A 115343-nucleotide genomic window follows, 5' to 3' on the forward strand; every position below is an offset into this window, starting at 1 on the left:
ATTGTCAATACTGGAAAAAGAAAAGGCTTTTCCGCTTTTGAGTCCATTCTTATCGCTTTGAATCCTCTCAAATCATTGTTTGCTATAGGTTGAGCAATTACAAAAAATGATTGTAATTTACCAACCATTTTCCGTGAGAAATGCTGGAGTTATTGCAGGAGTAGCGAGATTGCGTGAAGCAATATGACTTGACTTAAGAAATTTCTCCACATACTTACCTAGCAAATCACCCTCTAGATGCACTGAACTACCTATATCCAGATATTTTAAAGTGGTGTTGTCGTAAGTATGGGGGATGACAGCTACCCGAAAATTTGAGCCTGAGTCATTGCAATAGGAAACAGTCAGGCTAATCCCATTAATCGTAATACTGCCTTTAAAGACAACGTAACGCGCCACTTCAGGAATTGCCTCAAAGCTTAACTCCCATGAATTTCCGACTAAAGCGCGATCGCTTAGTTTTCCCACCCCATCGATATGCCCAGACACAAAATGTCCGCCAATGCGATCGCCCACTGCCAGAGCCATTTCCAAATTGACATACTTTAATTTGCGATCGCCTAAATTAGTTCTTCCTAAAGTTTCAGGTGAGACATCAGCCACAAAGTTGGTCTCAGAGACATGTGTTGCAGTCAGACATACTCCATTGACAGCAACACTATCGCCGATCGCAATTTTGGCAACGATGTCAGGACAATGAATGACCAGACGCGCATGATCGCGTTGCTCAATAAGTCCGATAGTTTGAATGAGTCCTGTAAACATAGATTTTAGTTTACGACAGGGAGCGCAAAGCGCTATCTGTAGCGAGATCTGTTATGAGAGAAGTCAACTTATCAATGGTACGTGCGGCTTGTTTCGCTGGATTAGTCGTAGGTTGGCGATCTCGATCTAGCCAGAAAGCCGTAATTCCCGCAGTAGTCGCCCCCATATAATCTTCACCAAAACTATCGCCAATATGCCATGCCAAGTCAGGCGATCGCTCAATTTGATGTTTCGTTAGAGCCGCTTCAAATATTAGGCAATCAGGCTTAGCAGCCCCAATTTCAGTAGATATAGTAATCGTAGTGAAGTAATCTTCGAGTCTTAAAGCTTTCATGACCGCATAAATCCGACTATCAAAATTGGATAAGACACCCAAAGTTATACCCTGCTGTTTCCATGAATCCAGTGCTAGCCAAGTATCTTCGTAAATAAACCAAGGCTCAGCCGAAGCAAAGTAGGCATATAGACGTTTAAAGAAAGCTTCAAAATCCAAAAAATTTATCAAATCACCTGTTTGGCTAAAGGTCTGCTGGGCAAGCGATCGCCACCATTGATACTCAGCAAGGGGGATGTCAGACTGGGGCAAATTTGGAAAAGCGATTTTGGGTGCTGCTTGAAAAGCTTGGTAAAAAGCGCGGTTAATTAACTGAGGATCGAGACTGACATTAAATTCTGCCGCAACTTTGGCATATTGTTCACCAACGCTACCTCTCACCCCAAATAAAGTACCAACTGCATCTACAAAAATAACCTGAGGCGATCGCATTATATTTCGGGGAAATTACTGAGATAAACTATTGAATGTACTGATACAATGACTGCCAAATCTTGTAAAAGCTGACTCTATTATTGTATTAAAACTACATTTATTATGACAGATGTTCAGTTTCTAATGATGAGATGGTTGGATTAGGGAGTCCTTTTATGCACATATCTCAATTTAGCAAATTAATTCTATTAACATTAATTGCCTGTACTCCTTTACCTGCTTTGGCGCAGACTACTACAATTGAAAAGCCATCTCCGTCAGAGTCTTCAAATTCTAATCTCAAACCTTTCGTTAACCTTAATGATGGTAAACGGTCGTTAAATGTCAGTGAATCTCAAAATACATTTCGCTACACTCTAGGCGCAGGTGACAATATTAGGGTTGAAGTTTTTAATGTACCAGAACTATCAGGTCCTCAAACGATCGCTCCCGATGGAACGATCAACATTTCCTTAATTGGAGCAGTCAAATTAGAAGGACTGGGACTAGATGAGGCAAACACTTTGCTGCGCGAAAAATTAAACCCTTTTCTGGTGCGTAACATTGTTAATGTATCTTTGATTACTCCCCGTCCACTGAATATTGCGATCGTCGGTGAAGTAAATCGCCCCGGTCCCCGTTTTTTGACCTATGTAGGAACGGCGGGCTTAGGTAGTAATGCGGCGACCTTAACCAGAGCATTAGAATCAGCAGCAGGAATTACCTCAAGAGCAGATATTAGTAATATTCAAATTTCACGTCGTGAGGGGACTCTTGGTCGCCGCATCATTAAGGTCAATCTCCAAGACTTATTAGAGAAAGGTGATATTAGCCAAGATATTCGTATTCTTGACGGTGATTCAATTCTTGTACCACCACTTTCTGAAGCAAGTGCTTCACAGAGCCGTACCGTCAGTAATTCTACTTTTTCCCCTGATACGTTCACGATTCAGGTCGCGATCGTCGGAGAAGTCAATCGAGTTGGACCACAAACTCTGGTTTACTCCAGAACAGGTGTTACCCCCACTGGGCTTACTGGCGAAACTAGATCGGCTGGCACTGCATCAGGTGGAGGTCCAGTCACCCTCAGTCGCGCATTACAAGCGGCAAATGGAGTCACTGAAGTTGCCGATATTCGCAATGTCCAGATTTCCCGTTTGAATGATCAGGGGCAACGCACAATTGTTAAAGCAAATTTGCTGGATCTGATTACCAAGGCTGACCTAAGTCAAGATATTACTCTGACAGATGGCGATTTAATTACCGTTCCTCGTCTTGAGAAAACAAATCCCGCAGAGTATCTACAAGTTGCTAAGGCAACTTTTTCACCTACAGTAATTACAGTGCAAGTAGTTGGAGAAGCGGTTCGACCAGGCCCGTTACAACTGAGACCCAATAGTTCGTTTACCGAAGCTATTTCCTTTGCAGGGGGTCTGACGAATGATGCTGATTGGCGAGCCGTTGAGCTTTATCGGGTCAATCCCGATGGTTCGATTATGCGCCGCAATCTAGTTGCTGATTTGAATCTTCCATTAAGTGAAGAGTCGAATCCGGGATTACGCGATCGCGATGTAATTGTGGTTCGCCCATCCTTTGGAGCAGGCATTCTCAACTCAGCTACTAGATTTCTCGGAAACATTGTTGCTCCTTTCACATTAATTGATAACCTCTTTAGAAGATAAACATGAAAATTGTAGTTACTGGCGGTGCAGGCTTTATAGGATCACACTTAGTTGATCGACTGATGAATTCTGGACATGAAGTTATTTGTATTGACAATCTATATACAGGACGAAAATCAAATAATGCTCTATGGAGCGAAAACCCGAATTTTCAATTCATTGAGCATGATGTTGTTAATTCGATAGAGATTGATAATGTTGATCAAATCTATCACCTTGCTTGTCCAGCTTCGCCCGTGCATTATCAATCCGATCCCATTAAAACTGCTAAAACCAACTTTTTAGGAACTCTAAATATGTTGGAATTGGCAAAGAAATGCAAAGCACGGATTTTGCTTGCCTCAACTTCAGAAGTATATGGTGATCCTCTAATTCATCCACAGGTCGAAAGCTATTGGGGAAACGTCAACTGCACAGGTATTCGTAGCTGCTACGATGAAGGGAAACGTATTTCCGAGACTATAACTTTTGACTATCACCGTCAGTTCAATGTTGAGGTGCGCGTTGCGCGAATTTTCAACACACACGGGGAGCGAATGCTAGAAAATGACGGGCGTGTAGTTAGTAATTTTGTGGTTCAAGCCCTCAAAGGAATTCCACTGACCGTCTATGGAGATGGCGCTCAAACCCGCAGCTTCTGCTATGTCTCAGATCTTGTTGAAGGATTGATGCGTCTGATGAATGGAAGTTATATTGGACCTGTTAATTTGGGCAATCCTGGGGAATATACAATTTTACAATTGGCTCAAACTATTCAGCACATGATTGATCCCACGACAGAATTGATTTTTAAGCCTTTACCGCAAGATGATCCCCAACGTCGTCAGCCTGACATCTCGCAAGCAAAGGTTCATTTAGATTGGGAGCCAAAAGTTCCCTTAAAAGAGGGGCTTTTGAAGACGATCGCTTATTTCCGCGATTATCTCAATACCAATCAATTATAAAATCTCAACTCAATTTTATAAGCTCTGCTAATCAAACTGAGTTTTGCTTCTGAACAGTCAAAAGTTATAGGTAATAGAACATGCGTGTTTGTGTAATTGGAACTGGTTATGTGGGTTTAGTCACAGGTGCTTGCCTTGCCTACATTGGGCATGACGTGATTTGTGTCGATAATAACGAAGAAAAAGTCAAGCTGATGAAGTCGGGACAATCACCAATCCATGAGCCAGGATTGCCTGAAGTGATCGCTGAGTCAATTCGTCAAGGGAGGCTCGAATTTACAACGGATATTGCGGCAGGTGTCCAGCATGGTGAGATTTTATTTATTGCTGTGGGTACGCCATCTCTGGCTGATGGACGTAGTGATATGCGCTATGTAGAAGCCGTTGCACGCAGTATTGGCGAAAGTCTCATCGAAGGATATCGTGTAATTGTGAATAAGTCCACAGTGCCGATTGGTTCTGGTGACTGGGTACGCATGATCGTAATGGATGGAATGTCGGGCAAGAGCAATATCGATCAGATTCAGTTTGATGTGGTGAGTAACCCTGAATTTCTCCGTGAGGGTGTTGCGGTTTTTGACACCTTTAATCCCGATCGCATTGTAGTTGGTAGTGGCAGCGATCGCGCTCTGAAATTGATGCAAGAGCTTTATCAACCAATTATTGATCGTTCTTTTGCTGAAAACAAAACTTTGCCGCCAGTGCCTGTGGTTGTTACCGATCTGAACTCTGCGGAGATGATTAAATATGCTGCGAATGCATTTCTCGCCACTAAGATCAGTTTTGTGAATGAAGTTGCGAATATCTGCGATCGCGTCGGTGCAGATGTGAAAGAAGTTGCTAAGGGAATTGGATTAGATTCGCGCATTGGCTCAAAATTCTTGCAAGCGGGTATTGGCTGGGGCGGATCCTGCTTTGGCAAAGATGTTTCGGCTCTGATCTATACTGCCGAGGACTATGGATACTCCACAGAGATATTGAAAGCTTGTGTACGGGTGAATGAATTACAACGCACTTTGGTAGTTGAGAAGTTGCAACAAGCTCTAAAAATCCTGAAGGGTAAAACCATTGGTTTATTAGGAATGACCTTTAAGCCTGATACTGATGACATGCGTGATGCACCTGCTTTAACTCTAATTGATCAGCTTAGTCGTTTGGGAGCCAGAGTTAAAGCCTACGATCCCCTAGTTTCTCAATCGGGATTGCGTCAAGGTTTCTCTAATGTGATTGTCGAAACCGATCTAGAGCGTCTAGCCGATGGCTGTGATGCAGTGGTTTTGGTGACAGATTGGCAAGAATTTTTGACGATTGACTATACTAAGATGTTGACACTGATGGCGCATCCCGTCATTATCGATGCCCGTAACTTCCTTGATGGCAAGGAGCTAAAAGCGTTGGGATATCATTATATTGGTATTGGACGATAATCTTTTCCTTTCTAGGGTGCGTTTTCACGCATCCTAGAAAGAACATAAAAGCCTTTAACGTTTATATTCTTTAGTCAGGAGATCGAGCTATGTCTAAATCAAAAAAAGATAAAGGCGATAAGTCCAAAAAATCGAAAATTAAAATCGAAGAGACTTTCGTGGAATCAGATTTAGGCGATCGCTCCGAAGATACTACTGATGATAGCTTGAACGCTAAATTAACTGACTTGCCCCAACTGTCGAAGAAAAGTTATGAAAAGGAACTAAAGCACATACAAGTTGAACTTGTTAAACTGCAAGAATGGGTCAAACATCAAGGGCTAAAAGTAGTTGTTGTGTTTGAAGGAAGAGATGCTGCTGGCAAGGGTGGTGCAATCAAAAGTATTACTCAATCTCTAAATCCGCGTATTTGTCGAATTGTTGCGCTGGGTAAACCTTCAGATCAAGAGCGCACTCAGTGGTATTTTCAACGCTACGCAGCCGAATTACCTGCGGCGGGTGAAATCGTACTATTTGATCGCAGTTGGTACAACCGTGCAGGTGTCGAACATGTGATGGGCTATTGTACCCATGAGGAGTATGTGGAGTTTCTGCGTTCCTGTCCTGAGTTTGAAAATATGCTTCAGCGATCGGGAATTATTTTGATTAAATATTGGTTTTCAGTCAATGATACTGAACAGGAAAAACGCTTTCAAGATCGGATTAAAGATCCCCGCAAGCGTTGGAAGTTTAGTCCCATGGATTTAGAGGCAAGGACTAGATGGGTGGAATATTCTAAAGCGAAGGATGACATGTTTAATGCCACCGATACTGAGCTATCTCCTTGGTATGTGATTGATGGCGATGATAAGCGTAGGGCGCGTCTCAACTGTGTTAATCATTTATTATCCAAAATCCCCTATGAGGACGTTCTGCCCAAGCCTTTTGACTTACCTCCGTTACAAAATAAAATGGTCTATGTTCGCCCTCCAATGCATTTACAGAAATTTATTCCCGATGTAACAGCCCATTTAAAATAAAAAAAGCGGTGCTTTGCACCGCTTTTTTTTTATTATGACATCCGACAAAATTGACCTGAATGTAATTTAATTTCCCCAAAATCAGGAATCCAAGCCGCCCAATGTCCGTCAGGATATTGACACATCAACAATGCTTCATCGTAACAATTAGGAGTCGGGGGCTCTAACAAAGTTACCCAAGTAGATGGCATAGGAGTAAGGCACTGAGGAGCAGAGTTATGACGAATATTTTTAGTTGTTTGGACTGTGCGTTGACGTGTGGTGGTTTTCATAGCTTTATTTCTGAAATTTTTTGAGTAACTTTATCAATTAACTTTTAAAGCAATTTTTTATACTGCAAGCTCTAGGGGTAACAAGAAAAGTATGTCACGAAGCTATTATATATGTAAGTTTTAGTATTAAAAGATACAGAAATATTATTAAAAGTTAAAGCTTTAACCAAAAACATAGAGGCAGCACTTTGCGCTGCCTCTATGTTTTTGGTTTTTATAGAGGATGTAAAGTGTTTTTGATCGAAATTAGGGTTTTATTAGTGGCAAAATACGGTTAAAATCTTGCCCTAGTTTGTGAATTTCTGGTGGACTGAATGCGCGATCGCCATTACTGGCAAATAACTAGCAAGCCTTGGTGGATGTACTTAGGCATGGTGATTGTGGCGATCGCAATCATCTATTGCTTAATTTTAGGAAGGATTGCACCAGCACAAGCCCAGTCCGTAGAGGAACTAAAAAACTATCAAAATTTTGTCGATCAACAGCGTCAAATCATCCAGAAGCAACAAGAACAAATTAACGCGCTCACCAAACCTGCCCAGTCTCGACTCGATGCTTTAAGAAAAAATGTGCGCGTTACTGATACTCAAATTAAAGACAACGAGAAAAAAATTCGTCAGGCAAGAGAACAACTCCAAAAGCTCAGCACTAAACTGCAAGAACTAGAGTATGACCTCAATAAAAGGCGGGATGCGACTACGGCACGATTGCGCTATTTGCAGAGGCAACAACTACAGCGTTGGTGGGTAACACTGCTCAGCAGTCAAGATCTCAATCAATTCGCCGATCGCCGTCGTCAAATTGAGCGTATTTACGCTAGAGATCGTAAGCTACTTGCAGATTTGACCCAAAGATCTAATCAGGTTGAAAAGCAGCGTAATCAAATAACTGCTCAAAGAAATGAGGTTGAACTGTTAACCCAAAAGTTGAAATACCAAAAAGCCAATATTGAAGCTGAGGTGGTTGCTCAACAAAATACGATCGAACGACTTAAGAGCGATAATCAAGCCTTATCTCAAGCCGAAGATCGTCTTGCGGAAGATTCACGTCGTTTGTCGCAAATTATTTTGGCAAAAGTCCAGCCCTATGATGGACTGATTCTCCCGCCTGGGACTGGACAGCTAATGTATCCCACAATTGGGCCAGTTACTAGTAACTTTGGCTGGCGCACCCATCCCATTCTGGGCACTGAGCGATTTCATGCAGGTATTGACTTTGGTGCAGATTACGGCAGTCTTATCTATGCCAGCGAGCAAGGTCGGGTGATTTATGCGGACTGGTATGGGGGTTATGGTAATGCTGTGATTATTGATCATGGCAATGGTATGACGACGCTGTACGCTCACTGTAGTGACTTATATGTTAAGGATGGTGATGTCGTCGTTAAAGGGCAACCGATCGCTGCTGTTGGTTCAACAGGCTTTTCAACGGGACCACATTTGCACTTTGAGTTACGAGCTAATGGTGAGCCTATTGATCCTGCCGCATATTTATAAAAGCCCATAAAAAAAGACGGCGCGTAGCGCCGTCTTTTTTTTACCAAACATCTGGCAAAATTGCGTCTTGAAAGTCAGTAGTTTCAGTATTTGCGCCACTAAAATTAGCTTTACTGAGATTGGCGCTGGTAAACTCAGCCCGATTGAGATCGGCGCGACTTAAGTCGGCTCCAATAAAATAGGCTTCACTACAATTGGTCCCACGGAGATCGGCTCCTATGAGATCGCATCCACAGAGATTAGCTCGATAAAGGTTTGCACCAATTAGATTTGCCCTAGATAGATTGGACTCACTTAGATCAATATCCACCAGAGTTGCACCGATCAGATCTGTCCCGACCAAGGTCGAAACATTAAGATTGCTGTGGGATAGATCAGCTTCGCTTAAATTAGCGCGACTAAAATCAGTTCCTGCAAGATTAGCTTCCCTTAACTCTGCTCGGCTTAAATTTGAACCAATCAAAATTGCGCCAACCATGCTAGCTCCATTTAAGCTAGACATATTGAGCTTAGTGGTTGATAGGTCAGCAAGATCAAGTTTAGCTAAACGCAGATTGGAACCGCGTAGATCTGCCCCACTTAAATTGGCTTGACTAAGATTAGCTTCACTCAAACAAACCATACTCAGATGAGCTGCACTGAGATTAGCCTGTTTTAGCTCGATACCTCTTAGATTTGCCATACTTAAGTCTGCACCGCGCAAGTTTGCCGATGATAGATTTACGTCATGTAATTTTGCCCCACGCAAGTTAACCATGCTCAGGTCAATCCCTGTCAGATTGAGTCCCTCTAGCTGAATTTCACTAAGATCAACGCCACGCATATCAGGAGCGGATTCTCTCCACTTGTTCCAGACTTCTACGCCTTGATGAAGCAGTTTTATAAATTCTTCTTTCGCCACAGTTACTTTACTCGTACAGTTAGTACAGTTTTACATTTACAACTTATTTTGTAAGGGCTGCGAAGCAGCCCTTACAAAATAAGTTGTAAACATTAATATTTTCGTTCTTGGGGGGTAAAACGATCGCGATCAAGCAATTGTAAACTCATATCAACTGCACGATCACTAGTCTTTACATTACCACTTTCCAGATATCCGAGAGTATGTTTGAGACAATTCGCATCATCCCGTTGAGGATAGTCTTCACGGGAATGTGCGCCACGACTTTCTTGACGTGATAAAGCACTAGACATGATGATTTCGCCTACCGTGAGCAAGCTTTTTAATTCGATCGCTTGCATGAGTTCCATATTAAATACAGAACTGCGATCATCCACTAATAGGTCATGCTCATAGCGATCGCGAATAGTTTGTAATTTTTGTAAGCCATCTTTTAAGCGTTGATCATCCCGAAAAATGCCACAATGCTCTGTCATCGTGTCTTGCAATTGTTGGCGAATATCGGCAATACGCGAATTGCCTTGTTTCGATAATACGCCTTTTAGCTTAGCTTCAGCTTTAATTAGATAGGGGCGAGGATCAACCTTGGGCATGGTGCGATCGCTGACATACTCACCCAGTTTTTCTCCCGCACGCTTGCCAAAGACTACACACTCTAAAAGCGAATTTGCCCCTAAACGGTTTGCGCCATGGACGGATACACAGGCACATTCACCTGCGGCAAAAAATCCTGCGATCGCTCTGCTATCCGTACCAATTACTTGACAGTCAATATTTGTGGGAATCCCACCCATAGAGTAATGGGCGGTTGGACGGACTGGCAAGGGATGATCGATGCAGTCCACACCTGCTAAACGCAAACCTTCTTCACGGGCAAAGGGAATCCGACTTAAGATTTTCTCTCTTCCTAAATGACGCACATCTAAATGCACATAGTTACCGCCATTGATGCCACGTCCTTCCATAATTTCACAGGCAATATTGCGTGAAGTAATATCACGGGGTGAGAGTTCCATCCGATTCTTGCTAATCGGATAATTTGCCATAAAGCGATCGCCTAAATCATTAATTAAATAAGCTCCTTCCCCACGCACTGCCTCGGAAATTAGTACGCCCACAGGATATAGTCCCGTGGGATGGAACTGCACAAATTCCATGTCTTGTAACGGTAAGCCAATATTTGCAGTCAAACATAAGCCATCACCCGTTGAGGCTAAATCATTAGAAGTAGTATTAAAAACTCGTCCATAGCCACCTGTGGCTAGTAATACAGCTTTAGCACGAAATACTTCAATCTCCGAAGTTTCCAAACTATAAGCAACAACGCCTTTTACTTCTTTCCCATTTGTGCCATCTTCATAAATTAACTGCATGACATACCATTCTTGATAAATCGTGCCGCCCAATCGCTTGAGGTTCATCACTAATTCGTGCAGAATTGCATGTCCTGTCTTGTCAGCAGCATAGCAAGCGCGACTGTAGGTATGCCCACCAAAGGGACGTTGAGCAATCCGTCCATCTTCAGCACGGGAGAATAAAACTCCTAAATGCTCTAAATCAATAATTACTTCGGGGGCTGATTGGGTCAAAACCTGCACGGCATTCTGATCGGCAAGGTAATCTGATCCTTTGATGGTATCGAAGGCATGGGTGAGCCAGTCGTCATTATCGACATTTTTTAGTGATGCGGCAATGCCTCCTTGAGCCGCGACGGAGTGCGATCGAATCGGATGTACCTTGGAAATGAGTCCCACACTGAGATGGGGATAATTTTGGGCGACAGCTAGCGCGGCTCTAGAACCTGCCAATCCACCACCAATAATCAATACATCATGCTCAATCATCAAACTCAAGCCCTCTTACGCAAGTTCTAGAATTTTACCGCCGATATCGCGATCGCCGAACTATACAGCAATTATCGCTCAAACAAACCACCAGAGATTGAGTGCAAAGCGCTTTAAGAATTACTAGAGAGGTTACTCTGACTAATATTTTTTGTTTAGCGATCGCGATACAATTTAATTTGAAGTAAAAACTATGCGATCAGGAGTTGATTTTGATGATGTCAACACTACTATATGATTCAGACTTTTATCGTTGGACGGTTGAACAGGTAGAGCGTTTGCGCTTAGGTAAATGGGAGGGATTAGATATAGAGAATTTAGCTGAGGAAATTGAAGCTTTGGGAAGCCAAAAAAGATCTGAGTTGGAAAATCGTTTAGCAATTTTATTGGGACATTTAATTAAGTGGGATTTGCAGCCGAGGTTACGCGGTAAAAGTTGGCGATTGACTATCAAAGAGCAAAGAATTCAAATAAAAAAGCTGATCCGAAAAAATCCTAGCCTAAAGTCTTATCTATCGGAAGCGATCGCTGATGGCTTCGAGTTAGCTTTAGTTTTGGCAGAAAAAGAAACCCGCCTTAAACCAAAGGATTTACCGAAAGAATGTCCTTACTCTGTTGAACAAATTTTTGATGAGAACTTTCCTAGTGGTATTCAAAACGTTTAAACTTATATTCAGTAGATGTTTTTGAAATTTAGACTTTCTTAATCTTTGATGCTTATGGGAGGCGTTGTTTTAACCACAACTACCACAATCACCACCACAATCTAGCGCTCCACAGTCTAAACCACTGCAATCCATACCCGATAGACAGTCAGCATTACCACAATTTAAATCAGGACAACTCAAATCGGGACAACTTAGATCGGGACAATCCATCGCTTCAAAGGGATTATTGCAATTCTGATCATCTCCACAATCCGATGGAATTAGATCAAGTCCATGTCCGCAGTCAGTACAGTCAACATAATCGCAGCGATCGCAGTTATTATTTCCTCCCCCACTATCGTTGTTGTTAGCCTGTCTTTGTTTGCGCTTCCATTGTGAACCACCTAATTTCTGCTTGCTTGATTCATTGGTTTCTTCAGAATCTTCAGATATAGCAGGAGTTTCCTGTTCCCCTGACTCAATGGCTAGGGTGTTTGTGGGCAAACGACTTGCATAATACTTTTTTCTAGTTCTACATTTAGTTCTACGACTCTTTAAAATCTCATTAGCCTCACGACATTCTTGAAATCGTCCCTTGGCATTTGCGATCGCCTGTATAATTCCCTCCTCTGCAATCACGCGCTTAAAATATTGTGAACAGGAATCACAGCCATACAATACACGATGGGCGCAAGAAAAACCTTTATGGGGTGAGATAAATTTTTGATAGCCACTAATGGCAGTTACTGCTAACCCGCGCGTTGCCCCGTTAATGATATTGGTGATAATTGGTAGCTTGACAGGGATTCTCTTCTGCATTTGTCGCCATTATTGAGTCAATTACGCCAAAATACAAAATGGCTATGCCACTTTATGTTTTTAAAACTCTCACTTGGGTTTAATACCAACTTGGTCATGATACAAGAGCCATTGGTGTAGTCTCCACAAATCTTAATATTTCTTCCTATTAAAACTATAAAGAGATGATCACCGATCCTCTCTTTCTGGTTTGTTACAAACAGCATTTTTTGAACTCGCGTTAAAATAGGTAAAGAAAACTACATAAAGGAGTCTAGCCGTGATCGTAGTAACCAAGATTGGTACACCCGCAGAAGAAGTTGCGAGGATCTGCGAAGAACTATCTAGTTGGGGATTATCACCAGAAAAAATTGTGGGAAAGCATAAAGTTGTGTTAGGACTAGTGGGTGAAACAGCCGATCTCGATCGCCATCGCATCGAAGAACTAAGCCCTTGGATTGAGGCTGTGTTGCGCGTAGAACGCCCCTTTAAACGTGCTAGTCGCGAATATCGCCAAAATGAATCGAGCGTGGTAATTGTACCTACGCCTAATGGTGATATTGCGATCGGTGAAAATCATCCCTTAGTGACAGTTGCGGGTCCATGCTCTGTTGAAAATGAAGAAATGATTGTGGAAACTGCCATACGTGTGAAAGCAGCAGGGGCACAGTTTTTGCGGGGTGGAGCTTATAAGCCACGGACTTCTCCCTATGCCTTTCAGGGACATGGTGAGAGTGCTTTATCTCTATTGGCGGCGGCGAGAGAGGCTAGCGGCTTAGGGATTATTACCGAAGTTATGGATACTGCCGATATTGATAAAATTGCCGAAGTTGCGGATGTGTTGCAAATCGGTGCTAGGAACATGCAGAACTTCTCATTGTTGAAGCAGGTGGGAAAACAGAACAAGCCGATTCTTCTTAAGCGTGGATTAGCGGCTACGATTGATGATTGGTTAATGGCGGCAGAATATATTCTCGCTGAGGGCAATCCTAATGTGATTCTTTGCGAACGCGGAATTAGAACTTTTGATCGTGAATATACTCGCAACACTCTGGATTTAGCGGCAATTCCTGTATTGCGGAAGTTAACGCATTTGCCGATCATGATCGATCCTAGTCATGGTACAGGCTGGTCGGAGTATGTACCATCAATGAGTTTGGCGGCGATCGCTGCGGGTGTTGACTCCCTAATGATCGAAGTTCATCCTAATCCTAAGAGAGCTTTATCTGATGGACCACAGTCACTCACTTTCGATGATTTCGATAAGCTCATGATTAAAATCAATCGTATGGCACAAGTAATGGAGCGTGCATAAACAAAGAAGGCGCTTTGAGCCTTCTTTGTTAAGAGAACTATGAATCAACCATTTATTTACGATCGCACAATTCATTTTCGCGATACCGATGCAGCAGGAGTAGTCTATTTTGCTAATGGATTATCTATTTGTCATGAAGCCTACGAAGCTTCGTTAGCAGCATCGGGAATTGAGCTTAAATCTTTTTTTAGAGGTGGGGCGATCGCAGTGCCGATTACCCATGCAAGTATTGATTTTTTTAAGCCAATGTTCTGTGGCGATCGCATTGTGGTTTCTTTAGTAAAAACTTTGCTAAGTCCTGATTCTTTTCAAATTGAATATCAATTATTTCTTGGTCTAGAAAGTGACGAGAAAAAGGCGATCGCTAGTGCCTTAACTAAACATGTTTGTATTAATCCTACAACTAGAAAGCGGTGTAATCTATCTCAAGACCTCATAAAATGGATTGAATTGAATTAATGACAACGATTTTACGTGATTGGAGCTATCGCTATCAATGGTTTTATGACACTGTGTCGGCTCTTGCCGCAATTAGTGTTGGTGGGGAAAAGCGATTTCATCGTTTATTTTTAAAGGATTTATCTATTAATCCAGACGCAAAAGTTCTTGACCTTTGTTGTGGAGCAGGACAGGCGACAAGGGAACTAGTTGAGCATTTTCATGATGTGACGGGCTTAGATGCCTCACCGATCGCGATTAAACGCGCCAAGCAAAATGTGCCCCAAGCTAATTATGTAGAGTCTTTCGCGGAAAAAATGCCATTTAGCGATCGCATCTTTGATCTGGTACTCACGAATACAGCTATGCATGAGATGGACTCAGAACAGTTGCAGCAAATCATTCAAGAAGTGCATCGGATTTTGACACCTGAAGGACAATTTATCATTATTGATTTTCATCGTCCGATTAATCCCTTGTTTTGGCTACCTATTGCGACTTTCCTCTGGCTATTTGAGACAGAAACTGCATGGCAATTAATTAAAACTGATTTGTCACAGCTTTTGAGTAAATCTGGATTTAAAGTTGAGTCTTGCCAACTTTATGCGGGTGGTAGTTTACAAGTTTTGCGATCGAGCAAATAAACTTATGAGGATGTCCCGCTCAGCGAGATATCCTCATAAGTTTATTTATGCGTAGCTACTTAGTTAAAGAAAATGCGATAATTCTTTGCTATCAGTTATTAGCTTTATGACATCGTGACTTCAATACCAAAACGAGTTTTATTCATTAGTAACGGTCACGGTGAAGACCTAAATGCTTGTGAAGTTCTCAAAGCCTTGCGTCAAAAATATCCAGAGGTAGAGACGAGCGCATTGCCGATTGTTGGTGAAGGTAATGCTTATCGTCGGGCTGGTGTGCTGATCGCTACTCAGACAAAGATCTTACCGTCGGGGGGATTTGCTTATATGAGTGTGCAGAAACAGATTGCAGATTTTCAATCTGGATTGATTAATCTGACTTGGCAACAAATTAAGGCGGCGAGAGAATGTGGTAAAACCTGTGATTTTGTGTTTGCGACGGGTGATGTTGTGCCTGCGCTATTTGCTTATCTGACGGGGTTGCCCTATGCCATGTTTTTAGTGTCATCATCGGCATTTTACGAAAATCGTTATGTTCCGCGTTGGTTGCAAGCTCTAATGATGCGATCGCCACGATGTCGCCAGATTTTGACCCGTGATGCCTATAGTGCGGAACTAATTAGAAAAAGAGGCTATCCAAATACGAGCTTTGTCGGTTATCCAATTATGGATGTGTTGGAACCGTCGGGCAAAGATTTGGCTTTGAGTCCTGATGTGCCTGCGATCGCTTTACTCTCAGGAAGTCGCTTGCCTGAAGCTGCTGAAAATCTTGTATTGCAATTGCATTTATGCGAAAAGATTGCTCAAGAATATGCGCCTCACCCTGTCCAATTTCGTGCGGCGATCGTCCCAAGTGTTACTCCTCAATTACCTGAACTAGCCGCCAAAGCAGGTTGGCAATATGCTGATGGCAAGATGTATCATGCAAAAACAAATATCAGTGTTCTTTGTTTTAGTGATGCGTTTGCGGATATTTTGCATTGTTGTGATTTGGCGATCGGTATGGCGGGAACTGCTGTCGAGCAGATGGTCGGTTTGGGGAAACCTGTGATTCAAATCATGGGAAATGGTCCCCAATTTTCCTATCGCTTTGCGAATGCTCAGGAACGTTTGTTAGGTTTATCAGTACAAACGATTGGGAAGGAACCAGCTACTCCCAAAATTTTGCAGGAAGCGGCGCAATGTGTAAAGCGAACTCTCAGCGATCGCGATTATTTGGAACGTTGCAAACAAAATGGAATGGAACGGGTTGGCGCAAAAGGTGGTTCTGAGAGATTAGCTGATGCGATCGTGCAAATATTGGCAAAGTCTTGTTAACCTTTAAAAGTTTTAGCATCAAGAAAGTATTGCTTAATGTGGATTGCGATCAGGCTAGAAGTTTTTTTAGCTTTTTCTCTGTCGCGTTAACCTGCATTTTTCTGTATAACTCACCTATATGGGATGTTATCCAGAAAGGCTCCGTATAATACGCTAAATAGTTGTGTTATCCAGAAACTTTCTGTATAATCATTACAATTAAGGTAGTTATGCAGAAAGTTTCAGTATAATTATTAGTTATGCGGCTCAGTCTATCGGTGACGGCATCGTTGCAAGGTTGCTTGTCAGGCACAGTAGTCTATATCCCTTTTCTGAAATACAATTTAACGAAGTTGAGCCGTCCTACTAATTCCTATGAACGACAGTTCTACCTTGAAGTCAATCCTACTGTTAGCTGCCAATCCGAAAGGAACAGTGAGTTTGCGTTTGCAAGAAGAGGAACGGGAAATTAAGGAACGGTTGCGTTTAGCGGGATATGGCAAAGTTCCTATCAACTCAACTGGAGCAACCCGAACAAGGGATATCCAGCAGGCAATGCTGGACTTTAAGCCGCAGATTGTGCATTTTACGGGTCATGGGGCGGGGGAAAATGGTTTAGCGTTTGAAGATGGGACAGGACAACCCAAACTGGTTGACTCAGACGCATTAGCTGATCTATTCAAGCTTTTCTCTAGGCATGTAGAATGCGTTGTCTTGAATGCTTGTTACTCACAGGTTCAAGCTGAGGCAATCGCACAACATATTGACTACGTGATTGGAATGAGTCAGGAGATTGGAGATCGTGCTGCAATTGAGTTTTCCGTTGGCTTCTACACGGCTTTGGGTGCTGGAGAGCCGATTGAGTTTGCATATAAATTAGGTTGTAATGCGATCCAGTTAGAGGGTATTCTAGAACATCTAACCCCAATTCTTTTTTTAGGAAAAAAAGAGCTAGCTGGTGTGACTTTCACACTAGAAAACGCCAAGTATGAAAACTTCTATACTACCGGAGGGGGTGGGTTTGCTTTTTTGAGCGATAGCAAGCTAGCAGTTATTGGGGAACCATGGCACCGTATTTATCTAAATCAACCTTTGCCTAGTGATTTCAAGGCTGTAGTTCAATTTAGAACTGAAAACCTTGAAGCTCAATTCATTCTGGGTTTAGGTGATGGTAGCGCAATAGGCGAAAACTATTGTTTTGTTATGCATCCTGAATGGACTGCTTTTAAGCATACACTGGCAATGCGAGAAAACATAACTGATGATTGGGATAAATACGTCTCTGTTACAAAAATTGCACATTTCCTAATCAAACCTAATATCGCTTATCAAGTTGTATTTGAACGCAGAGATGGGAACATAAATGTTTTGGTAAATAACTTCTTGGTGTTTAGATTGAAATCTGAGGATGTTCGAGATATTAACCAATTCAATTACTTGTATCTAGCTGAGGTAACACAGCAACGACTAATCATTGAAAGTTTAATAATTGAGGAACTTAACTGAGTTCCATAAATCCGCCTAACAATCGTGCTGAACCGAAACGTATCAAAATGGTCGGATTAGTTACAGAGTTTATCTGCGTCCGGTGAGCACGACCGTTATGCCAAAACTATAAGTCGATTGATGTTATTGGGTTTTACTGGATAAATGTAAAATCTTTTACTAGCATTCTTGAGACGAGAATACCGCCAAGCGATCAGAGGCGCATCACCTAATAGATCGCACAATTTTAGTAAGCCTCATCTTGAAAAAAGGTAAAATTATAGGAGTATACCAACCTCGTTGTAGCAATTGTCTAACGTGGAAGTACGCCTATATACAGCTTAGTTCTAACACTCTGGTAACATCTCAATGCAACTAGAAGACTACTTTACCTTTCTCGCTACCAATGATATTCGCCTAAAAAATACGCGAATTGGTATTGAAACAATTTTATATGACTACATTTATCGCAGTCGCACACCTGAAGAAATTGCCAAAACGTACCTATCATTAAGTTTGGAGCAGGTTTATGCTACAGTTCTCTACTATCTTCATAACAAGCAAGAGATTGGTGAATACATCACTAATTGGCTAGAGTGGGGACATAAAATGCGAGAAGAGCAAAAACATAATCCACCGCCAATTTCTGAAAAATTGCGTCAACTTCGAGCCGAACGAATAACACTAGGAAAGTCCTATGCAAATCAAGTATTTGATGGATGAAAATCTCCCTCCTATTTATCAAATACAGCTACGACGGAAAGAACCTGATTTAGTGGTCTGGGCAATTGGAGATCCCAACACACCGCCAAAAGGCACTTTAGATCCAGATATTTTGCTTTGGTGTGAAAAATACGACTTTATTCTTGTAACGAATAATCGGAGTTCTATGCCCGTCCATCTAATCGATCATCTCGCTCAAGGGCAGCACATTCCTGGGATATTCCAAATCAATCCCAGTATGAGCTTGGGTGAAACAATTGAAGAATTAGTATTAGCTGCTCTTGCTTCGCTGGATGACGAGTATCGCGATCGCATTTCATACTTGCCATTGCAATAACGTATCGAGAAGATCGAGTTTGGATAATCAGCGCACGAGAGGTAAACTGATTGAGTTTTAGAGAGTGAATGTAAAGTCTTTGACTAGCATACCTGGGACGAGAATACCGCCAAGCGATCGCGTTTCATAGGTTCCTGTATTAGGAATAAATTCGCGAAAATCGGTAAAAGCTTCGAGATTTTCACCGAGAAAGTCATAGATACTATCATCAAAACGTAGATTCTCAATGGGAGCGATAAACTCACCATTCTCAACCCAGAAACAAGCATAGCGAGTCATCCCAGTAATTCTACCGCCACTGCGATCGCTCCAATTGAGATAATGTAAATTGGATAGATAGAGTCCCGTATCTAACTGTTTGAGAATGTTAGACTCAGCTAAACTTCCTGCGGCAACTTCAGGCGATCGCATCGACTCACCTTCATCCGCACCATTGGCAACCTTGCCATATTCCTTCGCACTGCGCGAACTCACCAATGTATTAACAAGCTTCCCTTCAGCAATAATTGGTAAATATTCAGGAGCAACCTCGCCTAAATCATTAAAACGCGGTACATTCCCATAGGTAAAGTTTTCACTAATGGATAGCAAAGGAGAAAGAGTTCTTTCTTGATTTTTTAATTTCAATAGAGCGCTACTACTCTGTTGTAAACCTGATTCTCCCGCACTCCAAGTCAAAAAGCCCAATAACTCCGATGAAGCCGCAGGTGCAAAATAAGTACGGTACTGACCACGCTCTAAAGTTCTACTAGGCTTTTGCAAAGCTACTAATTGTTGCTGAGATCGATTAATCTGCAATTTATAAGCCTGTGGTTCCCAATCTTTGCCAGCATAAATACCTTTGACTGCTTTTTCTCCTGAATCAGTCTGGACAAACATCGAATAATCCACAAAAAAAGAATCCGTCGCAAACCAATGTCTTTGACCTGCGGAATTCGCATTAGCCCGAATTATAGAACCTGAGGCATAGAAGCCCGTAAAGTCAACATTATTCACTGGCGCGAGAATTGTCGCGATCGCCTCTTCTGGATTTAACAAATTGCCTTGATAAACCTCGCGACTGGAGCCTTGGTTCTCAGGAAGGACTAGATAAGGATTTTCGGGGATCTGAGCAACTTCTTGCCTGAGATATTCAAGATTAGCGATCGCATAAGCTATATCAATTTCGCGATCGCCTGTAAATGGAAACTTAGCAAAAGCTTCACGCTGATTATAAATTAGCAAAATGGTCACATTCCCATCGGCGACCACTCCTGACTGTCGGACTTTAGCATGGTTAAATCTGGTGAATTGACTACGCTCACTCTCTAAATTAATCGTTAAATGTTCTCCATGATGCAGACTATCAATCAAGCGATCGGCGAGTTGATAAAATGCCTTTTCTAGAGATTGTTCTTCTAGATGTCTGCTCATCAAAAAATTAACTCCAAATAAATTAATTACAGCCTACAGAAAATTTTTGAAAGCCCCGCTTTGCGGCGCTTTCAAAAATTTTCTGTAGATTAAGTATAGGCGGCGCGAAGTGCCAACCATACTTATCTACAGCATAAATGTTCGCGAATCAACACCTGAAGTATCGCGATTCGCCAGAAAATCATTCATCACATTGTCAGATTCTAAATTGCCATCCACCAAGTTAATAATGCGATCAGCCACATCAAGGATACGGTTATCATGGGTCACCATCAAAATGGTAATGTTTTCCTCCTTTGCCATTTTTTGCATAAGAGTCACCACATCACGCCCAGATTTTTTATCTAGCGCCGCCGTTGGCTCATCGGCAAGGATTAAATTCGGACGATTGACCAAAGCTCTTGCGATCGCCACTCGTTGTTTTTGTCCACCCGATAGAGCATGGGGCTTATAGTCAACTCTTTCCCCTAGCCCAAGCTGCGTCAAAATATCCGCCGCTTTATTCGCTGCCATCGCATTACCACCCTCATGGGTAAATAGATCCGTGGACATCATCACATTTTGTCTAGCCGTCAAAGAATGAAAGAGGTTATGCGCCTGAAATATAAAGCCAATATTTTTACGTATTTGCACCAATTTTTTAGGATTTAGCCCTTTTAGTTCCTGACCCAAGACTTTCAGACTACCATCTTGGATTGTCCGTAAAGCCCCTATTAAAGTTAGAAGTGTGGTTTTACCTGAGCCAGATGGTCCTGTAAGGATCACAATTTGCCCAGGGTAGATCTCTAGATTGATGTCAAATAAAACCTGCTTAAATAAATCTCCTTCACCGTAATGAAAATTTAAATTGCGGATTCGGACTGATGGCTCGAAGTTCGGAGATAAAGACTGTGGCGTAGAATCTAGATAGGTATCGAGCATAAGCTATGTCCTGTGAGCAAAATAAATAAAAAATATAAGATTTATTCAAACTATCAATGAAGCTCTCAGACTATATTAATTATGGCAGGTACATTTGTTACCTGTGCAGTCAAATCTACTTAATTATTCATTAAAGGTTCTAAAATTATGGCATCACGAACCTTAGTCAAAAATTATGTTGCACAATGGATGCAGATGGGCAAAACCGTAACTTTGTCTACTCAAGGTGAACAAGTTCGTGTCTACAAGATTTTACAAGGGGAAAAATACTCACCTGCATTTAACCAACTCTGGGACGACATTAGCACTATTAAAGCCCAAGAAGCCTATTTAAGTGGTACTGATCAAACTGTTAGTGACTTACTCAGCAATAAATGGGAAATTATAGCTTGCGCCCGTTGCAATTTGCTTGTACCATCCATCGACATTGGTCCAAGAGTTCCTGTTTGCTGCCCCTGTAGTGATTTACCCACTCATCCCAACCTTGACTTAGTTTCTCCCCATAGACCAGTTACATTGGTATCGCATCTTGACGATCTATGCGACCGCCTAGCACAAAAGTCAGAAACTCAAGATCAAGAATCCTATGCAGCATCTGACGAAGATACCTACACGTCTGACGAAGAAAATACTCAAGCTATCCATAATCTCAGAACTTCAATGCTAAAACTCGTCAAATCTGGTCAATTGGAATAATTTTTAGACTGATGATATTATTAGTAGCCATCACTAAGGAGCTTAAGATAAGGAACCAGATTTTTGATGGCGCGGCGAAGCCGCACCATCAAAAATCTAGTTTAAATTGCAGAATTCTTACCGATACCATTTAAGAACTTACAAATGTCTGATGTCGTAATTCGGGTCGAAAATTTAAGTAAGAAGTACATTATTGGTCACCAAAAGCAAGAACGCTACACCGCTTTACGTGATGTGATCGCTAATGGAGCCATGTCTTTGTGGCAGGGATTAACTGGCTATCGCCAAGCAAAGCATGATGATCTTAGTGAGGAGTTCTGGGCGCTCAAAGATGTGTCCTTTGAAATTAAGCAAGGTGATCGCGTTGGCATCATCGGACGCAATGGTGCAGGTAAATCCACTCTCCTTAAAATCCTCAGTCGCATCACCGAACCCACCTCGGGCAGAATCTCCATCAAAGGTCGAGTTGCCAGTCTTCTAGAAGTTGGCACAGGTTTTCATCCAGAGTTAACTGGTCGAGAGAATATATATCTCAATGGCGCAATTTTGGGAATGGATAGATATGAGATCAAGAATAAATTTGATGAAATAGTTGCCTTTGCAGAAGTAGAAAAGTTTTTAGATACACCAGTGAAGCATTATTCTTCAGGAATGTATGTAAGGCTTGCTTTTGCAGTAGCCGCACATCTAGAACCAGAGATTTTGATTGTCGATGAAGTATTAGCGGTAGGAGATGCTCAGTTTCAGAAGAGGTGTTTAGGGAAGATGGAAGATGTGGCAATTAGGGAAGGAAGAACGGTTATATTTGTAAGTCACAATATGGGAGCGATTGAGAACTTATGTACACAGTCCATTTTCCTTAAACAAGGATCAATAGAACGACTAGGCAAAACTCAAGAAGTACTCGATTTTTATCTAGGGTCGTTGTCTAGTGATTCTTCTAGTAATAGTATTGATAAAATTACAGAGCGTCAAGGACTAGGAGAAGTCCAATTTAAAAAAATTGAATATTTTATAGATGGGAAACCATTCAATAGATTGGTTACAGGACAAGATACAACTATTAAATTGTATTTTCAAAGTTCAAATATTTACAAAATATTTAAATCCTGTAGAATTGGTATAGCTATTAAGAGTTTATGGTCAGAGCTGATTGTTATGTCAACCGAAATGGTTTATCAAGAAGCTCTAGATATCAATATAAATAATTCTATTTGTTTTCATATAAAAAGACTTCCACTGTCTCCAGGGACTTACAACTTTGTGCTATTTTTAGAATCCAACAAGGTTATTCAAGACTGGATTAAAGATGGACTGAGTGTTGAAGTTGAACATGGTGATTATTATGGTAATAATAAGAACTACCCCGAAGGATACGCTGGAAAAACTGTACTAATCGAATTTTGTTGTGAAAAATTCCATGATTCTTAACTTGAAGGTTAAAATAGGTAATATCTTTTACAGAATCTCAAATAAAATACTAAGTCGCTTTAGATATACATTAGTTCCTAACAAGAATATAGAGATATATAGAAATTTATTTAAAAAGTATAGTTGGGAAATAACATACACCGAGCATAAACCAATTAACATGAATAGGGAAGAACTCCCATGGTTCACTTTTCCAGCTATAGAATACTTATCTCAAATTGACCTGACTCAATTTAAAATATATGAGTGGGGTTCGGGAAACTCATCAAAATATTTTGCTAGACGTTGTCATTCCATTGTCAGCATTGAAAGTGACAAAGAATGGTATGACTATGGAATTAAGGAATTAGAAAAAAACCAGAAGATTGTTTTATGTTCACCGAGAGAATATGCAGCTTCTATTGATACTAATAATCAACTATATGATCTGATCATCATTGATTCTTTGTATCGCTATGAGTGTGCTAAATATGCACTTAAGCATCTTAAGTCTGGAGGTATAATTATTTTGGATAATTCAGACTGGCATCCTAATACTTGTAAATTTTTGAGAGAATCTTCTCGTTTTATCCAAGTTGACTTTCATGGTTTTGGACCAATCAACCAATACTCATGGACTACATCTCTATTTTTTGATAAATATGCAGAAATAAAGCCCTTAAATAATGTCCAACCCCATTATTCTCAAGCCGCTATAATCCAAGTTAGTGAATATGATCAAGCTGACCCTAGTACCGAGGTTTAGATTATGATTTTCAATAAAATTTTAAGAAGATTGAAAAAATTACTAGGTGTTCTTCTTGACAAATATTATACTTATTCAATTGACCAATATAATTATCATTGCGTCGCATTTAGTCAGGAGGGGGAGGACTTAATACTGGCTCGATTTTTTGAAGGGCAAGCTAAAGGATTTTATGTGGATATTGGTGCACATCATCCTCAAAGATTTTCTAATACATATTATTTCTATTTAAAAGGATGGAAAGGAATTAATATTGATGCAAGACCTAATAGTATGAAAGTCTTTAATATACTACGCCCTAATGATATTAATTTAGAAATACCTATCTCTGACAAATCAGAAGTATTGACTTACTATGAGTTTGATGATCCAGCACTAAATAGCTTCTCCTATGATTTATCTCAGCAAAGGGTTAATGATACTAATTACAAAATAGTCTCTAAACTTCAACTAAAAGTGCAGACATTAGCTGAAGTTTTAGATAAACATCTTCCGCTTGACCAAAAGATTGACTTTTTAAGTATTGATGTTGAGGGACTAGACTATCAAGTTCTAGCTTCTAACAACTGGGAGAAATACAAACCTAAAGTAGTTTTAGTGGAGGATTTAGAATTAAGTTCTTTGGAAAATATTAATATTTCTAAAATATATTTTTTATTAGAAAAAAAAGGCTATATATTAATCGCTAAAACTATTAGAACTTTGATTTTTAGATTGCAAAATTAGCTCCAAATAAGTTTTGGATATTTGACGTTGTTATGACTAGCCTAAATACTCCAGTTGTTTTTATTATCTTCAATCGCCCAGATCTGACCCAAATAGTATTTGATGCTATTCGACAAGCAAAACCTACACAATTATTCGTTATTGCTGATGGAGCTAGATTTCCAGAAGAATCTGAAAGATGTCAACAATCTAGGCGGATTATTAAACAAGTAGATTGGGATTGTCAAGTTCTAACTAATTATGCTGACACTAATTTAGGATGTCGCAAAAGAGTGTCGAGTGGCATCGACTGGGTATTTGAACATGTTGAAGAAGCAATTATCTTAGAAGATGACTGTTTACCGCATCCTTCATTTTTTAGATATTGTCAAGAGTTGCTAGATTATTACCGTGAAGATAAAAGAATTTGGTGTATTAGTGGCAATAACTTCCAAGATGGACAATGTCGAGGTAATGGAAGTTATTATTTCTCTAACTATAACCATTGTTGGGGTTGGGCAAGTTGGCGGCGAGCTTGGCAACAATATGACCATGCCCTATCTAACTGGCAAACAGTTAGAGATGGTCACTATCTAAAAAGCATTTTAGATAGTGAGTTAGAAATAAAATATTGGGGTGATATCTTTGAGAGATTAGCTACATTAGGTCAGCCTAATTCTTGGGCTTATCCTTGGACTTTTACCTGCTGGCAAAATAGTGGACTAACAGTATTACCAAATGTCAACTTAGTCTCCAATATTGGCTGTCGTAGTGATGGTACTCATATTAAAGAGGATTCAAAACTTGCTAATTTACCTGTCCAAAATATTGGTGAAATTTGTCATCCATCTTTATTTGTACGCGATCGCGGAGCTGATGAATATACTTTTAACCATGTTTTTGATGGGATAGCGATGAAAGAAGCGAATAGTTTTACTGGTAAGCTACGTTCTTACCTTTCAACATTTAAACGTAGAATTATTCGCTTGGTTACCGACCCAATAGGTCTTTACCTTTCAGTAATTAAAAAATTTGCCCATAGTAATTGATAAAATATAATATTTTTTAACGGCTATCAGTTCCTTAATTCATTCTCAAAAATATAACTTTATTAAAATATTTAATACTACTTCCTTCCTAGTCTAAAAATAGACATTAAATCCCTAAGATTAGTGATGCTGAGCTAATCTCCACATCACTAATCTTAGGGGTGATGAGAGTAATCAATTGATCACAGGGATTCAGAAAAGTTGGTTTGGGTCAATTAAATCTTGATCGATATGTTTGCATCTTTATTTATTGGTAAGTACTTGTGCAAAATAAATTCTAAAACCCGTAAAGTTGCGCCCCTCATAGGTGAAACTTTACGGGTTTTGCTTTGTAATTAATTACCTAGATACTCATCAAATAGGCGTTTTAGCACCCATCTCCATTACAGCGCGGCTCTGGATAGCTAATTAGTGATAGACCGATGAAGTCGTTGATTGGCGAGGCTTTACAAGCAAATCGCAGCTAAAGCCTAGGAGCGCTATCAGGTATAGATTACAGATTGATATCACTAATTAGTGAGCCAGTGCCCAGCGCTTTGCGCTGACTTAAAACCCAGAAATAATATTGAAAGCGCCGCAAAGCGCCGCTTTCAATATTATTTCTGTACTACTTAAAGCCTCAATAATCTGTAGCTGACCATTGCTCTATCTGTCGCGTCTCGTTTGAGAATTGAAAACCAAACCCAGTAAGGGTTTTTAAATCAAGAAATGGCTACGCCATTTCTTGATTTAGTATGAATACTATTTTTGGGTTTCTATTGTGTCAAAATGTTAAGCGTGAGAGTAATTTTTGACCCAACCCAAATTTCTCGTCCCACTGCGATCGCCCTCGGTAACTTTGATGGCGTACATGTGGGGCATCGGCAGGTGATTGCGCCTATTTTGCCGACATCTTTGAGTGATCGCTACCCAAATTTAACTAGTACTGTCGTTTCTTTTTCGCCGCATCCCCAAGAATTTTTTAGTCAAAAACAGCGATCGCTACTTGCCCCTTTGGATGAAAAAGTAGCCTTGTTCAAAGCCCTTGGTGTGGAGCAGTTAGTTTTGCTGCCCTTTGATGCGGATCTTGCCAAGCTAACTGCTGCCGAATTTATCCAGCAAATTTTAATTGACTCCCTCCAAGTCGAATTAATCAGTGTTGGCTTTGATTTTCACTTTGGGCAGAAACGACAAGGTAATGTCACTGACTTACAAAATATTTGGGGCGATCGCCTTACGGTGGTTCCAGAGCAGACGATGAGATTCGGGGAGGGAGAGCAGCCTCCCGTAAGGATCAGTAGCTCGAATATTCGGACAGCCCTAGCCCAAGGTGAAATTGATTTAGCTAATTCGCTGCTCGGTCGTCCTTATAACCTAGTTGGTAGGGTTGTCCAAGGTAAGCAATTGGGACGGACGATAGGCTTCCCCACCGCAAATTTAGAACTGCCTACACAAAAGTGTTTGCCGCGTGATGGGGTGTACGCAGTGCAAGCAACGGTCAATCATCCTGATGTAGAAACACAGTCACAAATATTAGGGGTGATGAATATTGGATTGCGTCCAACTGTAGATGGCGATCAGCGATCGGTTGAGGTGCATTTATTTAATTGGCAGGGTGATCTTTATGACCAGATGCTTAGTGTAAACCTTATCCAATTTATTCGACCTGAGAGAAAATTTGATTCACTAGATGCGCTCAAATCTCAAATTCAGTCTGATTGTCAATCAGCACTAAACTATCTTCCCCCCTATCGCCAACAGATGGTAATGTCTTTTCCTCGTAACTTATATGGCAATGTAATACCAAGTTAAGAAATGGCATAGCCATTTCTTAACTTGGTATTACATTGCTGGGTTGGGACTTTACAGTAATTGCCGCTCAAAACCAAACCAAGAAAAAAATTGAAAGCGTTGCTTTGCAACGCTTTCAATTTTTTTCTTGGTTTGGTTTTGAGCGCAAAGCGTTGTAATTCACAAAAGTGTAGCTACATTTTCGTGAATTGGGATAAGAGAAAGCTAGATAAAAGTGGCGGCGCATTGCGCCGCCACTTTTATCTAGTTAGAGGATGGCATGATTGTCTTTGCCAATTCTTCAACTCCTCTACGTTGGTACAGATTGATTTGTCTACGATTTGAGAACCTTGATTTGATTGTGGAGTCTGTCAAAATCTCTTCAACTTGATTAAGAGGAAGTTGTAAAATTATGGCAATGTCTTCTCCAGAGAGCCATTGTTGACCAAATAGATTCAAGATTTCTTCATCTTTGGCACTGAGTAGTTCGTTTAGTAGCTTCTCTAAAAGCAACCAACAGGCGATCGCATCCGATTCGGCTCGATGGGACTTACCGACATCAAAGTTGTAGTGTTTGACTAACTTAGGTAGCGATCGCGATGGCAAGTGTGGCAGTAACAACCTTGAGAGTTTGACCGTACAAAGTTGCTTAGGAGCGCTAAATTCAATACCGAGTCTTTGATATTCAGCTTTGAGGAAGGAGTAATCAAACCCAATATTGTGAGCAGTCAAAATTCCCGTTTGCAACATTGGTAAATATTTTGGCAAAATCTGATCGCTGCCATCAACATCAGTAACCATGCTCTGTGAGATACCTGTAAATCTAACGATTTGTTCAGGTATGGGGATGTGAGGATTAATTAGGTCGGTAAGTATCTGCTGAATTCCATCTTTAAGTGTGGCTTGAAGAACTGAAATTTCGATAATGCGATCGCGATCGCCTTTTCCTCCTGTTGTTTCTAGGTCAACTACTGTAAACACCTCTGTACTAAGCTGGCGATAGTAGGTGAGTAATTCCGTAGAGAGATTGGCATTAATTTTCATTGATTCTAATTAGTTAAACGGCTAATGCGTCAGTCTTAAAGCTGTCATCAGCCTAGGAAATAAAGTGGCGGCGCAAAGCGCCGCCACTCGATTCTTGGGTTTAATGCAAGTGGCTACAGCCATATAAAGCTTGATAAGTAAGCTGCACCAAACCTGTATCAAAGGTTTGAGAATTTTCTAACTTTAAATTGAGAGTAGGTAGAAATAAAGGAATACCTTCACCTAAAATGATGGGGTGGATCAACAAAATAAATTTATCAACGAGATTACTTTCTAAACAGGTTTTGGCGATCGCTGCGCCACCAACTAGCCAAATGTGTTTACCATCTTGAGATTTAAGATTTTTCACAAAGCTAGCTAGATCGACACCTACAAAAGTCACATTTTCATCTTGCTCTTGCTGAATAGTACGTGAAAATACAAAACCTTGCTTATCAGGATAGGGATATTCGCCCCAAGATTGGATCTGCTCATAGGTGTTACGTCCCATGATTAGGCGATCGCAGGTCACATAAAAATCCTCATATCCATAATCCTGATCTGTAAAAAGCCAGTCCACCGCTCCAGAACTACGCGCAACATAGCCATCTAAACTTGAGGCAATATACAAAATCAATTGTCCCATAGCAGAAAATCTAGTCGTTTTCGGTAAACCAGCGATCTTTCGATCCCCATTAAATGATATTTTGAGAAGCGGTTAGCTTTATATGTGAGTGCAAAAAAGTTAAACTCTTAGAGTTTGATCCTATTGATATGTTGCATTTTCTTGCATATATCTTCTTGCACGTCATTTCATTGCAAATTTTTTAGATTCTGAGTTAAGAGGCTGGAGTAAACAGCAAGCATGGTAACAACCGCAGAGAAAGTATCAGTCGGGCGCATCACCAAGATCATCGGTCCTGTGGTCGATGCCGAATTCCCCAGTGGCAAAATCCCCGAAATTTATAACGCCGTAGTCGTAACTGGTCGTAACTCCGCAGGACAAGACATTAATGTCACCTGTGAAGTACAACAATTATTAGGCGATAACCAAGTTCGTGCAGTTGCAATGAGTACCACTGACGGCATCGTTAGAGGTATGGATGTAACCGATACAGGCGCACCGATTAGTGTTCCTGTTGGTCCTAACACCCTTGGTCGGATCTTCAACGTATTAGGCGAACCTATTGATGAATTAGGACCTGTTACTACCGAAGAAAAATTCCCAATTCACCGTCCATCCCCTGCATTTACATCACTCGAAACCAAACCTAGCACCTTTGAAACGGGCATTAAGGTAATTGACCTTCTCGCACCTTATCGACGTGGTGGCAAAATTGGACTATTCGGTGGTGCTGGTGTAGGCAAAACCGTATTAATTCAAGAATTAATTAACAACATCGCCAAAAAGCACTCTGGTGTGTCGGTGTTTGGTGGTGTAGGCGAACGTACCCGCGAAGGTAATGACCTCTACAACGAAATGAAAGAATCGGGCGTACTTCAGTACCTCGCTCTTGTTTACGGTCAAATGAATGAGCCACCTGGAGCGCGTATGCGTGTTGGCTTAACCGCCTTGACCATGGCTGAGTACTTCCGTGATGTCTCCAAGCAAGACGTATTGTTGTTCATCGACAATATTTTCCGCTTTACTCAAGCTGGTTCAGAAGTATCTGCACTACTTGGTCGTATGCCCTCGGCTGTAGGTTATCAACCCACCTTGGCAACCGATATGGGTGCTTTGCAAGAGCGCATTACCTCAACCACCGAAGGTTCCATCACCTCCGTACAAGCGGTTTACGTTCCTGCGGATGACTTGACTGACCCAGCTCCTGCAACCACCTTTGCTCACTTGGATGCAACCACCGTGTTGTCTCGTGGCTTGGCTTCTAAGGGTATTTATCCTGCGGTTGACCCCCTCGATTCTTCCTCGACCATGTTGCAACCAGGTGTAGTTAGCGATGAGCATTACCGTGTAGCTCGTGGCGTACAAGCAATTCTTCAGCGCTACAAAGAACTGCAAGATATCATCGCCATTTTGGGTCTAGATGAACTCTCTGAAGATGACAAGTTGGCTGTAGCCCGCGCCCGTAAGATTGAGCGCTTCTTGTCTCAGCCCTTCTTCGTTGCCGAAGTATTTACTGGTTCTCCTGGTAAGTATGTCACCCTCGAAGAAAGCATCAGTGGTTTCGATCGCATCCTTAAGGGTGAACTTGATGATCTGCCTGAGCAAGCTTTCTACCTCGTTGGTAACATCGAAGAAGCGATCGCTAAGGCTGAAAAGCTCAAGGCTGGTAATTAGGCATTTTTGCTATTAGCGTTTAGCTGTTAGCTGTTAGCCTTTCAAAAAGCTAAGCGCTAACAGCTAACAGCTAACAGCCCAAAAGCTAAAACTTAAAACCTATTACCAAATATTTTAAAAAATGACCCTAACTGTAAAAGTAATTTCCCCAGATACCACAATTCTGGATACTGTCGCAGAGGAAGTGATTTTACCTAGTTCCACAGGGCAATTGGGTATTTTGACCGATCACGCCCCTCTAATTTCGGCTCTCGAAACAGGCGTGCTACGTTTTCGCAAAGATAAAGCTTGGGCTGCGATCGCTCTTACGGGTGGTTTTGCTGAAGTCGAAGAAAACGAAGTAACCGTTTTGGTTCGTAGTGGCGAATTAGGCAGCACGATCAATGCTGAAGAAGCACGCAAAAAACTTGAAGATGCGGAGCAAGCTTTGGCTGGTATCAAGTCTGAAGATAAGCAAGGTAAGATTCAAGCTGAGCAAAATTTGCGGATAGCTCGCGCTAGATTGCAAGCAACTACTCCTATCTAGTAAAGATTTTCGCTTGACGAAAATCTTTATCGAATCAAAAAAGCGATCGCCATAGGCGATCGCTTTTTTGATTATTCAATGGGCGTAGCTAAAATCTTTTTGAGGGCAATTAAGCCTTTTTTGAGTTGTCGTGAAACAGTAACAGCACTGATGCCTAAAGTCTCAGCAACCTCACGATGAGTAAACTCTTTTAAAAATACAAACTCCACCACTTCACGGGTGCGATCTTCTAGGAGGTCAAGGGCTTGCTGGAGACGAATATTGGCTTCTTGGGCAAGCTGAAAACTTTGGTATTTCTGATCAGTAACTAGATCACCGATCGAAGTGGAATTATCTTCGCTTTGATCAATGGGTGTATCTAGACTAATCGGCGATCGGTTTTGACAGGCTAGTTTAATGTCATACCACTCACTAACAGTAATGCCTAGCTCATTCGCTATCTCTTGACTTGATGGTTCCCGACCAGTCTCCGTACGCCTATTACGAATGATTTTACAGCCTTGGTTATAGGTGGCTAGCCACGCACGCGGCATTCTCACCGTTGGGCTTTTGTCGCGTAAATAATGCTGGATTTCGCCCTTGATATATGGCACGGCAAAGGAGCTAAAAGCATTACCTTTGCTCACATCAAATCTCTCGATCGCATTAATTAACCCAATTGAGCCGACCTGCATGAGGTCTTCAAAACTTTCTTGGCATTGATTTTTCCAGTGATAGGCTTCACGACGCACTAAGCCAATATTTAAATTTACGAGTTTATTGCGTAGCTTGATTGTGGGATTAGCACGATAGGCTTGCAAAATTTCCAGACTTTCTTGTTTGCGGGTGATGGTAGTTTGCGGATCAGATTCTTCGGCTTCGTGAGGTTCGTTACGATTGTCAAGATATTGTCTTTGCAAAAAATTCTCTAGATGCTTGTGAATATGAGATCGCGCAAATTCAGAAAAATTTGAATCTGTTTCAGGATTAAATTGGAGCAAGGCTTTTTTTAATCCTTGTTTACCAACTTCGAGTAGTTCACGATCGCTGGATCTGCGTTCCCCAACCCGACGATTTGAGACTCGACGCTCGTTTACATTTGGTCGATCACTAGATCGGCGATCGCCAATATTTCTTTGATTAATTAATGAGATGGGTAAAGCCGCGATCGTTTCACGAATTAATCCCATGTGAATTTCAATTAGCTGTTGCTGCAAAGGATCAGAGGGAGAAACTCTATAACCTCTTAAAAGTGTGGCTACATTTTCATTAGTTAAATTATTTTCATCTAATGGCATAAGACGAACATCCTCAATGATGCCAGCAGCCAGAAAATATGCCCAATACATTAGGGGAGAGCTTTGCATACATGTGCTTGATACCAATAGCTGTCAATGGCACATAGAGTTTCGTTGTTTTAGCTTGACCCAAAGCCTTGCAAGACTTAACTAAAACCTAATGAAAATCATAGGATCTATGTTTGCATGTTCAAGTTCTTTGATTGTCTAAGACAACTACAGAATTTTCATGTTATTCATAGTCCATAGATTATACCTTTAACAATGATTTAGTGCCATGATGGAAATTATGATTAGACTAACATGATCATCACTTCATCTCCCATTGGTACATAGGTTTGGTTTATATGCATTACTGCTAGGGCATTTGAGCTAATCGCACTGATCAAATTTCCCGAACTATAATTCTGCACAGGTTGAAAAATAGGCTTTCCTTTTTGATAGGTTAAATTTCCCCATAAGTAGGTTTCGCGCCGCCCTTGTGAGTGTAAATCCTTCATTGTGACGGCTTTAATAAATTGTGGATACCAGTAAGTTTGATTACTTCCATTTAATTTAGCGATCGCACCACGAATAAATCGCCAAAAGCTAGTCATGGCTGACATGGGATTTCCGGGAACTCCGAAATAGAGAATTTTATCCTCACTTTTGTTCACATTAAAAGAGGGAGAGAGGGATGCGACTGTAAGCGGTTTTCCTGGTTTAATCGCCACTGATTGCACATGAATATCCGCTCCCATTTTTTCTAGGATTTGATCCACATAATCGTAATCACCGACAGAAACGCCGCCTGAAGAGATAACGATATCCGCTGAAGCGAGCGCCTGTTGCATGACGGCTTCTAGTTCTGTTTTGTCATCGCGGACATTGCCAAAAGGAATAGCGATCGCCCCTACTTGATGAATTAATGCTGATAATGCATAGAGATTGGAATCGATAATTTGACCCACTTGAAGCGGCTGCGAACTGTCAAGGCTCAACAATTCGTTGCCTGTAGAAATAATTGCTATTTTCGGTTGACGGTAGATTTTCACTTGCTGACATCTTGCGGAAGCTAAAGCACCGATTTCTGTTGCGCTTAATTTGGTTCCTGCTTTGACTAGAGTTGTCCCAGTCTGAATAAATTCACCTTTGCGGCGTACATATTCACCTTGGCTTGGCTTGACCTTAAGCTGTAAAAAATTATCAGTGCGTTCAGTATCTTCCTGCATGATTACCGTATCTGCACCATGCGGCAACATTCCACCCGTAAATATGCGGATACATTCACCTTTTTGTAAGGGTTTTGCGATCGCTGTCCCTGCGGGTATTTCATCAGAGGCGATCATGAGTTTTAGTTCAGGCAAATCGGCTAAGTCTGCATAACGCAAAGCATAGCCATCCATTGCTGAGTTGTCCCAATGGGGAAAGTCCATAGTGCTGTTAATGTCTTCAGCAAGAATTCGAGCGATCGCCTGCGACAACGGCAAGATTTCACTATCGATTTCTGGATCGAAAGGTTTGACTAAATCTAAAATTATTTTTTCGACTTCAGAGACAGGTAGCATAAGGACATTAAAGATAGAGGGCAGCGCTTAGGGCTGCCCTCTACTATAGAATTTATTTATGCGTATAGATATTGTCACTCTCTTTCCTGAATTTTTCACTTCGCCATTGCAGACAAGTTTGCTCGGTAAGGCGATCGCGAATCAAATTGCGGAAGTACATCTCACCAATCCTAGAGATTTCACCACCGATAAGCATCATCGTGTCGATGATGAACCCTATGGCGGCGGTGTAGGCATGTTAATGAAGCCCGATCCCATTTTTGCGGCAGTGGAATCACTCCCAATTTTGCCTAAGCGTGAAATCATTTACATGACTCCGCAGGGGGAACCAATGAAGCAGGAGATGTTTAAAGAACTCGCTAATTACAATCAGTTAGTTCTCATTTGTGGAAGTTATGAAGGTGTGGATGAGCGCGTATGTGAACATCTCGTAACTCGTGAAGTTTCCCTCGGTGATTTTGTACTGACCTGTGGCGAAATTCCTGCGCTGGCACTAATTAACGGAGTCGTGCGTTTGCGTCCAGGGACAGTTGGGAAGGAAGACTCGCTCAAGTTTGAGAGCTTTGAAGATGGATTGTTAGATTATCCACAATATACAAGACCACCCGTATTTCGTGGTTGGGAAGTTCCTGAAGTATTGCGATCGGGTAATCATAAGTTGATAGCGGAATGGAGAAAGGAACAACAAATTTTAAGAACAAAAGAACGTCGTCCTGATATGCTTTAGCGATCGCCTAGTAGTAGCATGTGTTAGCGCAGCGTAACGCATGTATAACATGTATTGAAAATCTGCGTTACATTTCATTAATGCACGCTACAAGATAGGCGATCGCACTCAAAGTATAGGGTTAGGGAGTTACTCTGATGTCGATTACCCAAGGACGGAAGCCTTCTTTCATAACATAATCCCCTCCCTGCTTAATGACGTTTTGATCGCCATTTACTGCTGCTGCGTTGACAAAGAGAATCCCTAACTCCTCATCCCAAAATACACCTCTAGCGTCATGCTCATGCCCAAAAATATGTAGTCGGGGGCGCTCATCTGGGAGCATTACGCGCAGACGCTCCCGCAGAGCCACACTACCAATTGCAATCGGCTTTTCCCGTAGAACTCCACCATACTGCACACTGGAGTCGAGAATTCCCAAAGGAGGGCTATGCGTGATCAGCACATCTAGTCGAGAGGGGATATCTGCGTAAAGTTCTATTAAACGCTGAGGGTCGCGAGCAAAACCCTCGTAGCGCAGAGGATTACCTTGGGTCATCGCCTGTCGGCGAGGTGTCAAACCTATGTATGGTGAACCAAAGAATTTCAACCCTGCTATCTCTTCCGCAGAATGCTGAAGTAGACGCATGGGAGCGCAGAGATTATCAATTTCGTTGTCCTTGAACAAGTCCTGTGCAGTAGTCATCAATTCACTGCTCCATTGTTCTTCTGGATGCGAAAGGGAGGCAACTTGGAGCCATGTTTCTACGTCTAGTGGCTTGTCATGATTTCCCGCGATCGCTACAACGCCATAGGTGAAACGAGCCGCTAGCGAACGTAGCCATGTTGCCGCATCAGTAAGCTCAGTAAGAAGTCCATTCTTTGTATGGTCTCCTGCATGAATCAACAAATCCCCTTCAGGGAAAAGAGAAATAGGTATATCAACATTATGGGTGTCAGAAACAATCACTAACCGCAACCATCCTAGAGTACGGGGTGCATCAGCAGACACTATCGCTATATCTCTCATTTCCACCATGACTCGTTCTTGGGCAGTTATCCTATTTCTTCTTGATGACGATTAGCATATTTTGATAGCTAAACTATGGATTAGACCAAAAAATTCAGTCTAGTCTAACTATAAAGTGTATAGGCTGAAAGTCAAGTTTCGAGACTCTTACTCTACATCGCTAGAGATTTTAATATGTGGTTAGAAAAATGCGCGATCGCCTAACAGATATATACCCGCAATTGGCTAAAGCAACAAACGATATGCAGAAATAATCTTTCAATCTAACGCCTTGGGTTACTCCTGAATATATTGCCTTTCAATCCTAACCAAGATTATTTCTCATCGGGTGCAATTGGATAAATTTAGACTGCACTCACAAGTCAATCAATTCTCCCTGTGATACTTTCCGTTTCAGCACAGGCGCAAGATGTTCTGGGATACCTTGCATTTGGATAGCATTACAACCAAGTTTGTAAGCTTTCTCAATGGTTAAGCCTGCCAGGATACCATCGTAAAAGCCTATGGAAAATTCGATAGCAGCGTGGTCTTCGATCGCATTACTCATCCCAATCACAAAAGGAATATGCTGTGCAATCGCCTTTGCCTGCGTCTCAGAGTAGCAAGCATTCAGTACCACACAAGCTATCTCGTCTGAAAACTGTTCAAACAAACCTGCTATGGCTTCTGTACTGACTATTTTTGCCATACCCGTCATATCTTCTAGAACCAACCCTTCTGACCCACTGCCATGTCCAGAGAAATGGACAATCCTAGGATGCTCGTCTAACAAAGCTCTCCGAATATCACGAGGACGTACTGCCCAACGTTGCTTCAAAGTAAAATGGCTTCGGAGTTGTGCGCGTTGCAAACCTTCATCAATTTCACGAACTTCATTATCCAGTTGCAAGCGCTCTGTATTTTTAGGGTTTGCAGATAAAAATAAGATGACCGTTTGACCTTTTGGAGGATAATCATCAATTTTCGTTTCGATTGCTAACACCTGTTGTTTCAAACCTAAAACATCGCTCAGAATACTCTCTAACATTGGGCGCGATAAACTATAATTTTCTGAGTAGTTACCTGCTGTTCTTGGCATATTTGAGCCAAAAAAATTCTGTAAGAAGGCTTGAATTTCTGGATTGTGAACGTTAACGAGTTCACATATTTCTTCGTACACTTTCTGGAACGAATTTTCTACTATAGCTGATATAACTGTTTGATGATGGCGGATTTGTACGAATGCACCTTGACTCAAGTTACCTGCATCTTGAATGCTAAAGTCAAACTTTGGATGCTCCCTTCGCAATTTTGCCAATACTAGATCAAGAACCATCCAGTTTAATTTGTCTTCTAACATTACTTCAGTTAGACTACTGTCTGGATTCTGCTGGTATCGAACCTCAAACTTCCCAGGAGCAAAATAACGCTGCTGAAAGGGTTCACCAGCTTGATCTATTTTTAGGTAAATATAATCACATTCAACACCTTGGAGATTTGTATTGTGTAAATTCCAATCAGCAATGCAGATTCCTGTTAGCTTAGCTCCAGCTAGACTAACGTTTACTAACTGTGCACGGGCTAAAATTGCCTCTCGCAAATCTGCTCCTTTTAGAATAGTCTGGTTAAGATTTGCGTTGGTCAGATTTGCCCCTCGAAGATTAGCCTGCTGCAAATTAGCTCCACTTAGATTGGCTGTGATCAAGATACTATTACAGAGATCTGCTCCCTGTAAATCTGCCTCAGTCAAATCTGCTCCAGTGAAATCTAAAGTCTGTAATTTAGCATCTCGCAAATAGACTCCTCTCAAGTTCACTCGCCTAAAATCAGGATTTGTAGAATAATTGGTTGTTAGCAATTTCTGCACTTTAGGCTGATCTAAATCTAGATATCTGTTATCAACGTGTGCTCGTGATAGTCCCTCAACGCCTATCCAACAGGTACGATAGAATTTACAAGCTCTCAAGTCAGTATTCGCTAAAATAGAGTTGCGAAAATCAACATAGCTAAGATCCAAACCATAATAGGAGGTGCCTCTTAAGGTTCCTAAGTAAGTAGACCAAATCTTCAGATAAGGGAAATTCTTTTCTCCCTCTAAAGGTTGTTGTAGAACTTGTGACTGAGTAAAAACAACATTCAAACAACCAAAACATAATCCTGAAAAAGCCAATGTTTGCAAAAAGTATTCTGGCAAACTGTTAGTAGCCCTTAGCTCATTGAATCTTTGAGTGTTCAGAGCACTATAGAACATAGCCTTTGCGATCAAGCCAGCAGTACAAATATTGATTCCATAAATAGGATATTTCAAGACTTTTAGATAAGGATATTCTTTGTTTAAGGAAAAAACAGCAAAATACAGCATTATTACACTGAGAAATGCTATCGTCCCTCCCAAAGCTAGTATCACTAGAAGTTTTAGTAACAGATCAACTGTGTCTTGGCTAAAGAAAACGACAAGATGTCGATTGAAACCAACAGCTATCAGCATCGAAAATAGCGCTATTAATGACGACAAACAAGCACCTTTTATCGCCCCGAATATTGATGTTGTTATCCCCCAAGCAATAATAAATATTCCTAAGCAAGAAAATACGATTTTCGATCCTGCAAAATCCTGTAAAATCCCTGCAACAACTAGTTCAGCAATTAATCCTTCCCCACAGCCAGAAACAATAGAGATTAGGATTAAGAATAAAAGTATCAATCCAACAGTGGCATCTGTTTGACCAGCTATAATGCCTCGTTGGTCAAATGTTAAATTATTTTGAGATATTTTTAGCCCTCGAACGTCTTTGTTACTTTTCACAGAAAAAACCTTAGCTAATTTAACAGTAGATTGTAACGATTATTTACTATACCAAATCTAAGCAATAAGACCTTTTACAATCATCTTATAATACTTATATTCGTTCTTGCTCTTAGTTTTAAGCTACTTAGCTTATCATCTAAGCAGTTAAGTAGTTAAACAGTTTAGATAGCCTGAAAAAGTTTACACACATTGTACATACAGAAATTATATGACCTTAAAAAGAATTGTCACTCAAGGGTTAATTGATGGTTTTTTAGGGAGTGTACTCGCCAGCTTAGAAGTAGTTAATGATGAGCAAGATTTGGAATACTATAAAAAAGAAGCGCAAAGTTTCATTCCAATACCAAAACCAAAAGTCGAGGAGATTGATCTGGCATTAAAAACGACACGCATTAAGGATGACAAAGATTTTATTCGGATTATTAATAAAGTTTATAAGGAGAAACACAAGCGGTCGTCACGATTCACAACTGCTGTAGGAATACCAGATTTCCTAGATTTTTCTTTTTTTAGTCGGGGTATTGGCTCTGGTAAAGCTGTTTGTCGAATTTTACGAAGAATTGACCATGAAGACGATGCAGCAGCTTTATCAGAGCTTGTGAAAACCGCGATTGAGGGTAGATGTAGGATAGGAAATCCATTTTCTATAGAAGAGATGGCAGAACTACTTCTCTTCAATGATCAACGGAGGGATGGTTTCTTTAAAGGCTGTAATGATACAAATTTCGATCAAGCGTTTACTCTACAGAACATCAAAGAATATTTGGGTGGTATGTTACCTGCTGGAACAGGCTTTTTAGTTTCAGAAAACTATCTCTTAACTGCTAATCACGTCATAAAAGAAATAAATCTTGATAAACTCGTGTGCGAATTTCTTTATGAACAAAATTATCAGGAAGAAAATAAAACCTCTCAACAAATAAATGTTGAGAGGTTGGTGACCAGCGATGATAATTTGGATTATGCCCTGATAAAATTGAAGGATTCTGCTGAAGAAATAGGAGAAAAGCTCCAAATTTCAGCAGAGGAATATCCTCGACTAACAGAAGATGATGCAACGATCTCGCCACCTTTATCCTTTAAAAGCGAACAAGAATTAAAAAAGAAGCATTCTAACTTCCTATTTGAACCTGCGGTGGAAGAAATGTTGGAGAAAGCAAGACTGCTAAAAACTTATAAAGATGGGGTAGATGGCTTAGATGGAGAACCTGTTACTGTCATTCAACATCCTAGAGGAGATTACAAAAAAATTGTTGTTTCGAGTAATCGGGTTATCAACATGAGTGATGATTTTATTTATTACGAAGCGGATGCTGAACAAGGTTCATCGGGAAGCCCTCTTTTTAATCAGGCATGGCAATTGGTTGGACTGCATCGAGCCTATATCGCTGAAAACAATATAGTTGTTGGGTATGAAGGAGTTAGAACTTGTAAAATCGCCAAACATATACGAGGTAAAGCTCTAAACGGTGAGTTAGATTCAGGACTAGTTAATATTCTTTTAGGTGACGGCTTGAAAAGTTTCGAATCTAGCATATAAATAATTCTATTTGCTGGTTATCAAGAAATTTACTATCTAAAAAGAGAGTGTACTTATACTATATATACTGACTCAAATTCTGAAGAAAACTTTGGAGGAAAAATGCAAAGTAAGGGAGTGAGAATGAGTAATATCCTAATTACTCATTCTCACTCCCTTACTTACTCTTTGAAGCTTAGCGATTATCTCTTGATGTACTTCAATACGGTATAAACAGCCTAAATATAGTCTTGGAAAAATTTAGTCTAATGTAACTATAGGGTATATAAGCTGAAATCCAAGTATTTGTCTAATCGACCTATATGAGATCTCAATACAGCAAAACGCTGCCTAAAACTATATTTTGGAATATTTATGCAGAAAAATTTGACTAATCACCTAAATGAGGTGTTTAGTCTGACAATACATGTATTACCTTAGGTTAGTTGCCTTACTGATTTCACTATATAAACTTAGTCACTACCTCGGAAATTGCTAGATAGATTACAGGATTAAATACTTCTTAAGCTCTTACTGCATAGAGGAGGACTACATGCATTGGAGTAAACGATTTATTTTATTTCATAACAAACCATACTTAGCAAAATGGAACATGATGAGGTGAATACTTTAGCCCAAAATCTCATTTAGCCTTTTATATATTTAAACAATGGCAAAAGCAAAAAGTCGATATGTTTGTAATAACTGCGGAGAAGACTTCCCGCAGATGTATGGGAAATGTCCCGCTTGCTCCAGTTGGGGATCATTGCAAGAGGAAATAATTCCTGTCATCTCCACAAATACCAATGCGATCGCCACATTCTCGCATCTCGGTACAGCCAAATCTACAGGCAAGGCAAAATCTAGAGAATCCTTAACCCTCTCGCAAATTACGGACAACGACCAAGCGCGATCGCCTTCTGGTTATGAAGAACTTGATCGCGTTTTGGGTGGAGGTATTGTCGCAGGCTCCCTTGTGCTGATTGGTGGTGAACCGGGGATTGGCAAAAGTACCCTATTATTGGGCATGGCGCAAAAACTGATGAGCCGCTATCCTACGCTCTATGTCTGTGCCGAGGAGTCAGCACAACAGGTAAAACTGCGATCGCAAAGATTAGGAATCTTAGAAGAGAACTCTGAAGATCTCTATTTGTTAGCGGAAACAGATTTAGAAACTGTTTTGAGAGAACTGCAATCTCTCCGTCCCAAGGTTGTCGTCATCGATAGTATTCAAGCCCTCTACTTCTCAAACTTAAATGCTGCCCCGGGTTCAGTTTCGCAAGTGCGGGAATGTACGGCGGCACTGATGCGGGTGGCGAAGCGCGAGAATATCTCTTTATTTATCGTTGGACATGTGACAAAAGAAGGCTCGATCGCGGGGCCAAAAGTTTTAGAACATATGGTGGATACAGTTCTTTACTTTGAAGGCGATCGCTTTGCTACTCATAGATTATTGCGATCGGTCAAAAATAGATTTGGGGCAACACAAGAAATCGGTGTATTTGAAATGATTGATCGCGGTTTGCGTGAGGTTTCCAATCCTTCGGAGTTATTTCTCGGCAATCGTGATGAATCTGTCCCCGGAACCGCCACAATTGTCGCCTGTGAGGGAACACGCCCGATTGTCGTGGAATTACAAGCCCTTGTCAGCCCTACCAGTTATTCTTCTCCACGCCGCACGACAACGGGTATTGAAACCAATCGCTTTCTGCAAATTCTCGCAGTTCTCGAAAAAAGAATTGGCATTCCCCTATCAAAACTTGATGCCTATGTTGCCGCAGCAGGTGGCTTAAATGTGGCGGAACCTGCGGTGGATTTGGGAGTAGCGATCGCTGTTGCTGCAAGTTTTCGCGATCGCACGGTCGATCCGCGCACAGTGATGATTGGTGAAGTGGGACTAGGCGGACAGGTGCGCCCAGTTTCTCAATTAGATTTACGATTAAAAGAAGCAGCAAAGCTAGGCTTTAAACGGGCAATTATTCCTAGTATGCAGGTGATGCAGGACTATGGAATGGAGATCATTCCTGTGAGTAAAGTTCTCGATGCGATCGTGGCGGCTCTGCCACGAACTAAGTTTGAAGTTGCTAAGCCAAGTGATGAATAATTTCATTCCCTCCAAGCTATAGCAACCAAAACCCCAGAATCAAGTGGCGGCGCGAAGCGCCGCCACTTGATTCTGGGGTTTTATGTCCTAAGCAAAACTTGCTTTGCTATATGGCTGTAGTCACTTGCATTACAAAACACAAAAGACGAGTGGCGCTTCGCGCCGCCACTCGTCTTTTGTCGATACCAAAGCACAAAATAGCTACGCCATTTTGTGCTTTGGTATTACATTGCTTTACTCGCAATATCCTTGCGGTAATACATCCCGTCATAGGCAATAAAGTCAACGGCGCTATAAACATTGGTGATAGCATTACGAATGTCATCGCCCAAAGCCGTTACCCCCAGCACTCGACCGCCATTGGTCACGATGGCATTGTTCTTGAGTTTTGTTCCTGACTGAAATACAAAGGCTCCTATGTCTTCGGCTTTACCGATACCTGTAATAAACTGCCCTGTCTCTACCTTGTCTGGGTAACCACCTGCGGCCATTACCACACATACGGATGACTGGTTTTTCCATTTAATTTGGGGGAAGTCAGCGAGGTTACCTTCGACACAAGCCATAAGCAAATCATCCAGATTTGTGTCCAGTAATGGCAAGACGGCTTGGGTCTCAGGATCGCCCAACCGACAGTTGAACTCCACAACTTTTGGTTCGCCTTCGGGAGTAATCATTAGCCCCGCATAGAGACAACCACGATAATCAATGCCTCTAGCATTTAAAGCGGCGATCGCAGGTTCTAGAACTTGAGTTTGCACTTTTGCCATCAACTCAGGTGTAGCGATCGGCGCGGGTGCATAGGCTCCCATACCGCCTGTGTTTGGTCCTGTATCACCATCACCGAGGCGTTTGTGATCTTGAGCAGGACTTAAGGGGCGAATGGTTTTACCATCGGTGACCGCAAGGACAGATACTTCTTGCCCTGTCATAAATTCTTCGATGACTACGGTTTCGCCTGCGGAGCCGAACTGTCCTGCGAAAATGCGATCGATCGCTTCGTTAGCTTCTTCGAGGGTCATCGCTACGGTGACACCCTTACCGCTAGCTAGACCATCAGCCTTAATCACAATGGGTGCGCCTTGTTGCTGCACATAGGCTTGAGCCGCATTGAGACTCTGGAAAGTAGCACTGGCGGCGGTGGGGATATTGGCTTCTTGCATCAGTGCTTTTGCCCAAGATTTACTAGCTTCAATCTGTGCGCCTTCTCGTGTTGGGCCAAAAATTAATGCTTCGGCTGCTTGAAAATAATCAACAATGCCAAGTGCTAGGGGCAGTTCGGGACCAACTATTGTAAAACCAACACCTTGCACTTGGGCAAACCTTAAAATCCCCTCAAAATCATCAATGCTCAGAGAAACGTTCTGGCAATTGGGCATGGTTGCCGTACCGCCATTTCCTGGAATACAAAAGACGCGATCAATATTGGGGGATTGCAGAAGTTTCCAAGCTAAGGCGTGTTCTCTACCGCCACTACCAACTACGAGGACTTTCAAATTACACCTTTAATACTCACACTAGTTTTGCTTTCTGATTTACAGCAGCTTACGATTTGAGCAAATCCCAATCAAAGTTTGAGCAGCGTTACATAAGGTTTTTGCAATTTAGTAAAGAACCAGATTTTTTTATAGCGCGGCTTTGCTGTGCCATAAAAAAATCAGTTCTTTACTGTATGCCCCTTAGCAAGGCTTTTAAAACATTATTTAGCATTTAGTCAATGGCAAATTACGATCCAGAAAGCGCCGATTGATCAGATTTTGGGCATCTAAATACTGGTTGATCAGTATATTAGATGCCCAAAAATCTAATTTGTCAGGAAGCTATTATACCTTGAGGAGTAGAACCTAGAGAAATTTCGTCGCCAAAGCTGATTTTTTTGGTGAATTGAAAGGCTCCTGCGATCGAACCCCACACCCGTTCATCGGTGACCAAATCATAGCCACGATCAAGGCTGCTATAGCTATTCTCAGTCACTTCAAACTCAATCGAGAGATAGGTATCGACACCCTTGCGATTAATGCAGCACTTTTTCCCAGGCTCGACAGTGCCTTTAAAAGTAAGCTGATCGGCGCGATGTACCCATTGCGTACAGCCTTGCAATTGGGCGATCGCATTTGCATCCATCTCCTTGAGCTGATCGCGATCGCGACTAGCACCAAAGAATTTTTCGGCATCTGTAAGACGATAGTTGATGATTTCAATGCGATCGTTTTGAAAGATCAGGTGTAAGACTGCTGTGCGATAGGGATGATGTAGCTCATAGTCGTAAGCTTGCTCAAGAAATAGCCATACTCCATCCTCAGTAATCGGGTTGGGCAAGGTACGGATACCAACGCGGATATGGGCAAAAAATGGGGGGTTATCGATCGCTTGTTCCCAATTACTATGATCGCCTGCTAGCCATTGAGCAAGGACATATACATCATTGGGATGGGTAAGTACTGTCATAGATTGTTAAATTAAGATAATTAAATGAATTAAATATTAAGTAAAAGAGATGTGAATAGAGCTTAGGGTTCTGCGATTTGATAAGGAACCCGATTTTCGATGGCGCGGCGAAGCCGCGCCATCGAAAATCGGTTCTTTATTTTACGGTGAAGCCCTTAGAGCAAGCAAAATCAAAATAATTGATCCTGCTAATGATCCTAAAAGTGAGCCTTTAACACAAAGCAAATCTGGCATCTTTATGTTGTGAAGCAACTTCGCTACTCCACAACATATTGGCTCTTAGCGATCGCAATTATATATGACCTACTCTGTGGGAATCCCTAAGTCTATGAAAACACAACAATTCTCAGACAAGGACAATTTTAGACTTGAGCAATCTGCTCATGATGGCGAGACAGCAAAACCAAAACTTGCTCCCGAACTTCTTAAACAATTACATAGCCTCGATCAACATCCGCACCGTTTGCCCATTTTCATTGCTTTGTACATAGTTTCGGCATTGGCAGCCTATGCGTTAGTACAGGCGATCGCTACACCTTGGTCTTATGTATTCTGTTTACCCCTGTATCTTTTGGCAGCAGCTTCTTTGCATGGTATTAGCCTGTTTACCCATGAGGGAGTGCATGGCGTACTCAGTCGCAATCTGCAATGGAATCGGTGGCTGAGTATTCTTTGTGCTTTACCCGTTGGGCAAAATTTCTCCGCTTATAAAGTCTTACATCTTAAGCATCATCAACACTTAGGTGTAGAGGGAGATCCCGATCATTACAAAAACTATACAAAATGGAACTGGTTAACCTTTTTGATGCATTGGGGAAGATTGATAATTGGTTATCCTGTCTATATTGTGGCGATTCCGATTCTTGGCTTTTGGCAGGGAAATCATAGCGATCGCCTTTGGATTGCGATCGAAGTGGGCTTGCTAGGCTTATTAGTTACGACTGTGTTACTTTCCCCTCTACCTCCAGCTTTGCTAATTCATGGTTGGCTAATTCCGATGCTGTGGATTAACACGATGGTGAATATTCGCGGCATGAGTCAGCACACACTCCTCGAACATGAAGCAGATTTAATTCGCGGAACTCGCACGATTCTGACAGTTCCCTTAGTGCGATTCTTTATGTGTAATGAGAACTATCATCTAGAACATCATCTCTATCCAGCCGTGCCTTGGCATCATTTACCACGCTTGCATCAAGAGTTGAAATCAGATCTGATCCAACGGGGTGCACCTTATATTCCTTCCTATTTTTCTTTTGTGCAAGACTTCATCTCGGCAAGCTGGCAGCGTCGGCAAGTCGGTTCCGTTGTGATTAATTGATGTTACGTGGAACTCAGATGGTGAATCTCTTGCTAGTAAAGAAGCAGGGCAACCACAGGGGATTGCCCATACCCATTTCCGTAGGGGCTGTGCCCCCGTGCCAGCCCCCAACCTATGCTATTGCAGGAATTCCTTCCATGTAACGTCAGTGATTAATTAAGTAGAGAGAGAAATATGCAAACTTTAATCAGAAAACCGATCGCTAATCCTAGAATTCGGCAATATCCTGAATTGGCTATAGCTGATTTGAGCAAATTACCATCTTTGCAGTCAGCAGTTTTACGGGTAGCAGAAGTTTATGACTTTAATTTCCATCCCTATATCCTTTGGATGGAAGATCCTCTGACCGATCGCGATGCTTTTCGGCAAAGTCAAGTTCCCTTTCGGTTTGCAGTAGAGTCATTCTCTCAGCCATTGGCGGCAGTATTAGCCAGAACCACAACCCTAGAATATCGATTGCCTCTGCTTGCAAATATCACTGAAGAACATGGACATGGCGATCGCTGGCGATCGCATAAATATACGTTTCAGCAATATCTTCGCGCCTTGGGCGTAACTGATCGCGAACTAGATGCTACCTGCACGATGCCAGTATTAGCCTTTAACCAATCGATTTTGACATATTGCTTAATGCAGTCGGGTGAATCAGGAGCGGCGATGCTTGGCATGATCGAGTATCTCTATGTCGGGATTAGCACCGCTATCGCTAGGACTTTGCAACAACGTGGTTGGACGGCTACTGGCAGTCAGTCCCACTATGCAGTGCATGAGAAGTTAGATACCGAACATGCCAGAGACTTGCTGCATTTAGCAGAAATGGGTTGGATGAATCCCTGTTCTCGAGAGCAAGTTGTCCAAGGATTAGCGCTGGGCGCTCACTATTTTTGGAGTTTGTATCGTGATTTGTAACTTGAAGGCTAGCCCCGTCTCAGAAATTGCGTTCTCACAAGTACGCGAAGATCCTCGCATTGAATTACGGGTCATCCAAAAACTAGCAAAGTATCAGCGACCACTCAGAATCCTTTTGGTGGCTTCAGGTGGTTGTACAGCCCTCAGTTTACTAACTAGCCCTGCGATCGCCAAAATCGAAGCCGTAGATCTCAATCCCGCCCAACTACATCTTGTGGAATTGCGCCGACAAGCCCTATTGCATTTGCCGCTAGATGCACAATTACGATTGATTGGAGCCGATCAAGCTGCTAGCGATCGCGATCGCCTCAGCATCTATGCCAACTTACGAGCCTATTTGCCGAAACCCACCCAAGCATTTTGGGATGCTAGACAGGAGCAAATCGCCTTTGGAGTCAATCGAGTGGGACGATTTGAGCAGCTATTTCGCGAACTTGCTACAAAATTTGCTCAGCTTGGGATTGCTCCTTTAAAAGAACCCTTAACCGCAATTCAACATCCACAATGGCGCAATCTGTTTGAGCAGGTATTTGAACGGGAGAGACTTGTCCTAACTTTCGGTGAAGCGGCAGTTAACTATTCGATGGATCGCAGTTTTGGCGAACATTTTGCTGATGTATTTGCCCAAGCTTTGCAGCGTTTCAATCCCAGAGAAAATTATTTTTTAACCCAAGTCTGGGGCGATCGCTACACCAACGATCTTGCAGGTGAAGGATTACCTCTATATCTCCAAGACTCCTCTCAGAAAGATATTCGGGAACTAGGAACAGAAAGATTACAATTGCATCAGGGGGCATTTGTCGATCGCCTTCAGCAACTTGCCGAAGTGGAAAAATTCGATTTGATTCAGTTTTCTAATATTTCCGACTGGATGCCTTTGAGCGATCTTCATCAAATGTTGACGGATGCGATCGCTTGCTTGAAATTAGGAGGAGCGATCATTGGGCGGCGGCTCAATGGCGATCATCATTTAGCCGCAGTCATGGCGGAGCGTATAGCCGTTGATCACAATCTTAGTCAGGAATTATTATCAAGCGATCGCTCATTTTTCTATCGTGAAGTTGTAGTAGGTTTTCAGTCATGAAGTTTCATCGTGTTGAATTAGCCGAGCGTTCTTTATTTCAAGTCGGCATTGAGGCGATCGAGCAGACTGCGTTCTATCCATTGGGAAACGACTCGTTCCAAATTGATCATGGTGATAACTACTTTGCCTTTTTTGATCGCCTTGGCGATGTCAATTACTTTGTTGCCTTGGATGGTGAGAGGGTCGCCGCAGTTGGTGCTGGCATTCTTCGGCAAGTAACCGATCTCCAAGGAGAATCGTCGCGTTTAGCTTGGTATTTATGCGATTTAAAAGTGCATCCAGACTATCAGAGACAATATCTTTCGATGAGGCTCCTGCATTATGCTTTACAGTCCTGTGTGAGTAAATGCGATCGCGGTTATACGATTTCGATGAACACCAGCGATGGCAAGCCCAATCGGTTGGTGCGTATTTATGAGAAGTTTAACCTTTTGCGATTCCGATGCTCATCGATATTAGGGATCTACAGTGTAGACGAGTCCACTATGCGATCGCTGGAACCGATACTAATAAAATATCGCGGTAAGATTTCCTATCTATCTCTGCAAGGAATTAAGGATTTAAAGCTCCAAAGTAATGGAAAAATGCTGCCATTGCTGCATGTGCAGTGGGGCGAAAACATGCAACTAGAGATTGAGACTCCGCTAGCTGGATATACCCATATGTTTTGTGTACCTAGTGGCGATCAACTCGCGATCGCATTGGGAACCAAAGAGATTTTCCCCAATGCGACGGCTAGTTTGGTCAGTCATGGAATGAATCAATGTGATTGGCGATTTGTTTTAACTAGCGATATTTAATACCAAGCGAAGTATGGGTTTGTTTCCCCGCCGAAGGCGGGGAAACAAACCCATACTTCGCTAGATTGATAAACGATATAAGGATTTTAAAAACCTCAAAAAGATGTAATACAAGCGCAGCGTGCATTACATCTTTTTGAGGTTATTGTAAAGACGAAACTACGCGCATGATTTCTTGGATATTAATCGGTTTACTGACGTAATCATTCATACCTGCATCGATGCAAGCTTGGCGATCGGCGGGCATTACATCAGCAGTCATGGCAACAATCTTAACTTGACTCATTAACTCATTACGAATAATTTTTGTAGTTGTTAAGCCATCCATTCCTGGCATCTGCAAATCCATTAGTATCAAATCATAGGTATGATTTCTTAAAGCTTGTAGTGCTTCTAATCCATTGGTAGCAATATTAGCGACTTCGTAACCAAGTTTTTTGAGCAACGCGCAAGCAACCATTTGATTAACCTGATTATCTTCTACTAAGAGAATCCTCAAGGGTAATTTCTCGGCAAATTGTTGATCGATCGCTATTTTCTTTATAGAAGATTCTAGAGGCTGTCTAATTTTTTCACTAGTTGAGAAGATGATCGCAAAGTGAAAGGTTGAGCCTTGGTTCTCCAGCGATGGTTGCCAGTCTGCGGGAGGATAGCCACCCACTTGACCAAAGCTTTCTACCCAAATTGTGCCATCCATTAACTCGACGAGACGTTTGCTGATCGCCAGTCCTAATCCAGTGCCACCATATTTCCGACTAACGGAAGCATCAGCTTGGGTGAAGGGTTGAAATAACTGATTAATGCGATCGCCTTTGATGCCAATACCTGTATCCGTGATCGCAAACTTTAGCTGATACTTTTCCCTTACTCCTAACCCCTCTCGCTCTGGGGAGTCAGGAGATTTTGCTTCTTTTCCTTTTAGGAGGGAGTATTTGATACCGAGGGGCTGACCAGTGACTGAAATTAAGACCCGCCCCTGTTTGGTAAATTTCACCGCATTACCGACAATATTTAACAAAATCTGGCGTAGACGAATGTAGTCGCCAATCACGATGATGGGTATTTCAGGGGTGATCGCATACTGGAGTGTAATATTTTTATCATTGGCTTGGTTTTCTAGTAGCTTACAAACGCCACTCACCACATCTTCTAATACAAATTCCCATTCTTCGAGTTCTAACCTTCCTGATTCAATTTTAGAGAAGTCTAGAATGTCATTGATCACGGTTAACAGAGCTTCACCACTATCTCTAATTGTTTGCACAAAATCCGCTTGTTCTTCTGTCAGATCAGTGGTTTCTAGAAGCTCTGCCATTCCAAGTACACCATTCATCGGGGTACGAATTTCATGACTCATATTCGCTAAAAATATACTCTTTGCTTTGGTATCAGCCTCTGCTTTATCCTTAGCCTTGGCTAGTTCTGTTGCAAATTGTTTGCGCTCGGTAATGTCCAAGTTTGTCCCAAACAGCCGCACGACTTGCCCTTGGTCGTTGATTTCTACTTCAGCACGTCCTTCATGGTAGCGAATAGAGCCATCAGGGCTAATGATCCGATAGTCGATGCTGTAGGGAGTCCCATCTGCGATCGCGCGTTCAATATATTTCTGTAAGGTAACTCGATCATCAGCATAAATTAGCTGAAGATAGTCTGCATAGCTAGGTTCTGGCTGGTTAGGGTCAAGCCCAAACATATGGAAAAGTTCCTTTGACCAAGTAATTTTCTGACTTTGAATATCAAATGACCAGTTGCCAATATGGGCGATCCTTTGAGCTTCAATCAAGGCAGTTTCACTTTTTTGTAATAATTCTTCAGTTTGTTTACGTGCAGTAACATCTAAAATCACTCCATGCCAAGCAATATCTCCATTTTCTTGTAGGACTGGGCGCGAATTTGCCTGCAACCATTTCAGTTTGCCAGATGGTGTGATAATTCTCCATTCATGATGAAATGGTTGTAAGTTCGCCTTACTATCGGCGGAAGCTTTGTAGTAGCCATCACGATCTTGAGGATGGATTTGATCGAGGTAAATGGATGCATTGTTAAGTATTAGCTCCGTCTTGATCTCATGAATTTCCTCAAATATCGCACTCATATATTCAAATTTTATAGAACCATCAACACAGGCGAGCAAGATATAGATTGCTCCTGGTGAAGATGCTGCTATTTCTCTGAATCGAGATTCGCTAACTTGAAGGGCTATTTCAGCTTGTTTGCGAGCGCTAATGTCAATCACTACTCCATACCAAGCAATATCGCCATTGTCTCGCATTTTAGGGCGAGAGCTTCCCTTAATCCATTTAATTACTCCTGATGGGTTGATAATTCGCCACTCATGAAAGAATGGCTGTAATGTTTCGAAACTGTGTTGTACTGCGTCTTGATAGCCAGCAACATCATCTGGATGAATACAATTAAGGAGAATGGAAGCGTCGGCTAGAACTTCTTCCACCGTTAGCTCATGAATCACTTCGATCGCTCGACTCATATGTTCAAAATAAAAGAAACCATCAACCCGCATCACGAGAATGTAAATGTTAGCAGGTGAGGATTCAGAAATTTCCAGAAATCGGGTTTCGCTTTGCTTTAAGGCAATTTCAACTTGTTTGCGATCGCTAATATCGGTAATTGTGCCAACTAACTTAATCACCTGCCCCTGTTCATCACAAATTGCCTCGCCTCGGCTGATGATGTAACAAATGGAACCATCGGGTCGAATAATGCCATGCTCGACAGTGTAAGGTGTGCCATGCGCGATCGCCTCTTCTACAACTTCACGGAGCTTAGGCTGATCATCGGGAGGAAGCAAGTCAAAAAAGTTGGCATAGTTCGGCAGTGGCACATTAGGATCAAATCCTAGAATCTGAAATTGCTGAGCTGACCAAGTACTTATCCCCGTCGCTACGTCAAATTCCCAACTGCCAATCCGCGCAATGCGTTGGGCTTCTGTCAATGCGATCGTTTTTTCAGCAACTTTTCGTTCTAAATCAAGCTCATAATTCAATCGCATTTGATCTGCACTACGAAGATCAAGCATCATCTGATGTAAAGCCTCTTTCAGAATCTGCACTTCCGTAATGTGTGTATCTGGAATTGGTTGATCGAGACGTTTTTCAGCAAAAGATTTGGTGGCTTGAGTCAGATGAGACAGCGATCGCCCAATGCGTCGAGATGTCCAAATGCCAATTCCTACAGAAACTATTAGAGCAGAAATACATAAAAATCCTGTACGGTAAGCATTTGCCTGAATTTCGGTGATGAAGTCAGATTCAGGAATAATGGTCACTACCTGCCAGTTCAATCCATATTTGTCCTGATAAGGCGTAATCTGCACAAATTGACGATATCCTTCAATATTCAGATCAAACTGTCTAGATTCTTTGAGACTATCGAAACTACCAAATTGCTGAAGTAGTTGTTTAGAAACTTCCCTTGTCAATCTATCTTGACTGTTGATCGCCGTTAGTCGAGTAAATTTTCCATTAAACTGTTTCAATCCTGAAGCTTCCGCAGCCACAGATGTCGCCACAAGCTCGCCCGATCGCTCGATGATAAATATCTGTCCAGTGGTCGTAAATTTTAACTGAGAGAGAAACAGGCTGATATCTGACAAGAAATAGTTAGCTGTGAAAAAGCCATAAAATTTGCCATTGTCATCAATGACTGGAGCAACCGCAACTATTTGTAGCATTGGGATAACTCTTGCTAAAGATATTGGTGTCCATGATTGTCTTCCAATAGCTCTTGCTTGCTTGTACCAAGCACTATTGCGAAAGTCATCGTTAAATTGTAAAAACAGTTGAGAGGGCTTGCCTTGAGCATCAACTGTATAATATCGACGCTGATTGGGAATTATTTCGTTAAAGAAAATGGAGCCAAGAGGAATGGTTTTGCCTGTGACTTTTTCGGCAAGTTGTAGTACTTCTTTTGAGGCAATTCGCAAGTAGCCATCCACTGTACCTGCTTCACTCCAAAAACTACTTGCTAGAAGAGATGGATTTAAAATGATTTGTTGCCAAAGTTGTTCCCGCAGTTGTTCTTGGTTTTCAAGATTTAGGGTTCCTTGTTTCACTGCTAACTGATTAGCTGCCACAATCTGTTGCGATCGCTGCAAATAGTTGTCGAGGCGATCGCTTACCCTCTCTGAGGTTTGGCGCAATAGCTGATGAGCCAAATTCGCGATCGCTTGCTGTCCACTTTGATATGACAAATAGCTAACTAATGTAACAGTCCCCACAACTAACGTCACAAATGGAACAGTTAGCACCAAGCTAAGTGGAACTTTGGAGAATAGCGTTCGCTTGTGGGAAATGCTCATCAAGAATATTTTAAGATTAGTGTCTATTATATCGAAAAATAGCCTTGTATGCATTTGTTAGCATAGAGAGAAAACTAGATTCATAATTGCTTGGATGTTAACGGGTTTACTGATGTAATCATCCATACCTGCCTCAAAACAAGCTTGGCGATCTTCGGGCATAGCATCGGCAGTCATGGCAATAATCCGCACATTACTTCTTAACTCAGTGCGAATTATCTTTGTAGCAGTTAACCCATCCATGATCGGCATTTGGACATCCATTAGAACTAGATCATAATCATAATTTTTCACTGCTTGTACTGCTTCTAATCCATTGGTGGCGATCGCATCAAGATGATAGCCAAGTCTGGCAAACATCAATTTAGCAATTTTTTGATTGACGAGGTTGTCGTCTACCAGCAGAATTCGTAAGGGATGTTTTTCTGCCATTTTGTCGTCAACCTCAAACACTTGCGCTGAGATGGCTTGAGGCTGTTTGTGTGTCTGGTGAATAGATAAAGTAACGGTGAAGTAGAAAGTTGCTCCTTGAGGTGAATTACGAGGTTGTGACTTCCAAACTATGGGTGGTTTACCACCAACTTGACCGAGACTCTCTACCCAAATTGTGCCGCCCATCAGTTCTGTTAGACGTTTGCTGATGGCTAAGCCCAGTCCAGTACCACCATAGTTCCGACTAATTGAAGCATTGGCTTGGGTGAAGGGTTGAAATAGTTGGTCAAGGCGATCGCTCTGAATGCCAATACCTGTATCAGCGATCGCAAAACTTAGCTCATAGTCTTCCCTATCTTCAGCCATATCTTGTTCTCCTCTTTCTCTGGGAGAGTAGCTAGGAGTGAGGGCTTTCCCGCTAACTGTGATCATAACTTGACCATTTTGAGTGAATTTAACCGCATTCCCAACTAGATTGAGGAGGATTTGACGCAGACGGGCGCGATCGCCGATTACATGCTGGGGGATATTAGGGGCGATCAGATATTGAAGATTAATTTGTCTCGCGATCGCTTGATTTTCTAATAACTTGCAAACTCCTCTGATCACTTCTTCTAGGACAAAATCTTTAGATTCTATCTCTAACATTCCTGATTCGATTTTTGAGAAGTCGAGAATGTCATTGATAATCGTTAAGAGAGCTTCACCACTATCTTTGATGGTTTGGACAAATTCCTGTTGATCGGTTGTCATCGAGGTCATTTCCAGAAGTTGCGTCATACCAATCACCCCATTCATCGGGGTGCGAATTTCATGGCTCATACTTGCCAAAAAGGAACTCTTTGCTCTAGTAGCTTCTTCTGCGGCAGCTTTTGCTTCAGTTAAGGCTATTTGGGTTTGTTTGCGGGTGGTGATATCCACTACGCGCACTAGATTGAAACGATTTGAACCAAAGGTAATTTGTTTAGCAGAAAGATCCCCCCAAAATTCACGTCCTTTGCGAGTGATATATTCAACTTCTAAGCTCCAGAATCCTTTTTGATTTATCTCTTGGTCTATTTGAGCAAGTTCTTGTGGTGTGAATTGTCGTTTTTGGAGAATATGACCTTCAATATTAATCAAATCATCTTTGCGATCTACTTCAAAAAGCCTCACCGCTTCCTGATTGCAATCGATGGTACGCATAGTCTCACTATCGACTAGAAACAGTGCATCACTTGATTCATTAAAGATTACTTCTCGCAAATCTCGGCTTTGAATTAGTTCTTGTTCCAGTTGTTGGCGATCGCTAATGTCATGAACAAGAGAAAACATTGATCTCAAATCCCCTGACTGATCAACTAGTGCGGTGTTATACCATTCACAGTAGATGATCGAGCCATCTTTGTGATAGTTGCGATTTTGACAGGTTATGCTAACTCCACTCATTAATTGCGTTGCAGCCTGATTCACTTGTTCAAGATCATCTTCAAAGATAAAAGACAACTCATACATGGTCTTACCCAAGACTTCTTCAGGACTCCAGCCAAATATTTCTTCAGCTTGTTTAGACCAATAGGTGATCCGAAATTCTTGATCCCAACGGATAGTTGCTAGAGGTGAGTTTTCAATGTGGTAGTTTAATTGATCAAGGGTTTGCTGCAAGCTTCTTTTAGCTTGTTTGCGATCGCTAATATCGATATGAATTAGCATCACGCCATAATATTCGGAAGCGATCGGCGCAGCACTGACGCTAAACCAACGTAAAATCCCATCAGCACATGCAATTCCCGTTTCTACATCGTAAATAGGAACCTGATTTCTTAAAGCCTGAATACAAGCATATTCATTGATAGGCATCATGGAACCATCAGGACGAATTACATCAGGACTTGGCTCACGCTTTTCCCACTCTAATTGTGGCAATGGCTGAGGCTTGCCAAGCCAGCTTTCCGCAAGGTCATTGCTCTCAAGGATGAAGCCATTTTTATCGGTAATGGAAATGCCGATCGGTGCTGTTTTGAAGAGAACTTTGTACTTTTCCTCTGATTCTTTCAGGGCGATTTCCCCGCGATCTAAGGATTGCCGTACCTGTTCTGTCATTTGGTTGAAAGACTTAGATAATGTGCGAATCTCCGCGATCGCGTGATTTTCTGGTAAAGCCTCTTGCCACTCTCCATTAGCGATCGCTTTACTAGACTGACTCAATCGCAAGATCGGCTTAGTAATCCAACGAGTTGTGATGATACTAAGCCCTACGGAGATAATTAACGTTATTCCACATAACAGGACTGTCCAGACTCTATCGGCTTGGAGCTCAGTCATCAAGTCTGACTCAGGTATAACCACCACAACTAACCAATCCAGACCATTGCGATCGCGGATTGGCACAGCTTGGGCAAGTTGCAGCTCGCCATTGATCTCAAAATTAAATGACTCTACTTGAAGAATATTAGCTAGATTGCCAAAGCGATCGCGCAAATATTTCACTGATCCATGAATCTGAGGATTTTGGCTATCACTTGCCTTTAGTAATTTCTGTTCCTTTAAATTTTGAGAAAGTTGGTAAGTTTTTTGAGCCTTTGATGAAGTTGCCACCAAGGTCTCATCACGCTCCATGATAAAAACTGACCCTGTTTTAATATCAATGCTTCTCAGAAATTCACTGATAGCTTCAAGGCTGCGAAGCCCATAGGTGACTCCCAATAAATTTCCATTGTTGAGATCATAGATTGGCTCCGCAAGGGCTACTAATAGTTCTCCTGTGTAAATATGCGGATATACAGAAGTCCAAGCTGCTTTTTTTGACTGTACTGCTACTTGATACCAAGGACGCTGACGAGCATCAAAGTTAATCGATGTCTCGGTTACTTGCGCTGGTGAGCCATCAGGATTTGTGGTAAAGGTTCTATATCTGCCACCACCATCGGGAGCAGCCCGAATGTTAAATGTGCCATCTTTCAGCCGTTCTACGGCCCGATGCCCTCCCCTTGGTGTTCCAAATCCAACTATCGTAATCGGTGATAAAGAATGAAGTTGCATTTGTTCCCAAGCCTGTTGCTCTTGGCTAGAGAAGTCATCAAATCTCCATATATTCCGACGCAGTGCGCTAATATTGTTCTTGTTAACTTGGTCAATAGTTCCCAGATAGGTGGTTGTTTGCTCTATAGCACGGGTACTAATTTCCCTGTTGAGCCTTTGAGATAGCTTATTAGCCGACTCTTGCCCCCGACGATCAGACAAATAAGCAACTAACCCTACAGCTCCAAAAGTTTGCACTGCAAACGCCAATAACATCAAACATTGGAGAGGGATGCTACGAAATTGAGACTTTTGGCAATCAATAATCATTTAGGGCTAATTGCAGATCTCTAACATTTTTGCACTATTTTACGGATATTGCGGTGGCTAATCCGTGAATATCACGGATTGATTACGTCCTTTCTGTTTTGCATAATACAGGGCTTGATCGGCTTGATTGATTAAGACATAAGGCGGTCGCTCCAGATTAGGAATGTCAGAGGCTATGCCCATACTGATCGTAACCACATCACTAACCTCTGAATCTTGGTGGGAAATTTGTAAAGCGGTGATCGCTTTATGTAAAATATGCGCTACAGCGATCGCCCCTTCTAGACTAGTATTTGGCAAAATTACAATAAATTCTTCTCCACCATACCGCGCTACTAGATCGGCGGGTCGGCAAACTGCCTGATCTACAGCTTGGGCGATTCTCAGCAAACATTCGTCCCCCAATTGATGTCCATAATGATCGTTATATCGTTTGAAATAATCCACATCAAACATGAGCAGAGATAAAGGCTGTTTCTCGCGATGGAGTCTTTGCCATTCATAGAGAATCCGCTCATCAAAACAACGGCGATTGGCTATTTGTGTCAATCCATCCAGATTCACCAATCTTTGGAGTTCCTGATTCGCTTTTTTGAGGTCTGTTTCTACTTGAGCGAGGGCAATCTCTGATTGTTTGCGATCGCTAATGTCAATAGCAAAACCATACCAAGCGACATCATCATTATCTCGACGTTCAGGAACTGCTTGAGATTTAATCCATTTTATCTGTCCTTGAGGTGTGATGATCCGCCACTCAAGATGAAATATTTGCATCGTTTTGAAGCTTTCTGCCATTGCTTGTTCATAGTCTGCTAAATCGTCGGGATGGAATAGCTCTTGGCGAAGATTTGAACTATGCTTCAAATACTCAATGCTTACGCCTAACAATTCTTCAGTGGCAGGACTAGCATATTCAAAAAGCGTCCTACCATCAGGACGACGCACCAAAATGTAGATAGCTTCAGGAGAAATAGTTGCGATTTTCTGAAATCTAGCTTCGCTCTCCTTGAGAGCCAGTGCGGCATATTTGCGATCGCTAATATCTGTAACCCTCACTAGATTCATCTCCTTACCAGCAACAGTGATCGGTTTAGCGGCAAGATTTCCCCAGAAATGTTGTCCCTTTTTGGTAATGTATTCTGTCTCTTGACTCCAATATCCAAACTTCTCAATATCATTGCCAATCGATTTTATTTCAACTTCTGTAAACTTGTTTTTTTGTAAGGTTTGTCCTTCAATCCCGATCAGTTCCTGTTTACTATCTGCTTCAAACATATCTACAGCACGTCGATTGCAGTCAAAAATCAACATACTAAAGGGATCAACCAAAAAGATGGCATCAGTTGATTCGTTATAAATGGCTTCTCGTAAATCATAGTTATAGGCTAGATCTAGTTCGGCACGTTTGCGATCGCTAATATCTATTGAAATTGAGGCGATCGCACAGGGCTTATCATGATTATCCATAATTGGGAACTGCGTAACCCAAAAAGTCCGCATCCCATCAGGAAGTTGTAAACTTTGTTCAAAATCAATTGCAAGCCCTTCAAAGATGGCTTGTAGTTCATATCGACGGATATTTTTGACAACTTCAGTAGAGAAAAAGTTGTAGTCATATTTGCCTAAAATTTCTGCTTCAGGAACTTGCATAAAATAGGCAAATTCCTGATTAACCGAGAGATATTTACCTTCTAAATCCTTAATAGCAATCAAAGTCGGAGCGTTATCTAAAAAAGCTTGTAATTTCAATTCGCTGCGGCGCATCGCTTGTTCGGCAAATTTGCGATCGCTAATATTGACGTGAACTAACACCACACCATATTGCTCTAACGGAATCGGACTGGCACTCACACTAAACCAACGCAGAATTTCATCTTCACAGACAATACCTATTTCCACATCATCAACAGATTGACTGCTTTTCAAAGCCCTAACACAGGGATATTCCTCGACAGGCATGGGTGAGCCATCAGGACGAAGCACATTAGGATTAATTTTGCGTTGCTGAAGACATCCGCTTTCTGAGGGATTTGGAATTCCTAACCACTTTTCAGAGATAGCATTGCTTTCGAGAATACGGGCTTCCTTATCGGTTATCGAAACTCCTATTGGTAAAGTTTGAAAAAGAACTTTATATTTTTCTTGCGATTCTTTAAGAGCGATTTCGACCGCTTCATAGGACTGCCTCACCCAATATGCCATGACCAGCCCAAACCCAATCGATAGCACCAAAACCCATACATACATCCAGATCTGCCAGTTACGATCAGACAGATTATTAATCAGTCCGACAATCATCAGAGCTTGTACCACAAACGGCAATATCATCACCAATTGTAGAGGGATGCTACGAAAGTGCTCATAAGATAAATAGGATTTGACAGGCATTGATTAAAGACCAGCAAATGCAAGTTTAGGGTTCTGAGATTTAATAAGGACTTGATTTTACTGTGAGTCCCTTACGCAAATGCGCCAAGAACTCAAGTTTTTGGCTAAAAGCTCAAGTCCACTGAAGTGGACTAAAGAATACTTTCAAGCAGGGTTACTTTGGGAACCATTAAGAATTACTTTCTGCGGTCAAAAGTTCTAAGAGATCCCCCTCATCAATCCTCCTTAGAAAGGGGAAGAATTTAATTCTCCCTCCTTTCTAAGGAGGATTGAGAGGGTTCTAGCCAATTCTTAAATAGTTTCCTTAAGCTTACCCAATAAGGGTGATGTAATTTAATAAAAAACTAGATTCTTAATGGGGCGGCATTGCCGCCCCATTAAGAATTGGTTCCATATTTTGCGGCGAAGCCTTAATCACTTTAGAATTAAGGAAAGTTCACCATTTTGCATGACTGCATCACTACTGTTGCTAGCAAATCCAGCTACTTTAACATGTTGAAAAATTTGTGTAATGGGTAAATTGCTTATCTTTTCAGAAGTTTCATTCACCACCTTGAGATTTAATAGGCTGGTCTGTAACCAAGACAGATCAAGATTTTTGTCAAGATATGCGTAGGTGAAGCGATCGCTAGGTAACTTCGCCAAAATAGTTTTAAAACTCTTGGATGCAGCGATCGAGTCATTATTTTTGAGTGTTAACGCTGACTCTAAAATTGGTAGTGAATTAGATAGATACACATAGTCTTTAGTTTGAGCATGTGCTGCGGCGACATTGCCTGACACCGCAAAGTTATCACTAGCTGAGAGCTTCGTCCAAATGGTCACAGGTTGTGACTTCAGAGAGATTTCTCCCACAGTCAGCTTGTTTCTTGCCATGTCATCAAGAGAACTGAGCGCTTCCTTAGCCCCATTCGCATCTTCCACCTTCGCAACTACTAACCAATCAGGATCGCTGCTTGATTTGGGAAATAAGGCGATCGCATAGTCCTGTTGCGCCCATGCAAAAGCATTGCCATCCATAGGAATTGGGGCAATGCTTTTGATCAGTGCTTGTTTCCATTCGGGGAGCATTGTATTTTGCAGCCCTTGCCAAGTTTGTGTGAGATTATTCCCAATGACTACGGAACTTCCTGAAGGAATCGCATTAGCAATATTTCCTGAGGATTTTTTGGTGGTCTTGAGCTTCGTTTCTTGGAGAGCGATCGCAGTTTCTGTCTTGTCGCTGGCAGTTGCTAAGGTCAAGGCTGTTTTTACTCTGAGCCCAGTCTTATCGAAACCTAAGCCCATTAATAAGCTTTCTTTGGGTAACTCTTCACCGAACTCCGCAAGGTTTACATAAGCCACACTGACCTTGCCAGTATTTTTACCTGTACTCAACTGAGCGAGGCGATCGCGATAGTTACTTAGACTTGCTAGAGCCAATTCAGGCTTTTGGATTGCATCGATCGCTTTGCGTAATACCCGCGCATCATTGGCAAACAATACAAATTGATCCAAAGTTGTCCCCGCGATCGCAGGTTTGTCATCTACAAAGCTCGTACTTAAAATCGATATACCTTGATATTGCTCAAAGCCCAAATCGGAGCCATTCACTGCCAACCTTTGCCAAAAAGCATCAATACTCGTTTTTGCGAGGTCAGCATCTTTTGCCGCAAACGCTAATAAATAGCCTGTTTGCAAACCATTAGCGGGCTGAGCATCAAGATCAATATCAGTGACAGCTAAGGTAATTTCTTGATCGAGCCAAGGCTGGATATCGCGTTCGTAGTCTAATAACCAGTTTTGTTGCAATTGCTGTTTGAGGTTAGCCAATTCATGACGCACATCGCCGCGATCGCTTGGTTGGGCAGCTAACTGGGTGAATAGTCCCAATTTTTCTGGATTCACCAAAAACGATAAAAATAAAGGCGATCGCTGCGGCAAAAACTTCACAGCTAGTGGCTGAGTTTTGACTCCCGCCAAAACCTCACGGGGAATTGCGCCCAAAACTTTGCCCACGGCACTCAAGCTCAGCACCAGTAGCAAAATTCCAACTACCGCAATCCCAACAAAAACAGGTTTTATTTTCATATAAATCACCAATCACCAAAAATTAATTATGAGAATAATTGCAATATCTTTAACCTGATTGAGCAAGATTTTCATTCGCAAAATCAATCAAGCTTGATAGTGGAGAAATAAAATCAGTAGCTTGAGGATCTATCGGCTTGCCAATAAATGCACGATCAAAAAATTTAAACATTCCTCTATGTTGAGGGTTATTAATCTCGTTATAAAAGTTAACTGTTACAAAGCAGACTAAGGGAATTGTCGGAGGATTATAAGAAATTTCGTATTTATCACGAACTTCACAATCTGACATCGCAATTTCCATAAGGAGTTTCCATTTATATGTCTGACCAGCACGTTCTCTTAATGAAGTTTTAAGTGAAAGAATAATACATTTATTTAGTTCTAAATTTTCTTTAAGAGAATAAATCACCAAATCCATATCTGGCTTTTGAGTTTCATCTCCAACATTAATAGTAGAGATTTTCTCGAAGCCTAAAATTTTAGCCTTCTTCGAGGTTATGTAGATACCTTCCGCAAGATTTCCAACTAACTTATTTTGGATAAAAATATAAACAATTATGTTCGAGAAAGCATTGCCAACAATACTTTTGCGAGTTTGAGACTTATCTTTAATTTTCCCTGTTGCCACTCTTGCATCTAAGAGATTTTCTACATCATTCTGTGCATCTCTTAGAATTTCATTCAAATGATTTAAAACTTCAATCCAGCCAATATTAGGATTTATTGCGGATGCAACCCAATCATCCACTTTCTGCTTACTTATTGGCATATAGTAGATTTTTGGCAATTCTTTTAAAAAACTTGCTTCATCTTTACTAAGAACTATATTTGTCATTAAATCAACCTAAAGTGCCTGTTTTTTCATGGTAGGAAATATGGTTTTCAAAGAGTTTTAGTTGTATAGGCGATCTCGTAGGATAACTTAAAACTTTTTGTTTTTGTAGGGATGCCACTATCTCATTAGCGATCGCTTGTACTACAGGAACCACTATAGAATTACCAAACTGTTTGTATGCTCTTGTATCACTAGTAACGATTTTAAATGTCTCAGGAAATCCCATAAGTCGAGCGCATTCTCTTGGTGTCAATCGACGAGGATTTTTACCTACTTGTGGTATGAGAATTTCTGAGCCATCTTTGTAATATCTTGCGCTTAATGTACGTGATATTCCGTTAATATCAACTAATCCATAGCCAAATCCATTACCTTTAGCACGGTGTTTCTCTGCATAATTTTGTAGATACTTCCAAAGATTATCTGTAAGTGTATATTTGTCTTCAACATTAGGTTCCAAGATATCGATAATTTTGGGATTTCTACTTAGTAGAGTTGGAAATCTAAAAGAAATCGGCTCACGAAACCCAACAATAAATATACGTTCTCGATGTTGTGGTACAAGTGCAGCAGCATCAAAAACTTGATAATAAATATAGTATCCAAGTTCTTCTAAAGTTTCTTTAATTACCGTGAATGTTTTACCACGATCATGACTTACTAGATTTTTAACATTTTCTAATAAAAATGCTTTAGGTCTTTTATCCTTAATTATTCTAGCAACCTCAAAAAATAGAGTTCCTTGAGTTGGATGTTCAAATCCATGTTCATTACCGAGAGAATTATGTTTACTAACTCCAGCAATACTAAATGGTTGACAAGGAAATCCGCCAACTAAAATATCATGATCTGGAATTTGATCTGACATAATTTGCGTTATGTCGCCTTGAGGTTGCTCATCAAAGTTTGCACAATAAGTCAGTTGTGAAAATTTATCCCATTCTGAAGAAAAATTACATTTTGCGCCTGCGCTCTCAAAAGCTAGCCGCATTCCACCAATACCAGCAAACAAGTCTATAAATTTAAGACAAGGCATATTTGCAAGTCTCGATAAAAATATTATTTCGACATTATATAACTGCCACCAGACTTATAAGGATCAAAAAGAGAGTTAGTGCTTAGCACTAACTCTCTTTTTGATCCTTATAAATTCAAAACTAATAACGAATCCTCGGATCAATCCAAGCATTGATAATGTCTACGAGAATACTTGCGATCGTGACGATGATTGCAAAAAATACGACGATTCCCTGTACCACTGGATAATCTCGTCCTGAGATCGCCTCAAATAAGCGATTGGCAAGCCCCGGCCAAGAGAAAGTAACTTCAGTCAACACAGCACCACCCAACATCGAAGCCAGTGTCAAACCTAAAATCGTAATTACGGGGATCATCGCGTTTTTGAGAGCATGGTTAAACAAAATTGCTCTGGGATTAAGTCCTCTCGCCTTAGCTGCTTCCACATAGTCCGACTGCAAAGTTTGCCGCAAATTTACCCGCACAATCCGCTCAAAAATGCCGCTAATCACAATTCCTAAACTCGTCGCAGGCAAAATCAAATATTGAATACTTGTCCAAAAATTTTGCCAATCACCCTTAATCAAGGCATCAATCGTATATAGTCCAAACATCCGTACAGGCGGCTCCACACTGGCTGGAAAGCGTGTCCCAATCGGCAACCATCCTAACTGCACTGAGAACACTAATTGCAAGATCATTCCTACCCAAAACAGTGGCAATGAATAGGTAATAATCCCAAACAATCGACCGCCTACGTCCCATTTTGTATTTGGACGCAAAGCTGCCACAATGCCCACGGTTAGACCAATTACTAAAGCTACAATCAGCGCATACAGTGCTAATTCGGCAGTAGCGGGGAAAAAGTTTTTAATAATTTGTCCAACGGTTTGCTCACGGGTACTAATCGATTTGCCCAGATTAAAACGGGACAAATCTTGCATATATTCCCAATATTGTGAAAATAGAGAACCCGTTAGTCCCACCTGTTCACGCAGAGCCACCTTTACTTCTTCAGGGGCGCGAGGACCTAAAATCGCATCAATGGGATCTCCAGGGGTCGCTCGCATCAACAGAAATACGACTGTGGCGATCGCCCACAACATGATCGGTGCGAGTAGCAACCGCGCCGTAATGTAATAAAACAGGGCTTTGAGGCGGCTAGACATAAACTGAAGCTTTACTGTACAAGTTTTTTAACTATAGCGCTTTGCGTTCTAAGCATCCAAGAAATAAAAGCATTGCTTGGCAATGCTTTTATTTCTTTAGGGTAACTGCTCGATTTCTCCCACGTAAGTCCCTAAACCGATCGCCGTGCGAATTAATGTTCCATGAATATCAACCGCACTATATTGCGCGATCGCGTCGGCAATTGGTACATCGATTACTTCACGATTTACCCAAGCCACCATGCGATCGTATTTGTCCTGCGCGACTAAATCTACGGCTGCAACCCCAAACGCTGCGCCGAGGATGCGATCAAGTGGTGACGGCGTACTACCGCGCTGCACATGCCCCAAAACACTGACGCGGCTCTCCATTCCTGTGCGAGTACTGATCTGATCGCCCAGATATTGACCGATGCCACCATAGAGCGTCTGACCAAGACTATTCGTATATTTTACAGGCTCACCTGTGGGGGTTTTTACTGCTTCAGCGACGACCATCGTACTGAAATGAAAGCCACGTAAGGCGCGATTCATCAGGCGATCGCATACTTCATCAAGGTTATAGGGAATCTCTGGGATCAAGACAATATGTGCCCCACCTGCAATCCCTGCACTGACAGCAATATGTCCCGCATCCCGTCCCATTACTTCTAAAATCATCACGCGGCTGTGACTGATGGCGGTATAGGTCAAGCGATCGAGCGCCTCCACAGCTACACTCACCGCCGTATTGAATCCAATTGAGTTTTCGGTTGCGCCCAAGTCATTATCAATAGTTTTCGGCACGGCTACAAGATTCATCTGCCCCTGTTGGGCAAGACGACGCAGGATTGCTAAGCTCCCATCTCCACCAATACCAATTAGTCCATCTAAACCGAGCTTATGATATCCCTCAATCACTTCTTCGGAGCGATCGAGAATTGAGCCATCGGGCATCGGATAGGCAAAGGGATTGCCCTTATTGACAGTTCCTAAAATTGTGCCGCCATAGCGCAGAATACCTGAAACTTTTTTCATATCCAGTAGCTCTGCTTCCACTGGACGATTCATTAATCCTTGAGTTGCGCCTTTAATGCCATAAATCTCTATGTCATAATCACGGGCGCGGCGCACGACAGCTCGAATTACGGCATTCAGTCCGCCACAGTCACCACCACTTGTCAAAATACCAATACGCTTAGGCTTTGTCATAAATCTTGTAATAGTTTCTCAATATTGATCGAGAGTTGAGGCTTGGCGATGCTTTACATCGATTAACCTCAACTTCAACCCTGCGATTCTGCTTTGATACCAACACACAAAATGGCGTAGCCATTTTGTGTGTTTAGATCCCTGACTGGGTTTGGTTTTTAATTTACAAAAGTGTGATGACACTTTTGTAAATTGGTATGACTTATTATCACGACAAGATCTGTGTCGAGATTTTAAATATTTGTGAACTACACCCTTCCCAGTGAAGAATTAGCGTTGCGGCGCGAAGCGCCGCAACGCTAATTCTTCACTGGGAAGGGTGTAAGTAGCTAAGAATTAATTACAAAGCAAAGCCCGTAAAGTTGCGCCCCTGCGGGGCGCAACTTTACGGGCTTTGCTTCACAGGTACTTACGTTTAGCTTTCAGGACAATTACCCGCGAATTATCGGCGAGCAACTCAAACTCAAAAGGGAATGGCGGCGCGAAGCGCCGCCATTCCCTTTTGAGTTTGACGGTAAGAAGCGCTGCGACTAGTATGGAATGTAATAATTACTGATAGGCTCAATAATATCGATGGGAACCAGAGAAATATCAAGAGCATTGCGAAAAGCCTTACTAAAAAACGAACCCATGTCTCTGGCCCTTTATCAAGACAAGCTAGTAGAACATATTGATGAGTGGTATGAAGAGCTAAATGCTGATCAGGAAAACCTTGCTATTGTAATCACCGCAAGGGATGAAGAGGTGGCTATGGTAATGATTGATCAAGATAAAAATATCCATGTGAATGAAGAGGCTAAAGATAAACTGCTGAAAATGTGGACTAAAAACTTCACTAAGAATATGCAGTTCCTGATTCCTGGGATTGCTGATCACATCAATGAGGGTGTTTTTTCTATAACTGGAATTACAGTTGTGAAAGCGCCTAAGCGTTCAAAGGCGATCGGAATGGGCAAAAAGTTTAGTACTTAAGTATTAATATTTGTAGTGTTTTCAGTAGTAAACTTACGCATAGCCAAGCATTTAGCCAAGCATATAAACTCATATGTATCCTACAGATCCTGATTCTAATTCTGAATCTAACAATCAGCGTCCTTCTCTTTTAGTAGAGATTGGTCGTGGTTGGGAATGGGTGGTTTTCTCAGTTAAAGTTTTGAGCCGTGTAGGTGGTCCAGTTGAGATCGCTAAAACTATTTTAAATTCTCTTAAAATCCTAGCTGCTCGCACATTGAAGCAATGGGGATTTGGAGGTAAGTAAATCCATGTTTAAAAATCCTACAGATTATGAATTTACTCAAACCTTAGAGACAAATTGGGCGGTCATCAGGCAAGAACTAGAACAGATTAACCGCGCAGATTTTCTTGATTGGCCAGAAAAGCATCTCTATGGCAAAGGGTGGCAAACTTTTGGCTTATACGCCTTTGGGATGAAACTCAACAAAAATTGCCAAATTTGTCCAGAAACAACCAAGCTGATCGAGAAAATTCCGAATATGGTCACTGCGGGGTTTTCCTCACTTCTCCCAGATACCCATATTGCTGCTCACACTGGCTATCCTGATGGAGTTTTACGCTGTCATTTGGGTTTAGTGGGCTGCGATGGATGTAGTTTGAGGGTGGGCGATCAAGTGCAAGATTGGCAAGAGGGAAAGTGTTTAGTGTTTGATGATACGACTGAGCATGAAGCTTGGAACCGAGGCGATCGCACCAGAGTAGTTTTGCTAATTGACTTCAAAATGACTGATTTGACTACTGACACCCAAAAGATAGAAGATGCAGCAACAGCTTCTAGAAAAGGCTTTTGGCAAAACCTCAAGGTATTATTGTCTGGCTCCAAGTCCGAGTAACCAGATCAACATTTTCTGTTTTATAGCTGCCGTCGATTGTGTTAGGACAAAAACAAAACCCAAGAAGAGAATGGCGGCGCGAAGCGCCGCCATTCTCTTCTTAAGCAACACTTACATTGCTATACCATCTGCTGTAGGTGAGGGTTTTACTGATAAAATTACTTTGTATGGTCAAATTATCGACTAAACCCGCCCTTACTTTTACATGTCATTTAGTTTGCGATCTTTATCAATACATTTTATTAATTATGAATGCTTTAGAGTTCTTCCAAAAAAGTGCAGGCAAATGGAAATCGCAACGCACCACACATCATCTCGCCTTTCGTCGTGCTGAAAAAGGTGGCTCGGAAATTTATGTTAATCCACTCAACGCTGATGATCCAAAGGTAATCGAAATCTGTCAAATGCATGAAGTAGAACCAACCACTGCGATCGGCGGAGCCTATGTTAAATGGGATGGAACTATGGCATGGGATAAAGAAGATGGTGAAAGCCACTCAGGCGAAACTGTCTTTGCACTTGTGCCAGATGATGAGACAGGTCGTAAAGGTAAGCTTCTACGTGAACGCGGCTATGCAGAAATTATGCCTGTGATCGGTCGCTATGAAATCGATGACGAAGAAGCGTTGGTATTAATCACTGATTATCCATCCATGAGTTCCTATGAGCGTTTCTGGTTTCCTGCTCCCAATGTGCGGATGCGAGCAAGTTCGGTAAAGCAATTTGGTGGATTTACGCAGGCGACTTTCTGTACTGAAGTACTAATTGGAGAATCTAATAGTACTGAGATATCAGAAGAGAATAGTCCTGTGGCTCAACCTGCGATCGCTTCAATTTTTGGCTGGTAAAATTGCCCTCACCCCAACCCCTCTCCCTGCGGGAGAGGGGCTATAACACCTAGCGAAATGGCGGAGCGTACATCAAGCCGCCATTTTTCCACAGATCATTTTGTCCGCGTGGTAGTTTGAATGGACTATCTTTGCCAAGATTGCGATCGTAAATTTCGGCATAGTTGCCAACATGTTTAATCACTCGTGCTGTGAAGTCATTGGCAATTCCCGTATCTTTGCCCAAGCTGCCATCAACTCCTAGAAACCTCCGAATTTCGGCATTTTTACTCTGTAATTGCTCGGTAAGATTTGCTGAAGAAATATCCAAATCCTCTGCCTCGATCGCTGCAAAAATAATCCACTTGACAATATCTGACCATTTCGAGTCTCCATCACCGACCGCAGGCGCTAACGGCTCCTTAGAAATCACAAAATCCAAAACCACATGATTCTCAGGATCAGCGAGTCGAGTACGACGCACCACTAGGGCTGAGCGATCTGCCGTAATTGCTGCACAACGTCCTGACTGATAAGCCGCAAAAGTAGCATTCACATCTTCATAAACGACAGGTTTATATGCAAGGTTCCGCTTACGCATTTGGTCGGCTAAGTTCTGCTCTGTGGTCGTCCCTGTTTGGGCGCAAATATCCGCATCCTTAAGATCAGCGATCGCCTTAATATTGCTGTCCTTTCTTACCATCACACCCTGACCGTCATAAAAAACTACGGGCATAAAGGCAAGACGAGAGGCTGTATCTCGGCTTAATGTCCATGTGGTATTACGACTTAACACATCGATTTCACCAGACTGTAAAGCTGTAAAACGTTCCTTCGCATTAAGGTTGCGAAACTGCACAGCTTCAGGATTGTCAAATATTGCCGCCGCGATCGCTCGACAAATATCGACATCTAGCCCTGAATATTTGCCCTCTTTATTGACAAAGCTAAACCCTGGTAACTCGCCACTAACACCACAAACCAATTTGCCTCGACTGAGTACATTTTTGAGACGATTGACGCTGCCAACACTGACTTGATTTGGTTCGGGGATTGGCTCACAGGCGGCTAGGGCAAATAAACATAAACCTGCTAGTAACAAAGCGATCGCCCGTTGCCAGACTGGGCTATGGATTAACTTATACACAAGTCTTTGCCAAAAATGCCAGAAGCCTTGGCGACGGTGACGATTTTGATAATGCATGAATATTTTTTAGATGCTTTTTTGAAAGCATTATAGCGGCTTGTCCCAAAATCCCAATAATTAAGACTGGCAATATGGCGAGATTTGAGTTCGCTTACTCTATCAAGCAATTTTCGAGGTGGCGGATTAGTTTGTATAATGAAATTATAAAGCAATTAATCTAAATAATACATTATATTGTCGGACTGACACGCCATGTGGGTGATTAGCCAGAATTTTTCTGTATAACACCACATATAGGGTGATTAGATCGAAACTTGACTTTCAGCCTATATCCCCTATAGTCAAATTAGACAGAAATTTTTCATCTAATACATAGTTATACCAAAACCGATAAGTCCGTTAAGTTTGTCTGTTTTCATCCAAGATTAGGCACTCAAAAATGATCTGCTTCGTTGTTGAGTTCCGAAAGATTATCAGCGATCGCCAAGACAAATAATTGTTAAGAGATCGAGGTATAACACATCATTGGAGCGGACAATATTCAAAGATTTTAGTTGAGAGCAAAAGACATTTTGCCGCTCAATTAAGCCGTTATACGGCTCACCTCTTTATATTATTCGTGGCTAGAGCTTATATGTATGAGCGATGAGACAGAAATCTTACTCAGACTGCACGAAGATCAATGGACACATGCTAGGCATTCAGAAGATCAGCGAGCAACTGTTACTAATTTGGTCATAACGCTAGCATCAGCAGGAATCGCTTTTATTGCTCAGACAGGGCTAAATCCTACGAAGCTACCAATTACAGTTTTGCTGATTACTCTTGGACTCTACGGAGCTTTCACATCAGAGAAGTTATCCGAGCGATCTCGATACCATATCATTCGGGCAAGGCTTCTACGTAAGCGGATAGACGAACTGTATCCTGATGCAAAAATCGAACAACTTAAGGAAGAAGCTGAAAAGTACCACAAGAATAGAGATTCTTTTCTGTATGATTTTAAACTACACTACTTGTGGTTGGCTCTACACTTAGCTATTTCCCTGACAGGTATTATTCTGACTATCATTGTCCTACGCTAATTTAGGGAATTCGCCACATCTCTGAATTCGTATAATGTGTACGGCAAGCATGTGCGATCGCTTATGATAACAATTTTGATATAGTGCGATCGCCGATCTTGTCGGGTGCATTAATGAAATGTAACGCGCCTTGTTTTGTTTCAGTTTGAGATGCCCTTTACGATACTATTAAAATCCCCAGTGAAAGCACTCAATGACGGAATCCTTGCAGCCTCAATTTGCTGAAGTCCTCACTCTCATCAAAACTGCCCAGCAAAAGGTCATTGCTACCGCCAACCAAGAACTGATCAAACTATACTGGAGCGTTGGTAAGTACATCAGCGATCGCCTAGCTACAAGCGAATGGGGACAAAAAACAATCGAGCAGCTTGCAGCCTTTATCCAAAGTCAAGAACCTGGACTGAAAGGATTTGAAAAGCGCAACCTTGAAAGAATGCGACAGTTTTACGAAACCTATCCCGATTCGCAAATTACGACCGCACTGCGGACGCAATTGAGTTGGACTCACCATCGGATCATCATGTCACGTTGCAAGACTGAATCCGAGCGGCTTTTCTATCTTGAACTCGCTGCTACCGAACGTTACAGCACCCGTGAACTTGATCGCCAAATCAATAGTGGCATCTTCGAGCGTACCCGTCTCGCCGATACCAAACTTTTACAAACGAATCACCCTAAACCACTCGCTGGAATCTTTCGAGATAGTTACGTCCTCGATTTTCTCAACCTACCTTCCAACCACTCCGAAAACGATTTAAAAACAGCACTTGTCTCTTGCCTCAAAGAATTTATCCTAGAACTTGGTCGAGACTTCACTTTTCTTGGGGAAGAATATCGCCTACAAGTTGGCAATAGTGACTTCTTCATCGATTTGCTCTTTTATCACCGTGAACTTCAAAGTCTTGTTGCCTTTGAACTCAAAATCGATAAATTTCGACCTGAATACCTTGGACAACTTGAATTCTATCTCGAAGCCCTTGATCGTGATATCAAAAAACCTCACGAAAATCCAAGCATAGGTGTTCTGCTCTGCCGTGACAAAGACGATGAAGTTGTCGAATATGCCCTGAGCAGATCTATCAGTCCTACGGTTGTTGCAGAATATGAAATCAAACTTATCCCGAAAGAACTTTTGAGAAGAAAACTGAATGAGTTCTATGAATTACTTGCAAGTAAAAGCAAAGATGAGCAATAATTCTGAGTCGGTCTAACACTGCGTTGGAGCTAACTTCTCAAAAGTGATATCTAAAAATAAAAACTTGAGAGCGTCTCAACTAGACCGTTATACTGCCTTTTTTGAAGGCATCATAGCGGCTTGCCAAAAATTCTATAAAAAAAGACTCGCATCGCGAGTCTTTTTGATTAAATACCACCACCTTCAGAAAATCCTTCATATTCTTGAGGTTGTTCAAAATCAACACGGTCATAAGGTGTCAGATGGCGAGGGCGGACATTTTTGAGCAATTCTGAATCAATCAAATAGTTGTTAACGGGATGTAAAGTATGCGCTTCTGCATGTCTTTCTAACTGTTCTACCCGATTAATCAGCGATCTGATGACATCACCTTCAGGATCGGGAACTTGAAAGTGATCGAGAGCCGAAACTTTTACACCATGACGATGCACAATGCGTCCAGGAATACCCACAACGGTGCAATCGGGAGGAACGCATTTCACAACTACTGAGCCAGCACCAATCCGCGAATTGCTACCAATTTCAATATTGCCTAAAACTTTTGCTCCAGCGCCAATAACCACATTATTACCGAGGGTAGGATGACGCTTGCCTGATTGCTTACCAGTACCGCCGAGGGTGACACCTTGATAAATCAAGACATATTCCCCAATGATCGTAGTTTCGCCAATCACCACGCCCATACCATGATCAATAAATGCACCCATGCCAATTTTTGCACCTGGATGAATCTCGATACCCGTAAAAAATCGCGCCATTTGCGAGATCATCCGAGGTAGAACGGGGATGTTTAGCGAATTTAGCCAATGGGCAAAACGATATAACCAAATGGCATGGAGCCCGGGGTAGCATAACAGCACTTCTAGCCAGTTACGCGCAGCAGGATCGCGCTCAAAAATGATAGCGAAGTCAGATCGCAATGTTTTGATAATATTTTTCAACGGTTTAAAAACCCTTTTTTAAATGCTACTGCTGATTTTAAGATCCTAGCGGATATTTTGTATCAAACGTAACTACCCTTTGGAGTGAGTATTTAAGGTTTAGCTAAGTTCCAAAAATTGTTTGGTATCTTGCCAAATGCTGTCTAAGTCTTTCCCAAGGGCGTGATCGTCGTTTCGTAATTTTAAAGTAACTTGCGATCGCCTTTTTGCAAATTCCTCACTCAGAGATGCTGGTACAACGTCATCGTAGATACCATGAAAGATAAGCATAGGTAGCGATCGCGTCAAGTTTTCTTCTGAATATTTCTGAGCATCAACAAAGAATTGAAATTGTAAATTTACATTACGCTTCAGCCCGTAATGGTAAAACTCACGAATTCCATCCTGTTGCCATTTAGTAACATTTTCTGAGCCTAAAGCTTTGGCAATGCGATGACTAAAGCCAAAAGCTGGGGCAAGTAAAATTAACTTCTGTACTAATAGGCTTTTCGCCGCAAGCTGCAAGGCTAAAAATCCACCGAGGCTAGAACCAAGTACGATGATCGGCTCGTTGTTGTAGAGATAGGTGCGATCGAGATAGTCCAGTTGTTCTGAAAGCGTCACTGTCGAAAAATCTGTGAGATTGAGATCGGGAACATGCAAAGTTAGTCCCAGTTCAGCAAACTTTTGCTGCATGTATCGGGCTTTGGTGGACTGAGGACTAGAGGCAAAGCCATGTAAATAGAGGTAGTTCATAAAGTTTTAGAGTTTTCATTTTGCCTTCAGGCAAAATGAAAACTGTTATATTACCAAGCAGGATGTGAAAAGATGGCTTGCATCGTTTTATTACCGCGCAATTGGTTAGATAGTGGCAAATGTCCCCTTGGAGCATCCAGACTCCAAATAAACTCATTGGGATAACGGGTAAAAGATCCATCTTTCTTCCAACCAATCTTTTGCCAAAACTTTTCCCAACCTTTGCCTAGGCTAAGCCAGATTTTACGCTGTACCGAGAAGCCAAACTTACCTTCAGAATAAACTAGCCAAAGTTGGTTAATCGTTTGTAAGTCACTAATGGGAATCGACTTGGCATCGGTGAAATATAACCAACCTCTCGCCAGAGCTGCTGCACCCGCAGCCTCACATAATTTTTTGCTAGTAACGCGATCGGCTTCTTCAAAGTCTTGTTTCGCTAACAAAATTTGAATAGGTTGATAGTCGATCGCCTTTTCTGACTTTAAGGTGACGACACCATCAGGATAATGAATTTGGGCTAGTTCGAGTGCTTTAGGTAAATCGCTTTGCAATAGGGTTTGATGGATTTTGCCATCGATCCATGTCACTTCCGTATTCGCCGCTTTGCGGGCTTGAATAAATTCATCTAATATTTGTAAACCTTCTTCTCCAAGGCTAGCTAATTCGGCGATCGCAGGTAATTGGTTTGCCTCTTTACCTGAAAACAACTTATCTTTTAATGCAGTTAGTTTTGTATCCATCAGAATCTTAAAAATCGCAAAAATCGCACCACTTTGAATTTACACCCTTAACTAGCCCAAAGACTTCAAAAAGCAGCACCCATAGGGTGCTGCTTTTTAAAATTTCAACCAATTAGTCAATGTAGCCCATTAACCCTGCATTGTCGATCTCATTAGAAGCAACAGGTCTAGTCTCACCCATTTGGGAGTAAGTTTCGTCAATCACTAGTCCTGAAGAACCAACAGGACGCTCACCTGCGATATAAAACTTATCGACAATCACAAATCCATCTTCAACGATCGGACGCTCGCCCGAAGACATAAATGTGCTAGTTACATGGACACCACCACTCACAATCGGACGTTCACCGCCCATCGTGGTGTAGGTGCTGCTAATTGCTAACTTGCTAGCTTCGATCGGACGCTCGCCCGAACTGTTGAAATATTCAACTGCACGAAAGCCACCATCAATGATGGGGCGATCGCCATAATGCTTAAGGGTTTCAGTCACAGTTAATGAACCTTTATGTGCGATGGATGCCGCGACGGGTTTAGAGTCTTCTTTCACCGCCAAAGCTGAGATATCCACTGTACCTGTTTTTGCAGTTGTTTCGGCTTCAGTTTTAGCTTTGGTAGGGCGAGAGGACTTTTCTTCAGGCTTGGTGCTTTCTGGCTTAGTGGTTTCAGCCTTCGTTTCGTTACTTGTACTCATGCTTTGCTTTCCTCAAAAATTTTATATTCAAGATATGCTCAAAAACTTTTAATTGGTAATGACGATTACTAATGCAACCATCGCGATCATTAAAAAAACTTCTAAAGCTGTAGCCTTTCTAGTTAATTCTACAGAAAAAGTTAATACTCTAAATATTTTGATAAGTCTTTACAACTAATTCAAAAATATAGCTAAATTGATTGATTCAGTCATATAAAGACTTATACCTCTAATTTACTAGCATTATCTAGGATTTATTACATCTCAAAATACAGTTTATAAAATATGCTAATCTCGCTTAATTCCAATAAAAATACTATATAAAATTTATGCAAACCATAAATACATAAATACTCTACGTGCTGTGCTTGATTAAAAAGTTATATCAACACCTGCTTAATGATGTATTTTTGTCTACCTTTCAATCCACTATATCGATCTTGTTTGATTTTGTTTGTGGTTTAGTAAAGCGATCGCCTCTTCGATACTGATTATTGGGAGTGTCGCACATGCAGAGACTTTCGACGCTAACGCAAATTCGCCAAAGCCAAGTGATGCTGGTTTGAAGAAGGCGATCGTTGAGGATCAAGTCAATGATCAAATTGGCTCACAAGGCTTAAAACAAAACAGCTCTGTGCCAATTGCCCCATCAATTGCCTCAACAGAATCAGCTTTAATTCATAAGCTCAATCAAGATCTTCAAGAACTGAAAGATCTTAGTGCTGACAACAAAAATGCTCAAAACGTCACATCCGTTTCTCAGTTAACCGATGTCCGTCCCACAGATTGGGCTTTTACAGCTTTGCAATCTCTAGTTGAGCGCTATGGTTGCATTGCAGGCTATCCTGATCGCACCTATCGCGGCAACCAAGCAACTAGTCGCTATGAGTTTGCCGCAGGACTCAATTGAGCCTAACGTCAATTTTTCTAACTCCAATGACAGTGAAAACTGACTTCAAAAATCTTAAATCTTAACGATGACAAATCGTTGTCTTCTCAAACTGAGACTCAAAATATTCCTTCAGGTGATCCTAATTCTGTGCCTGTATTTATCCCACCAGTTGTAGTTCCACCACCAGTTGTAATTCAACCACCGCCACCACCACCTGAGCTTCCACCACCACCACCGCCACAACAAGTTTAGAAGCAATATTTTCTAAGCAGCTAAGAAATAATCTGCGAACCTAAGTCCCGCACAGCCTATGTAAAACCCAAAAGAGTAATGGCGGCGCGAAGCGCCGCCATTACTCTTTTGGGTTTTGGTAGAGAATCTGCTCAGTCAAAAATCAATATCACGATAGATTTCAGCGATCGCTAATTCAATATTCACCGACTCTAATAAAATCGACTGGTCTAAACTATCAAAATCACTGTATGACCAACCCTGTGATTGTTTACTATAGCGTTCTACAAATACTTTGTTTTGACGAATTAAGAGATATTCACAAAAGCTAGGAATAGAACGATACATCCGAAACTCATCTGTGCGATCGTATTCCTCAGTTGATGGAGAAAGCACTTCCACAATTAAAAGTGGATTTAAAGCTTCATCTTTGTGATCGCCATTTAGTTGAGGTCTACCATCAAAAATCATGACATCTGCATACACTCCACAACGATAGTCTGGAATCCAGATCCTGAGTTCACTATTAATAACCACGAATTGAGTATTACGCAAAGTGAGATGAAGAAAGGAAAAAATATTGCCCATAACCAAACTGTGGTTAAGTGTTCCGCCAGTCATCGCAATAATTTCTCCATCATGGTATTCACATTTTTCGGTGGATGCTTCAGCGATCGCACGATATTCATCAAGACTGTAGCGGCGTTCAGTGGTAGCAATCATGGGGTTGTACTCTAGCTTTCAAGACCACATTTTTATTGTACTGCGAGGATAAACTAAGGAGCTTAATACCAATTCACAAAAGTGTCGGCACACTTTTGTGAATTGAAAACTAAACCCAGCAAGGGTTTTAAAAACTAAAAATGGCGTAGCCATTTTTTAGTTTTGGGATTAAGCCCCTGATCTCACAAGTCTTGCAAAACTGACAATCATAGAGTTTAATTTATATAAGAAGCCTCAATCATCAGATTTGTAAATGAAAATATTTGTATATCACACGCCTGAGTTAGTGCCTGCTGAAGGAAATCCAGATTGCGCGATCGCTGTTGATATTTTACGAGCCACTACCACGATCGCTACAGCGCTTGCGGCAGGAGCCGAGGGGGTGCAAGTATTCTCTGATATTGATGAGTTAATGCGTGTTAGTGAAGCACATCCGCCAGAGTTGCGAATCAGGGTCGGTGAGCGTGGCGGCAAGACTGTAGAGGGTTGTGATTTGGGGAATTCTCCATTTGACTTTACGCCAGATGTGGTGAAGGGCAAGCGGATTTTTATGAGTACGACTAATGGCACGCGATCGCTGCAAAAAGTCCAAAATGCAAAGAGTGTTTTGGCTTGCGCGATGATTAACCTTGGTTCAGTGTTGAAATATTTGCGCGAAACTAAGCCTGAAACTGTGTGGATTGTGGGTTCTGGTTGGGAAGGTAGTTACTCGCTCGAAGATACGACCTGTGCGGGTGCGATCGCGGCTAATCTCGAAGATGAAGCTGATTTTGGTAATGATGAGGCGGTAGCCGCAGCGACTCTCTATAAAGCTTGGAAGGGAGAGGTTGAGGAATTATTTTATCAAGCTAGCCATGGCAAACGGTTGCTAAAGCTTGACTGCGCTGAGGATATTGCCTACTGTGCCAAGCTTGATGTTGTTGATGTATTGCCCAAACAATCTAGTGTAGGCTTGCTTGTTGCCGCCTAGTATAGCGATTTTCATTTTTCCTGCAGCAAAATGAAAACTCAAAATCTTTATTGGGGTTGATTTTTTTGTTTCCAAATGAGTAAGTACCTGTGTAGAATAAATTACTCAAACCCGTAAGATTTCGCCCCACAGGGGCGAAATCTTACGGGTTTGGGTTTGTAATTGATTATGCCTATCTACTTAAGTACTCATTTGAAAACCGCTATAGTACTAGAGTGTGTAAGCATTAATTTCCCTTGTCGCCATGCCACCGTCTCATTGTTCCTCTCTGCTCATGACTCCCTTGGCAAAACAAGTGGCAAATATTACTGGATCTACGGCAAAGCCAGAACGCCTTACTCCTCCACTGAAATGGGCTGGCGGTAAGCGTTGGCTAGTGCAACATTTGCAGCATACTTGGCAAAAACATAGCGATCACCGTTTGGTAGAGCCATTTTGTGGGGGATTGGCGATCGCTTTAGGACTACAACCTCAAAAAGCCTTGTTAAATGACATCAATCCCCATGTAATCAATTTCTATAAATGTTTGCAAAAAGGCTTAAAACTGGAAATTGAGACTGAAAACATACGTGAGTTTTACTACGCTCAGAGAATAGAATTTAATCGCTTAATCCAATCTGGTGAAGCAGACACACCAAAAGCTGCACAACTATTTTATTATCTCAATCGCACGGGCTATAACGGGCTTTGTCGGTTCAATCAGAAAGGAGGTTTTAATGTTCCTTTTGGGAAATATAAAACCATAAATTACAATCCAGATTTCTTGGCATATAAACCCACACTTTCCCAATGGAAATTTACAAATGTAGATTTTGCGAAGATTACCATTACTTCCAATGATCTAATTTATGCTGATCCTCCCTACGACGTTGAATTTCGGCAATATTCTAAAAATGGCTTTGAATGGTCAGAGCAAGAGCGCTTAGCGAACTGGCTAGCCAATCAAAGCTGTCCTGCGATCGCATCTAATCAAGCCACTGATCGCATTCTTTCACTCTACAAAGATTTGGGATTTGAATACAAAATTCTCGATGCGCCAAGGAGAATTAGCTGTAACGGCGATCGCGTCCCTGCCAAAGAAATGCTTGCCTATAAAGGATTTGGGAAGGGATTTGATTGGGAGCTAGAACTATCATGAGTCTTCGGAATACGGAAACTGGTGCGGTTTTAGAACAGATGGTATTGCATTCTCTAATTTATGGCGGCTATCTCTATCAGTCACAGCAATACATTGGCAGTCGCCCAGGGGGAGGAAAACATAAAATTGATGTGGTGGCAAATCGTGGCGATCGCAATGTTTTAATTTCTCTCAAATGGCAACAAGTGGGAGGTACTGCCGAGCAAAAAGTTCCCTTTGAAGTAATTTGTTTAATGGATGCAATGGAGCAAAACCCCAATTATCAAAAGGCTTATTTAGTCCTTGGCGGTGAGGGCTGGACTTTGCGTGATTTCTATATATCGGGAGATTTGCAGCAATATATTCCCTATGGCGATCGCGTGGAGATTGTCACCCTTGAGAGATTTATTATGAAAGCAAATATGGGGAAACTTTAAATTAATCAAAACACTTCCTGCCATGCAAAAGTCACATCAGGAAAAGCAAGCATTGAAAATGTATCGTTCTGTTCGTAACGCTGCATCCGTTTATATCCTAATACCGATGGTTGCGAATATCCCTCAATAATTTTTCTGTTCACATCAAACAACCACATCTCAGGAATTCCTGCCGCAGCATAAAGTGGGCTTTTGATTTCGCGATCATAGGTGATCGTGCTATCGGCAACTTCAATGATTAGCAAAATATCAACAGGCGTTGGCAAAGAATTTTCATAAAAATCATTACGAGGTTTAAGAATTGCGAGATCGGGTTGTGGCTCTGAATTGTCAGCTAGACGAATTGGGTTTTGTACTGAAGCTATTATGCGATCGCCCAATTTCTTAGTAGAGAGAGTAACCAGACGATTTACACAAGCAGCGTGTTTTCTACCAATTGGGGACATTTCCGTAATTTCTCCGTTAATTAATTCGAGGCGATCGCCTTCAGCAAAAACACCAGCTTCATGCATCAGATGATATTGCTCTGTTGTAAATTTGTGTGTAAGTAATTGAACGGGCATAAAATTTATCTCCTTAATTACAAGTACATTTTCGCAATCTATAGTGACTCCCGAAGCGCGGCATTATAGATTTAATTTAGCGAAACCCTAGCTCTATATAATAATTTCTCGCCTTGCCTATAACCCACATATCGCACGATCGCCATAGCTCCTATTTCGGTCTCATCACTTCCTTCCATTAATTGATGCTGTTGTGGATCATAGGGAACTTCTACACCAACGGAACCGATCACCGTAATTCCCCATTTTTGCAAGAGCGCATCAATAGGGCGCAACAATGGCAAGATATTTTTGGCTAGCATATTCGGATTACTTTGAGCCGCATAGACCGCTGATGGTAATTGCAAAAGTAGAGACTCTAATTGATGAATGGTTTCTCGTTCAAACTGCGATCGCAACTCTTGGGTTTGCTGCTCAAATTTTTGCTGTAACCGTTGATATTCTTCTCGCAAAGCCGAAACCTCTGAAATTGAGGCTTCTGAATTGCTTGGCTCACTAATAAACTTAGTAATCAGTTCATTAACTTCAATTTGCAGCACTTCTGCTAACTTCACTAAATCGGTATATTTTAAAGTTGCCGCGTTGCCTTTACGCAGCGTATCGATTGCCCGACGTGACATTCCTGTGCGATCACTTAGTGATTGGAAGCTAGTTATACCAGCTAGATTCATCAAGTGACGTAATATTTCAGTGCGATCGTCCATAGCCTGATTTAATAAACTAATAAAGAATCCATTTTGTGTGTGGGCGGCTTTGCCGCCCACACACAAAATGATTCTTTATTTTTATTGTACTATCATCATCTTTCTAGCTCTTTGAATAATTACCTGTTCTATGCCTAATAAACTTGGATTTTGGTTGATTTGGATTTTATTTGGGGTTTATGCATTCATCTTTGCACCGCCTGATAGCCCCGACACATTGGCGTTAATCCAAAAGCTGATCGCAGGTGACTGGCAAGGGACAAATGCTTATATTGTGGCGCTATTTAATTTGATGGGCGTTTTTCCCTGCATTTATGCCTGTATGTTAGCCAGCGATGGACAGGGGCAGAAAATACCAACTTGGTTATTTTCGTTACTCTCATTTTTAGTAGGAGCCTTTGCGCTGTTGCCCTACTTTGCTTTGCGTGAGCCAAATCCAACCTTTGTTGGTAAAAAAGGTTGGAATATCAAAATTTTAGATTCGCGTTTTGCAGGTATTGGGATTAGTGCGATCGCCCTTTACTTTTTAGTGTACGGATTCGCAAATGGTAATGGGGCTGATTTTATCCAGCAATGGCAAACCAGTCGATTTATTCATGTGATGAGTTTAGATTTTTGCATGTTGTCGCTGATGTTCCCTTGGTTGCTTAGTGATGATATGGAAAGACGCGGTATGACTGATGATCGCTTCTTTTCATTTATTGCGCTTATCCCTCTAATTGGTGCATTAATTTATCTATGTTTGCGATCGCCTTTAATTGAGAGCGAACAAGAGGCAACTGCTTAAGTACCTGTGCAGGATAAATTACCAAAGGGGGTATGCCTCTGCGAGGCGCACCCCCTTTGGGCTTGTACGGCTATATTATTTGTTTGGAACAGATGGTGTGATAAAGTGCGATCGCTTAGGCAAGGAAACAATTAACCCAAGAGAGAGTTGCGGCACGAAGTGCCGCAACTCTCTCTTAGGTTTAGCTATAGATGTTCAGTAAAATGTCTGATGCTACAAATTGATCTTTTGAGTTAGGGTTGAGCAAGTTTTTCAGGCTCTGATTGATATATGTCATTGTTACAATTACGATCACAGATCAATTATTTGCCCTCCCGATCCGAGGATAAATAAAATTGATGAGCGCAACAAATGAGGCAAATCAGTCACAGGTCAACCTTGTTGCTGCATTCCAAGCTGCACAGGATATTTCACGAGAGTTAAATGTTGATAAGTTAGTTAGTCTGAGTCTTTCAGCATTACTAGAGTTATCGGACGCACAATCAGGTGTTGTAATTTTAGTTGATGATCAAAAATTTACGATCGCTGCCATGATTTCTGAGCGATCGCCAAACTTAGAAATCCCTCAGAACCTGACTCTTGCTAGTGCGGATGCTTCTAGTTTACCAATATTAATGGTGCGCCATACCCTCGACAATCGCACAGAAACCATCTGGAATCAAAATAGCCCTGATCCACATTTTGCTGATGATCCCTATTGGTTAACGCATTCTCCACAAGCAGGGCTATGCATTCCCCTATGCGAGGATGGTGAACTAATAGGAGCAATTTATTTGGAAGATCGGGTCAGCCAAAAACTACTACAGACTGATTACTTACAAGTTTTACGATCGCTCTGTCAACAACTAGCTATTTCACTGGTGCGATCGCATGAATTCTCTAATATTAACCAGCACAAAGAATTTGAAGAAGCTTTAAAACGCAGTAACTCACTTCTGACAGCCCAGCGTGAAGCCTCTGTTGATGGAGTGTTAGCAGTAGATGAGCAAGGACGGATTGTTAGCTATAACAATCGATTTTGTGAATTATGGCAAATTCCTGAATCAGTTCTCCAATCTGTGGAGTATGGAGGATTGCTGAGCCTCTTGCAACATCATCTCCAATTGCCTGATGGATTAGTGGAAGCCCTTGAAAATGCCTATGATTCTCCTGAGAAGTATACTCAACGAGAAATTTATCTTGCCGATCGCCGTGTGATTGATTGCTATTCGGGACAGGTGCATTCTCCCGATGGGAAGTTTTATGGGATGGTTTGGTACTTTCGTGATGTCACAGAACGTATCTGCATACTTCAAGAACTGCGAGCTGAACAAGAACGTTCTGAGCGGTTATTGCTGAATATGTTGCCTGAGAAGATTGCCAAAAAACTCAAACATAGCCGCGCCTCAATGGCGGATGGATTTGAAGAGGTATCAGTTCTATTTGCGGACATTGTGGGCTTTACTGAACTTTCTTGCAATATGTCACCAGTCCAGTTGGTCGGTCTGCTGAACCGCATTTTTTCGATGTTTGATAATTTGTGCGATCAATACAAACTCGAAAAGATCAAAACCATTGGTGATGCCTATATGGTGGTGAGTGGATTGCCTGAACCAAGAGCCGATCATGCGGCGGCGATCGCCAATATGGCTCTCGATATGCAAAAAGCAATCTCTCAAGTTAAGTCCCGTGAAGGTATCCAAATTTCGATGCGAATTGGCATTAATTCGGGACCAGTCATTGCTGGTGTGATTGGAACGAAAAAGTTTATTTACGATCTCTGGGGCGATACGGTCAACGTCGCTAGTCGGATGGAGTCCTTGGGAACGCCGAAGTCGATTCAGGTTACCGAGGGTACATATTTACGGTTACGCGATCAGTTTAATTTTGAGCAACGTGGTTTGATTCCTGTCAAAGGCAAAGGCGAAATGATGACCTATTGGCTAGTTGGGAAAGTCAATTAAAGTCAGTTTGTTTGATCTCAAAGCTCTGTATGACTTCTATATGAAGAGAGTAATGAAATCTTGCTAGAATGAGATGAGGAAATATTGACATGAGCATATGAAGTTTATCAGCCCTAAAACTGATTTTGCGTTCAAGAAAATCTTTGGCTCTGAACAAAGCCATGATGTCTTGATCAGTTTTTTGAATGCAATGATTTACAACGGCGATCGCAGAATCTCGCAATTAGAAATTCTCAATCCTTATTTAACTCCGCGCATCCGAGGTGTTAAGGATACTTATCTTGATGTCAAAGCCAAGTTGGATAATGGCACAAGCGTAATTATTGAAATGCAAGTATTGAATATCGAAGGATTTGAGAAGCGGATTCTCTACAATGCTGCAAAAGCTTACTCGATTCAACTTGGTATCGGACAATCTTACTCGCTCCTAAATCCAGTAATTGCGCTTACGATTACTGATTTTGTGATGTTTCCCGAAATAAATCAATTGACTTCTCGGTTTATTTTAAAAGAGAAAGACTTTTTGATTGACTATCCCATCTACGATTTGGAACTTGTATTTGTCGAGTTGCCAAAGTTTGATAAAGCGCTCATAGAGCTAGAAACCTTGGCGGACAAGTGGTTATATTTCCTCAAACACGCAATCGATTTAGATGTTGTACCAGAAAGTATGAATCTAGTACCAGAAATTAAGCAAGCCTTTGAATTTGCGAGAGAAGGAAATCTCTCACCTGAAGAATTAGACGAATTAGAACATCAGGAGTTTTTTATCCAAGATCAACATAATGCGATCTTCAAGGCTCTGAAACAAGGCAAAACAGAGGCAAAGCTAGAAATGGCTGCAAAATTGCTGGATCTGCTTGATGATGCTGCCATTAGCCTTGCGACTGGAATGAGTTTGCCAGAAATAGCGAAATTGAGAAGTATGCGATCGCAAAATCAATAATTCTTCGTCTTGAGACTGTCTAAGGATGCACTAGCCATGCTCTTTGAATTGGCTGCACGATCGCCTGTACTAGTGGCGACAACCGCGCAATATCTTGTAAACCTTGCTCCGTCTGGACATTGATCCCTTGTTTATAAATGCTATAACCCTTAGTCCGCGCCACCCGAATCCCACAATAGTACTTAGGTTCTAGCCCTTGAGAAATTAGTTTCTCGCGCCAACTTTCGAGACTCTCTTGTTGCTGAATGTCATCCAAATGCGAAATATCAGTAGCTCGGAATAAATCGCGATCTAAAAAACGGCGGCATAAATCCGCAAGGGTGCGATCGCTACTATCGCGCCATCGATGCATATGATAGGCAAACACGGTGTCATCAGAGGCGAAATATTCTTCACAGGTAAGCGATTGCGGATCTTGCGTTAGCCAAGCCATTATTGTGCGATCGCTAAATATTTCTCCCGTAGAAATTAAAATCTTAGCCCTCCGAAAAATCCTTTCTAACAAAAATCTTGCCGCTAGGTTTTTAGGATGGTTGTATACCTGCAAATACATAAAGTAGCGCACCGTCAAATAATGCTCGATCGCTACCATTCCCTTGCGCCCAATCACTAAGTTCTGCGAAATTGGATCAAAACGTAGAGCTAACAAAATACGATCCAGATCCAACTGCCCATATTTAGCACCCGTGAAATAACTATCACGTTCTAGATAATCAAGGCGATCGCAATCGATTTGACTAGAAACCAGCTGATAGATTAATGGCACTGCATATTTTTTGGTAAATACCTTTTCTAATTCAGTAATTAAGTCCGTCGAAAAGTTATTGAGAACCTCCGCAATTTTGCCGAACTTTAATAATCGTAAAGTCCATATTTCATGATTACTCCCAAACACTTCTTCCGATGCATGGCTATAGGCTCCATGCCCAAGATCGTGGAGCAAAGCCGCAACTAAGACAACTGTCCGATGGATTGTCAGGTAAGGATATTTAGTGGCGATCGCATCAAAGGCGCGACGGGTCAAAGCCATTACACCTAGAGAATGGGTGAATCGCGAACCCTCAGCCCCATGAAATGTAAAGTAAGCAATATCAAGCTGGCGAATCCGTCTCAAACGCTGGAATTCAGGTGTATCAATTAGTTGAATTAGTAGAGACTCTGTGCGATCGTTGCCATCAAGAGTAATCGCGCCATGGATGGGATCGTTATAGGTTCGAGACTTGCCAAATAACATAGAGTTTAGACGTGCTGTGATACAAATCACATTGCACTGATTACAGATATCATAAGTTAATAAGCAGACATATGATTTTGACATCTGCTTTTTGCCTTAGTCTTTTGACAATGTTTCCAACAATTTTCAAAAAACAATGTAAACAGATTCAAAATCCGAGGTTCTGCTCAATGGGCTGAGCGGTTACTGCTTTCTTAGATTCATCAAAGTATTCTAGGGAAGTAATAACGTAACAACAGAAATAAATAGTTGCTACTTAAAGCTTATCTACACAAGCCTAGGTAGTATGAAGAATACAATGAATTATGGTAGTTTCGTTTCTATTGCACAACTAACTGATATTCATCTATTTGAAGATATCAAACAGTCTCTGGTTGGCATCCAAACAGAAGCCTCTTTTCAAGAGGTTTTAATTAATGTTAAAAGAACCTTGTCGCAGATTGATTTATTGCTTTTGACAGGGGATTTGACTCAAGATGGTAGCGCCACCTCCTACGATCGCTTGCGGCGATCGTTGGATAAGTTTGGGATTCATTCCTATTGCTTAGCTGGTAATCATGATGATTTGTCCTTAATGCAAACCCATTTACCTAGCGAATACGTTCACCTCAGCCGCTCTCTAGATGTTGGTAAATGGCGAATTTTGTTACTTAGCTCGGTTGTCGTTGGCGCAGTACATGGATACTTAGCACCATCAGAATTATTATGGCTAGAAGATACTCTTAACGCATATCCTGATCGCCCTACTTTAATCGCCTTTCATCATCCTGCTGTACCACTTGGTTCTAAATGGATGGATGGTATTTGTTTGGAAAATCAAGATCAATTCTGGGAAATATGCGATCGCCATCCGCAAATAGAAGTTGTCTTGAATGGACATGCCCATCAAGACTTCGATCAAGTTTATGAAACCCCCCATAATTCGGTACGTTGTTTAGTTACTCCTTCAACTTGTATTCAGTTTGAGCCACAAAATCCCAATTTCCAAATTGACAGTCAACCGCCTGGGTTTCGCCATTTACGTTTGTATCCCAACGGTGTAATGGAAACAGAAGTCCATCGTCTCAAAGTTGGCAGTTTCCATCCTGATCTCGCAGCGATCGGCTATTAAAATTACAACCTAGCGACATCAACTGAATCATTAACAAAACCCAATATTTATGTTGAGAGTGTTGCAAAGCAACACTCTCAACATAAATATTGGGTTTTATTTCAGCGCAAAGCACTGTAGGATAAAAAATCGCTAGTTTTTTATCCTACTCTTTACAAATGCAACCGCAGATCATTGTTATTAAAATTGGCACGTCTAGCCTTAGTGATCCCGAATCAGGAGATTTACAACTAGCGACGATCGCCAAATTAGTTGAAGCGATCGTGCATCTACGACGGGAGGGGCATAGCGTTGTCTTAGTTTCTTCAGGTGCGGTGGGAATTGGCTGCGGCCGGCTAGGGCTGAAACAACGTCCCCGCAAAATCTCCAAAAAGCAAGCCGTCGCCGCCGTGGGACAAGGGCGCTTAATCAGGATTTATGACGACTTTTTTGGCTCTTTGCAACAGCCCGTAGCTCAAGTTTTATTAACACGCGGCAATCTGATTCAGCGACAGCATTACATGAATGTCCATGCCACATTCCATGAATTATTGGAAATGGGCGTAGTGCCAATTGTGAATGAGAACGATACGGTTGCCGTGGATGAATTGAAATTTGGTGATAATGATACGCTATCGGCTCTGGTAGCCAGTCTAGTCGAGGCTGATTGGTTATTTCTACTAACCGATGTCGATCGCCTTTATTCCGATGACCCTCGCCAAAATCCTGAAGCCAAACCGATTGAGTTTGTGGAATATTCAGAACTTCAAGAACTCAGGCAAGCGATCGGTGAGAAGCAAGCATTAGGCGCTCAAGGTGGTGGTACGCAATGGGGAACTGGCGGCATGACCACGAAACTCGATGCGGCTCGAATTGCTTCGGCAGCAGGAGTTCGCACAGTAATCACCAGAGGTGCTTTTCCCGATCGCCTGTCAGCGATTCTTCGGGGCGAAAACTTCGGTACACAATTTGCAGCTCAACCAAAAACAGTCAATGCCCGTAAACGCTGGATTGCCTATGGGATGGTTCCCTTGGGCAAGTTGTTCTTAGATGATGGAGCTGTACAGGCTGTTATTCGCAAAGGGCGATCGCTTTTACCTGCGGGAATTACCCAAGTAGAAGGTAAGTTTGAGGCAAATGAATCCGTAAGTTTATGCGATCGCGATGGCAAAGAAGTCGCGAGGGGTATTTCTAACTACAGCAGCAGTGATATCCTTCGTATTCTTGGTTCTCAATCAGAAGATATTCCTAAGTTACTAGGCTTTGATGGCGAAGAGACAGTAATTCATCGTGACAATTTAGTGAGCCTTTAAATCAAAAAAACGGCTACGCCGTTTTTTTGATTTAAAGGCAAGCCCTTAGGACTCTGCAATTTAATAAGGAACCGATTTTTGATGGCGCGGCTTCGCCGCGCCATCAAAAATCGGTTCCTTATTTTACGGTGAAACCCTTATGTAATTACTATTTTGGGACTACTGTACCAATTGTACGTTGGACTATCAGGATCATCATCCACACCCAACTTACTCTCAGCACCATCAATCCGCATCCTTACCAGATACTCACCCGCCTTAATATTCGTAATGGGAATCTCAATGGTGGAGAGAGTACTAGGCAAAGGAGGACGATCAAATAGATAGACAGATGGACTGTCAGATGTCCATTCATTCAAAGCTAAGACTACTTTCTGTTTCTCCCGTACTAGTACATCTAACTGAACTACAATTACCGCCGATCGCAAATTATCTTCGATCTCTTCTAACTGGGTTACAGATACATTCACAATCGTCGGACAAAGCACAAACGGCATCACATTTGAGGCGATCGCATTAGTAATTAACGGTGAAGTGCTACCGATGCGATGGATTACTTGCAAACTCTGTACTCCAGCTTGGATCTGGGGTAAAGCCGTATTCTCTAGGGAAAAAACAATTTCACGATCTTGCACGGAAGTAGGACTAATTACTAAATCCCCAACATGGATTTCCACCGTTTGACTTTGGAGATTGCGCCCACGAATAATCATCACACTTCCGATCACAATCTGCTCAAATCGACTGCCCTGAGCCACAACCTGCTCAATGTAAGGCGATGCAGGAAACGGAGCCAATCCTGCGGGAGAAGCATCGCGAATTGGCAAGGCTCTCTGGAAGTTTTCCCGACCTTCGACAATCACCAGACAAGCACGGTAGGCGATCGATAATACATAGGGAACTTGATAAAATACTGACCAAGCCTTAGATAGATCCTCTAGTGAAATATCTACAGGCACAATATGCACCTGTTGAATCTGATCGGCAAGATCGGAATCAACTAAAAATGGAAATGTAGAATCATTGCAAGTAGAACGAATCAGTTCAGGTGTAAGAATTCGCTTATCAACAAGGGTACTTACCACGCTTCCCAAGACTCTCTGGGGTTGCAGTTCCGCATCATTGCCATAGCAACTCATCATGTAAAAAAGATCGATCGCCACTTGACGATTGAGGGGATTTCCCTTGGTACGATTAGGTGTGGAATCGTAGTTAGCTAAAGAAGGATTACTGGTTACTTGATACAAGAAAATGTTTACTCCCACTTCTGGAGCACCCGTAGAAATCCCCCCTGGAGGTAAAGTGGTTGCTCGCGCTCCTTCAATATCCTGCTGAATTACTGCCTGCAATACCCGTTGCAGAGTTGCCGTTACCGTCGCGATCGCTAAATAATTACTCATCTGCACTCACCAAACCTAATTTCAATGCTCTGACGATCGCCTGTGTCCGACTAGCCACACCCAACTTCTCAAATACACTTGTTAGATGTGCCTTAACAGTGGCGATCGTCACATGCAAATAGCGAGAGATATCTTCGTTAGAGGCTCCCTTAATTAACCAGTTCAGTACCTCCTGTTCGCGATCGGTGAGATGGATAGTGGAATGCCCCTGTAGCGATCGCCCTGCATAGAAATGAAAAATCCGAAAGAAACTCGTGGCAATATCGGGCGGCAAAAAGATTTCATCATTCATAACTGTCGAAATTGCCTCATAAAGTTGACTGCCAATGCGATCTTTCGCCACATATCCTCTTGCTCCCAACTGCATCGATCTAAATACTAATTCATCTTCACGATGCGATGACAAAATTAAAACCTTGCCATGATAGTCTAACTTTTTAAGATCCATCAATACTTTTAACCCGCTATCTTCGGGTAATTTTAAATCGAGTTTGACATCCAAAAGAATTAAAGAAGGCTTCTGCTCGACTACTAGTTTCATCGCTTGAACACAAGAAGTTGCTTCTCCGACAATCTTAAACTGAAGATAACAATCATCACTATAAAAACTCAGTAATGTATGTAAACCGCGACGGAAATTGGAGTCATCTTCTACCAATAAAACCGATACTATTTGAGCCGTTGTTGTCATAGATCAATTGTCATAGATCATTAGCAATTGTTAACAGATTTTTGATGAACTTCTTAGTGATTAAGTCTTAAATCCCAAGAGTTTCCATAAATCTTAACTCTATCTAGAAGTATAGACTAAAGTCTAATAACCCTTAATTTCGATCATCCCTACTGTATACCTCTATAGACATAGTTAAAGGGTGGCATATGGCACTAGACTACTTCGCCCCGGGCGTATACGTCGAAGAGGTTGATAAAGGCAGTCGTCCCATTGAAGGCATCAGCCTCAGTGTGGCAGGCTTTATTGGATTTACTGAAGACGTACGCGGTGATGCTGATCTGTTTAAGCCGATGATGGTGACATCATGGGATCAGTATCGCGAATACTTTGCAGCTCCTGGTTCTGATGGATACACCGACTTTGATGCTTACTTACCCTTTGCGGTTAATGGTTGGTTTGTCAATGGTGGTGGACGTTGTTGGGTTACTAGCATTGGTACAAGACTACCTGGCTCTGAACCTCCTGCTCCCGAAGCAACTGCTCTGCGTATTGGTACATCCAATAACAAGCCAACCTTGATGTTTAACATCAAACCTGCCGATGCTTCCGCCAGCCAGTTGGCTCTCCCATCAACAGGCGATCGCATCAAAGTCATCATTCAAGAAAGTACTCCTAAGCCATTACCCGAAGATGCTCCTGCCGATGCCGAGCCACCCCTAAATACTGGTGAATTCTTCAACGTTGTCGTTGTCCAAGGTGGACAAGAGTTGGAGAAATACGAGCATGTCTCGATGAATCCACAGGTAGCTCCTGAAGTTGCTGACTATGTAGTAACAGCGATCGCTGATTCCGAATATGTCACTATTGCCGACATCTCCACCAGCGGACAGCCACTCTCTCGTCGTCCTGCTAACGGAGCTTATGAGATCGCGCCACCTCCTTACATTTCCACCGTTGATCGCTTTGCGCGTGACTTGCTAGGACAAAGAGATGATCGCACTGGCATTCAAGGCATGTTTGAAATCGATGAAACAGCGATGATTGCCTGCCCAGATCTAATGCGTGTTTACGAAGCAGGGTTAATCGACATCGATCAAGTACATGGGGTCATGGAAATGATGCTCAGCATGTGCGAAAACTCCTTCCCAGGTCCCGCATTCCGCATGGCAGTCATCGATCCTCCTCCGATCAAGCCATCCAAAGGTATGGAAGCCGTACCACCTGATCGCCAAAAGCCTCAAGACGTAGCCCAATGGTTGAGCATGTTCAACCGTCGCTCGATGTTTGGCGCACTCTATTACCCTTGGATCAAAGTCGCCAACCCTCGTAAAGGCGGCAAGCCATCCTACGTTCCACCTTGCGGTCACGTCATGGGTCTATGGTGTCGCACTGACCAGTCTCGCGGTATCTTCAAAGCTCCTGCTAACGATACCCCCAGAGGTGTGCTTGGCTTAGCTTACGAAACCAACATGCGCGAGCAAGAAATGCTCAACCCTATCGGTATTAACTGCATTCGTAACTTTGCCAGCTACAATCGTGGCTTCAAAGTTTGGGGCGCACGCACCTTGGTCGAGCCAGACAACATTCAATGGCGCTACATCAGTGTCCGCCGATTGATTAGCTATATCGAGAAATCAATTGAAATTGGGACTCAGTGGGTGGTATTTGAACCCAATGATACCGATCTGTGGGCACGGGTAACTCGCACCGTCAGCAACTTCCTTGAAGGTCTATGGCGGAATGGTGCATTGTTTGGCGGCGCATCCTCAGAAGCGTTTTACGTCAAATGTGATGCCACACTCAATACCAACGAAACCATGATGATGGGTCGTTTATATATCGAAGTTGGTATTTGCCCTGTCCGTCCTGCTGAATTTGTGATCTTCCGCGTCAGTCAGTGGTCGCCTAATAGTTAATGATTTATAAGAAGAACACCCTACGGGTGTTCTTCTTAATTGTACTTATCGCTTTTTTAAGATTTGTGCTGTGATTCTTACAGATTTATGGCTTTAGATTTTAAAATAGTTAACAATCAGCACAGACCTGTAACTCAGATTTCAAGGAGGAAGAATGGCTGAACTTATACCAATTCCTACTAGTCGATACTATGTAGAATTTGATGGACTGACTGACAAGTTGATTAAAAGTGTTTCTGAAGTTACCTTTACAGGACAAACCGCAGGACATGAAAAACCTTTAGCCTCAACCAAAGGTGGCAAGACGATTTGGCAGAGTACATCAGCAGGTTTTGAAGAAAACCCCAATGTCACCATTGAAGTCTATGTCACTGAGGGCGACATGGACTTTTACAACTGGATGCTGGCGACTATGCCAAAAAGTGAAGGGGGACAAGGCAAATGGTCTTCCAGCCGTAAAAATGGTTCAATCGTTGCCTACGATAGTGAAGATAACGAAGCAATTCGTTGGAGTTTAACTAATTGTTGGATTAAGTCTTACAAGGTCAGCGACTTTAACTCTGAAAGTAAAGATCTAGCTGTTGAGACCTTTGAAATTATCGCCGAGCAAATCAACCGCGTTAAGTAGAGAAATCTACTGAATTTGTGAATTGGTTTTAAATTTTTTGGTTGTGGTTTTGGTATTGATATAGAACTTAGGATGAGGTTAATCAACTATGGCAAAAGGTGAAATTTTAGCCTGCTCTAAATACTACTTTAACCTATCGGGTCTGGATGACTTGGTTGTTAAAAGTGTGAGTGGTATTGCTTCAACTCTGCAAACCGCAGGGGACAGCAAATCCTATGGAGTATCCAAGAGTGGTAAGTCAGTTATTCAAGCAACTGTCACAGGTACAAGCAACAGTAATATTACGGTTGAATTTGTCTGTACCATTGGTGACGATCGCTTGATCAAATGGTACAGCGCATCACATTCCGAACCACTTGGCGGTGGTGGAACTCAAACTAAAGGTGAGCGCAAAACAGGTACGATCACTCTTTACAATCAAGGTGGCGAAGCTGCGGCAACTTGGGAATTAACTGGGGTGATGCCTTCCAGCTATAAATCGACGAAGCTAGAAGCTGGTGCTGAGGGTCTAGCAACCGAGACGATCGAGTTTGTATATGAATCTTTGCATCGCAAAACATAAAAGATGTGTATGAGTGGTGTTCTGCGCCACTCATACTAAATTTCCAAAAGGTGGGTTGTATGTCAGAAGAACCGCAAATTGAATTTTTAACTAGTTCTCGATTTTATGTAGAAATTACTTTGCAGGGGAGTCTTGAAAAGATTGACGGCTACTTTATGGAATGTAGTGGGCTGTCGCGGAGCCAAGAAGAAATTGAAATTGTCGAAGTAACTCCACAGGTATGGGGTAAGAATAGCTCGACAAAAGGCAGGGTTGTGCGTACTAAAATCCCTGGCAACGTTAAAAGTGACAATATTACCCTCAAGCAGGGGCTTAATATTTCCATGACCATGTGGAATTGGTTAAAAGCAGTTGAGGATGGTAACTGGGCGCAGCAATTCCGAGATGGTGATATCACTATTTATGACCAATCTTCAATAGAAAAAGCAAGATTCCGATTTAATGGTGCTTGGCCCATACGTTACAAAATTTCTGATTTTAAAGCCGATGGTGGCGAATTTGCTGTTACTGAGGTAGAGTTATCGGTTAGAGACTTTTTACGGATTAATTAACAGATTAATTAAACATCTATGATTCAAACAGAGTTTGAATTTACGTTACCCAAGGGCTATGTAGATGGTGATGGGAATCTACATCGTAAAGGTGTAATGCGACTATCAAGGGCGATCGACGAGATTACACCAATGCGAGATCCTCGTGTTAGGAATAATCCTGCTTACGCAACGGTAATTATTTTGTCTAGGGTAATTACAAAATTAGGTGGGTTAGAAGAGATCAGTTCAATTGTCATCGAAAATTTATTTGCTATTGATCTTAGTTATTTGCAAAAGTTTTATCGTCAGATTAATGAACTAGAAGATCCAAATTAGGAAGTCTTTTGACCGTTACAAATTCATGAGTCCTTGGCTACTTCCTCTAATATTTGGTCAAATACCTTTCTCAAAATTAGCTTTTCTGTCGGGAAAATATGGGGAACTTCATCGATCGCATCCAAAGAATTGTTATCTAAAACTAGACAACTTTCACCATCAGCCATCAGCCATTCCAGTTGGAGGAAGGCTTCGCGATCGCCTAATTCGCTAGTGTATCCTTCCCGAAATTCAAGCTCTATATCGGATGCATGACCATCAACAGGAATAAAAGCAGTTAGTTTAGCGTGATAACGAAGATTAAAATCTACGGCATATCCGAGCCTGATTAAGACTTGTTCTAACAATGAATAAGTAAGCATATTATGATCCTAAACTGGTAGGGACTCCATCGACCCAATCTTCGGGATCACTATTATATCTTGGTGATCGCTTTCTTATAGCGCGTTGCGCTCAAACCCGAACCAAGAATTTTGTAAAAGTGTTGCGAAGCAACACTTTTACAAAATTCTTGGTTCCTTTGATCGGTAATTGCTGTATTACAGATCAACTGCTCCTAATGCCTTAAGTGTAGATTTTTGAGCATCCGTCAATCCCTTGATCCTAGTAATATTCATATCTTCATAGGGCTTAGGGATTTTCAATAATTTGAGACTTTTGCCAGATTGCACATCCCACAGCCTATTTACTCCATCCTCACTTCCATTAGCTAAAATCTGTCCATCATCACTAAAAATCACATCACCCATATAGCCAATATCTAATTTTCCTTCTAAATTGTTGAGATATTGATGAGTCTGCAAACACAAGAGCTTTACCTCAGCGGCATATCCTCCAAAGGCTAGGATCGGTATCTGGGGATTTAAGGCTATTGTCCAGACTGGGAATTGGCTGAGGATCGTTCTTTCACAGGAGCCTGTTTCCAGATTCCAGAACTTAATCGAGCGATCCATACTACCGCTAATCAATATGCCATCTTGACAAAAAGCTAGACTTTCGACGCGATCGCTATGTTCTGCAAAAGTGAATAGACATTCATGCGATCGCAAATCCCAAATTTTAATCATGCCATCCCAACTACCACTAGCAAGGATTTCAACCTTGGGATGGATCGCTAGAGTTTGAACAGGACTATGATGACCGCACAAAGTATATAAGCATTTTGAAGTTGGGAGATGCCAAAGTTTGATAGTTTGGTCACCACTTCCAGAAGCTAAGATTTCACCATTGGCAGTAAAAGCAACAAATCTCACCCAAGCGGAATGACCTTGGAGGATTTGCGAACAGGTTCCATTTTTGACATTAAAGAGCTTGATGGTATGGTCATAATTGCCACAGGCAAAGGTTTTCTGGTCGGGGCTAAAGGCAACTTGCATCACTCCAGACGTACCAAGATCGAAATTTCTCAAACATTTTGCATTCTGAACATCCCAAACCCTCACGCTTTGTTCTTCATAGCTAAAGGAAAAGAGAAGCTTGTTGTCAGGACTAAAGGCTACAGGTTTAGTAGCTTTATGATATCCCTGAATCGTTCTAATACATTGACCTGTATCTACATCCCACAACTTCACAATCCGATCATCACTACCACTAACTAAAGTTCTAGCATCTGGACTAAAGGCAACTGACCAAATGCGATTTTTATGTCCGTACAGGGTTCTAATTAATTCGCCTGTACTTACTGACCAAAGCTTTACCGTTTCGTCATCACCCGCACTCGCCAGCATTTGTCCATCGGCACTAAAAGCAATCGACCAAATCTGTTTTTGATGTCCTGCGATCGCTTTCACGATTTTGCCAGTATGAATATCCCAAATCTTGATAAGGCTATCTTCCCCAGCGCTGGCAAGCTGTCCATCGGCGCGATCGCTCTGCGGCGCAAAGGCAACAGAGTAGACAGCATTAGTATCGACGATTGTGCGTAAACATTTTCCCGTTTGGACGCTCCATAGTTTAATAGTGTGATCCAAGCTGCAACTAGCAACCATTTGTCCATCTGGACTAAAGGCAACCGATCTCACGATCTGCTCATGTCCCTCTAAGGTCGTCACGCATTTGCCCGTTGCGACTTCGGTGAGTTTGACTGTGCGATCGCCACCACCACTTGCCATCAGTAGATCGTCTGGACTAAAGGCAATACTGGCTACCCCAAGCGCATGGGCTTCGATCTCAAGTAAACATGCTCCTGTATTCACATTCCATAACTTCACCATGCGATCAAGACCTCCACTAGCAAGCATTTGCCCATCCTTGCTAAATGCTAGAGAAAATATAAATTCACTATGAGCAGGAGTTTTAAGCAGTTGACTGCCATCAGCAACTCGCCAGAGGTAAATCCAGCCCCTTACGTCGCTAGTTGCTAAAATCTTGCCATCGGGACTGAAGGCTGTCGCTATCACACTACTAAAAGTCACTCTAAAAGCCGATCTGGCAAGATCGCAGTTAGTAAAGTTAACTTGAGGAAGTTCCACTTCTCTGAGATCAGCCTGCCAAATGGATAAATTAGAGAAGTCGTAACCAGTCAGATCAATATTTAGGCAACAGAGCAGATTAAGAAGATTGCCGCCTGCATATCCCTGCTTCGGTGTCGTTTCCGCTTTCAGTCTAATGAGTGCCTCGGCGATCGCTTGATAGCCCACTTTATCCGCGATGGGCTGAAGGATAAAACGAATTTGAGCATCGCGAATATAGTCTTTTGCTGTGGCTTCGATGAGGGCGTGACTATGGAGTAGATTTATCTTCTGTTCAACGAAGTTAATCTCCTGATAGATCTGGTCAATGAATTGATAATTGACATATTCCATCACTACGGGCTGCAAAGTAAACCCAGTAGACGTAACTTCGATTAGCGATCGCTTTTTCAATAATTCCAGAGTTACAATCAGTTTCTGCTTTGATGCGATCGACAGCAAATTTTCTTTTAGGGCGATCGCGGATATTGGCTCACGGGCAATCGCTAGCCAGTACATGACTTCTTGCTCAGCTTCCGATAATCTCAAAAACTGACGTTGGAGCAGATCTTGAATATCTCCAAAAGTCAGTCCACCCTCTCGCATTAATGTCAACATTTGCTCGACATCACCGCCTAGTAAATCGCGAATTCCTGCGGCAACAATTTTCAGGGCTAGGGGATTTCCTGCGTAGTGCGTAATTATTTCTTCCCATTCCGCAGTAGTTGCCGATAGAGCATCTTGCTCAAATATTTGTAGTCCATCCTGTTGAGACAGACCTGATAAATGTAACGATCGCACTGAGCTTCCCATCAAGCGTGATAACTCTGGCGGCGCTTCGCGACTGGTAACAACCAAACAGCTTTGATGGTTACTTTCCCCGATATATCTAACCAAATCACCATAGCCTTCATACCCTGTGCGATAGTAGTTTCTATTTGTTCTACTTATGGATAAATCGTAATCGTTTAGAATTGATTCCCAATTATCCAGTACTAGCAAACAGCGTCGTGTTTGTAGATAGCGCATGAGCAGGTCAAGCTGTGCAGTTAAATTATCAGGTAATTCAAGTGGTTGAGGATGGGAGAGAAATTGTAGAATATCAGTCAGAATGCTCTCGCAAGATGGAGCATTGCGTAGCGATCGCCAGATTGTAAACTCAAATTCTCCTTTTAATTGATGGGCAAGTTGTGATGCTAGAGAAGTTTTGCCCATACCGCCCATGCCCAAAATGGTGACAATTTGACAGCGCTCCTCCATTACCAAATGTTCTAGCTGCTGTAGTTCAGCAGTACGACCTAAGAAATTACTAATTTGCTGCACCTCCTTTAAATCAACTTGTGGAGTTCGTGCGATCGCCTCTTGCCAATCTATACCCAAAAATTGACAAAGCTGGATGAAGGTATCTTGACGAATGTCATCCCCTTGAAAGAACCGTTTAGCAACACCAATTGATCCCGCTTTTTCTAATACTTGGCTAGCAGTCTGAGACAGTCCAAGCTGACGTAATTTATCCTTGAGTATTTGCTGTCCTCGTTTAGACGCTTTTGCCATATTTTTTTGCCATAGTTCTAAAGGGCTAGCACTCTTTGCTAGCCCTATTTTACAGATCGAAGTAATCGCGATCGCAAAATACCGATCCTATTCACGATTCTGCAACTGATCCTAAGAGTGAGTCTTTCGCCCAAGTTAGCTCTGGCATCCTATTAGTCAAGCGTTATTTATAGCTAACTGGAGTTAGACATGAACAAGAATTTTTGGCTCAAAGGTTTTCAAGTAAAAGCGATCGTCCTCTCGCTGTCGTTAGCTTTACCAGTTATAGTCATGGCACAAACCTATAGCGATCGCCGAGTCAATGCCTATACTCCCGAAATACCTACATACTCCTACTCAATCGCCGACTTAGCCAATGCGCTGCGCTGGCATTGATGACTGACTTAACAATGTGGTATTCAGTAACTCAAAATATATCCATAAAATGTTTATAAAAAAATGGCAACTGGTTTCTAGTCTTGTAGTTTTGCTACTGGCCGCATCAGGGTTTTGCTGGTGGAAACTTTATCTCTATCCCAAGCAGACTTTATTTCAGACAGGGAAAATAGCTGAGAATTTCCGCTCTATGGAAAATATCTTTCCTAGTAGACCGATCGCAAAATCTACTAATCCCTACAAACTGCAAGAAAATATTCGCGAATTAAATGTTTCCTACAAATTTGGTGGCAAAAACCATGCAATGCCCGATTTGCTCGATCGCACTTTCACCACTGGTATTTTAGTCGTTAAAAATGATGCGATCGTCTATGAGCAATATTTTCGCGGTAACTCAGCGAGTGCTCGAAATACCTCTTGGTCGATAGCAAAATCATTTATATCAGCACTAGTTGGTATTGCGATCGCTGAAGGCAAAATCAATAGTGTCAACGATCCGATCACGAAATATGTGCCCGAATTGATTAATTCTGGCTATAACAACGTTCCCATTAAGCACATTCTCCAAATGTCTTCAGGCGTTCGCTTTGACGAAGGTTATTCCAATCCTACGTCTGATATTAATGAACTTCTGCCTAAGTTGTTTCTGTATGCTCGTCCGATGGATCGAGCCATATTTGATTTCCCATCAGACAAAGCCTCTGGCAAAGACTTGAACTATATGAGTTTAGATTCTCATGTTTTGGGATTATTGCTCAGACGGGTCACGGGGAGAAATATCGCCGATTACTTTCAAGAAAAGCTATGGCAGCCTATCGGAGCCGAATTTGATGCTTCTTGGTTAACTGATTTGTACGGTACTGAAGTTACTTTTTGTGGTCTTAATGCGACTTTACGCGACTATGCCAAATTTGGATTGCTCTATCTCCATGAAGGTAATCTTAATGGCAAACAGATTATTCCCCAAAGTTGGATCAAAGAGTCTGTTTTACCCGATCGCCCAGATCTGCAAGCAGGGGCTACTGATTTTAACGAATATGCTGGCTTTGGCTATCAATATCAATGGTGGATTCCACCTCATCCTAATACCGATGGAGAGTTTGTCGCACTAGGTCATCGCGGACAGTTTCTCTACATTAATCCCAAACATCAAGTGGTAATAGTTAAAACTAGCGCCGCAGAGGAGTCTTTAACTAGTGAGATAAGGTTGGAAACAATTGCACTCTTACGGGCGATCGTGAATTCTCTCTAATTGCTTATTAAACAAGCGTTGTTTATAGTGGACTCGCAAACAGTCTATCTATCGATGACTGATGTTTAGAGTAAGTAAAAAGCTTTCAAGCAGTTTTATATCATTAAAAAGTACCTCGACAAATCTATAGATTGGCATTATTCATAAACATTATTGGAGGAAATATCCATGCAAATTGAAAGAGAAGATTTGGATTGGGCGGTTGACGAAGATTTGATTGATGCAAATGCGGCTGAGCGTCTCTGGCAGGCTTTGCTGGTAAGGAAACAGCATGTACCAAAATTTGATTTTGCGAATGTGGCTTACTACTTTGGCGCACTCATCGTCATTTTTGGGATGTTTTTCTTCCTGACCCTTGCTTGGGAATCGCTAGGTGGAAAGGGGATATTCGCCCTATCTTGCATCTATATACTAATTTTTACTATGACTGGACGATATTTGTGGTTCGATCGCGGGCTAAAAGTTCCTGGAGGTTTGCTCACAACTATTGCTGTATGTATGGTTCCACTAGCAATTTATGGCTTTCAGAGAATGACAGGCATCTGGCCTAATGGAGACCCTGGCAACTTTCGCAACTACCATATGTGGGTAAAAGCCAGTTGGTTTTACATGGAATTAGGCACAATTGTTTCTGGTGCGCTGGCTCTTTGGTGGATTCGCTTTCCCTTCCTAACATTGCCGATCGCTTACTCACTATGGTACATGTCAATGGATTTGACACCATTGATTTTCGGTAAAAATGAATTTGCTTGGAATGAGCGATGTCTAGTTTCTTTCTGGTTTGGCATTGCCACTATCGTCATTGCTTTTTTCATTGATCGGCGCATCCGTCGCAGTCAGGGTGACTTTGCTTTTTGGCTGTACTTGTCTGGACTGATGGCTTTTTGGGGAGGCTTAACGTTGATGAATGCTGGGGGCGAATGGGAACGCTTTCTCTACTTCCTCATCAATCTGTTCTTGATTCTACTCTCTGTTGTGCTGAGAAGGCGCGTATTTGTCATCTTCGGTGCTATGGGTGTTATTGGTTATCTGGGTCATCTTGCTTATACAGTATTTAGTAATTCACTACTGTTTCCGATCGTGCTTTCTTTTATCGGTGTTTTAATAATTTTTGCTGGGGTGCAATACAAAAAAAATTATCCAACTTGGGAATTGTGGTTACAACGTGTTCTTCCTGCATCGTTGCTACAACTCTTACCAAAGGATATTTGAACCTAAAATAAAGAGAGTGGCAGAGAAACTATTAATACCAAAGTACAAAATGGCGTAGCCATTTTGTACTTTAAAAACCCTTACTGGGTTTGGTTTTTAATTTCCAAAAGTGTTGCCACACTTTTGGAAATTGGTATAACTAGTGAGATAAGGTTGGAAATAATTGCACTTCTACGGGCGATCGCGAATTCTCTCTAAAGTTCTACTTTGACGTGAGAAATTCAGGAACTATTCTATAGCAATGTAAGTTTTGCATTGCTTTACAACTTAAATTTTCTGAATTGGTGCGATTTTAGGATCGATGATCTTTTTGCCTTGACCAGCGAAGGCGACGGCTAGATACATCTTGTCCCCAGTACCAAGCAAATTTGAGACTTGACCTTCGCCAAACTTATCATGCATCACGCGATCGCCTACTTGCCAATCAATACGGGGCTTGGGTTTGACGGCATTTACCTTTACAGGGGGAGCAGATCTGAGCGAACCTTTAACGCTGGTGGCTTCGGCGCGTTGACTTGCCTTACTGATAAATTTATCAATGCCATGTCCTGTCAAGTATTCCTTCGGTAATTCGGCTAGGAATTGGGAAGGAATCGCATATTCATATTTTCCATAGGTACGGCGGGATTGTGCATGGCTAAGGAATAGTTTCTCTTCGGCACGGGTGATGCCCACATACATGAGGCGGCGTTCTTCTTCCAATGCCATTGGGTCGTGTAGGGAGCGAAAGCTTGGAAATAAATTTTGTTCTAAACCCACTAGAAATACGACGGGAAATTCTAGTCCCTTAGCAGCATGAAGAGTCATTAGGGTAACTTTATCTTCGGTACTGTCACTCTCATCATGACTAGAAACAAGAGCAGCTCTCTCTAGGAATGAACTAAGAGAAGCATCTTCCTGATCTTCAGCAAATTGTACGGCGGAATTGTAAAGTTCTTTTAAGTTCTCAATGCGTTCGTTAGCTTCATCATTTCCTTGTGCTTCCAGTTCATTGATATAGCCAGAATCAGCTAAAACCCCCTGAATTATATCTGCCGCAGGAGTAATGCTAACTTTGGCTTGCCATTTTTGTATCAATTCAACAAATGAAAGAACACCCCTAGCAGATCGTCCTGCCAAAGTCTTAACTGTTGATTCATCTTTGATAATTTCCCAAATTGGAACACCAAGTTGTTGTGCTGCATCTTGAAGTTTGTCAAGAGTCGCTTTGCCAATGCTACGTTTGGGGACATTAATGATTCGCATCAAACTAAGAGTGTCGGATGCATTTGATAGTAAGCGTAGATAGGCGAGAGTATCTTTTATCTCTTTGCGATCATAGAAACGTAAGCCCCCGATTAATCTATATGGAATATTCCAGCGCATTAGCATATCTTCAAAAGGACGAGATTGCACGTTTGTGCGATAGAGAATCGCACAATGTCCAAAAGTGGCGCTGGGAGTTTTGGACTTGATGCGGCGAATTTGCTCGATTACAAATTGAGCTTCATCATCGCCATTATCAGCTCGGAATAATTCAATCAAATCACCATCGGGTTTAGTCGCCTTTAGAACTTTATCAATACGCTGTGAGTTATGGTCGATCAGTTGATTAGCTACTTCGAGAATATTGGCAACAGAACGATAGTTCTCTTCCAGTTTGATCATTGTGCCTGTATGAGCATCGGGTAAGCGATCACCAAAAGCTTCTTGAAACTCCATCAATATCGTAAAGTCTGCCGAGCGGAAACTATAAATTGATTGATCAGCATCCCCGACTACAAAAATAGAACGCTCTTCCCAGTTTGGCTTAGAATTATTAGTGGCTAGCAAACGAATCAAGTCATATTGAGTGCGATTGGTATCTTGATATTCATCAACGAGAATATGTTTAAAGCGATCATGCCATTTACTTAGAATTTCAGGGTTTTGCTGAAATAAACGCACTGGCAAAAAGATTAAATCATCAAAATCGAGGGCATTATTGGTGGCGAGCTGATTTTGATAGAGGTTATAAACTTGTGCGATCGTTCGTTTGCGATAGGAAGAATCATCGCTCTGTTTTTCGTATTCCTCTGGAGTCCAGCCTTTGTTTTTGGCATTGCCGATCGCAAAGCGCACGGACTTTGGCTCAAACTTCTTTTCATCTAAATTTAGTTGATTAATGACAATATCTTTGACTAAGGATTGTGCATCAGAGTCATCGAAAATCGAGAAATTTTTTGCCCAGCTTCTACCATTTTGATCTTTATACTTATCAATATCAAGGCGTAAAATTCGACAGCACATACTATGGAAAGTCCCCATCCATAGCCCATCTTGAGCAAAGCTATTGATATATTGCTTATAAACTTTTTTACGGAGCTTATCCTGTTCCCAATCACTAATTTCACTTAAAGCCTTACCTAATTCTCTTTGGGCGACTTCTTGGGTTAACAAAGATTGAATTCGCTCATTCATTTCCTTGCCAGCTTTATTTGTAAAGGTAACTGCAAGGATTTGCTCAGGGGCGACACCATGATTGAGCATTAGGTTGGCGATGCGGTAAGTTAATGTCCTTGTTTTCCCTGAGCCTGCGCCTGCGACTACGAGCATTGGACCATGCAGATGGCTTGCGGCTTTTTGTTGAGCGGGGTTGAGATGATGCAAAAAATTGGAACTCATGGGCGCAGGAGGGAGAAACTTAGGTAGACTCTAATACAGTATGCCAAAAATGTTTACTTGTGATCTTTTGAGATGCTTGGCGCTAAGCTCTAAGCATCTCAAAAGAGCCGTCAATTTCTAAACTTAATGATTAGCCAGTGGATATTTACTGCACACGCCCCCATTGTACAAAGCCGTTAAATTCTTTCGCTGACCTTGATAGTGGCAATACACTTAAAACGATCACGCAAAAATTCTGTACGGCTTGCGGAATGCCCTTACTGCTTGGTGGACGCTATATCGTCGAACGTCCGATCGCTCAAGGTGGTTTTGGTGCAACGTTTTTGGCACGGGATCGCTATACCCCAGCGATGAAACGTTGCGTGGTGAAGTTATTGCAACCTGTAGGGTTGACTAGTTCGCAGATGGTGATCGCCAAGCAAATGTTTGAGCGGGAAGCCACGGTTTTAGAAGATTTGGGGACGCATCCACAAATCCCTGATTTACTTGCCTATTTTGAGGTGCAGTCAGGACAGGATGAATTTTTTTATTTAGTGCAGGAATTTGTCGATGGCTTTACCCTAGAGCAAATTGTCGAGCAGCATGGGGCGATCGCGGAGGCGGATGTCTTAGAAATTATGCAAAGCCTGTTACCTGTCTTGACATTTATTCACGACAAAGGCTCGATCCATCGCGATATCAAACCTGCGAATATCATGGTACGCAAGTCTGATCAAACTTACTTTTTGCTGGATTTTGGTGCAGTCAAGCAAGTTGCAGGTGCAGTCCAAGGACAAAAGTCCACAGGTATCTTTACCCCCGGCTATGGCGCACCTGAGCAAATGCGCGGCGATACGGTGTTTCCTGCGACGGATCTCTATGCCTTTGCCGTGACTTGTCTCTTTTTGCTATCGGGTAAGGAGCCAGAGGAATTATTTGATGTGAGCCACAACAAATGGCAATGGGATCAGTTTGTGAAGCTCAGTCCTAGCCTGAATAGTGTTTTACTTAAAATGTTAGAGACGGCTCCTAGCGATCGCTTCAACTCGGCGGCAAGTGTAAGCCAAGCCCTCAGTTCTAAAATAGCGGTGATAGCACCAACACCAGCAAAGCCCACTCACCAAACGAGTATCCAAGTTCCTGTGCCGATCGCTTCGCCCAATGCGATTAATGCGCCATCCGTCCCCAAAGTTCCGTCCAAATCTCCAAAATCGCAAAGAACACCTTGGTTGCTATCTACGCCGATTCCCAAACAGTTCATTGCTGCTTTTTTGTTGGGTGTGGAAGCGATGTTGCTATGGCAAGTAAGTACAACCGTTGGCATTACGGCGATCGGCTCTCCTGCAAATTTAGTTGTTTTTGCTGCATTCTTGCTGGGTGTTGTTCTACTGAGGATTAGTTCTGTTCTGGATAATAAAGATCTATTTGTATTCGTAAACTTAATCAGTTTCGCCGCAGTTTGGGTAGGACAAGTCTTTGCAAAAACTATTTTTCAGAACTTGCCACAATGGATAGATATTATTCAATATTGTGGAGTTGCTGGCTTTAGTGCGATCGCTCTGATGGCAGCCTTTCGCCTCATCTTCCAATTACTCTACTCGTTGCTGTGAGCCGCCTATAATCGATCTCACCAATGAGCAGTTTAGGGCTTTGAGAAAATCTAGACATGCTATAGTATCGAGAATGTTGAAAAAATTGGGGATGAAAATAATGTTGACAAAATTGAAAACTAAAAAAGGCTCTGTAAGGATTTTCGGTCTATTTGTTTTGAGTACTCTTGCTGCTACAGCTTGTAGTTTTAACGTGTCTACAGCGACGCTAGAGAATATCAAAATGTGTGTTGAAAAGCCAGAAAATCAGACATGCGCCAGTGATACCGTGCAATTTGACACAGCTACACCCAAAATATTTGCCACCGCCGATCTGAAATTTGCACCTGAAGGAACAAAGGTGAAAATTGATTGGAAATATTTAGGAGGGGATACGGCTAAAACAACTGATATCGCTAGTATAGATTTGGTAACAGAATCTGATACGAATTTTGTTTCTTCCAATCTAAATGCTCCTTCAAATGGATTTCCTGAGGGTAATTACGAGGTTGTGATTTCCCTAGGTACAGACAATTCAAAGCCAATCAGCAAAAAATTTTCCATCTCCAAGTCTCAGTAATTGACTGGGAGCAATCTGGCTTGCTGTAAATCCCAAAAGATGTATGTGGCGCATCTCAGTGATAACTTGAAGGTTACACAAGCGAAGATGCAGGAATATCAAGATAATGGCGCAAGGCTTGGCTGGTTGATTAATCGCAAAGATCGAGAAGTGGAAGTTTATCGCATTGAGAAGCCTAAAGAAGTTTTACAAAATCCGAGTTCTCTTTCTGGGGAAGATGTTTTACCTGAGTTTGTTTTGAGTCTTGCTGAAATTTGGTAATAACCCAATAGCCAGTGGCGCACGCGCCACTGGCTATTGGGTTAGGCTGCATGGGTACTTATCAAATGTGAGAAAATAATGCATAATTGCTAGAAATATGCAGTCTAGAGGTAGGTCAATGCCAGAGCTAAATTGGGGTGATCAGGAACTGTGGATCGTGACCGCTAGTGATCCCATCGTCGAAGAACAACAAACAGGACAAAAAGCTGTTGTAAACCGAGATTTTAATCCCTATAGCCCTTCAAAAGCTACGGTGTCGGTTAAACAACTGAAAGAAAGTCGCGTAAAGGCAGAAAAATTGGCGGGAGAGATGTCTCAGTTTGTGCAGGTAGTAAGCAAGATACTTGCAACGGTGGAGCAAGAGGTAGAGCCACAGGCGGGATTGCAATTAGATGAAATTACCCTGTCAGTAGAAATTAGCGGCGAGGGCGAAATTAAGCTGCTGGGTACAGGGGGTAAGTTGGGTGGCAAAGGGGCGATCGAGTTAAAATTTAAGAGGATTGAGCCATCTAAATAATGGGTAAAAAGAATCATGAAAAATCAATTGCCCCAATGACGATCGCTAATCTGACTCTTAATACTTTGATTGCTGAGTTAGGAGTTTAATGCCAGAGGGTGATCATGCTGGTGCATCAGCTTCAATTACCAAATATTAGCGATCGCCAAAAGGTTGATGTATTGGCTGAGTTAAATGCTTCTATAATTCATTTGCAGTCTCATTGTGACGACGATTTACAGGATCTGATTGCGGATGAGTTGGAAAGTATTATTCCTTGAATCACATTTTTAGAAAGAGTTTGTAGTCAGCTATGGCGAGAAATTGTGCGGTAATTGTCGGAATCAATGACTATGATGAGATTTCACCTCTGAAGTATGCCAAAAGCGATGCTGAGAGGATGCGTAATTTTTTCATGCAAGATTTAGGCGTTAGTCATGACGATCTGTACTTTTTTACCGATGACTCGCCGCGCAATGCTCAGGGGCGCAAGACTCAGCCGACCTATGGGACGCTCAAGTCTTTTTTAGGCGATCGCTTTGCCGACCCTTTTCTATCGGCAGGGGATACGCTGTGGTTTTACTTTAGTGGTCATGGGATGCCCTGTGAGGGGCGCGATTATCTTTTGCCTAGTGATGGTAATCCGCGTTCTATTCCCGATCTGGCGATTCCGATTGGTTTTGTGACGGAACGCTTGCGGCGGAGTGGGGCGGATAATGTGGTGATGTTGATTGATGCTTGTCGCAGTGATGGCGCAAAGAATGCGGGTATGGGCATCGGTGAGGAGAAGCAGCAGGGGGTAATTACGTTCTTTTCTTGCAGTCCATCACAGGTTTCCTATGAGATTGATGAGATTGGGCAAGGGGCGTTTACGAATGTGTTGTTGGAGGCGTTGCGGATTCAGGGTGAGGGAAATTGTGCGACGGTGGAGAGGTTTGCTAATTATTTGAAGGATCGTGTGCCGCAAGTGACGCAAAAATACAAGCAGTATAGGCAAGTTCCTTATGTGAAAATCGAACCTGAAACCAAGTTGCATTATCTTCTGTTGCCGAAGTTTGCCAATCTCACCGATATTGCGACATTGCGAGAAGATGCGCTCCATGCCGAAATTGAAGAGGATTTTAATTTGGCTTTTCAGTTATGGATGCGGGTAAATGTGGCTTCTGGTGGAACGGATATGAAGGCGATTAATGCTTTGATACGGGTGGGTAATAAGCGATCTTCTTCAAGTCCTCAGCTAAGGGAAGCAGTTAGTTCTAGTGGTAGTAAAACTCCTTCATCTCCGCAAGTTTCACCTCCTGCTGTGCCTAAAGAGTTTCAGAGAGAAGTTATTGGCAGAAAAACTCCGCCAGTGTCACCAGTGCCAGAGGTCAAGAAAAATTCTGTGGAATTGGTGAGTGCGAAGGGAATCGACTATCGCGAGTTAGAGAAATTGCTGAAGGCAAAGGAATGGCGCAAAGCGGATGAACTGACAGCTAAATTGATGTGTCAGGTTGCTAATCGCGAAAAAGAGGGTTGGCTAGATACGGAGCATATTGAGGCTTTTCCTTGCGAAGACTTGCGAACGATTGATCAGTTATGGGTGCATTACAGCAGTAGCAAATTTGGTTTTAGTATTCAGAAAAAACTCTGGCTAGAGTGCGGCGGCGAGATTGGGAAATATGATTATGAGGTGTGGAAAAAATTTGCGGCAAAAGTTGGTTGGTATCATCCTCAAAAAAATGACTGGAGGACGTATACTGAATTTATGAATGATACTAAAAATGCCCAAAACTCTCTCCCAGCAAGCCTCCCGAGACTATTTTCGTTCGGTGGTGATGGTGGATTTTCGAGATTATTTTTGATTGTCAGGTATGGAGGTATTTTCTCTTCTCTCGCGCAGAGACTTGTGAAGTGTAAACCATAAAGCTTTCACACCTCTATAAAGATTTGTAAATCGACAATTTTCTACAGCATAATCAGCATCCTAGCATTTCGTTACCTGTCACCAGCCTCATCCCCATCACCATCGTCTTTTTCCGAAAATTTCTGGCAAGCCACCTTGGGATCATAACAATTTGCCATTACAAATTTTTCAGCAACTTTACGAATTTCCTCATCAGGTTTGTCCCACTCATCCCATAACGACCTCTGCCTTCGGCAACTCTTTCCTGTCTTGCCCTTAATCTTTAAATTTGCCAATAACTTCGTACCCCAATAATTTCGCTTCTCAGGTTTCGGCTTCGGCTTATATTTCTGGCAAAATTTGCGATACTTCGCTGCACAGATCTCCAACATCGCACCCAACATCAAAAACGCAGGATGCCATTGCGTCAAACCATCATCGGTTAAACGGTCATAGGTTCCATAATTGCTATAGTCATAAAAAAATCCCAATTGCATCCCCGCCGCCTTCGGATTCGCATGGATATATCGCAACGTATTCAAAGCCCGTTGCATATCCGTATTCGCAAACCCCGTACTGTGATATCGCTTCTCCCAGAAATGCCCCGTCCGATTCATCATCTGGTTAAAACACATTGCCGTAAACCAGTTCAACCAATGCATAATCTTAGGTAAATCCTCTGGTTGAGCAGGTTCTATCAAATAATGGATATGGTTGCTCATAATGCACAGGGCATAGAGTTTAAACCCAAATTTGTCTTTGCATTTTTGAATGGAAAAGAGCAACACCTCTCGACATTCATCCCGAATCAATCGAAATTCGCGATTATTACACCGCACCGTAACGTGATAGCAATAGCCAGTTTTGAATTCGCGTGGTTTTCGAGTCATGGTTTTATTTCCATGATTCCCGTAGGGGCAGAGCATTCCCGTCACAATCTATAAATTCTGCAATTATCTCAAATTGGGAATGCTCTGCCCTGAACCTCCAACATTCACCGACAATCCCCAAACCGCAGGGATAGGCGATCTATAAAAGCAAAAAGGGTAGAGCATTTGCGAATGAAAATTGCGGTGGAGAGTTGCGAGATAATGGCGCAAATGCTCTACCCCTACATTTATTATGTTTGCTAGAATTACCACCAAAATAAACTTTTTTCTTCCCCATGATCGATCGCCTCGAATTCCCACTTGCCAAAGCACAATATCTGCTTAGCTATAGCGGCGAACAAGGCAAAGGTGGCGATAAAAGCCGATTTTGGCAAAATGTGATGGGATATGACAACCCCGAAGCGATCCGTGACACAATTTTGCAAAAAATTGCACCATCAGACTTAATATTTCAACGTCAAGACGCTTATGGAGATAGATATACAGCAATTGTTTCGTTAATTGATCAGCGTGAGCAATCAAGGGAAATCCTTACTGCTTGGATTGTACTGAAAGGCGAAAACATTGCTAGATTTGTAACAGCAGTACCACAACGCAGCAGGAGGCAAAAATGAGTAAGTTTCAAATGTTTGATTCCGTTACCCTAAATCAAGACATTCAACTTCACGATGGAGGAATTGCCCCACAAGGAACTGATGGTGCGATCGTGGAAATATTTGAAGATGGCGAAGCCTACCTAGTCGAACTATTTGGCGGATGGTTAAAGTTAACGACTGAAGGCGAAATGATCGAAGCATTTGAAGACGATCCCGAAGCATTTCGTGAAACCCTAGATGTAGAAACAATCTATCCTCATCAAATAAATCTAGTAAATGCTCATCAACAAATTGACAAACAGAAAGTAAAGCAACAACTTTTAGAATTACTAGAACTACTTCCAGAAGAATCGATTCTGCAAATTAAAGACTTCACCGAATTTCTTTGCTATAAGCAAAAACAATCTACATCAGAAGTTCCCAAAAATGACAAGCTCTTAACTCTATGAAAATTTATTTTATCTTTTAGCTAGAATAACAACCATCATGAAAGCTACTAGCACGACAGGACAACCATGGGGGGATTGCCCCTACCTCAATAATTTAGATTTTTGTAGGGGCTGTGCCCCCGTGCCAGCCCTAGACTTAGATGATCGTAGAATTCTATCCACGTAACATCAGTTACCTAGTAGAAATATTGGGTGGATGGTTCAAAGTCAACCTAGGTTAGTGCTTTCAGCCATCCCCCGATCTTAATACAAGCGATCTAGAACGTAATTGGTTAAACCAATCAGAGATTGCTTAGGTGCAGAAGATGGCAACCACTCGATCGCAGTTAGCGCCGACTTGACATGACTCTTCGCAAGGTCACGCGATCGCGAAATACCTTCACTTTTATTCACTAGTTCTAGAGCCTTATCGAGATCATCCACTTCACTAAACTCTCTCTCGATTAAGCCGCGCAACTGTGGATATTCCTCTATCGCAAATAACACTGGCGCTGTCAAATTACCTTGCTTGAGGTCAGAGCCAGCAGGCTTACCCAAAGTCTCAGTGGAACTAGTGAAATCAAGAATGTCATCAACAACTTGAAAAGCAATGCCAAAATGCTTGCCAAAGTTAAATAATTGCTCAGCCTGTACCTGACTAACACCGCTCAACACCCCCGCCGCCTTAGCACTACCCGCCATCAGCGAAGCCGTCTTATAAAAACTTTTCTCTAGATAATCCTCTAAGGTCAAACCGCTATCAAATGCAGTCAAGCTCTGCCGAATTTCACCCTCAGCAAAATCAGTGATCACCTTTGACAAAAGCTTCACGACTTCCAGATGATCCAAATTGGCAAGATACCAAGATGCTTGAGCAAACAGAAAGTCTCCTGCTAATACCGCAATGCGATTACCAAAACTGCTATTCACAGTTGGCATACCGCGCCGTAGATCAGCCGAGTCAATCACATCGTCATGCACCAAACTTGCAGTGTGGATCATTTCCGTGATCTCCGCAAGGCGGCGATGGCGTGAGGTGATATCGCGATCGCTCATGGTCGCCCGTGAAGCCAATAAGACCAGAGCGGGGCGCATACTCTTGCCCTTAGCCTCAAACAAATGCTCAGCAGCAGCATACAAAATTGGATGTCTTGCCCCAACCAACTGCTTCAGATTATCCGTGAGCATACGCAAGTCATCTTTGACTGGTGCAAAAAGTTCGGTGACAGAAGTAGTTGGAAGGCTCATGCGAATAAACCAGTATTAAATATTAAATCAATTTTTACATATCTTCATATATTGTATGAGTAATGTTGTAAGAGTTAAAGCCCGACTTAGCTGGTTTTTGTGGTCATCATCATTCAAACGACTGCAAACGGCTGATACTCTGTACCTACTACTCCTTTAGCCAGAAATTTTTTGGCGATCGTTATAGAAGAACCGTTTTTTGGTGGCGCAGCTAAGCCGCACCACCAAAAAACGGTTCTCGATTTTAGGTACTGCTTCACCTTTACTCGTTATGTATCGCAATGATATATATTATTTAACAAATCGTAATCCAATCGTATAGATGGAACTTTGACTAATGATGCCTAGGCTGCTCTTGATCGATGATGATCCGATAATCTCTGAAATGGTGACGCTGAACCTCGAACATGCTGGCTATCAAGTCAGTCAAGCGAGTGATGGTATCAAAGGACAAGCACTTGCCATTCAGTTGATGCCTGACATGATCATCCTTGACTTGATGCTGCCTAGAGTAGATGGGTTTACTGTCTGTCAAAGATTGCGCCGTGATGAACGGACTAAAGAAATTCCTGTAATGATGCTTACCGCGATGGGGCAAACCCAAGATAAGGTTGAGGGATTTAATGCTGGTGCAGATGACTATCTGACTAAGCCCTTTGAGCTGGAAGAGATGCTAGCGCGAGTACGTGCTTTACTGCGCCGTACAAATCGGATTATTGACACTGCTAAGCATGGTGAAATTTTAATTTTTGGTTCATTGACGCTTGTCCCTGAGCGCTTTGAGGCGATTTGGTTTAATAAAACTGTCAAGTTAACTCATTTAGAGTTTGAACTATTACATTGTTTGTTACAGCGTCATGGTCAAACAGTATCACCTAGCGAAATTCTCAAAGAAGTCTGGGGCTATGAACCCGATGATGATATCGAGACTATCCGTGTGCATATTCGCCATCTACGCACCAAGTTAGAACCAGATCCTCGCCATCCTAAATATATCAAAACCGTATATGGTGCTGGCTATTGCTTAGAGCTTCCCAAAGATGAGGATAACCATCAAGACGAAGGGGCGATCGCTGAATAAACTAAAAAGACCTTGTTTTACAAGTTCTTTTTGGCAAGAAATTATACGCAATAAGACAAAGTAAGGGCAATTCATGAATTGCCCTTACTTTTAGATACAACGAGCATCAAAAGAAACTCCACAGAGTGGAGTTTCTTTTATTGATCTCTCAAGTCACGCTTGTAAAAATTACTGATGTAGCGATCGCCATACCAATAAAAAAGAGACCCGCGCAGCAAGTCTCTTTTTTATGTACAAAGTGCCTCTTGAAAAAATTGCTGCTGTAGCGATCGCCCCACCAACAAAAAGAAATCCCACGGAGTGGGATTTCTTTTTGTTGGTGGGGCGACGCTTGTAAAAATTGCTGCTGTAGCGATCGCACTAATTATCAAGAGAGACCTCACGGAGTGGGGTCTCTCTTTTAACTTTCAAGCGACGCTTGTAAAAATTACTGCTGTAGCGATCGCTATATGCCTGAAAATAATTTAGATAGCCTGACATAACGAGTAATGATCAACAAATGAAAATTTTATTTGCGGCGGCTGAAGTTGCACCTCTTGCCAAAGTTGGTGGCATGGGCGATGTGGTGGGTGCGCTCCCGCCGATTCTCAAGAAGATGGGACATGACGTGCGGATCATCATGCCTTACTACGGCGTAATCCCAGACAAGCTCAAGGAAAACCCTGAATGGAAATGGAAAGGCTATGCCATGTTTCAGGAGTTTGATATTTTTGAAACCGTATTACCAGGTACAGATGTCCCCTTGTACTTAATGGGGCATGGATCATTTATTCCTGCTCGCGTTTACGGTGGTGAAGATGAAGATTGGCGGTTTACCATGTTTGCCAATGCCGTCGCCGAATTTGCATGGAACTATTGGAAGCCTAATATTATTCACTGTCATGACTGGCATACAGGCATGATTCCTGTGTGGATGCACCAAGTTTCTGACATTGGCACAGTATTCACGATTCATAACCTAGCTTACCAAGGTCCTTGGAAATGGTTCCTCGATAAAATTACTTGGACTCCTTGGTATATGGATGCCCATAACACGATGGCAGCAGGTATCAAGTATGCCGATCGCGTAAATACAGTATCTCCAACTTATGCTCAACAAATCTGTACACCTATCTATGGGGAAGGGCTAGAGGGCTTGCTTTCCTTCTTGAAGCCTTGGGGAATTTTAAACGGTATCGATACGGAATTAGAAAACCCTGCTACCGATACCGCCTTGGTACAAAACTACTCTGTTGAAACCCTTGACGATCGCATGGCAAATAAGATTGCTTTGCAAAAAGAACTAGGTTTAACCGTAAACCCTGCAACTTTCTTAATCGGCATGGTCGGTCGTTTAGTGGAGCAGAAAGGTATTGATTTACTGCTGCAAACCCTTGAACGTTTCCTAGCATATACAGATGCTCAGTTTGTGGTTTTGGGAACAGGCGATCGCTATTACGAATCGCAACTATGGCAAATTGCCGCCCGTTACCCAGGTCGCATGTCAGCTCAAATTTTGTTTAACATAGCGCTTTCCCATCGTGTTTATGCTGGGTCGGATGCCTTTTTGATGCCAAGTCGTTTTGAACCATGTGGACTGAGTCAATTGATCGCAATGCGCTATGGTTGTGTGCCAATTGTCCGTCGTACTGGTGGACTGGTGGATACGGTGTCTTTTCATGATCCAATTGGTCAGACAGGTACAGGCTTTAGTTTTGATCGTTATGAGCCTTTGGATATGTACACCTGCATGGTACGTGCGTGGGAAAGCTATCGCTATACCGATGCATGGCGCTTGTTACAACAACGCGGTATGAACAATGACTTCAGTTGGCAAACATCCGCCGAGAAGTATGTGCAACTATATCGCTCGATTCCTGGTTTAGATAAAGCCTAGATAAATAGGGGGGCGCTTAGCGCCCCCCCTATTTATCTAGGCTTGCAAATCTCTCAAAGCCCTGTGAGAATTACATCTAATTAAATTTAATCGCTCTTTCAGGCTACCTAATCAATGCGTCAGTTTCCTACTATTCTTATTCCTCCAGAAGTGCAGCGCATTGCTCAGTCTAAGCCTGTTGCACCCAAGCTAAGTATGACCTTGCCAAGGTTACCTTCCAATCAACAGCCCACGCCGATTCAAATTCAAGAAGCGATCGCCTTGAGCTTTGGTTTGATTGTCCTAGTAGCAATAGTAACCGCCGTCGCCAAAGAGTTAGGAATAATGATGTTGATCGTGGGAACGGTCGCAATTGTCTTGAGAATTAGATATCAGTTTCTCACTTACAAAAAACGATATCAAAACCATCAAAATCATCTGCAAAACTATTTCGCAAAGCTAGAAGCTTATTCCCGCGAAGAGGTTAGTTATCAGCAACAATTAGCGATCGCCCATGCGCCTGAACGTATCCTTGAGTTTCGCCATCAGCAATTTCAGAAGTTCTTTGCTAAGATTCCAACCGTCGAAAATGCGATCGCCCTAACCAAAAGTAGTAATCCTACGGATCGTGATCAATCGGCTATTTATGGTTTTGGAAAGACCCTTCAACAGTATTTATCGGGAACTCTCTATCAAGGTGTCAAGATTTATATACCTAGCATTGATCATGATTGGGTTCCTGCTTTGACCTATATCGATCCTGCGTTGAATGTACATATTGCGATCGAGATTATTGCAGATTCAGAAAGTGCGGCAAATCTAATGCAAAAGGATCTTAGCGATCGCTTTTTAGTAGATTCAGGCTGGATCATGATCAAGTTCTCGCAAAAGCAAATCTTGCAAAACTCAGTCCAATGTTGCAAGGAATTTGCCAAATTACTCGATCGCTTAAGTCTTGATCCATCTGTCTTACCCAACTTTGAGTCTATTCCTGATTTAGTCCCTACCAGAAGCAATTGAGGGATTTGCTGAGCTGTGGGGGCAAAATCCTAAAATTGGATTTATAGTCAGAATTGCTACAGCGATCGCGGGTTAATAGGGTTTATTGTTGGCAAATGCTA

Annotated in this window: 103 protein-coding genes and 2 pseudogenes; 65 read left to right on the top strand and 40 right to left on the bottom strand. The window is 42.0% G+C overall.

Annotation, left to right across the window (positions count from 1 at the left end; translation table 11 throughout):
- Positions 1-117: 117 nt before the first annotated feature.
- Together H6G05_RS08355 and H6G05_RS08360 are read right to left on the bottom strand one after the other, a co-directional pair.
- Positions 118-765: a riboflavin synthase gene (locus H6G05_RS08355; protein ID WP_190577736.1), complete on the bottom strand. Its 648-nt coding sequence runs from the start codon at positions 763-765 to the stop codon at positions 118-120.
- 10 nt (positions 766-775) lie between these two features.
- Complete coding sequence (locus H6G05_RS08360) at positions 776-1531, bottom strand: HAD-IA family hydrolase (RefSeq protein WP_190577737.1); 756 nt, start codon at positions 1529-1531, stop codon at positions 776-778.
- Between the two features lie 158 nt (positions 1532-1689).
- Here H6G05_RS08360 and H6G05_RS08365 point away from each other — a divergent pair, with 158 nt between their 5' ends.
- From H6G05_RS08365 to ppk2, 4 genes are all read left to right on the top strand, one after another.
- A complete protein-coding gene (locus H6G05_RS08365) occupies positions 1690-3195 on the top strand; it encodes a polysaccharide biosynthesis/export family protein (protein WP_190577738.1) in 1506 nt (501 codons plus the stop codon).
- A 2-nt stretch (positions 3196-3197) separates the two neighbouring features.
- Positions 3198-4139 carry a UDP-glucuronic acid decarboxylase family protein gene (locus H6G05_RS08370; protein WP_190577739.1) on the top strand — a complete coding sequence of 314 codons (942 nt, stop codon included), beginning with the start codon at positions 3198-3200 and terminating at the stop codon, positions 4137-4139.
- Between the two features lie 80 nt (positions 4140-4219).
- Complete coding sequence (locus H6G05_RS08375) at positions 4220-5566, top strand: UDP-glucose dehydrogenase family protein (protein ID WP_190577740.1); 1347 nt, start codon at positions 4220-4222, stop codon at positions 5564-5566.
- Between the two features lie 89 nt (positions 5567-5655).
- On the top strand, positions 5656-6585 hold the full coding sequence (gene ppk2 / locus H6G05_RS08380; RefSeq protein WP_190577741.1) for a polyphosphate kinase 2: 930 nt from the start codon (positions 5656-5658) through the stop codon (positions 6583-6585).
- A 32-nt stretch (positions 6586-6617) separates the two neighbouring features.
- Here ppk2 and H6G05_RS08385 read toward each other — a convergent pair whose 3' ends face one another.
- Positions 6618-6857 (bottom strand): hypothetical protein, encoded by a 240-nt coding sequence (locus tag H6G05_RS08385; protein ID WP_190577863.1) that lies wholly within the window; start codon positions 6855-6857, stop codon positions 6618-6620.
- Positions 6858-7171: 314 nt separating this feature from the next.
- Between H6G05_RS08385 and H6G05_RS08390 the strand changes: the two genes are divergently transcribed.
- A complete protein-coding gene (locus H6G05_RS08390; protein WP_190577742.1) occupies positions 7172-8353 on the top strand; it encodes a murein hydrolase activator EnvC family protein in 1182 nt (393 codons plus the stop codon).
- A 40-nt stretch (positions 8354-8393) separates the two neighbouring features.
- Here the strand turns inward: H6G05_RS08390 and H6G05_RS08395 are convergent, their stop codons facing one another.
- Both H6G05_RS08395 and H6G05_RS08400 read right to left on the bottom strand, forming a co-directional pair.
- Entirely contained in the window at positions 8394-9254 is an 861-nt protein-coding gene (locus H6G05_RS08395; RefSeq protein WP_190577743.1) for a pentapeptide repeat-containing protein, read from the bottom strand.
- A gap of 92 nt (positions 9255-9346) precedes the next feature.
- Entirely contained in the window at positions 9347-11098 is a 1752-nt protein-coding gene (locus H6G05_RS08400) for a succinate dehydrogenase/fumarate reductase flavoprotein subunit (RefSeq protein ID WP_190577744.1), read from the bottom strand.
- Positions 11099-11313: 215 nt separating this feature from the next.
- Here H6G05_RS08400 and H6G05_RS08405 point away from each other — a divergent pair, with 215 nt between their 5' ends.
- Positions 11314-11763, top strand: coding sequence for a DUF29 domain-containing protein (locus H6G05_RS08405; RefSeq protein ID WP_190577745.1), 450 nt, complete (start codon positions 11314-11316; stop codon positions 11761-11763).
- Between the two features lie 69 nt (positions 11764-11832).
- On the opposite strand, the gene yidD is transcribed toward H6G05_RS08405, so the two are convergent.
- Complete coding sequence (gene yidD, locus H6G05_RS08410; RefSeq protein ID WP_190577746.1) at positions 11833-12564, bottom strand: membrane protein insertion efficiency factor YidD; 732 nt, start codon at positions 12562-12564, stop codon at positions 11833-11835.
- 259 nt (positions 12565-12823) lie between these two features.
- Between yidD and aroF the strand changes: the two genes are divergently transcribed.
- The 7 genes from aroF to H6G05_RS08445 all read left to right on the top strand — a co-directional run bounded on the left by aroF (position 12824) and on the right by H6G05_RS08445 (position 18778).
- Positions 12824-13858 carry a 3-deoxy-7-phosphoheptulonate synthase gene (aroF, locus tag H6G05_RS08415; protein ID WP_190577747.1) on the top strand — a complete coding sequence of 345 codons (1035 nt, stop codon included), beginning with the start codon at positions 12824-12826 and terminating at the stop codon, positions 13856-13858.
- Between the two features lie 39 nt (positions 13859-13897).
- Positions 13898-14317 (top strand): acyl-CoA thioesterase, encoded by a 420-nt coding sequence (locus H6G05_RS08420; protein ID WP_190577748.1) that lies wholly within the window; start codon positions 13898-13900, stop codon positions 14315-14317.
- Positions 14317-14940 (top strand): class I SAM-dependent methyltransferase, encoded by a 624-nt coding sequence (locus H6G05_RS08425; protein WP_190577749.1) that lies wholly within the window; start codon positions 14317-14319, stop codon positions 14938-14940. The genes H6G05_RS08420 and H6G05_RS08425 overlap by 1 nt, the downstream gene beginning before the upstream one ends.
- A gap of 114 nt (positions 14941-15054) precedes the next feature.
- On the top strand, positions 15055-16254 hold the full coding sequence (locus tag H6G05_RS08430; protein WP_190577750.1) for a lipid-A-disaccharide synthase-related protein: 1200 nt from the start codon (positions 15055-15057) through the stop codon (positions 16252-16254).
- 354 nt (positions 16255-16608) lie between these two features.
- Complete coding sequence (locus tag H6G05_RS08435; RefSeq protein WP_190577751.1) at positions 16609-17739, top strand: CHAT domain-containing protein; 1131 nt, start codon at positions 16609-16611, stop codon at positions 17737-17739.
- A gap of 348 nt (positions 17740-18087) precedes the next feature.
- Positions 18088-18441 (top strand): DUF433 domain-containing protein, encoded by a 354-nt coding sequence (locus tag H6G05_RS08440; protein ID WP_190577752.1) that lies wholly within the window; start codon positions 18088-18090, stop codon positions 18439-18441.
- A complete protein-coding gene (locus tag H6G05_RS08445) occupies positions 18416-18778 on the top strand; it encodes a DUF5615 family PIN-like protein (protein ID WP_094532869.1) in 363 nt (120 codons plus the stop codon). The genes H6G05_RS08440 and H6G05_RS08445 overlap by 26 nt, the downstream gene beginning before the upstream one ends.
- Positions 18779-18835: 57 nt before the next feature.
- On the opposite strand, the gene H6G05_RS08450 is transcribed toward H6G05_RS08445, so the two are convergent.
- Both H6G05_RS08450 and H6G05_RS08455 read right to left on the bottom strand, forming a co-directional pair.
- Positions 18836-20191 carry a TldD/PmbA family protein gene (locus tag H6G05_RS08450; protein WP_190577753.1) on the bottom strand — a complete coding sequence of 452 codons (1356 nt, stop codon included), beginning with the start codon at positions 20189-20191 and terminating at the stop codon, positions 18836-18838.
- A gap of 126 nt (positions 20192-20317) precedes the next feature.
- On the bottom strand, positions 20318-21112 hold the full coding sequence (locus H6G05_RS08455) for a DevA family ABC transporter ATP-binding protein (RefSeq protein WP_190577754.1): 795 nt from the start codon (positions 21110-21112) through the stop codon (positions 20318-20320).
- Positions 21113-21259: 147 nt separating this feature from the next.
- Here H6G05_RS08455 and H6G05_RS08460 point away from each other — a divergent pair, with 147 nt between their 5' ends.
- The 6 genes from H6G05_RS08460 (at position 21260) to H6G05_RS08485 (ending at position 27529) form a co-directional block, all read left to right on the top strand.
- Positions 21260-21808 (top strand): hypothetical protein, encoded by a 549-nt coding sequence (locus H6G05_RS08460; protein ID WP_190577755.1) that lies wholly within the window; start codon positions 21260-21262, stop codon positions 21806-21808.
- A 144-nt stretch (positions 21809-21952) separates the two neighbouring features.
- The gene (locus H6G05_RS08465; RefSeq protein ID WP_190577756.1) at positions 21953-23239 is read left to right on the top strand and encodes an ABC transporter ATP-binding protein; all 1287 of its coding nucleotides are present in this window, start codon (positions 21953-21955) and stop codon (positions 23237-23239) included.
- 160 nt (positions 23240-23399) lie between these two features.
- Complete coding sequence (locus H6G05_RS08470) at positions 23400-23984, top strand: O-methyltransferase (protein WP_190577757.1); 585 nt, start codon at positions 23400-23402, stop codon at positions 23982-23984.
- 3 nt (positions 23985-23987) lie between these two features.
- Positions 23988-24710 (top strand): FkbM family methyltransferase, encoded by a 723-nt coding sequence (locus tag H6G05_RS08475; protein ID WP_190577758.1) that lies wholly within the window; start codon positions 23988-23990, stop codon positions 24708-24710.
- Positions 24711-24742: 32 nt separating this feature from the next.
- Positions 24743-25738: a glycosyltransferase family protein gene (locus H6G05_RS08480; protein ID WP_190577759.1), complete on the top strand. Its 996-nt coding sequence runs from the start codon at positions 24743-24745 to the stop codon at positions 25736-25738.
- Positions 25739-26506: 768 nt separating this feature from the next.
- Complete coding sequence (locus H6G05_RS08485) at positions 26507-27529, top strand: bifunctional riboflavin kinase/FAD synthetase (RefSeq protein WP_190577760.1); 1023 nt, start codon at positions 26507-26509, stop codon at positions 27527-27529.
- A 243-nt stretch (positions 27530-27772) separates the two neighbouring features.
- Here the strand turns inward: H6G05_RS08485 and H6G05_RS08490 are convergent, their stop codons facing one another.
- Together H6G05_RS08490 and H6G05_RS08495 are read right to left on the bottom strand one after the other, a co-directional pair.
- A complete protein-coding gene (locus tag H6G05_RS08490; RefSeq protein ID WP_190577761.1) occupies positions 27773-28552 on the bottom strand; it encodes a 3'-5' exonuclease in 780 nt (259 codons plus the stop codon).
- 100 nt (positions 28553-28652) lie between these two features.
- Entirely contained in the window at positions 28653-29177 is a 525-nt protein-coding gene (locus H6G05_RS08495; protein ID WP_190577762.1) for a dihydrofolate reductase family protein, read from the bottom strand.
- A 219-nt stretch (positions 29178-29396) separates the two neighbouring features.
- On the opposite strand from H6G05_RS08495, the gene atpD reads away from it, so the two are divergent.
- Together atpD and atpC are read left to right on the top strand one after the other, a co-directional pair.
- A complete protein-coding gene (gene atpD / locus H6G05_RS08500) occupies positions 29397-30830 on the top strand; it encodes a F0F1 ATP synthase subunit beta (RefSeq protein WP_190577763.1) in 1434 nt (477 codons plus the stop codon).
- 121 nt (positions 30831-30951) lie between these two features.
- Positions 30952-31356, top strand: coding sequence for an ATP synthase F1 subunit epsilon (gene atpC, locus H6G05_RS08505; protein WP_190577764.1), 405 nt, complete (start codon positions 30952-30954; stop codon positions 31354-31356).
- A gap of 71 nt (positions 31357-31427) precedes the next feature.
- Here atpC and H6G05_RS26110 read toward each other — a convergent pair whose 3' ends face one another.
- Both H6G05_RS26110 and H6G05_RS08515 read right to left on the bottom strand, forming a co-directional pair.
- On the bottom strand, positions 31428-32702 hold the full coding sequence (locus H6G05_RS26110; RefSeq protein ID WP_456356022.1) for an RNA polymerase sigma factor SigF: 1275 nt from the start codon (positions 32700-32702) through the stop codon (positions 31428-31430).
- A 224-nt stretch (positions 32703-32926) separates the two neighbouring features.
- Entirely contained in the window at positions 32927-34180 is a 1254-nt protein-coding gene (locus tag H6G05_RS08515; protein ID WP_190577765.1) for a molybdopterin molybdotransferase MoeA, read from the bottom strand.
- Positions 34181-34238: 58 nt separating this feature from the next.
- On the opposite strand from H6G05_RS08515, the gene trmD reads away from it, so the two are divergent.
- Positions 34239-34907 (top strand): tRNA (guanosine(37)-N1)-methyltransferase TrmD, encoded by a 669-nt coding sequence (trmD, locus tag H6G05_RS08520; RefSeq protein WP_190577766.1) that lies wholly within the window; start codon positions 34239-34241, stop codon positions 34905-34907.
- 121 nt (positions 34908-35028) lie between these two features.
- Here the strand turns inward: trmD and H6G05_RS08525 are convergent, their stop codons facing one another.
- Together H6G05_RS08525 and H6G05_RS08530 are read right to left on the bottom strand one after the other, a co-directional pair.
- Positions 35029-35898 (bottom strand): metallophosphoesterase, encoded by an 870-nt coding sequence (locus H6G05_RS08525; protein ID WP_190577767.1) that lies wholly within the window; start codon positions 35896-35898, stop codon positions 35029-35031.
- 373 nt (positions 35899-36271) lie between these two features.
- Positions 36272-38203, bottom strand: coding sequence for a pentapeptide repeat-containing protein (locus H6G05_RS08530; protein WP_190577768.1), 1932 nt, complete (start codon positions 38201-38203; stop codon positions 36272-36274).
- 157 nt (positions 38204-38360) lie between these two features.
- On the opposite strand from H6G05_RS08530, the gene H6G05_RS08535 reads away from it, so the two are divergent.
- The 3 genes from H6G05_RS08535 (at position 38361) to radA (ending at position 42327) form a co-directional block, all read left to right on the top strand.
- Positions 38361-38621 (top strand): hypothetical protein, encoded by a 261-nt coding sequence (locus H6G05_RS08535; RefSeq protein ID WP_190577769.1) that lies wholly within the window; start codon positions 38361-38363, stop codon positions 38619-38621.
- Between the two features lie 291 nt (positions 38622-38912).
- Positions 38913-40244 (top strand): trypsin-like serine peptidase, encoded by a 1332-nt coding sequence (locus tag H6G05_RS08540; RefSeq protein ID WP_190577770.1) that lies wholly within the window; start codon positions 38913-38915, stop codon positions 40242-40244.
- A 649-nt stretch (positions 40245-40893) separates the two neighbouring features.
- Entirely contained in the window at positions 40894-42327 is a 1434-nt protein-coding gene (radA, locus tag H6G05_RS08545; RefSeq protein WP_190577771.1) for a DNA repair protein RadA, read from the top strand.
- A 224-nt stretch (positions 42328-42551) separates the two neighbouring features.
- On the opposite strand, the gene purD is transcribed toward radA, so the two are convergent.
- Entirely contained in the window at positions 42552-43823 is a 1272-nt protein-coding gene (gene purD / locus H6G05_RS08550) for a phosphoribosylamine--glycine ligase (protein WP_190577772.1), read from the bottom strand.
- 316 nt (positions 43824-44139) lie between these two features.
- Positions 44140-44775 (bottom strand): chromophore lyase CpcT/CpeT, encoded by a 636-nt coding sequence (locus H6G05_RS08555; RefSeq protein ID WP_190577773.1) that lies wholly within the window; start codon positions 44773-44775, stop codon positions 44140-44142.
- Positions 44776-45103: 328 nt separating this feature from the next.
- Here H6G05_RS08555 and H6G05_RS08560 point away from each other — a divergent pair, with 328 nt between their 5' ends.
- From H6G05_RS08560 to H6G05_RS08575, 4 genes are all read left to right on the top strand, one after another.
- On the top strand, positions 45104-46096 hold the full coding sequence (locus H6G05_RS08560) for a fatty acid desaturase family protein (protein WP_190577774.1): 993 nt from the start codon (positions 45104-45106) through the stop codon (positions 46094-46096).
- A 174-nt stretch (positions 46097-46270) separates the two neighbouring features.
- A complete protein-coding gene (locus H6G05_RS08565) occupies positions 46271-47005 on the top strand; it encodes an iron-containing redox enzyme family protein (protein ID WP_190577775.1) in 735 nt (244 codons plus the stop codon).
- On the top strand, positions 46995-48089 hold the full coding sequence (locus tag H6G05_RS08570) for a DUF3419 family protein (RefSeq protein ID WP_199310393.1): 1095 nt from the start codon (positions 46995-46997) through the stop codon (positions 48087-48089). The genes H6G05_RS08565 and H6G05_RS08570 overlap by 11 nt, the downstream gene beginning before the upstream one ends.
- Entirely contained in the window at positions 48086-48889 is an 804-nt protein-coding gene (locus H6G05_RS08575) for a GNAT family N-acetyltransferase (protein WP_190577776.1), read from the top strand. Before H6G05_RS08570 ends, H6G05_RS08575 begins: the two co-directional genes overlap by 4 nt.
- A gap of 142 nt (positions 48890-49031) precedes the next feature.
- Here H6G05_RS08575 and H6G05_RS08580 read toward each other — a convergent pair whose 3' ends face one another.
- The 8 genes from H6G05_RS08580 to H6G05_RS08615 all read right to left on the bottom strand — a co-directional run bounded on the left by H6G05_RS08580 (position 49032) and on the right by H6G05_RS08615 (position 65642).
- A complete protein-coding gene (locus H6G05_RS08580; protein ID WP_190577777.1) occupies positions 49032-53207 on the bottom strand; it encodes a PAS domain-containing protein in 4176 nt (1391 codons plus the stop codon).
- 57 nt (positions 53208-53264) lie between these two features.
- Positions 53265-56969 carry a PAS domain S-box protein gene (locus H6G05_RS08585; protein ID WP_190577778.1) on the bottom strand — a complete coding sequence of 1235 codons (3705 nt, stop codon included), beginning with the start codon at positions 56967-56969 and terminating at the stop codon, positions 53265-53267.
- A gap of 57 nt (positions 56970-57026) precedes the next feature.
- Positions 57027-59357, bottom strand: coding sequence for a diguanylate cyclase domain-containing protein (locus H6G05_RS08590; protein ID WP_190577779.1), 2331 nt, complete (start codon positions 59355-59357; stop codon positions 57027-57029).
- A gap of 414 nt (positions 59358-59771) precedes the next feature.
- Positions 59772-61427 carry a DUF3352 domain-containing protein gene (locus H6G05_RS08595; RefSeq protein ID WP_190577780.1) on the bottom strand — a complete coding sequence of 552 codons (1656 nt, stop codon included), beginning with the start codon at positions 61425-61427 and terminating at the stop codon, positions 59772-59774.
- A 49-nt stretch (positions 61428-61476) separates the two neighbouring features.
- On the bottom strand, positions 61477-62265 hold the full coding sequence (locus H6G05_RS08600) for a BsaWI family type II restriction enzyme (RefSeq protein WP_190577781.1): 789 nt from the start codon (positions 62263-62265) through the stop codon (positions 61477-61479).
- A gap of 4 nt (positions 62266-62269) precedes the next feature.
- On the bottom strand, positions 62270-63301 hold the full coding sequence (dcm, locus tag H6G05_RS08605) for a DNA (cytosine-5-)-methyltransferase (RefSeq protein WP_190577782.1): 1032 nt from the start codon (positions 63299-63301) through the stop codon (positions 62270-62272).
- Between the two features lie 121 nt (positions 63302-63422).
- Positions 63423-64451, bottom strand: a complete 1029-nt coding sequence (locus H6G05_RS08610) for an ABC transporter permease (RefSeq protein ID WP_190577783.1) — start codon at positions 64449-64451, stop codon at positions 63423-63425.
- A 96-nt stretch (positions 64452-64547) separates the two neighbouring features.
- Positions 64548-65642: an ATP-dependent 6-phosphofructokinase gene (locus tag H6G05_RS08615; RefSeq protein WP_190577784.1), complete on the bottom strand. Its 1095-nt coding sequence runs from the start codon at positions 65640-65642 to the stop codon at positions 64548-64550.
- Positions 65643-66215: 573 nt separating this feature from the next.
- On the opposite strand from H6G05_RS08615, the gene H6G05_RS08620 reads away from it, so the two are divergent.
- The 4 genes from H6G05_RS08620 (at position 66216) to H6G05_RS08635 (ending at position 68337) form a co-directional block, all read left to right on the top strand.
- Complete coding sequence (locus H6G05_RS08620; protein ID WP_190577785.1) at positions 66216-66614, top strand: hypothetical protein; 399 nt, start codon at positions 66216-66218, stop codon at positions 66612-66614.
- A 73-nt stretch (positions 66615-66687) separates the two neighbouring features.
- Positions 66688-66900 (top strand): hypothetical protein, encoded by a 213-nt coding sequence (locus H6G05_RS08625; RefSeq protein WP_190577786.1) that lies wholly within the window; start codon positions 66688-66690, stop codon positions 66898-66900.
- 4 nt (positions 66901-66904) lie between these two features.
- Positions 66905-67489 carry an aspartyl/asparaginyl beta-hydroxylase domain-containing protein gene (locus H6G05_RS08630; RefSeq protein ID WP_190577787.1) on the top strand — a complete coding sequence of 195 codons (585 nt, stop codon included), beginning with the start codon at positions 66905-66907 and terminating at the stop codon, positions 67487-67489.
- A 248-nt stretch (positions 67490-67737) separates the two neighbouring features.
- Entirely contained in the window at positions 67738-68337 is a 600-nt protein-coding gene (locus H6G05_RS08635) for a phycobiliprotein lyase (RefSeq protein WP_190577857.1), read from the top strand.
- A gap of 49 nt (positions 68338-68386) precedes the next feature.
- Here the strand turns inward: H6G05_RS08635 and H6G05_RS08640 are convergent, their stop codons facing one another.
- On the bottom strand, positions 68387-69520 hold the full coding sequence (locus H6G05_RS08640) for an amino acid ABC transporter substrate-binding protein (RefSeq protein WP_190577788.1): 1134 nt from the start codon (positions 69518-69520) through the stop codon (positions 68387-68389).
- Positions 69521-70101: 581 nt separating this feature from the next.
- On the opposite strand from H6G05_RS08640, the gene H6G05_RS08645 reads away from it, so the two are divergent.
- Together H6G05_RS08645 and H6G05_RS08650 are read left to right on the top strand one after the other, a co-directional pair.
- Positions 70102-70548, top strand: a complete 447-nt coding sequence (locus H6G05_RS08645; RefSeq protein WP_190577789.1) for a hypothetical protein — start codon at positions 70102-70104, stop codon at positions 70546-70548.
- A 193-nt stretch (positions 70549-70741) separates the two neighbouring features.
- A complete protein-coding gene (locus H6G05_RS08650; protein WP_190577790.1) occupies positions 70742-71743 on the top strand; it encodes a PDDEXK nuclease domain-containing protein in 1002 nt (333 codons plus the stop codon).
- A 167-nt stretch (positions 71744-71910) separates the two neighbouring features.
- On the opposite strand, the gene cysE is transcribed toward H6G05_RS08650, so the two are convergent.
- The 4 genes from cysE to H6G05_RS08670 all read right to left on the bottom strand — a co-directional run bounded on the left by cysE (position 71911) and on the right by H6G05_RS08670 (position 74850).
- The gene (gene cysE, locus H6G05_RS08655; protein WP_199310395.1) at positions 71911-72684 is read right to left on the bottom strand and encodes a serine O-acetyltransferase; all 774 of its coding nucleotides are present in this window, start codon (positions 72682-72684) and stop codon (positions 71911-71913) included.
- Positions 72685-72783: 99 nt separating this feature from the next.
- Positions 72784-73419, bottom strand: coding sequence for an alpha/beta hydrolase (locus H6G05_RS08660; RefSeq protein ID WP_190577791.1), 636 nt, complete (start codon positions 73417-73419; stop codon positions 72784-72786).
- Positions 73420-73469: 50 nt separating this feature from the next.
- The gene (locus H6G05_RS08665) at positions 73470-74159 is read right to left on the bottom strand and encodes a GUN4 domain-containing protein (RefSeq protein ID WP_190577792.1); all 690 of its coding nucleotides are present in this window, start codon (positions 74157-74159) and stop codon (positions 73470-73472) included.
- A gap of 112 nt (positions 74160-74271) precedes the next feature.
- The gene (locus tag H6G05_RS08670; protein ID WP_190577793.1) at positions 74272-74850 is read right to left on the bottom strand and encodes a hypothetical protein; all 579 of its coding nucleotides are present in this window, start codon (positions 74848-74850) and stop codon (positions 74272-74274) included.
- 742 nt (positions 74851-75592) lie between these two features.
- Between H6G05_RS08670 and H6G05_RS25805 the strand changes: the two are divergent.
- Positions 75593-75757, top strand: a pseudogene (locus H6G05_RS25805) (iron uptake porin); the annotation flags it as partial.
- 81 nt (positions 75758-75838) lie between these two features.
- Complete coding sequence (locus H6G05_RS08680) at positions 75839-75994, top strand: hypothetical protein (RefSeq protein ID WP_190577794.1); 156 nt, start codon at positions 75839-75841, stop codon at positions 75992-75994.
- Positions 75995-76129: 135 nt separating this feature from the next.
- Here H6G05_RS08680 and H6G05_RS08685 read toward each other — a convergent pair whose 3' ends face one another.
- Positions 76130-76696: a Uma2 family endonuclease gene (locus H6G05_RS08685; protein ID WP_190577795.1), complete on the bottom strand. Its 567-nt coding sequence runs from the start codon at positions 76694-76696 to the stop codon at positions 76130-76132.
- 253 nt (positions 76697-76949) lie between these two features.
- Between H6G05_RS08685 and H6G05_RS08690 the strand changes: the two genes are divergently transcribed.
- From H6G05_RS08690 to H6G05_RS08700, 3 genes are all read left to right on the top strand, one after another.
- Positions 76950-77666, top strand: a complete 717-nt coding sequence (locus tag H6G05_RS08690; protein ID WP_190577796.1) for a 2-phosphosulfolactate phosphatase family protein — start codon at positions 76950-76952, stop codon at positions 77664-77666.
- Between the two features lie 244 nt (positions 77667-77910).
- Complete coding sequence (locus H6G05_RS08695; protein WP_190577797.1) at positions 77911-78804, top strand: DNA adenine methylase; 894 nt, start codon at positions 77911-77913, stop codon at positions 78802-78804.
- Entirely contained in the window at positions 78801-79220 is a 420-nt protein-coding gene (locus H6G05_RS08700) for a PD-(D/E)XK nuclease superfamily protein (protein WP_190577798.1), read from the top strand. Before H6G05_RS08695 ends, H6G05_RS08700 begins: the two co-directional genes overlap by 4 nt.
- A 5-nt stretch (positions 79221-79225) precedes the next feature.
- On the opposite strand, the gene H6G05_RS08705 is transcribed toward H6G05_RS08700, so the two are convergent.
- Together H6G05_RS08705 and grpE are read right to left on the bottom strand one after the other, a co-directional pair.
- Positions 79226-79783 carry a Uma2 family endonuclease gene (locus tag H6G05_RS08705; protein WP_190577799.1) on the bottom strand — a complete coding sequence of 186 codons (558 nt, stop codon included), beginning with the start codon at positions 79781-79783 and terminating at the stop codon, positions 79226-79228.
- A 71-nt stretch (positions 79784-79854) separates the two neighbouring features.
- On the bottom strand, positions 79855-80487 hold the full coding sequence (gene grpE, locus H6G05_RS08710; RefSeq protein ID WP_190577800.1) for a nucleotide exchange factor GrpE: 633 nt from the start codon (positions 80485-80487) through the stop codon (positions 79855-79857).
- Between the two features lie 130 nt (positions 80488-80617).
- Between grpE and H6G05_RS08715 the strand changes: the two genes are divergently transcribed.
- From H6G05_RS08715 to H6G05_RS08725, 3 genes are all read left to right on the top strand, one after another.
- On the top strand, positions 80618-81274 hold the full coding sequence (locus H6G05_RS08715) for a DUF2834 domain-containing protein (protein ID WP_190577801.1): 657 nt from the start codon (positions 80618-80620) through the stop codon (positions 81272-81274).
- Positions 81275-81612: 338 nt separating this feature from the next.
- Positions 81613-83217, top strand: a complete 1605-nt coding sequence (locus H6G05_RS08720) for an adenylate/guanylate cyclase domain-containing protein (RefSeq protein WP_190577802.1) — start codon at positions 81613-81615, stop codon at positions 83215-83217.
- A gap of 97 nt (positions 83218-83314) precedes the next feature.
- Positions 83315-84163, top strand: coding sequence for an Rpn family recombination-promoting nuclease/putative transposase (locus H6G05_RS08725; RefSeq protein WP_190577803.1), 849 nt, complete (start codon positions 83315-83317; stop codon positions 84161-84163).
- 19 nt (positions 84164-84182) lie between these two features.
- Here the strand turns inward: H6G05_RS08725 and H6G05_RS08730 are convergent, their stop codons facing one another.
- Complete coding sequence (locus H6G05_RS08730) at positions 84183-85481, bottom strand: HD domain-containing protein (protein WP_322096343.1); 1299 nt, start codon at positions 85479-85481, stop codon at positions 84183-84185.
- 202 nt (positions 85482-85683) lie between these two features.
- On the opposite strand from H6G05_RS08730, the gene cpdA reads away from it, so the two are divergent.
- Positions 85684-86508: a 3',5'-cyclic-AMP phosphodiesterase gene (cpdA, locus tag H6G05_RS08735; RefSeq protein ID WP_242025341.1), complete on the top strand. Its 825-nt coding sequence runs from the start codon at positions 85684-85686 to the stop codon at positions 86506-86508.
- Between the two features lie 158 nt (positions 86509-86666).
- Positions 86667-87800 carry a glutamate 5-kinase gene (gene proB, locus H6G05_RS08740; protein ID WP_190577805.1) on the top strand — a complete coding sequence of 378 codons (1134 nt, stop codon included), beginning with the start codon at positions 86667-86669 and terminating at the stop codon, positions 87798-87800.
- A gap of 137 nt (positions 87801-87937) precedes the next feature.
- Here the strand turns inward: proB and H6G05_RS08745 are convergent, their stop codons facing one another.
- Both H6G05_RS08745 and H6G05_RS08750 read right to left on the bottom strand, forming a co-directional pair.
- Positions 87938-89200, bottom strand: a complete 1263-nt coding sequence (locus tag H6G05_RS08745) for a DUF4255 domain-containing protein (protein WP_190577806.1) — start codon at positions 89198-89200, stop codon at positions 87938-87940.
- Entirely contained in the window at positions 89193-89891 is a 699-nt protein-coding gene (locus H6G05_RS08750; RefSeq protein ID WP_190577807.1) for a response regulator transcription factor, read from the bottom strand. The genes H6G05_RS08745 and H6G05_RS08750 overlap by 8 nt, the downstream gene beginning before the upstream one ends.
- Before the next feature lie 188 nt (positions 89892-90079).
- Here H6G05_RS08750 and H6G05_RS08755 point away from each other — a divergent pair, with 188 nt between their 5' ends.
- The 5 genes from H6G05_RS08755 (at position 90080) to H6G05_RS08775 (ending at position 93848) form a co-directional block, all read left to right on the top strand.
- Positions 90080-91789, top strand: coding sequence for a phage tail sheath family protein (locus tag H6G05_RS08755; RefSeq protein WP_190577808.1), 1710 nt, complete (start codon positions 90080-90082; stop codon positions 91787-91789).
- A 154-nt stretch (positions 91790-91943) separates the two neighbouring features.
- A complete protein-coding gene (locus H6G05_RS08760; protein ID WP_094535531.1) occupies positions 91944-92417 on the top strand; it encodes a phage tail protein in 474 nt (157 codons plus the stop codon).
- A gap of 88 nt (positions 92418-92505) precedes the next feature.
- Positions 92506-92979, top strand: a complete 474-nt coding sequence (locus H6G05_RS08765; RefSeq protein ID WP_190577809.1) for a phage tail protein — start codon at positions 92506-92508, stop codon at positions 92977-92979.
- A 59-nt stretch (positions 92980-93038) separates the two neighbouring features.
- Positions 93039-93530: a phage tail protein gene (locus H6G05_RS08770; RefSeq protein ID WP_190577810.1), complete on the top strand. Its 492-nt coding sequence runs from the start codon at positions 93039-93041 to the stop codon at positions 93528-93530.
- Between the two features lie 18 nt (positions 93531-93548).
- Positions 93549-93848, top strand: a complete 300-nt coding sequence (locus H6G05_RS08775; RefSeq protein ID WP_190577811.1) for a hypothetical protein — start codon at positions 93549-93551, stop codon at positions 93846-93848.
- Positions 93849-93871: 23 nt separating this feature from the next.
- Here the strand turns inward: H6G05_RS08775 and H6G05_RS08780 are convergent, their stop codons facing one another.
- Both H6G05_RS08780 and H6G05_RS08785 read right to left on the bottom strand, forming a co-directional pair.
- Positions 93872-94210, bottom strand: coding sequence for a hypothetical protein (locus H6G05_RS08780; protein WP_190577812.1), 339 nt, complete (start codon positions 94208-94210; stop codon positions 93872-93874).
- A gap of 177 nt (positions 94211-94387) precedes the next feature.
- Positions 94388-97852: a WD40 domain-containing protein gene (locus H6G05_RS08785; RefSeq protein WP_190577813.1), complete on the bottom strand. Its 3465-nt coding sequence runs from the start codon at positions 97850-97852 to the stop codon at positions 94388-94390.
- Positions 97853-98041: 189 nt separating this feature from the next.
- Between H6G05_RS08785 and H6G05_RS08790 the strand changes: the two genes are divergently transcribed.
- From H6G05_RS08790 to H6G05_RS08800, 3 genes are all read left to right on the top strand, one after another.
- Positions 98042-98227, top strand: coding sequence for a hypothetical protein (locus H6G05_RS08790; RefSeq protein ID WP_190577814.1), 186 nt, complete (start codon positions 98042-98044; stop codon positions 98225-98227).
- A 190-nt stretch (positions 98228-98417) separates the two neighbouring features.
- On the top strand, positions 98418-99479 hold the full coding sequence (locus H6G05_RS08795) for a serine hydrolase domain-containing protein (protein ID WP_190577815.1): 1062 nt from the start codon (positions 98418-98420) through the stop codon (positions 99477-99479).
- A 168-nt stretch (positions 99480-99647) separates the two neighbouring features.
- The gene (locus tag H6G05_RS08800; protein WP_190577816.1) at positions 99648-100691 is read left to right on the top strand and encodes a DUF2157 domain-containing protein; all 1044 of its coding nucleotides are present in this window, start codon (positions 99648-99650) and stop codon (positions 100689-100691) included.
- 267 nt (positions 100692-100958) lie between these two features.
- Here the strand turns inward: H6G05_RS08800 and pcrA are convergent, their stop codons facing one another.
- Positions 100959-103334: a DNA helicase PcrA gene (pcrA, locus tag H6G05_RS08805; RefSeq protein ID WP_190577817.1), complete on the bottom strand. Its 2376-nt coding sequence runs from the start codon at positions 103332-103334 to the stop codon at positions 100959-100961.
- A gap of 137 nt (positions 103335-103471) precedes the next feature.
- On the opposite strand from pcrA, the pseudogene H6G05_RS25975 reads away from it, so the two are divergent.
- From H6G05_RS25975 to H6G05_RS08835, 7 genes and pseudogenes are all read left to right on the top strand, one after another.
- Positions 103472-103582, top strand: a pseudogene (locus H6G05_RS25975) (4-Cys prefix domain-containing protein); the annotation flags it as partial.
- 3 nt (positions 103583-103585) lie between these two features.
- A complete protein-coding gene (locus H6G05_RS08810; protein WP_242025343.1) occupies positions 103586-104923 on the top strand; it encodes a serine/threonine-protein kinase in 1338 nt (445 codons plus the stop codon).
- Between the two features lie 73 nt (positions 104924-104996).
- Entirely contained in the window at positions 104997-105482 is a 486-nt protein-coding gene (locus H6G05_RS08815; protein ID WP_190577819.1) for a hypothetical protein, read from the top strand.
- On the top strand, positions 105483-105743 hold the full coding sequence (locus H6G05_RS08820; protein WP_242025345.1) for a Uma2 family endonuclease: 261 nt from the start codon (positions 105483-105485) through the stop codon (positions 105741-105743).
- A gap of 118 nt (positions 105744-105861) precedes the next feature.
- Positions 105862-106260 carry a Pepco domain-containing protein gene (locus tag H6G05_RS08825; RefSeq protein ID WP_190577820.1) on the top strand — a complete coding sequence of 133 codons (399 nt, stop codon included), beginning with the start codon at positions 105862-105864 and terminating at the stop codon, positions 106258-106260.
- A gap of 104 nt (positions 106261-106364) precedes the next feature.
- On the top strand, positions 106365-106520 hold the full coding sequence (locus tag H6G05_RS25335; RefSeq protein ID WP_242025346.1) for a hypothetical protein: 156 nt from the start codon (positions 106365-106367) through the stop codon (positions 106518-106520).
- A 32-nt stretch (positions 106521-106552) separates the two neighbouring features.
- A complete protein-coding gene (locus H6G05_RS08835; protein WP_190577821.1) occupies positions 106553-108145 on the top strand; it encodes a GUN4 domain-containing protein in 1593 nt (530 codons plus the stop codon).
- Between the two features lie 71 nt (positions 108146-108216).
- Here the strand turns inward: H6G05_RS08835 and H6G05_RS08840 are convergent, their stop codons facing one another.
- On the bottom strand, positions 108217-109014 hold the full coding sequence (locus H6G05_RS08840) for a transposase (protein WP_190577822.1): 798 nt from the start codon (positions 109012-109014) through the stop codon (positions 108217-108219).
- Positions 109015-109289: 275 nt separating this feature from the next.
- Between H6G05_RS08840 and H6G05_RS08845 the strand changes: the two genes are divergently transcribed.
- Complete coding sequence (locus H6G05_RS08845; RefSeq protein ID WP_190577823.1) at positions 109290-109628, top strand: DUF6883 domain-containing protein; 339 nt, start codon at positions 109290-109292, stop codon at positions 109626-109628.
- Complete coding sequence (locus tag H6G05_RS08850) at positions 109625-110059, top strand: hypothetical protein (RefSeq protein ID WP_190577824.1); 435 nt, start codon at positions 109625-109627, stop codon at positions 110057-110059. Before H6G05_RS08845 ends, H6G05_RS08850 begins: the two co-directional genes overlap by 4 nt.
- Before the next feature lie 243 nt (positions 110060-110302).
- Here H6G05_RS08850 and sds read toward each other — a convergent pair whose 3' ends face one another.
- A complete protein-coding gene (gene sds, locus H6G05_RS08855; protein WP_190577825.1) occupies positions 110303-111286 on the bottom strand; it encodes a solanesyl diphosphate synthase in 984 nt (327 codons plus the stop codon).
- 340 nt (positions 111287-111626) lie between these two features.
- On the opposite strand from sds, the gene H6G05_RS08860 reads away from it, so the two are divergent.
- From H6G05_RS08860 to H6G05_RS08870, 3 genes are all read left to right on the top strand, one after another.
- Entirely contained in the window at positions 111627-112367 is a 741-nt protein-coding gene (locus tag H6G05_RS08860; RefSeq protein WP_190577860.1) for a response regulator transcription factor, read from the top strand.
- A 499-nt stretch (positions 112368-112866) separates the two neighbouring features.
- Complete coding sequence (gene glgA, locus H6G05_RS08865) at positions 112867-114243, top strand: glycogen synthase GlgA (protein WP_190577826.1); 1377 nt, start codon at positions 112867-112869, stop codon at positions 114241-114243.
- A gap of 114 nt (positions 114244-114357) precedes the next feature.
- Positions 114358-115242, top strand: coding sequence for a hypothetical protein (locus tag H6G05_RS08870; RefSeq protein ID WP_190577827.1), 885 nt, complete (start codon positions 114358-114360; stop codon positions 115240-115242).
- Positions 115243-115343: the final 101 nt, after the last annotated feature.

Origin of the sequence: Phormidium tenue FACHB-1050, assembly GCF_014696925.1 — a bacterium.
In the GTDB taxonomy this organism is placed as follows: Bacteria; Cyanobacteriota; Cyanobacteriia; order Pseudanabaenales; family Pseudanabaenaceae; genus Pseudanabaena.

Bases quoted from the DNA above. Each gene is read 5' to 3' on its own strand.
- H6G05_RS08355 (WP_190577736.1), bottom strand. From the start codon at position 765: ATGTTTACAGGACTCATTCAAACTATCGGACTTATTGAGCAACGCGAT.
- H6G05_RS08360 (WP_190577737.1), bottom strand. From the start codon at position 1,531: ATGCGATCGCCTCAGGTTATTTTTGTAGATGCAGTTGGTACTTTATTT.
- H6G05_RS08365 (WP_190577738.1), top strand. From the start codon at position 1,690: ATGCACATATCTCAATTTAGCAAATTAATTCTATTAACATTAATTGCC.
- H6G05_RS08370 (WP_190577739.1), top strand. From the start codon at position 3,198: ATGAAAATTGTAGTTACTGGCGGTGCAGGCTTTATAGGATCACACTTA.
- H6G05_RS08375 (WP_190577740.1), top strand. From the start codon at position 4,220: ATGCGTGTTTGTGTAATTGGAACTGGTTATGTGGGTTTAGTCACAGGT.
- ppk2 (WP_190577741.1), top strand. From the start codon at position 5,656: ATGTCTAAATCAAAAAAAGATAAAGGCGATAAGTCCAAAAAATCGAAA.
- H6G05_RS08385 (WP_190577863.1), bottom strand. From the start codon at position 6,857: ATGAAAACCACCACACGTCAACGCACAGTCCAAACAACTAAAAATATT.
- H6G05_RS08390 (WP_190577742.1), top strand. From the start codon at position 7,172: ATGCGCGATCGCCATTACTGGCAAATAACTAGCAAGCCTTGGTGGATG.
- H6G05_RS08400 (WP_190577744.1), bottom strand. From the start codon at position 11,098: ATGATTGAGCATGATGTATTGATTATTGGTGGTGGATTGGCAGGTTCT.
- H6G05_RS08405 (WP_190577745.1), top strand. From the start codon at position 11,314: ATGATGTCAACACTACTATATGATTCAGACTTTTATCGTTGGACGGTT.
- yidD (WP_190577746.1), bottom strand. From the start codon at position 12,564: ATGCAGAAGAGAATCCCTGTCAAGCTACCAATTATCACCAATATCATT.
- H6G05_RS08420 (WP_190577748.1), top strand. From the start codon at position 13,898: ATGAATCAACCATTTATTTACGATCGCACAATTCATTTTCGCGATACC.
- H6G05_RS08425 (WP_190577749.1), top strand. From the start codon at position 14,317: ATGACAACGATTTTACGTGATTGGAGCTATCGCTATCAATGGTTTTAT.
- H6G05_RS08435 (WP_190577751.1), top strand. From the start codon at position 16,609: ATGAACGACAGTTCTACCTTGAAGTCAATCCTACTGTTAGCTGCCAAT.
- H6G05_RS08440 (WP_190577752.1), top strand. From the start codon at position 18,088: ATGCAACTAGAAGACTACTTTACCTTTCTCGCTACCAATGATATTCGC.
- H6G05_RS08445 (WP_094532869.1), top strand. From the start codon at position 18,416: ATGCAAATCAAGTATTTGATGGATGAAAATCTCCCTCCTATTTATCAA.
- H6G05_RS08450 (WP_190577753.1), bottom strand. From the start codon at position 20,191: ATGAGCAGACATCTAGAAGAACAATCTCTAGAAAAGGCATTTTATCAA.
- H6G05_RS08455 (WP_190577754.1), bottom strand. From the start codon at position 21,112: ATGCTCGATACCTATCTAGATTCTACGCCACAGTCTTTATCTCCGAAC.
- H6G05_RS08460 (WP_190577755.1), top strand. From the start codon at position 21,260: ATGGCATCACGAACCTTAGTCAAAAATTATGTTGCACAATGGATGCAG.
- H6G05_RS08465 (WP_190577756.1), top strand. From the start codon at position 21,953: ATGTCTGATGTCGTAATTCGGGTCGAAAATTTAAGTAAGAAGTACATT.
- H6G05_RS08470 (WP_190577757.1), top strand. From the start codon at position 23,400: ATGAATAGGGAAGAACTCCCATGGTTCACTTTTCCAGCTATAGAATAC.
- H6G05_RS08475 (WP_190577758.1), top strand. From the start codon at position 23,988: ATGATTTTCAATAAAATTTTAAGAAGATTGAAAAAATTACTAGGTGTT.
- H6G05_RS08480 (WP_190577759.1), top strand. From the start codon at position 24,743: ATGACTAGCCTAAATACTCCAGTTGTTTTTATTATCTTCAATCGCCCA.
- H6G05_RS08485 (WP_190577760.1), top strand. From the start codon at position 26,507: ATGTTAAGCGTGAGAGTAATTTTTGACCCAACCCAAATTTCTCGTCCC.
- H6G05_RS08490 (WP_190577761.1), bottom strand. From the start codon at position 28,552: ATGAAAATTAATGCCAATCTCTCTACGGAATTACTCACCTACTATCGC.
- H6G05_RS08495 (WP_190577762.1), bottom strand. From the start codon at position 29,177: ATGGGACAATTGATTTTGTATATTGCCTCAAGTTTAGATGGCTATGTT.
- atpD (WP_190577763.1), top strand. From the start codon at position 29,397: ATGGTAACAACCGCAGAGAAAGTATCAGTCGGGCGCATCACCAAGATC.
- atpC (WP_190577764.1), top strand. From the start codon at position 30,952: ATGACCCTAACTGTAAAAGTAATTTCCCCAGATACCACAATTCTGGAT.
- H6G05_RS26110 (WP_456356022.1), bottom strand. From the start codon at position 32,702: ATGCAAAGCTCTCCCCTAATGTATTGGGCATATTTTCTGGCTGCTGGC.
- H6G05_RS08515 (WP_190577765.1), bottom strand. From the start codon at position 34,180: ATGCTACCTGTCTCTGAAGTCGAAAAAATAATTTTAGATTTAGTCAAA.
- trmD (WP_190577766.1), top strand. From the start codon at position 34,239: ATGCGTATAGATATTGTCACTCTCTTTCCTGAATTTTTCACTTCGCCA.
- H6G05_RS08540 (WP_190577770.1), top strand. From the start codon at position 38,913: ATGACCTTAAAAAGAATTGTCACTCAAGGGTTAATTGATGGTTTTTTA.
- radA (WP_190577771.1), top strand. From the start codon at position 40,894: ATGGCAAAAGCAAAAAGTCGATATGTTTGTAATAACTGCGGAGAAGAC.
- H6G05_RS08555 (WP_190577773.1), bottom strand. From the start codon at position 44,775: ATGACAGTACTTACCCATCCCAATGATGTATATGTCCTTGCTCAATGG.
- H6G05_RS08560 (WP_190577774.1), top strand. From the start codon at position 45,104: ATGAAAACACAACAATTCTCAGACAAGGACAATTTTAGACTTGAGCAA.
- H6G05_RS08565 (WP_190577775.1), top strand. From the start codon at position 46,271: ATGCAAACTTTAATCAGAAAACCGATCGCTAATCCTAGAATTCGGCAA.
- H6G05_RS08575 (WP_190577776.1), top strand. From the start codon at position 48,086: ATGAAGTTTCATCGTGTTGAATTAGCCGAGCGTTCTTTATTTCAAGTC.
- H6G05_RS08580 (WP_190577777.1), bottom strand. From the start codon at position 53,207: ATGAGCATTTCCCACAAGCGAACGCTATTCTCCAAAGTTCCACTTAGC.
- H6G05_RS08585 (WP_190577778.1), bottom strand. From the start codon at position 56,969: ATGATTATTGATTGCCAAAAGTCTCAATTTCGTAGCATCCCTCTCCAA.
- H6G05_RS08590 (WP_190577779.1), bottom strand. From the start codon at position 59,357: ATGCCTGTCAAATCCTATTTATCTTATGAGCACTTTCGTAGCATCCCT.
- H6G05_RS08595 (WP_190577780.1), bottom strand. From the start codon at position 61,427: ATGAAAATAAAACCTGTTTTTGTTGGGATTGCGGTAGTTGGAATTTTG.
- H6G05_RS08600 (WP_190577781.1), bottom strand. From the start codon at position 62,265: ATGACAAATATAGTTCTTAGTAAAGATGAAGCAAGTTTTTTAAAAGAA.
- dcm (WP_190577782.1), bottom strand. From the start codon at position 63,301: ATGCCTTGTCTTAAATTTATAGACTTGTTTGCTGGTATTGGTGGAATG.
- H6G05_RS08610 (WP_190577783.1), bottom strand. From the start codon at position 64,451: ATGTCTAGCCGCCTCAAAGCCCTGTTTTATTACATTACGGCGCGGTTG.
- H6G05_RS08615 (WP_190577784.1), bottom strand. From the start codon at position 65,642: ATGACAAAGCCTAAGCGTATTGGTATTTTGACAAGTGGTGGTGACTGT.
- H6G05_RS08620 (WP_190577785.1), top strand. From the start codon at position 66,216: ATGGGAACCAGAGAAATATCAAGAGCATTGCGAAAAGCCTTACTAAAA.
- H6G05_RS08625 (WP_190577786.1), top strand. From the start codon at position 66,688: ATGTATCCTACAGATCCTGATTCTAATTCTGAATCTAACAATCAGCGT.
- H6G05_RS08630 (WP_190577787.1), top strand. From the start codon at position 66,905: ATGTTTAAAAATCCTACAGATTATGAATTTACTCAAACCTTAGAGACA.
- H6G05_RS08635 (WP_190577857.1), top strand. From the start codon at position 67,738: ATGAATGCTTTAGAGTTCTTCCAAAAAAGTGCAGGCAAATGGAAATCG.
- H6G05_RS08640 (WP_190577788.1), bottom strand. From the start codon at position 69,520: ATGCATTATCAAAATCGTCACCGTCGCCAAGGCTTCTGGCATTTTTGG.
- H6G05_RS08645 (WP_190577789.1), top strand. From the start codon at position 70,102: ATGAGCGATGAGACAGAAATCTTACTCAGACTGCACGAAGATCAATGG.
- H6G05_RS08650 (WP_190577790.1), top strand. From the start codon at position 70,742: ATGACGGAATCCTTGCAGCCTCAATTTGCTGAAGTCCTCACTCTCATC.
- H6G05_RS08660 (WP_190577791.1), bottom strand. From the start codon at position 73,419: ATGAACTACCTCTATTTACATGGCTTTGCCTCTAGTCCTCAGTCCACC.
- H6G05_RS08665 (WP_190577792.1), bottom strand. From the start codon at position 74,159: ATGGATACAAAACTAACTGCATTAAAAGATAAGTTGTTTTCAGGTAAA.
- H6G05_RS08670 (WP_190577793.1), bottom strand. From the start codon at position 74,850: ATGAGTACAAGTAACGAAACGAAGGCTGAAACCACTAAGCCAGAAAGC.
- H6G05_RS08685 (WP_190577795.1), bottom strand. From the start codon at position 76,696: ATGATTGCTACCACTGAACGCCGCTACAGTCTTGATGAATATCGTGCG.
- H6G05_RS08690 (WP_190577796.1), top strand. From the start codon at position 76,950: ATGAAAATATTTGTATATCACACGCCTGAGTTAGTGCCTGCTGAAGGA.
- H6G05_RS08695 (WP_190577797.1), top strand. From the start codon at position 77,911: ATGCCACCGTCTCATTGTTCCTCTCTGCTCATGACTCCCTTGGCAAAA.
- H6G05_RS08700 (WP_190577798.1), top strand. From the start codon at position 78,801: ATGAGTCTTCGGAATACGGAAACTGGTGCGGTTTTAGAACAGATGGTA.
- H6G05_RS08705 (WP_190577799.1), bottom strand. From the start codon at position 79,783: ATGCCCGTTCAATTACTTACACACAAATTTACAACAGAGCAATATCAT.
- grpE (WP_190577800.1), bottom strand. From the start codon at position 80,487: ATGGACGATCGCACTGAAATATTACGTCACTTGATGAATCTAGCTGGT.
- H6G05_RS08715 (WP_190577801.1), top strand. From the start codon at position 80,618: ATGCCTAATAAACTTGGATTTTGGTTGATTTGGATTTTATTTGGGGTT.
- H6G05_RS08720 (WP_190577802.1), top strand. From the start codon at position 81,613: ATGAGCGCAACAAATGAGGCAAATCAGTCACAGGTCAACCTTGTTGCT.
- H6G05_RS08725 (WP_190577803.1), top strand. From the start codon at position 83,315: ATGAAGTTTATCAGCCCTAAAACTGATTTTGCGTTCAAGAAAATCTTT.
- H6G05_RS08730 (WP_322096343.1), bottom strand. From the start codon at position 85,481: ATGTCAAAATCATATGTCTGCTTATTAACTTATGATATCTGTAATCAG.
- cpdA (WP_242025341.1), top strand. From the start codon at position 85,684: ATGAAGAATACAATGAATTATGGTAGTTTCGTTTCTATTGCACAACTA.
- proB (WP_190577805.1), top strand. From the start codon at position 86,667: ATGCAACCGCAGATCATTGTTATTAAAATTGGCACGTCTAGCCTTAGT.
- H6G05_RS08745 (WP_190577806.1), bottom strand. From the start codon at position 89,200: ATGAGTAATTATTTAGCGATCGCGACGGTAACGGCAACTCTGCAACGG.
- H6G05_RS08750 (WP_190577807.1), bottom strand. From the start codon at position 89,891: ATGACAACAACGGCTCAAATAGTATCGGTTTTATTGGTAGAAGATGAC.
- H6G05_RS08755 (WP_190577808.1), top strand. From the start codon at position 90,080: ATGGCACTAGACTACTTCGCCCCGGGCGTATACGTCGAAGAGGTTGAT.
- H6G05_RS08760 (WP_094535531.1), top strand. From the start codon at position 91,944: ATGGCTGAACTTATACCAATTCCTACTAGTCGATACTATGTAGAATTT.
- H6G05_RS08765 (WP_190577809.1), top strand. From the start codon at position 92,506: ATGGCAAAAGGTGAAATTTTAGCCTGCTCTAAATACTACTTTAACCTA.
- H6G05_RS08770 (WP_190577810.1), top strand. From the start codon at position 93,039: ATGTCAGAAGAACCGCAAATTGAATTTTTAACTAGTTCTCGATTTTAT.
- H6G05_RS08775 (WP_190577811.1), top strand. From the start codon at position 93,549: ATGATTCAAACAGAGTTTGAATTTACGTTACCCAAGGGCTATGTAGAT.
- H6G05_RS08780 (WP_190577812.1), bottom strand. From the start codon at position 94,210: ATGCTTACTTATTCATTGTTAGAACAAGTCTTAATCAGGCTCGGATAT.
- H6G05_RS08785 (WP_190577813.1), bottom strand. From the start codon at position 97,852: ATGGCAAAAGCGTCTAAACGAGGACAGCAAATACTCAAGGATAAATTA.
- H6G05_RS08790 (WP_190577814.1), top strand. From the start codon at position 98,042: ATGAACAAGAATTTTTGGCTCAAAGGTTTTCAAGTAAAAGCGATCGTC.
- H6G05_RS08795 (WP_190577815.1), top strand. From the start codon at position 98,418: ATGGAAAATATCTTTCCTAGTAGACCGATCGCAAAATCTACTAATCCC.
- H6G05_RS08800 (WP_190577816.1), top strand. From the start codon at position 99,648: ATGCAAATTGAAAGAGAAGATTTGGATTGGGCGGTTGACGAAGATTTG.
- pcrA (WP_190577817.1), bottom strand. From the start codon at position 103,334: ATGAGTTCCAATTTTTTGCATCATCTCAACCCCGCTCAACAAAAAGCC.
- H6G05_RS08810 (WP_242025343.1), top strand. From the start codon at position 103,586: ATGCCCTTACTGCTTGGTGGACGCTATATCGTCGAACGTCCGATCGCT.
- H6G05_RS08815 (WP_190577819.1), top strand. From the start codon at position 104,997: ATGTTGAAAAAATTGGGGATGAAAATAATGTTGACAAAATTGAAAACT.
- H6G05_RS08825 (WP_190577820.1), top strand. From the start codon at position 105,862: ATGCCAGAGCTAAATTGGGGTGATCAGGAACTGTGGATCGTGACCGCT.
- H6G05_RS25335 (WP_242025346.1), top strand. From the start codon at position 106,365: ATGCTGGTGCATCAGCTTCAATTACCAAATATTAGCGATCGCCAAAAG.
- H6G05_RS08835 (WP_190577821.1), top strand. From the start codon at position 106,553: ATGGCGAGAAATTGTGCGGTAATTGTCGGAATCAATGACTATGATGAG.
- H6G05_RS08840 (WP_190577822.1), bottom strand. From the start codon at position 109,014: ATGACTCGAAAACCACGCGAATTCAAAACTGGCTATTGCTATCACGTT.
- H6G05_RS08845 (WP_190577823.1), top strand. From the start codon at position 109,290: ATGATCGATCGCCTCGAATTCCCACTTGCCAAAGCACAATATCTGCTT.
- H6G05_RS08850 (WP_190577824.1), top strand. From the start codon at position 109,625: ATGAGTAAGTTTCAAATGTTTGATTCCGTTACCCTAAATCAAGACATT.
- sds (WP_190577825.1), bottom strand. From the start codon at position 111,286: ATGAGCCTTCCAACTACTTCTGTCACCGAACTTTTTGCACCAGTCAAA.
- H6G05_RS08860 (WP_190577860.1), top strand. From the start codon at position 111,627: ATGCCTAGGCTGCTCTTGATCGATGATGATCCGATAATCTCTGAAATG.
- glgA (WP_190577826.1), top strand. From the start codon at position 112,867: ATGAAAATTTTATTTGCGGCGGCTGAAGTTGCACCTCTTGCCAAAGTT.
- H6G05_RS08870 (WP_190577827.1), top strand. From the start codon at position 114,358: ATGCGTCAGTTTCCTACTATTCTTATTCCTCCAGAAGTGCAGCGCATT.